Annotated in this window: 81 protein-coding genes and 4 pseudogenes; 40 read left to right on the top strand and 45 right to left on the bottom strand. The window is 73.3% G+C overall.

Annotated features, from left to right (window positions below; translation table 11 throughout):
* The first annotated feature begins 443 nt into the window (after nucleotides 1-443).
* Entirely contained in the window at nucleotides 444-1,931 is a 1,488-nt protein-coding gene (locus ABZX30_RS04515) for an SDR family NAD(P)-dependent oxidoreductase (RefSeq protein ID WP_355928683.1), read from the top strand.
* A 43-nt stretch (nucleotides 1,932-1,974) separates the two neighbouring features.
* Here ABZX30_RS04515 and ABZX30_RS04510 read toward each other — a convergent pair whose 3' ends face one another.
* Complete coding sequence (locus ABZX30_RS04510) at nucleotides 1,975-2,382, bottom strand: hypothetical protein (protein ID WP_355928681.1); 408 nt, start codon at nucleotides 2,380-2,382, stop codon at nucleotides 1,975-1,977.
* A gap of 482 nt (nucleotides 2,383-2,864) precedes the next feature.
* Between ABZX30_RS04510 and ABZX30_RS04505 the strand changes: the two genes are divergently transcribed.
* Complete coding sequence (locus ABZX30_RS04505) at nucleotides 2,865-3,038, top strand: hypothetical protein (protein WP_355928679.1); 174 nt, start codon at nucleotides 2,865-2,867, stop codon at nucleotides 3,036-3,038.
* 124 nt (nucleotides 3,039-3,162) lie between these two features.
* Nucleotides 3,163-3,314 (top strand): annotated as a pseudogene (locus tag ABZX30_RS04500) (two-component sensor histidine kinase); the annotation flags it as partial.
* Nucleotides 3,315-3,405: 91 nt separating this feature from the next.
* On the opposite strand, the gene ABZX30_RS04495 reads toward ABZX30_RS04500, so the two are convergent.
* Both ABZX30_RS04495 and ABZX30_RS04490 read right to left on the bottom strand, forming a co-directional pair.
* Complete coding sequence (locus tag ABZX30_RS04495) at nucleotides 3,406-3,990, bottom strand: hypothetical protein (RefSeq protein ID WP_355928676.1); 585 nt, start codon at nucleotides 3,988-3,990, stop codon at nucleotides 3,406-3,408.
* 272 nt (nucleotides 3,991-4,262) lie between these two features.
* Complete coding sequence (locus ABZX30_RS04490) at nucleotides 4,263-4,964, bottom strand: FCD domain-containing protein (protein ID WP_355928674.1); 702 nt, start codon at nucleotides 4,962-4,964, stop codon at nucleotides 4,263-4,265.
* A gap of 291 nt (nucleotides 4,965-5,255) precedes the next feature.
* On the opposite strand from ABZX30_RS04490, the gene ABZX30_RS04485 reads away from it, so the two are divergent.
* Together ABZX30_RS04485 and ABZX30_RS04480 are read left to right on the top strand one after the other, a co-directional pair.
* A complete protein-coding gene (locus ABZX30_RS04485) occupies nucleotides 5,256-6,020 on the top strand; it encodes an SDR family oxidoreductase (RefSeq protein ID WP_355928672.1) in 765 nt (254 codons plus the stop codon).
* The gene (locus tag ABZX30_RS04480; protein ID WP_355928671.1) at nucleotides 6,017-6,523 is read left to right on the top strand and encodes an aldo/keto reductase; all 507 of its coding nucleotides are present in this window, start codon (nucleotides 6,017-6,019) and stop codon (nucleotides 6,521-6,523) included. The genes ABZX30_RS04485 and ABZX30_RS04480 overlap by 4 nt, the downstream gene beginning before the upstream one ends.
* Before the next feature lie 115 nt (nucleotides 6,524-6,638).
* Here the strand turns inward: ABZX30_RS04480 and ABZX30_RS04475 are convergent, their stop codons facing one another.
* Entirely contained in the window at nucleotides 6,639-8,060 is a 1,422-nt protein-coding gene (locus ABZX30_RS04475) for a lipase maturation factor family protein (protein ID WP_355928668.1), read from the bottom strand.
* Nucleotides 8,061-8,210: 150 nt separating this feature from the next.
* Here ABZX30_RS04475 and ABZX30_RS04470 point away from each other — a divergent pair, with 150 nt between their 5' ends.
* The gene (locus tag ABZX30_RS04470; RefSeq protein ID WP_355928666.1) at nucleotides 8,211-10,286 is read left to right on the top strand and encodes a SpoIIE family protein phosphatase; all 2,076 of its coding nucleotides are present in this window, start codon (nucleotides 8,211-8,213) and stop codon (nucleotides 10,284-10,286) included.
* A 327-nt stretch (nucleotides 10,287-10,613) separates the two neighbouring features.
* The gene (locus ABZX30_RS04465) at nucleotides 10,614-11,477 is read left to right on the top strand and encodes a DNA-formamidopyrimidine glycosylase family protein (protein ID WP_355928663.1); all 864 of its coding nucleotides are present in this window, start codon (nucleotides 10,614-10,616) and stop codon (nucleotides 11,475-11,477) included.
* 39 nt (nucleotides 11,478-11,516) lie between these two features.
* Here the strand turns inward: ABZX30_RS04465 and ABZX30_RS04460 are convergent, their stop codons facing one another.
* From ABZX30_RS04460 to ABZX30_RS04450, 3 genes are all read right to left on the bottom strand, one after another.
* Nucleotides 11,517-12,182, bottom strand: coding sequence for a zf-HC2 domain-containing protein (locus ABZX30_RS04460; protein ID WP_355928662.1), 666 nt, complete (start codon nucleotides 12,180-12,182; stop codon nucleotides 11,517-11,519).
* A gap of 162 nt (nucleotides 12,183-12,344) precedes the next feature.
* On the bottom strand, nucleotides 12,345-12,860 hold the full coding sequence (locus ABZX30_RS04455; RefSeq protein WP_355928659.1) for a hypothetical protein: 516 nt from the start codon (nucleotides 12,858-12,860) through the stop codon (nucleotides 12,345-12,347).
* Nucleotides 12,861-13,000: 140 nt separating this feature from the next.
* Nucleotides 13,001-13,549 carry a sigma-70 family RNA polymerase sigma factor gene (locus ABZX30_RS04450; protein WP_355928657.1) on the bottom strand — a complete coding sequence of 183 codons (549 nt, stop codon included), beginning with the start codon at nucleotides 13,547-13,549 and terminating at the stop codon, nucleotides 13,001-13,003.
* Nucleotides 13,550-13,760: 211 nt separating this feature from the next.
* Here ABZX30_RS04450 and ABZX30_RS04445 point away from each other — a divergent pair, with 211 nt between their 5' ends.
* Nucleotides 13,761-14,933: a CapA family protein gene (locus ABZX30_RS04445; RefSeq protein ID WP_355928655.1), complete on the top strand. Its 1,173-nt coding sequence runs from the start codon at nucleotides 13,761-13,763 to the stop codon at nucleotides 14,931-14,933.
* 89 nt (nucleotides 14,934-15,022) lie between these two features.
* On the opposite strand, the gene ABZX30_RS04440 is transcribed toward ABZX30_RS04445, so the two are convergent.
* Entirely contained in the window at nucleotides 15,023-15,991 is a 969-nt protein-coding gene (locus ABZX30_RS04440) for a LysR family transcriptional regulator (protein ID WP_355928653.1), read from the bottom strand.
* 102 nt (nucleotides 15,992-16,093) lie between these two features.
* On the opposite strand from ABZX30_RS04440, the gene ABZX30_RS04435 reads away from it, so the two are divergent.
* Entirely contained in the window at nucleotides 16,094-17,347 is a 1,254-nt protein-coding gene (locus ABZX30_RS04435; RefSeq protein WP_355928651.1) for an MFS transporter, read from the top strand.
* Here ABZX30_RS04435 and ABZX30_RS04430 read toward each other — a convergent pair.
* Nucleotides 17,283-17,744 carry a universal stress protein gene (locus ABZX30_RS04430; protein ID WP_355928649.1) on the bottom strand — a complete coding sequence of 154 codons (462 nt, stop codon included), beginning with the start codon at nucleotides 17,742-17,744 and terminating at the stop codon, nucleotides 17,283-17,285. The genes ABZX30_RS04435 and ABZX30_RS04430 overlap by 65 nt on opposite strands.
* A 139-nt stretch (nucleotides 17,745-17,883) precedes the next feature.
* Between ABZX30_RS04430 and ABZX30_RS04425 the strand changes: the two genes are divergently transcribed.
* Complete coding sequence (locus tag ABZX30_RS04425) at nucleotides 17,884-18,726, top strand: polysaccharide deacetylase family protein (RefSeq protein WP_355928646.1); 843 nt, start codon at nucleotides 17,884-17,886, stop codon at nucleotides 18,724-18,726.
* 20 nt (nucleotides 18,727-18,746) lie between these two features.
* On the opposite strand, the gene ABZX30_RS04420 is transcribed toward ABZX30_RS04425, so the two are convergent.
* Nucleotides 18,747-19,418 (bottom strand): class F sortase, encoded by a 672-nt coding sequence (locus tag ABZX30_RS04420; protein ID WP_355928643.1) that lies wholly within the window; start codon nucleotides 19,416-19,418, stop codon nucleotides 18,747-18,749.
* Nucleotides 19,419-19,751: 333 nt separating this feature from the next.
* Here ABZX30_RS04420 and ABZX30_RS04415 point away from each other — a divergent pair, with 333 nt between their 5' ends.
* Nucleotides 19,752-20,543, top strand: coding sequence for a hypothetical protein (locus ABZX30_RS04415; protein ID WP_355928641.1), 792 nt, complete (start codon nucleotides 19,752-19,754; stop codon nucleotides 20,541-20,543).
* An 88-nt stretch (nucleotides 20,544-20,631) separates the two neighbouring features.
* Here the strand turns inward: ABZX30_RS04415 and ABZX30_RS04410 are convergent, their stop codons facing one another.
* Complete coding sequence (locus tag ABZX30_RS04410; RefSeq protein ID WP_355928638.1) at nucleotides 20,632-21,396, bottom strand: DUF4239 domain-containing protein; 765 nt, start codon at nucleotides 21,394-21,396, stop codon at nucleotides 20,632-20,634.
* A gap of 24 nt (nucleotides 21,397-21,420) precedes the next feature.
* Nucleotides 21,421-22,077 carry a hypothetical protein gene (locus ABZX30_RS04405; RefSeq protein ID WP_355928636.1) on the bottom strand — a complete coding sequence of 219 codons (657 nt, stop codon included), beginning with the start codon at nucleotides 22,075-22,077 and terminating at the stop codon, nucleotides 21,421-21,423.
* Between the two features lie 297 nt (nucleotides 22,078-22,374).
* Here ABZX30_RS04405 and ABZX30_RS04400 point away from each other — a divergent pair, with 297 nt between their 5' ends.
* From ABZX30_RS04400 to ABZX30_RS04390, 3 genes are all read left to right on the top strand, one after another.
* Nucleotides 22,375-23,361, top strand: coding sequence for an SCO0930 family lipoprotein (locus tag ABZX30_RS04400; RefSeq protein ID WP_355928634.1), 987 nt, complete (start codon nucleotides 22,375-22,377; stop codon nucleotides 23,359-23,361).
* A 249-nt stretch (nucleotides 23,362-23,610) separates the two neighbouring features.
* The gene (locus ABZX30_RS04395; protein WP_355928632.1) at nucleotides 23,611-24,423 is read left to right on the top strand and encodes an SAM-dependent methyltransferase; all 813 of its coding nucleotides are present in this window, start codon (nucleotides 23,611-23,613) and stop codon (nucleotides 24,421-24,423) included.
* Nucleotides 24,420-26,564, top strand: a complete 2,145-nt coding sequence (locus tag ABZX30_RS04390; RefSeq protein WP_355928629.1) for an EAL domain-containing protein — start codon at nucleotides 24,420-24,422, stop codon at nucleotides 26,562-26,564. The genes ABZX30_RS04395 and ABZX30_RS04390 overlap by 4 nt, the downstream gene beginning before the upstream one ends.
* 46 nt (nucleotides 26,565-26,610) lie before the next feature.
* On the opposite strand, the gene ABZX30_RS04385 is transcribed toward ABZX30_RS04390, so the two are convergent.
* The 4 genes and pseudogenes from ABZX30_RS04385 to ABZX30_RS04370 all read right to left on the bottom strand — a co-directional run bounded on the left by ABZX30_RS04385 (nucleotide 26,611) and on the right by ABZX30_RS04370 (nucleotide 28,014).
* Nucleotides 26,611-26,775, bottom strand: a complete 165-nt coding sequence (locus ABZX30_RS04385; RefSeq protein WP_355928627.1) for a hypothetical protein — start codon at nucleotides 26,773-26,775, stop codon at nucleotides 26,611-26,613.
* A pseudogene (locus ABZX30_RS04380) lies at nucleotides 26,772-26,930 on the bottom strand (LysR family transcriptional regulator); the annotation flags it as partial. The pseudogene ABZX30_RS04380 and the gene ABZX30_RS04385, both read right to left, overlap by 4 nt.
* A gap of 20 nt (nucleotides 26,931-26,950) precedes the next feature.
* Nucleotides 26,951-27,133, bottom strand: a complete 183-nt coding sequence (locus ABZX30_RS04375) for a hypothetical protein (protein WP_355928624.1) — start codon at nucleotides 27,131-27,133, stop codon at nucleotides 26,951-26,953.
* Nucleotides 27,130-28,014, bottom strand: a complete 885-nt coding sequence (locus ABZX30_RS04370) for a LysR substrate-binding domain-containing protein (protein WP_355928621.1) — start codon at nucleotides 28,012-28,014, stop codon at nucleotides 27,130-27,132. The genes ABZX30_RS04375 and ABZX30_RS04370 overlap by 4 nt, the downstream gene beginning before the upstream one ends.
* A 120-nt stretch (nucleotides 28,015-28,134) precedes the next feature.
* Here ABZX30_RS04370 and ABZX30_RS04365 point away from each other — a divergent pair, with 120 nt between their 5' ends.
* From ABZX30_RS04365 to ABZX30_RS04335, 7 genes are all read left to right on the top strand, one after another.
* Nucleotides 28,135-28,806: a succinate dehydrogenase gene (locus ABZX30_RS04365; RefSeq protein WP_355928701.1), complete on the top strand. Its 672-nt coding sequence runs from the start codon at nucleotides 28,135-28,137 to the stop codon at nucleotides 28,804-28,806.
* Nucleotides 28,807-28,808: 2 nt separating this feature from the next.
* The gene (locus tag ABZX30_RS04360; protein ID WP_355928619.1) at nucleotides 28,809-30,761 is read left to right on the top strand and encodes a fumarate reductase/succinate dehydrogenase flavoprotein subunit; all 1,953 of its coding nucleotides are present in this window, start codon (nucleotides 28,809-28,811) and stop codon (nucleotides 30,759-30,761) included.
* On the top strand, nucleotides 30,758-31,507 hold the full coding sequence (locus ABZX30_RS04355) for a succinate dehydrogenase/fumarate reductase iron-sulfur subunit (RefSeq protein ID WP_355928616.1): 750 nt from the start codon (nucleotides 30,758-30,760) through the stop codon (nucleotides 31,505-31,507). The genes ABZX30_RS04360 and ABZX30_RS04355 overlap by 4 nt, the downstream gene beginning before the upstream one ends.
* Before the next feature lie 160 nt (nucleotides 31,508-31,667).
* Complete coding sequence (locus ABZX30_RS04350) at nucleotides 31,668-32,438, top strand: GNAT family N-acyltransferase (RefSeq protein ID WP_355928614.1); 771 nt, start codon at nucleotides 31,668-31,670, stop codon at nucleotides 32,436-32,438.
* Nucleotides 32,438-33,274: a lysophospholipid acyltransferase family protein gene (locus tag ABZX30_RS04345; RefSeq protein WP_355928611.1), complete on the top strand. Its 837-nt coding sequence runs from the start codon at nucleotides 32,438-32,440 to the stop codon at nucleotides 33,272-33,274. Before ABZX30_RS04350 ends, ABZX30_RS04345 begins: the two co-directional genes overlap by 1 nt.
* 318 nt (nucleotides 33,275-33,592) lie before the next feature.
* On the top strand, nucleotides 33,593-35,305 hold the full coding sequence (locus ABZX30_RS04340) for a hydrogenase maturation protein (protein ID WP_355928609.1): 1,713 nt from the start codon (nucleotides 33,593-33,595) through the stop codon (nucleotides 35,303-35,305).
* Complete coding sequence (locus ABZX30_RS04335) at nucleotides 35,302-35,826, top strand: hydrogenase maturation protease (protein WP_355928607.1); 525 nt, start codon at nucleotides 35,302-35,304, stop codon at nucleotides 35,824-35,826. Before ABZX30_RS04340 ends, ABZX30_RS04335 begins: the two co-directional genes overlap by 4 nt.
* A 9-nt stretch (nucleotides 35,827-35,835) precedes the next feature.
* Here ABZX30_RS04335 and ABZX30_RS04330 read toward each other — a convergent pair whose 3' ends face one another.
* From ABZX30_RS04330 to ABZX30_RS04295, 8 genes are all read right to left on the bottom strand, one after another.
* A complete protein-coding gene (locus ABZX30_RS04330; RefSeq protein ID WP_355928605.1) occupies nucleotides 35,836-35,994 on the bottom strand; it encodes a hypothetical protein in 159 nt (52 codons plus the stop codon).
* A gap of 24 nt (nucleotides 35,995-36,018) precedes the next feature.
* Nucleotides 36,019-36,225, bottom strand: coding sequence for a hypothetical protein (locus ABZX30_RS04325; RefSeq protein WP_355928603.1), 207 nt, complete (start codon nucleotides 36,223-36,225; stop codon nucleotides 36,019-36,021).
* A 10-nt stretch (nucleotides 36,226-36,235) separates the two neighbouring features.
* Nucleotides 36,236-36,859, bottom strand: a complete 624-nt coding sequence (locus tag ABZX30_RS04320) for a DUF5947 family protein (protein WP_355928600.1) — start codon at nucleotides 36,857-36,859, stop codon at nucleotides 36,236-36,238.
* A complete protein-coding gene (locus ABZX30_RS04315) occupies nucleotides 36,856-37,401 on the bottom strand; it encodes a NifU family protein (protein WP_355928597.1) in 546 nt (181 codons plus the stop codon). The genes ABZX30_RS04320 and ABZX30_RS04315 overlap by 4 nt, the downstream gene beginning before the upstream one ends.
* Nucleotides 37,394-39,190 carry a nickel-dependent hydrogenase large subunit gene (locus ABZX30_RS04310; protein ID WP_355928595.1) on the bottom strand — a complete coding sequence of 599 codons (1,797 nt, stop codon included), beginning with the start codon at nucleotides 39,188-39,190 and terminating at the stop codon, nucleotides 37,394-37,396. The genes ABZX30_RS04315 and ABZX30_RS04310 overlap by 8 nt, the downstream gene beginning before the upstream one ends.
* A 108-nt stretch (nucleotides 39,191-39,298) precedes the next feature.
* Nucleotides 39,299-40,387 (bottom strand): hydrogenase expression protein HypE, encoded by a 1,089-nt coding sequence (locus ABZX30_RS04305; protein WP_355928592.1) that lies wholly within the window; start codon nucleotides 40,385-40,387, stop codon nucleotides 39,299-39,301.
* Nucleotides 40,384-40,626, bottom strand: coding sequence for a hypothetical protein (locus ABZX30_RS04300; RefSeq protein WP_355928589.1), 243 nt, complete (start codon nucleotides 40,624-40,626; stop codon nucleotides 40,384-40,386). Before ABZX30_RS04300 ends, ABZX30_RS04305 begins: the two co-directional genes overlap by 4 nt.
* The gene (locus ABZX30_RS04295; protein WP_355928588.1) at nucleotides 40,613-42,094 is read right to left on the bottom strand and encodes a hypothetical protein; all 1,482 of its coding nucleotides are present in this window, start codon (nucleotides 42,092-42,094) and stop codon (nucleotides 40,613-40,615) included. Before ABZX30_RS04295 ends, ABZX30_RS04300 begins: the two co-directional genes overlap by 14 nt.
* Before the next feature lie 307 nt (nucleotides 42,095-42,401).
* On the opposite strand from ABZX30_RS04295, the gene ABZX30_RS04290 reads away from it, so the two are divergent.
* Entirely contained in the window at nucleotides 42,402-42,893 is a 492-nt protein-coding gene (locus ABZX30_RS04290; protein ID WP_355928586.1) for a hypothetical protein, read from the top strand.
* Nucleotides 42,894-42,926: 33 nt separating this feature from the next.
* Here ABZX30_RS04290 and ABZX30_RS04285 read toward each other — a convergent pair whose 3' ends face one another.
* From ABZX30_RS04285 to egtA, 5 genes are all read right to left on the bottom strand, one after another.
* The gene (locus ABZX30_RS04285; protein ID WP_355928584.1) at nucleotides 42,927-43,142 is read right to left on the bottom strand and encodes a dodecin; all 216 of its coding nucleotides are present in this window, start codon (nucleotides 43,140-43,142) and stop codon (nucleotides 42,927-42,929) included.
* A gap of 237 nt (nucleotides 43,143-43,379) precedes the next feature.
* Nucleotides 43,380-44,342, bottom strand: coding sequence for an L-histidine N(alpha)-methyltransferase (egtD, locus tag ABZX30_RS04280; RefSeq protein WP_355928582.1), 963 nt, complete (start codon nucleotides 44,340-44,342; stop codon nucleotides 43,380-43,382).
* On the bottom strand, nucleotides 44,339-45,154 hold the full coding sequence (gene egtC, locus ABZX30_RS04275) for an ergothioneine biosynthesis protein EgtC (RefSeq protein WP_355928580.1): 816 nt from the start codon (nucleotides 45,152-45,154) through the stop codon (nucleotides 44,339-44,341). Before egtC ends, egtD begins: the two co-directional genes overlap by 4 nt.
* Nucleotides 45,154-46,494, bottom strand: a complete 1,341-nt coding sequence (gene egtB / locus ABZX30_RS04270) for an ergothioneine biosynthesis protein EgtB (protein ID WP_355928578.1) — start codon at nucleotides 46,492-46,494, stop codon at nucleotides 45,154-45,156. Before egtB ends, egtC begins: the two co-directional genes overlap by 1 nt.
* Nucleotides 46,491-47,801 (bottom strand): ergothioneine biosynthesis glutamate--cysteine ligase EgtA, encoded by a 1,311-nt coding sequence (egtA, locus tag ABZX30_RS04265; protein WP_355928575.1) that lies wholly within the window; start codon nucleotides 47,799-47,801, stop codon nucleotides 46,491-46,493. The genes egtB and egtA overlap by 4 nt, the downstream gene beginning before the upstream one ends.
* 252 nt (nucleotides 47,802-48,053) lie before the next feature.
* On the opposite strand from egtA, the gene ABZX30_RS04260 reads away from it, so the two are divergent.
* A complete protein-coding gene (locus ABZX30_RS04260; protein WP_355928572.1) occupies nucleotides 48,054-48,878 on the top strand; it encodes a TIGR02452 family protein in 825 nt (274 codons plus the stop codon).
* Here the strand turns inward: ABZX30_RS04260 and ABZX30_RS04255 are convergent.
* The gene (locus ABZX30_RS04255; protein WP_355928569.1) at nucleotides 48,863-49,351 is read right to left on the bottom strand and encodes a type II toxin-antitoxin system PemK/MazF family toxin; all 489 of its coding nucleotides are present in this window, start codon (nucleotides 49,349-49,351) and stop codon (nucleotides 48,863-48,865) included. The genes ABZX30_RS04260 and ABZX30_RS04255 overlap by 16 nt on opposite strands.
* 179 nt (nucleotides 49,352-49,530) lie before the next feature.
* A complete protein-coding gene (locus tag ABZX30_RS04250; protein WP_355928567.1) occupies nucleotides 49,531-50,955 on the bottom strand; it encodes an amidase in 1,425 nt (474 codons plus the stop codon).
* A 198-nt stretch (nucleotides 50,956-51,153) separates the two neighbouring features.
* On the opposite strand from ABZX30_RS04250, the gene ABZX30_RS04245 reads away from it, so the two are divergent.
* A complete protein-coding gene (locus ABZX30_RS04245) occupies nucleotides 51,154-52,542 on the top strand; it encodes a glycoside hydrolase family 43 protein (protein ID WP_355928565.1) in 1,389 nt (462 codons plus the stop codon).
* A 96-nt stretch (nucleotides 52,543-52,638) separates the two neighbouring features.
* Here ABZX30_RS04245 and ABZX30_RS04240 read toward each other — a convergent pair whose 3' ends face one another.
* Nucleotides 52,639-53,040, bottom strand: coding sequence for a hypothetical protein (locus ABZX30_RS04240; protein WP_355928563.1), 402 nt, complete (start codon nucleotides 53,038-53,040; stop codon nucleotides 52,639-52,641).
* Between the two features lie 67 nt (nucleotides 53,041-53,107).
* Between ABZX30_RS04240 and ABZX30_RS04235 the strand changes: the two genes are divergently transcribed.
* From ABZX30_RS04235 to ABZX30_RS04225, 3 genes are all read left to right on the top strand, one after another.
* Complete coding sequence (locus ABZX30_RS04235) at nucleotides 53,108-53,542, top strand: hypothetical protein (RefSeq protein ID WP_355928561.1); 435 nt, start codon at nucleotides 53,108-53,110, stop codon at nucleotides 53,540-53,542.
* A 38-nt stretch (nucleotides 53,543-53,580) separates the two neighbouring features.
* Nucleotides 53,581-54,594: a YihY/virulence factor BrkB family protein gene (locus tag ABZX30_RS04230; protein WP_355928558.1), complete on the top strand. Its 1,014-nt coding sequence runs from the start codon at nucleotides 53,581-53,583 to the stop codon at nucleotides 54,592-54,594.
* 301 nt (nucleotides 54,595-54,895) lie between these two features.
* Entirely contained in the window at nucleotides 54,896-55,423 is a 528-nt protein-coding gene (locus ABZX30_RS04225; RefSeq protein WP_355928556.1) for a hypothetical protein, read from the top strand.
* Nucleotides 55,424-55,958: 535 nt separating this feature from the next.
* Here ABZX30_RS04225 and ABZX30_RS04220 read toward each other — a convergent pair.
* Nucleotides 55,959-56,522: a hemerythrin domain-containing protein gene (locus tag ABZX30_RS04220; protein ID WP_355928555.1), complete on the bottom strand. Its 564-nt coding sequence runs from the start codon at nucleotides 56,520-56,522 to the stop codon at nucleotides 55,959-55,961.
* Between the two features lie 191 nt (nucleotides 56,523-56,713).
* On the opposite strand from ABZX30_RS04220, the pseudogene ABZX30_RS04215 reads away from it, so the two are divergent.
* From ABZX30_RS04215 to ABZX30_RS04205, 3 genes and pseudogenes are all read left to right on the top strand, one after another.
* A pseudogene (locus tag ABZX30_RS04215) lies at nucleotides 56,714-56,866 on the top strand (NAD-dependent epimerase/dehydratase family protein); the annotation flags it as partial.
* Nucleotides 56,867-56,910: 44 nt separating this feature from the next.
* Nucleotides 56,911-58,140, top strand: coding sequence for a polysaccharide pyruvyl transferase family protein (locus tag ABZX30_RS04210; protein ID WP_355928551.1), 1,230 nt, complete (start codon nucleotides 56,911-56,913; stop codon nucleotides 58,138-58,140).
* Nucleotides 58,141-58,145: 5 nt separating this feature from the next.
* Nucleotides 58,146-59,600: an FAD-dependent oxidoreductase gene (locus tag ABZX30_RS04205; RefSeq protein WP_355928549.1), complete on the top strand. Its 1,455-nt coding sequence runs from the start codon at nucleotides 58,146-58,148 to the stop codon at nucleotides 59,598-59,600.
* A gap of 293 nt (nucleotides 59,601-59,893) precedes the next feature.
* Here the strand turns inward: ABZX30_RS04205 and ABZX30_RS04200 are convergent.
* Both ABZX30_RS04200 and ABZX30_RS04195 read right to left on the bottom strand, forming a co-directional pair.
* Nucleotides 59,894-60,098, bottom strand: a pseudogene (locus ABZX30_RS04200) (serine/threonine-protein phosphatase); the annotation flags it as partial.
* 141 nt (nucleotides 60,099-60,239) lie between these two features.
* Nucleotides 60,240-60,701 carry an ATP-binding protein gene (locus ABZX30_RS04195; protein ID WP_355928547.1) on the bottom strand — a complete coding sequence of 154 codons (462 nt, stop codon included), beginning with the start codon at nucleotides 60,699-60,701 and terminating at the stop codon, nucleotides 60,240-60,242.
* A gap of 194 nt (nucleotides 60,702-60,895) precedes the next feature.
* Between ABZX30_RS04195 and ABZX30_RS04190 the strand changes: the two genes are divergently transcribed.
* The 5 genes from ABZX30_RS04190 (at nucleotide 60,896) to ABZX30_RS04170 (ending at nucleotide 67,263) form a co-directional block, all read left to right on the top strand.
* The gene (locus ABZX30_RS04190) at nucleotides 60,896-61,663 is read left to right on the top strand and encodes an IclR family transcriptional regulator (RefSeq protein WP_355928546.1); all 768 of its coding nucleotides are present in this window, start codon (nucleotides 60,896-60,898) and stop codon (nucleotides 61,661-61,663) included.
* Between the two features lie 50 nt (nucleotides 61,664-61,713).
* Nucleotides 61,714-63,228, top strand: coding sequence for a glycerol kinase GlpK (gene glpK, locus ABZX30_RS04185; protein WP_355928543.1), 1,515 nt, complete (start codon nucleotides 61,714-61,716; stop codon nucleotides 63,226-63,228).
* A 468-nt stretch (nucleotides 63,229-63,696) separates the two neighbouring features.
* Nucleotides 63,697-64,668 carry an alpha/beta hydrolase gene (locus ABZX30_RS04180; RefSeq protein WP_355928541.1) on the top strand — a complete coding sequence of 324 codons (972 nt, stop codon included), beginning with the start codon at nucleotides 63,697-63,699 and terminating at the stop codon, nucleotides 64,666-64,668.
* A 20-nt stretch (nucleotides 64,669-64,688) separates the two neighbouring features.
* Nucleotides 64,689-65,408 carry an alpha/beta hydrolase gene (locus ABZX30_RS04175; RefSeq protein WP_355928539.1) on the top strand — a complete coding sequence of 240 codons (720 nt, stop codon included), beginning with the start codon at nucleotides 64,689-64,691 and terminating at the stop codon, nucleotides 65,406-65,408.
* 205 nt (nucleotides 65,409-65,613) lie between these two features.
* Entirely contained in the window at nucleotides 65,614-67,263 is a 1,650-nt protein-coding gene (locus ABZX30_RS04170) for a molybdopterin-dependent oxidoreductase (protein ID WP_355928537.1), read from the top strand.
* Between the two features lie 99 nt (nucleotides 67,264-67,362).
* Here ABZX30_RS04170 and ABZX30_RS04165 read toward each other — a convergent pair whose 3' ends face one another.
* Nucleotides 67,363-67,920, bottom strand: coding sequence for an NAD(P)H-dependent oxidoreductase (locus tag ABZX30_RS04165; protein WP_355928536.1), 558 nt, complete (start codon nucleotides 67,918-67,920; stop codon nucleotides 67,363-67,365).
* Between the two features lie 101 nt (nucleotides 67,921-68,021).
* Between ABZX30_RS04165 and ABZX30_RS04160 the strand changes: the two genes are divergently transcribed.
* On the top strand, nucleotides 68,022-68,702 hold the full coding sequence (locus tag ABZX30_RS04160; protein ID WP_355928533.1) for a TetR/AcrR family transcriptional regulator: 681 nt from the start codon (nucleotides 68,022-68,024) through the stop codon (nucleotides 68,700-68,702).
* Here the strand turns inward: ABZX30_RS04160 and ABZX30_RS04155 are convergent.
* Entirely contained in the window at nucleotides 68,677-69,840 is a 1,164-nt protein-coding gene (locus tag ABZX30_RS04155) for an NAD(P)/FAD-dependent oxidoreductase (protein ID WP_355928530.1), read from the bottom strand. The two genes, ABZX30_RS04160 and ABZX30_RS04155, sit on opposite strands and share 26 nt — an antisense overlap.
* An 18-nt stretch (nucleotides 69,841-69,858) precedes the next feature.
* Nucleotides 69,859-70,530, bottom strand: a complete 672-nt coding sequence (locus tag ABZX30_RS04150) for a TetR/AcrR family transcriptional regulator (RefSeq protein ID WP_355928527.1) — start codon at nucleotides 70,528-70,530, stop codon at nucleotides 69,859-69,861.
* 137 nt (nucleotides 70,531-70,667) lie between these two features.
* Here ABZX30_RS04150 and ABZX30_RS04145 point away from each other — a divergent pair, with 137 nt between their 5' ends.
* Both ABZX30_RS04145 and ABZX30_RS04140 read left to right on the top strand, forming a co-directional pair.
* The gene (locus tag ABZX30_RS04145) at nucleotides 70,668-71,714 is read left to right on the top strand and encodes a LacI family DNA-binding transcriptional regulator (protein WP_355928525.1); all 1,047 of its coding nucleotides are present in this window, start codon (nucleotides 70,668-70,670) and stop codon (nucleotides 71,712-71,714) included.
* A 59-nt stretch (nucleotides 71,715-71,773) separates the two neighbouring features.
* The gene (locus ABZX30_RS04140) at nucleotides 71,774-73,219 is read left to right on the top strand and encodes a benzaldehyde dehydrogenase (RefSeq protein WP_355928523.1); all 1,446 of its coding nucleotides are present in this window, start codon (nucleotides 71,774-71,776) and stop codon (nucleotides 73,217-73,219) included.
* A 92-nt stretch (nucleotides 73,220-73,311) separates the two neighbouring features.
* Here ABZX30_RS04140 and trxA read toward each other — a convergent pair whose 3' ends face one another.
* Nucleotides 73,312-73,737: a thioredoxin gene (gene trxA, locus ABZX30_RS04135; protein ID WP_355928699.1), complete on the bottom strand. Its 426-nt coding sequence runs from the start codon at nucleotides 73,735-73,737 to the stop codon at nucleotides 73,312-73,314.
* Between the two features lie 74 nt (nucleotides 73,738-73,811).
* Here trxA and ABZX30_RS04130 point away from each other — a divergent pair, with 74 nt between their 5' ends.
* Nucleotides 73,812-75,242: an NAD(P)/FAD-dependent oxidoreductase gene (locus ABZX30_RS04130; RefSeq protein ID WP_355928520.1), complete on the top strand. Its 1,431-nt coding sequence runs from the start codon at nucleotides 73,812-73,814 to the stop codon at nucleotides 75,240-75,242.
* A gap of 699 nt (nucleotides 75,243-75,941) precedes the next feature.
* On the opposite strand, the gene ABZX30_RS04125 is transcribed toward ABZX30_RS04130, so the two are convergent.
* Entirely contained in the window at nucleotides 75,942-76,586 is a 645-nt protein-coding gene (locus ABZX30_RS04125; RefSeq protein WP_355928517.1) for a peptide deformylase, read from the bottom strand.
* 132 nt (nucleotides 76,587-76,718) lie between these two features.
* Here ABZX30_RS04125 and ABZX30_RS04120 point away from each other — a divergent pair, with 132 nt between their 5' ends.
* Nucleotides 76,719-78,128: a PepSY domain-containing protein gene (locus ABZX30_RS04120; RefSeq protein ID WP_355928515.1), complete on the top strand. Its 1,410-nt coding sequence runs from the start codon at nucleotides 76,719-76,721 to the stop codon at nucleotides 78,126-78,128.
* An 80-nt stretch (nucleotides 78,129-78,208) separates the two neighbouring features.
* Here the strand turns inward: ABZX30_RS04120 and ABZX30_RS04115 are convergent, their stop codons facing one another.
* The 5 genes from ABZX30_RS04115 to ABZX30_RS04095 form a co-directional block, all read right to left on the bottom strand.
* Nucleotides 78,209-78,556, bottom strand: coding sequence for a tetratricopeptide repeat protein (locus ABZX30_RS04115; RefSeq protein WP_355928696.1), 348 nt, complete (start codon nucleotides 78,554-78,556; stop codon nucleotides 78,209-78,211).
* A gap of 64 nt (nucleotides 78,557-78,620) precedes the next feature.
* Nucleotides 78,621-79,067 (bottom strand): MarR family transcriptional regulator, encoded by a 447-nt coding sequence (locus ABZX30_RS04110; protein ID WP_355928513.1) that lies wholly within the window; start codon nucleotides 79,065-79,067, stop codon nucleotides 78,621-78,623.
* On the bottom strand, nucleotides 79,064-79,552 hold the full coding sequence (locus ABZX30_RS04105) for a MarR family transcriptional regulator (protein WP_355928510.1): 489 nt from the start codon (nucleotides 79,550-79,552) through the stop codon (nucleotides 79,064-79,066). The genes ABZX30_RS04110 and ABZX30_RS04105 overlap by 4 nt, the downstream gene beginning before the upstream one ends.
* A gap of 70 nt (nucleotides 79,553-79,622) precedes the next feature.
* The gene (locus ABZX30_RS04100) at nucleotides 79,623-80,390 is read right to left on the bottom strand and encodes an STAS/SEC14 domain-containing protein (protein ID WP_355928507.1); all 768 of its coding nucleotides are present in this window, start codon (nucleotides 80,388-80,390) and stop codon (nucleotides 79,623-79,625) included.
* Nucleotides 80,383-81,888: an ArsR family transcriptional regulator gene (locus ABZX30_RS04095; protein ID WP_355928504.1), complete on the bottom strand. Its 1,506-nt coding sequence runs from the start codon at nucleotides 81,886-81,888 to the stop codon at nucleotides 80,383-80,385. Before ABZX30_RS04095 ends, ABZX30_RS04100 begins: the two co-directional genes overlap by 8 nt.
* Nucleotides 81,889-81,997 lie beyond the last annotated feature (109 nt).

Raw genomic sequence — 81,997 nt, 5'->3', positions numbered from 1 at the left:
GTGGGGCGTCCTACCCTGACGAGTGATGGCACAGGCGTGGAAGTGTGCGGGGCTGCGGTGGGCGGCGGGCCGGTCACGGCTGGGCCGGGGGCGGCCGGCCGGGGACGCGTGCGCCCGCTCGCCGGGAGCCGGTGTGGGCCCCGGCCCATCAGGTCCAGGTCCGGCCCCATGGCCGCCCCGGACGCCCACGGGACGGACGCCCCACCGCGCCCACGCGCTGTGGGCAGCCGCTCGCCGGAGGCCGACGCGTGCCGGGCCGGCACGGGCTCTCGCCGGGGCCGGCGCGTGCCGGGCTCACGCGAGGGGGCGGCTCGCCCCGGCACGAGCCGCGGCACCCGAGCGGAGCGGTTTGGCGGTGCGGGCCCGCGCTGCCGTAAAATCCCCCGTTCGACAGCGGGCGCGAGTCGGAGCGCTGCGCGGGTGACCAGGGAAACGGCAGCGCGATGACGGTGACAGAGGACGGCTCGGCGTCCGTGGGCATGGACATGGACGAGGTGGTCCACGGACCCGGGATCGACCCCGAGCGGCTCGCCGTGTGCCTCAGCGTACTGGAGGAACTCGACAAGCTCGACGTCGACCACCCCGACGCCGTCAAGGTGCGCCGGGCGACCTCGCACATCTACCGCACGGTCAAGCAGCGCCGCCGCCAGGAGCGCCGGGCCGCCAAGACCGCCCACGACAAGGCGGTCACGGAGGCCACCGCGACCGGCTCCGCCGAGCGCATCGACGACGAGACCGAGGGCATCCTGCCGTCGTCGCGAACGGACGAGGGGCAGATCGCCGGGATACTCCGGCGCCCGCGTTCCTGTTACGTCTGCAAGAAGCGGTACGTCGAGGTCGACTACTTCTACCACCAGCTCTGCCCGGACTGTGCCACCGAGAACCGGGCCCGCCGCGACGCCCGCACCGACCTCACCGGCAAGCGGGCGCTGCTCACCGGCGGCCGCGCCAAGATCGGCATGTACATCGCGCTGCGGCTGCTGCGCGACGGCGCCCACACCACGATCACCACGCGGTTCCCGAACGACGCGATCCGCCGTTTCAAGGCGCAGCCCGACAGCGCCGAGTGGATCCACCGCCTGAAGATCGTCGGCATCGACCTGCGCGACCCGGCCCAGGTCGTCGCGCTCGCCGACTCCGTGGCCGCCGAGGGCCCGCTCGACATCCTGATCAACAACGCCGCGCAGACCGTGCGGCGCTCCCCGCAGGCCTACAGCGAGCTGGTCACCGCCGAGTCCGCCCCGCTGCCCGCGGGCGAGCTGCCCGCCGCCGAGGTGATCGGCACCTTCGGCTCCGGCGCGGTCGCCGCGCTGCCGGTCGCCGGCGGCGGGGCCCTGACCGCCCAGGACGTGACCGACCTGGCGCTGGTCTCGGGCTCGGCCTCCCTGGAGCGGATCGCGGCGGGCACGGCGATCGACGCGGGCGGGCTCGTGCCCGACCTGCACGACACCAACAGCTGGATCCAGACGGTGGACGAGGTCACCCCCGTCGAGCTGCTCGAGGTCCAGCTGTGCAACTCGACGGCCCCGTTCATCCTGATCAGCCGCCTGCGCCCGGCGATGGCGGCCTCCCCGGCCCGGCGCACGTACATCGTGAACGTCTCCGCCATGGAGGGTGTCTTCGCCCGGGGTTACAAGGGCGCCGGGCACCCGCACACCAACATGGCCAAGGCGGCCCTGAACATGCTCACGCGCACCAGCGCCCAGGAGATGTTCGACAGCGACCGCATCCTGATGACGGCGGTGGACACCGGCTGGATCACCGACGAACGCCCGCATCCCGACAAGGTCCGCCTCGCCGAGGCGGGTTTCCACGCCCCCCTCGACCTGGTCGACGGTGCCGCCCGCGTCTACGACCCGATCGTGCGCGGTGAGGAGGGCGAGGACCTGTACGGGGTCTTCCTGAAGGACTACGCGCCGGGCAAGTGGTGAGCCGGCGCCCGGACCCGGTGCTTGGCGCCGTGCCCGCGGACCGTCAGTCGACGGCCCCCAGGCGGGAGTTGCGCGCCGCCACCAGCTCCAGGACCGTGCGCCAGTCCTCCAGGACCCCGGCGTCGCAAGCGGTCACCGCACCCTCCTCGGCGGCCTGACGCAGACGCAGCAGATCGTCGTCGCCCAGGGGACCGCCATCGCCGGGCTGCCCGCGCACGAGCCGGCCGACCCGCTCCCCGAGCAGTGGGCGCACCGCGCGGGCGGCGGCGTCCGCCTGCCCCGCCCGGTCACCGGGCGCGAGCAGCGGTCCGAGGCCCGAGACCAGCCCGGCCACCTGGAGTTCCTTGTCGGCGGGCCGGGCGCGGCGCAGCAGCGCGGCGGTGCGCAGCGCGGGGCCGTACCGGCTGGCGTACAGCAGTTCCATCAGCTCCTCGACGCTGCGCGGCTCCATGCGTCAGTCCTCCCGCGAGACAGCCGTTGCCGCCCGCCAGCAGATCATGGCCGGCTTTCGACTCGGCCAACGGCACTTGAACTGCGCCAGGTCGGGGCACGGAAGTGAAACGGTTATCGAAAATAGGTTCGTTCGCGTAGGCCGATCGGGTGGGAACGAAAAGTATTCAACAGGGTAATAGTGCGCATGACCGACTGATTGGCGGCTGATTGACGCGCGAAAGTTACACCTTGTTTGCACTCCCTATCGAGCGGACCTTTGCTCATTTGGTTAATCTGGAGCAGGCGGACAGCACGACGGGGTCCCACCCACACCCATGGTCCGTCCCGGGGCGAGCCGGTGCACACCGGCTGCTCTCGTACGAGTTACCGGCGCCACCGCGTCCGAACTGGCTTTCTATCCAGACCCGAGCGGGCGTCAGGCGGCGGATCGCAGACTGACCGGTACGCCCCGAGGGTGACCCGACACATAAGGAGTGCGCGGTGACACCGGAGAAGACGAATCGCGATCAACGCCCCAAGGAACGCACGGAGCGCGCGGGCCGCCGGCCCGCGGAGCTCGGCAGCCTCGACGTGTGGGCCCGGTCCGCCCCGATCCGCCTCGCGGGCTACGAGGACGACCTCGCCGAACCGCACATCCTGCCGAGCGTGGACTGACCCTCCGCGGGGTCGGACCCGTCGCGATCGCCGAAGGCATGGGTGTGCGGGACGCACGCCCATGCCGACAGGGGGATCAGGGGGGAGCGGGGGGAATCAGGGGGAAGCCGTGGCCGCATACCCGCCGGTGCCGGTCGAGGTGGACGGCAAGGAGATGAGCCGCGTCCCCGGCGGCCTGCTGGTGAACGCGGTCCCCCGCAGGGCGTGGTGCTCTTCGTGACCGACGGCTGCGGCGGCATCCCTGAGCAGGACCCGCCCCGTGTCCTCGACACCGGCCGGCCGCTTCGGGGTGACGCTCCCGGCAGTCGGAGCGTGACGGTGTCCGCCAGTGGTCCCACACCGGGTCAGGCCGGCGGACGACCGCGCCTCAGCCGGTCAGACCCCCGCGGCGGGTGTCGGCTCGTGCCCACTCGTCGTCCCACTGCCGCAGCCGCCGCCGTTCCAGGCCCGCCCGGGCCAGCTGCGCCGCGCCGAAGACGGCGGCGGCCGTGCCGGTGGCGACCAGAGTGCCCGTCCACGCCGCCCGGAACCCGGCCTCGCCGGGTGACAGGGGCTTCGCGGTGACCCGTCCCCGCTGGTCCGTCCACACCGTGACCGAGGTGCCCGACGCCGTACCGGGACGCACCTTCGTCCGGCCCGTGTGCACCGCGCCGTCCGGCGTCGTCCAGCGGACGGTGACCCAGACCCGGCTGTCGCTGCCGGTCCGCCCCGGGGCGACGCCGGGCGCCCGTTCCACGACGACCGCCGCGACGGGGCGGCGCTCGTCCTGCTGCCGGTCGAGTCCCCGGGCCACGGCGTTCGCCGCCACCAGTCCGGCGAGCACGCTGCCGACCAGGGCGGCCAGCCATGCCGCCAGCACGATCCAGGCCTCGACGACGTAGCTGGGGCGCCTCAGCGGGTTGCGGCGCCACCGCCACGCCCACGGGCTGTTCCGGGTCCTGGTCCTGGTCATGGCCACATCCCCTCGCGCGCGCCGACCGTCCGGCCCCTTCCTCCCAGTGTCCGCCCGCCGACGGCCCCGGGCATCCGGGCGCCGCCGCGCCCCCGCCGCCGGCCAGGTCGTCGCCGCGCCGCGCTCCGCGAGGGGTGCCGGATCGGTCTCCCCGAGCGTCGGGTGACGGCCTGTGCTGCGCTGCCACGAGGCCCACGGCGGGCGCGTCCGGGCGGACCCTGATCTGCGGCCGTTCGTGACCCTGCGGCCGCGCCGGGACCGGGCGGACCTGGCTACTTTGCGAGCTGTGCCCGCAGCCACTCCTCCACCTCGCCGACGTGCGCGGCCGCGGCGGCCCTCGCGGCCTCCGGGTCGCGGGCGGCCAGGGCGCGGTGGATGGCGGCGTGCTCGCGGCGGGTGCGGGCGAAGGCGCCCTCCTCCTGGTAACCGCGCCAGACGCGGGCGCGGAAGGTGCGGGAGGACAGGCCGTCCAGGATGGCCGCCATCGTCTCGTTGCCGGCGGCGGCCGCGATCTCGCGGTGGAAGGCCAGGTCGTGGGCGAGGACCTCCTCCGGGTCGTCGGTGGCGTTCATCGACGCCAGGTGCCGCTCGACCTCGGCCAGCCGGTCCGGCGTGATGCGGGCCGCCGCCAGGGCGGTCGCCGTGGACTCCAGGACCCGGCGCACCTCCAGCAGCTCCACCAGACGCGGGCCCCGGGACAGGTCGGCGACCACCCCGAAGGTCTCCAGCAGGTCGCCGGCCTGGAGCTGGGTGACGTAGATCCCGGAGCCGTGCCGGGCCTCCAGGACGCCCAGTACCGTCAGCGCGCGGATCGCCTCGCGCATCGAGCTGCGGGAGATGCCGAGCCGGGCCGCGAGATCGCGCTCGGTGGGCAGGCGCTGGCCCGGCTCCAGGCGGCCCTCGCCGATCATCGTCTTGATCTGTTCGATGGCGCGTTGCGTCACCGTGCCCTTCTGCGGGGCCGTCACGTCCACGCCGTTCCTCCACTCAGCCGGTTCACCCGGTGAGACGAAGTCTAACCACCGAGGTGGTCGGACCACTATGATCCGGAACCGGGAAAATCTGCCGACGGAGGCTGTTCCTCCGGGGAAGTGGTCTGATAAGTATGCGGAGCGTCTACTCCAAGCCGCTCGACGAGGAGCCGTCCTGACGGAAAGGCCTGCTGTGTCCCCGACCCCTGCCCGCGTCACCGCGGTCGACACCTACGACATCCGCTTCCCCGTCCCGCGCGAGAGGGACCACGAGACGCGGAAGGCGAAGGCGGCATGAGCGACTTCGAGGGCCTGAAGGCCCTGGTGACCGGCGGCGCCTCCGGCATCGGCCGGGCCACCGCCGAACTCCTCGCCGAGCGCGGCGCCCGGGTGGCGGTGCTCGACCTCGACACCACGTCCGTCGGCGAACCGCTGCTCGCCTTCCGCGCCGACGTCAGCGACGACGCCTCCGTACGCGCCGCCGTGGCCCGGGCGGCCGAGGACCTCGGCGGACACGGCGTCATCGACGTCCTGGTCAACAACGCGGGCATCGGCGCCCTGGGCACCGTCGAGGACAACGACGACGAGGAGTGGCACCGGGTCCTCGACGTCAACGTCCTCGGCATGGTCCGCGTCACCCGCGCCGCCCTCCCGCACCTGCGCCGCTCCCGGCACGCGGCGATCGTCAACACCTGCTCCATCGCGGCCACCGCCGGCCTGCCGCAACGCGCCCTGTACAGCGCGACCAAGGGCGCCGTGTACGCGCTCACCCTCGCGATGGCCGCCGACCACGTCCGCGAGGGCATCCGGGTCAACTGCGTCAACCCCGGCACGGCGGACACCCCGTGGGTCGGCCGCCTGCTCGACTCCGCTCCCGATCCGGCCGCCGAACGCGCCGCCCTGGAGGCCCGCCAGCCCACCGGACGTCTGGTCTCGGCCGCCGAGGTCGCGGGCGCCATCGCCTACCTGGCGAGCCCCCTGTCCGGCGCCACCACCGGCACCGCCCTCGCCGTCGACGGCGGGCTCCAGGGCCTGCGCCCGAGGACGGTGGGCCGATGAGGACGCTCGGCCGCAGCGGCGTACCCGTCAGCCCGCTGGGCTTCGGCGCCGCCGGGATCGGCAACCTGTACACCGCCCTCGGCGACGAGCAGGCGTACGACACGGTGCGCACGGCCTGGCAGCACGGCACCCGCTACTTCGACACCGCCCCGCACTACGGCCTCGGCCTGTCGGTCGTCGTCGGCGGCGCCTTCAACTCCGGTCTGCTGGCGGACCCCCGGCCAGGCGCGAGGTACGACTACGCGCAGGCACCGGCCGCGTTGCTGGAGCGCGCCCGGCGACTGCGGTCCGTCGCGGACCGGCACGGCATCACTTTGCGGGCCGCCGCGCTCGCCTTCTGCGCCGCGCACCCGGCCGTCGCGAGCGTCCTGGTGGGGGCCCGCTCGGCGGACGAGGCGCGGGACTGCGCGGAACAGTTCGAGTCCCCGGTTCCGGCCGCCTTCTGGCAGGAACTGCGGGACACCGGCCTGCTGCGGATGCCCGTACCCGGCGAACCGTCATGAGGGCCGCCGCGCACACCGCCGCCCGTGCCCGGCCGCGTCGCGGAGCACGGGGGAGGGACCGGTCCGGCGGGCGTGGACGGCGGACCGCGGTCCTCGGCGCCACCGCCACCCGGCTCTACGACCGCTGAGCCACCCCCGCCAGCCGCGTCGGCGGCAGGTACGCGCGTACATAGGTCCGCTGCCAGCACGCGCCCGTCTCCCGCAGTTCCCGCCAGGTGGTGTAGCGGTAGCGGAAGAGGCGGGCGCGGACGTGGCGCGGCGGCTCGTCGGGCGGGAAGGGGGAGCGGCGCAGCAGCCTGAGGGTGTCGCGGTCGTTCTCCAGCAGGCGCTCCACCAGGGCGCCGAACCACGCCCCCGCGTACCCGGGGGACAGCGCGGCGAACCACATCAGCCAGTCGAGGCGCAGGTGGTAGGGCGCGAACTGGCGCGGCCAGCGCCGGGGGTCGCCCGGTTTGCCCTTGAACTCGTACTCCCGCCAGTCTGAGTCCTCGCGCGGTACGGCGTCCGGCGTGCCCTCCACCACCACCTCGTACCGGATCCGGCTGACGCTGCCGAACGCGCCGTAGGTGTTCACCAGGTGCAGCGGGTCGAAGGAGCGGTTCATCACCTGACGGCGGGAGACCATGTTGACCACCGGGCGGTGGCTCAGGAACACCAGCAGCGCGGCGACGGCGAGGACCACGCCCTCGTACCACAGGGGCGCCGCCGGCACGGGCGGAGGATGCGCGGGAAACCGGACCACCGGCAGGGCCACCACGATGGTGATCCAGTTCAGCCACGCGAAGTTGCCGGACAGCACCAGCCACAGCTGGGTGACGATCATCAGGGCGGCGGCGGCCGTCGCCACGGGCTGCGGGGCGAACAGCAGCACCGGCACCACCAGTTGGGTGACGTGGTTGGCGGCCACCTCCACCCGGTGCAGGGGCCGGGGCAGGTGGTGGAAGAACCAGCTCAGCGGGCCCGGCATCGGCTGGGTCTCGTGGTGGTGGTCCAGACAGGTCAGCTTCCGCCAGCAGGCGTCCCCGCGCATCTTGATCAGACCGGCGCCGAACTCCACCCGGAACAGCACCCAGCGCAGCAGGAAGAGCACCACGACCGGCGGGGCGACCTCGTCGTTGCCGAGCAGGATGGCCAGGAAACCGACCTCCAGCAGCAGCGACTCCCAGCCGAACGCGTACCAGGTCTGGCCCACGTTGACGATCGACAGGTACAGCGCCCACGGGACCAGCCACAGCAGCATGCCGCCCCACAGCGGCAGCAGGGAGTCCAGGCCGGCGAGCAGTGCCCCCGAGACGGCACAGCCCGTCCAGGCGCAGCCCCCGAAGAGGCGGTCCGAGTAGCGCAGCTGGAACAGGCTGGGGGCGCGCCGGAACGGCACCCGCTCGACGAACCGGGGGATCGGCAGCATGCCGCGCTCGCCCAGCAGGGCCCGGAACTGCAGGGCCGTACCGAGGAACGCGACGAGATACACGGCGGCCAGGGACCGCTGGAAGACCAGCCGGCCGAGCCAGTAGTCGGGTGCGGTGAACCAGTCCACGCCGTGCGCTCCTCCCTCCCCCGTGACAGCCTCCCCGTGGCACCGGAGGCGGTCGTCACTCCGTGTACCGCGCGTCTGCGGTTGCGTAACCTGTCCCCGATCGAGCCGCCGCCACTCGAAGAATCCGCCGAATCCTGGCATGGTGGCCCCATGGCTGATCGGGGCCTGAGCGCCCTGTCCCTCCCGGACGACCGGACCGTCCAGCCGGACCCGATCCTGGCGCTCAACCGCATGGGCACGTTCGACTGGGACCTGGACACCGGTCTGCTCCACATGGACGCCCAGGCGCACGAGGTCTTCGACCTCCTCCCGGAGGAGTACGACGGCCGTCCGGAGAGCCTGGCCGCCCGGGTGCCCCCGCCGGAGGCCGGCCGGCTGGACGCCGTGGTGGCCCAGGCCATCAAGGACGGCAGCGAGAACTACGGCACCTACTTCCGTCTACGCTGCCGCGACGGCAGCCGGCGCTGGACGCACACCCAGGGCTACATCCGGCGCGACGAGACCGGCCGTCCGCGCCGGGTCATCGGCATCGTCCGCGACGCCACCGAGGAGCTGGCGGAGAGCGAGGCCCGCAGCCTGCGCGCCGCCCAGGACGCGGCGGCGCGCCGGCAGAGCGGCGTCGTGCAGGTGATCACCGCGGCCCTCTCGCACGCCCGCAGCGTGCAGGACGTCATCGACGTCCTGAAGGACACCCACGGCGTCCGCCACCTCGGCGCGACCAGCCTGGTCGTGGGCCTGGTGGAGGCCGGCCGGATCCGGATGGTCGCCGAGGGGCCCGAGGCCGGCATCGTGCCCGGCACCAGCGTCACCCGGGTCGACGAGCCCTACCCCATGAGCGAGGTCGTACGGACCCTCGTCCCGCGCTTCATCGAGTCCCCGGAGGAGTTCGCCGAGGACTACCCGATCCTGTGGCAGCACATCACCGACCTGGAGATCACCTCTGCCGCCTACCTGCCCCTGATCGCCCAGGCCCGCCCGATCGGCGCGGTGGGCCTGCTCTACGGCGACCGGCGCGGCTTCTCCGACGAGGAGCGCACCATGCTGGTCGCGCTCGGCAGCCACATCGCCCAGAGCATGCAGCGGGCCATGCTGTACGAGGAGGAGAAGGACCTCGCCCAGCGCCTGCAGCAGGCGATGCTGCCCCGCACAATTCCCAGCGTGGCCGGGGCGGACGTGGCGGTCCGCTACCGCTCGGCCTCGCTCGGCCGGGACATCGGCGGCGACTGGTACGACCTCATCCCGCTGCCCGGCAGCCGGGTCGGCGCGGTCATCGGCGACGTGCAGGGCCACGACACGCACGCGGCGGCCGTCATGGGCCAGCTGCGCATCGTGCTGCGCGCGTACGCCGCCGAGGGACACACCCCGGCCACCGTGATGGCCCGCGCCTCCGTCTTCCTGCGGGAACTCGACACCGATCGCTTCGCCACCTGCCTGTACGCGGAGGCCGACCTCGCCACCGGCGTGGTGCAGGTGGTCCGGGCCGGCCACATCGACCCGCTGATCCGGCACGCCGACGGGTCCTGCCACCGGGTGTCCGTCGAGGGCGGCCTGCCGCTGGGCCTGTCCGCCGAGTTCGGCCGGCTGGAGTACCCGGTCTGCACCGTCGAACTCGACCCCGGTCACACGCTGCTGCTGTGCACCGACGGGCTCGTCGAACAGCCGGGGGCCGACCTCGACGACGGCCTGCGGACCCTGGCCGCGCTGATGGAGGCGGGCCCGGACGAGGTGTGCGAGCTCGCCGACCGGCTCATCGACGTGGCCGAGGAACGCGGCGGCGAGGACGACGTGGCCCTGCTCCTGCTGCGCCGCCGCGGCCGGGAAACCTCGCGCCCCGGCGGCCGGCTCCAGCAGCACGTGGCCCCCGGCGACCCCGAGGCGCTCAGCCTCGCCCGGCACATGATCCGCGCCGCGGTCCGCGCCTGGGGCGTCGGCGGCCGCGCCGACGACATCGAACTGGCCGCCGACGAGCTGATCACCAACGTCCTGATGCACACCGAGGGCGCCGCGATCGTCACTCTGCGGGTCCTCGGCGGCACCGACGGCCGGCTGCGCGTCGAGGTCGCAGACTCCTCCAGCGCGTTGCCCCGCCGCCGGAACGCGGGCGATTCCGGAGTCTCCGGCCGCGGCCTGCTGCTGGTCGACCTGCTCGCCGACGCGTGGGGCGTGGAGGCGCGGGGCGGCGGCAAGTGCGTGTGGTGCGAGTTCGCGGTCCCGGAGCAGGCCTGACGGCGCGGCGGCCCGCGCGTGCGCGGAGACCGCCGACGGCTCCGCCGGCCGGCCGCGGCAGGTGTGCGCGGTGCGGCCTCGTGGGGCCGGAAGGGGTCTGACCGGCGGGGGTCCGGGGTGGGTGCCTGGGTTTCGGGGATGTTGCCGGTGGTGGTGTGGGCCGTGGGCTTGCCGGTGTGTGGGCTGCGGGGGCAGGTGGGTGTGGTGCCGGAGGGGGTCTGGCGGCGGGGGGCCGGGGAGGCGCCCTGGGGTTCGCGGACGCGGCCCGCGGTGAACCGGTGCCGGGTCCTGCCTGACCACGGGGGTTCCGGATGGCACTCTGGACGTATGCCGGAACTGCCCGAGGTCGAGGCGTTGAAGGACTTCCTGGCCGAGCACCTGGTCGGCCACGAGGTGGTGCGGGTGCTGCCCGTGGCGGTCAGCGTCCTGAAGACGTACGACCCTCCGCCCAGCGCTCTCGAGGGCCGCGAGGTCACCGCCGTGCGGCGGCACGGCAAGTTCCTCGACATCGCCACGGACGGCGGCCCCCGTCTGGTGACCCACCTGGCCCGTGCGGGCTGGCTGCAGTGGAAGGACCGGCTGCCGGACGGGCCGCCCCGCCCGGGCAAGGGCCCCCTCGCCCTGCGCGTGGCCCTGGAGACCGGCGCGGGCTTCGACCTCACCGAGGCCGGCACGCAAAAGCGCCTCGCGGTGTACGTGGTGCACGATCCGCGGGAGGTCCCGGGCATCGCCCGCCTCGGCCCGGACCCGCTCGCCGACGACTTCGACGCCGACCGGCTCGCCGCCCTGCTCGAGGGCGAGCGGCGGCAGGTGAAGGGTGCCCTGCGCGACCAGGGCCTCATCGCCGGCGTGGGCAACGCCTACAGCGACGAGATCCTGCATGCGGCGCGCATGTCCCCCTTCAAGCTGGCCGCCTCCCTCACCCCGGACGAGGTGCGCACCCTCCACGCGGCCCTGCGCACCACCCTCACCGAGGCGGTCGAACGCTCCCGCGGGCTGGCCGCCGGCCGGCTGAAGGCGGAGAAGAAGGGCGGCCTGAGGGTGCACGGCCGCACCGGCGAGCCCTGCCCGGTCTGCGGCGACACCATCCGCGAGGTCTCCTTCAGCGACTCCTCGCTCCAGTACTGCCCCACCTGCCAGACGGGCGGCAAGCCACTCGCGGACCGCAGGATGTCACGGCTGCTGAAGTAGGCGGGAGCGCGGCCGGGCCGGCGGGAGGGGCGTCCGGCCCTAGGGTGCGTCGAGCGTCACCACGTGCTGCCCGTCCGCCGTGCGCACGTCGTACCGGTCGATCTCGGCGGGGTGCATCGTGGAACCGCCCTCGATGGTGCTCATGCGGGTGCCGTCACCGGGCGCGGTCCAGTTGGTCACGACCTGCTCCGAGCCGTCGTGGCCGACGGCGACGAGCCGGCAGGAGCGGGTCTGGGAGCCGTCCTTGATCTCCAGCCGGATCCGGCTGCCCGAGTCCAGGTTCTCGCTGGTCACCCGGGCCCATACGCCCGACTGCGGGTCGGTCGCCGCCATGACCTGGGTCCCGCTGCCGCCGGAGCCGCCGGCGTGGCCCGCGTACACGGCGACCGCCGGTCCGGCCACGGCGAAGACCACCGAGGCGGCCAGGCCGTACAGGAGGCGCCGCCGGACGGCCCGGCGCCGGGTGGCCACCGCGGCCAGCAGGCCGTCCAGCATCCGGGGCCCGGGCTGCGCCATGGGGTGCACGAAACGCGGCGTCGCCCGCCGATAGAGCAGCAACTGCCGGGCCGTGGGCCCGAACTCGGTCACGTGTGCCGCGCACTGGGGGCACTCCATGAGGTGGTCCTCGAAGCGGAAAGCCTCCGCCTCGTCGAGCACGCCGAGCGCGTAGGCGCCGACGTCGCGATGCCGTTCCAGGGACCTCATGCTCGAATCCTCATGCCGTGGGTGCGGGTGGGGGGTTACTCCTTGCTCCCACCCGTACGCACCGGACAGAGGAATCACTCAAGGCGCGTACCGAATCGTAACCAACGGATTCGTAACGGCCGGGCCCGCGGATTGGTCCGTCTTCGGAAAAGATCCGCGGCGTCAGAAGAGATGGATGGCGAGGTGCCCGAGCGGCAGCCCGAGCCGCCAGGCGGGCGTCCACACCTTCGGTCCGTCGTCCTCGCCGACCACCCCTCCGCCGCCCGGCACCGCGTCCAGGTCGGGCGCGAGCAGTTCGGTCTCCTCCAGCCACCGCCAGGCCTCCGCGGCCAGCGCCAGGTCCGGCGACGGGGTGTCCGCCTCGGCGGTCTCGGCGGCGAGCTGCGCCATGCGCTCGCCCACCCAGTCCTGCCACGGCTGGTCGTACGCCGTCAGCGACAGCCAGGTCTCCAGCTGGGAGACCACCCGGATGCCGGAGAGCTCGCCGTCGGTGTCGGACAGGAAGACGGTCAGCGCCAGCGCGTCCCGGCCGGCCCGGAACTCGAAGGACGTCGGCGGCATCAGGTCGCCGGTGCGCAGCAGTTCGTCGGCGATGTACTCGGCGTACAGCCAAGCCATGGGGACGGTCAGTTCACCGCCGCCGGCGCCCTCCGTGCTCTCTTGGCCTGTGTGCAGCATCCCTTCCTGCCTTCCTCCGGTACGTGCGGTACGTGCGCGCGTCGCCCGAACCCACCGTCCGGAACACGGATGAAGACAGCTGATTGCTCAACCGGGGTCCTCAGCAAGGCGCTTTGCCAAGGCTTTGCCCAATGGAGGTTTCACCGCAGGTCGGCCGCGTAGCCGGGCAGCACCCGGCGCAGGGCGCGCAGCGCGTAGTACGCGCGGGACTTCACGGTACCGGGCGGAATCCCGAGGGCTTCCGCGGCCTCCGCAACACTCGCCCCTTGGAAATACACGAGCACCAGGACTTCACGGTGCTCCGGAGTGAGTGTCTTCACAGCCTCGCGCACGTCGAGCATCGCGGCGGCCCGCTCGGCGTGGTCGCCGATCACCCGGGCGTTCTCCAGCACCGCGTCCCCGACCTCGGGCGGCCGGGCCTGCCGGGCCCGGCGGGCGTCGATGGCCAGCCGTCGGCCCACGGTCAGCAGCCAGGGCCGTACGGAGTCGAAGTCGTCGGCGCGCAGCGCCTCGGGATGCTGCCAGGCGCGTACGAGGGTCTCCTGCACGAGGTCCTCGGCGCGCTGCCGGTCCCCGTCGCACAGCCTCAGCAGCAGCGCGAAGAGGGGGCGGCCGTGCTCGCGCTGGAGCGCGGCGAGCTCGTGCTCGGCGGTCGTCGTCCCGGTGGGCAGGGTGGTTCCGGCCGTCATGGCCGTATGGCACCGCAGGGCGCGGGCCCAGGACAGGGGGTGCACAGGGATCTGCGACGGACGGTCGATCGCGTCGACGAACGGTTCGACGAACGGTCGCCCCGCGGCCGCCGTGACACCGGACGGGTCAATGAGGGTGCCGGAGCCGTTTGCGACGCCATCCAGTTTCGTACTTATTTGTAAGTAAATGCGATAACCGTGGGGTGAGCTGATGATCGCACTCAGACGACAGGTGGCCCTGGCCCTGACCGCCCTCCTCGCGGGAGGCGCCGCCTGTCAGGCCCAGATCTGGCACGAGCGCGAACGGCCGGGCCCGGCGGCCCGCCCGGCCAGGCCGGCGCCGCCCGCCGCCCGACCCGGCTTCACCCTGGTCGCCGGCGGCGCCGTCCTGCCGCGGTCCGCCGCCGTCGACCGGGCCGGCTTCGACGCCCGCGGCAAGGGCCACGACTTCCGCCCGATGCTGGCCGGTGCCCAAGGCGCCGTCGACACGGCCGATCTGGCCCTGTGTCATCTGGAGACCGTCCAGGCCGCGAAGCCCGGCACCGGCGGACACCCCGCCTTCGAAGCCCCGCCGGAGCTGGCCGAGGCTCTCGTCGCCACCGGATACGACAGCTGCTCCACCGCCTCCGGCCACGCCCCCGACGGCGGCCCCGCCGCCATCCGGCGCACCCTGGACGCCATGGACCGGGCGGGCCTGCGGCATGCCGGGACCGCGCGCACCCAGGCCGAGGCGCGCACCCCCACGATCCTGCACGCGGGCCCGGCGACGGTCGCGCACCTCGCGTACGCGGAACCCACCGAGGGCACCCGGTTGCCCCCGGGACAGCCCTGGGCCGTCAGCCTGGCCGACGAGGGCCGCGTCCTCGCCGACGCCCGCGCCGCCCGGCAGGCCGGTGCCGACGTGGTCGTCGTCTCCCTGCACTGGGGCACCGAGGGGCAGGTCACCCCCGACCGGCGGCAGCTCGCCCTCGCCCAGCGGCTCACCGCCGCGCGCACGGGCGGCCGCCCCGACGTCGACCTCGTCCTCGGCACCGGCGCCCACGTCCCCCAGCCCTACGAGAAGGTCAACGGCACCTGGGTGGTCTACGGCATGGGCGACCAGATCACCGGCGCCCCCTCGGACGACCGCAGTGTCCGCAACGGGCGCGGCAACGGGTCGACCCTCGGCCGCTTCACCTTCAGCCCGCCGGCCCGGCCCGGCGGCCGCTGGGAGGTGACCCGCGCGGAGTTCCTCCCGCAGATGTACGACATGGACGCCGGCCGGGTGGTCGACCTCGACCAGGCGATCGCCGGCGGCGCCGACCTGACCGGCGTGCGCGACGCGATCCGGGACACGGTGCTCGGCCGCGGCGCGGCCAAGGACGGGCTGACGATGGCCCGGTGACACCGTGCGCCGTTTTGGCCCGCGCGGAGCCTGGCCCTGCGCCTCACCTCTTCGCCCACCGTAACGGCCGGTGGCGGGATCAGGACCGCTCAGCCGGGCGCCGGAGTGAACCCCCCGTGCACGGACGCGCCGGGCTCCGCCCAGGCCGGCGTCCAGGTCCGGCCGCGCGGGCGGCCGGGCCGCCGGGCGGCGAGATGGGCGCGCAGCGCGGCCAGCCCGGGGTGCGGATGGGCGGCGGCCCACACCAGGGAGTGCGGATAGACGGGAGCCGGGTCGCGCAGGGGGATGCGTCTGAGGTCGTGCTCGGCGGGCCGGGTCAGGCGGGTCCGCTCGCCGACGAGGGTGGCCGGCGCGGCGGAGCCGGCGATGGCGTCGAGCACCGCGCCGGTGAAGTTGGGGCCCGCGGAGTCGATGGTGAGGCCGAACTCGGCGGCGAGGGACGCGTAGTAGGCGGCCCACTCGGTGCCGTCCACGATCCCCGGCATCCAGATCCGGTGCCCGGCCAGCTCACCGGGCCTGACCGAGCTGAGGCCGGCCAGGGCGTGCCCGGGGCCGGTGAGCAGCTGGATCGGCTCGTCGTACACCCGGGCGGCCTCGACACCCCTGGGCAGCGGCCTGCCGGGCATGGCGACGGCGCGGAAGGACGCGTCGATCGCGCCGGAGCGCAGGGCGACGAGCGCCGAGTCCACGTCGAAGAGCGTGACGACGTCGAGGCCGATGTCCGGGTGCGCCTCGTGGAAACCGCGCAGCAGCTCCGCGGGGGCGAGCCGCGCGCCGATCACATCGACCCGCAGGGCGCGCCGCCCCGGCCGCACGGAGGCGGCGGCCCGCTCCTCGGCCAGCAGCAGCTCGCGGGCGTGCGGCAGGAAGGCCTGGCCGTCGACGGTCAGGGCGGCGCCCCGGGCGGCCCGGGTGAACAGCCGCACGCCCAGTTCCCTCTCCAGCGCGGCGATCCGCTTGGAGACGGCCTGCTGGGTGACCGCGAGTACCGCCGCCGCCTCCTGGAACTGCCCCGAGTCGGCCACGGTGACGAAGGTGCGCACGGCTTTGAGGTCCACGCCGTCACCGTACAACCCATGGTTGTGGCGGCGGTCCACGAGTTGTTTGCCCCGGCGGTCACCCGCACGTTTTCATGTCCCGGGTCCAACGGGAGGTGACACATGGGACGGCGGTTCGGGTGGCTGTGGGCCGCGTACGCGGTCAGCGCGCTCGGCACCTGGCTCGCCTTCGACGCGTTCTCGGTGATCGCGGTCCTCGTGCTGCACGCCGGCGCGGCCGAGGTGGCGCTGCTCGCGGCGAGCGGGCCCGCCGTGGGCGCCGTGCTGGCGGTGCCGCTCGGGCCGTGGGTGGAGTTCCGGCGCAAGCGGCCGGTGATGGCGGGGATGGACCTGGTGCGCTGCGCCGCGCTGCTCAGCATCCCCGCCGCCTACGCGTTCGGCGGCCTCGGCCTGGGTCAGCTCCTGGTGGTCTCCGTCGTCGTCGCGGCCGCGGACATCACATTCAACGCGGCCTCCGGGGCGTTCGTGAAGGGTCTCGTGCCGGCCGACCGGCTGCTCACCGCGAACGCCCGGTTCGAGTCCACGAACTGGACCGCCCTGGTCCTCGGACCACCCCTCGGCGGTGCCGCGATCGGTCTGTTCGGCCCGGTCGCCACGGTCGTGGCGAACGCGGTCAGCTTTCTGCTGTCGGCCCTGGGCATCCGGGCCGTCGGCGGCGGCGAACCCCGCCCCGAGCGCACCGGCGCCGCCCGGCTGCGGGCCGCCGACCTGCTCGACGGCTGGCGGCACATCCTCACCAGCCCGGTCCTGCGGCCGCTGTTCTTCAACAACCTGGCGGCCAACGCCCTGATCATGGTCGCCGCGCCGCCGCTGGCCGTCCTCATGCTCGGCCCGTTGGGCTTCGCCCCCTGGCAGTACGGCCTCGCCTTCGCCGTGCCCTGCCTCGGCGGCCTCCTCGGCTCCTGGCTGGCCCGGCCGCTCGTCGCCCGCCACGGGCAGCGCCGGGTGCTGCGCGCCGCGGGCACCCTGCGCGCCGTCTGGCCCCTCGGGCTGGCCTTCGTCGGGCCCGGGCTGCCCGGACTGCTGCTGGTGATGGTCCTGGAGTTCGGGGTGATCACCTGTTCGGGCCTCTACAGCCCGGTGTACGCCACCCGCCGTCTGGAGTGCACCCCGAACGACCGGGTCGCCCGCACCCTGACCGCCTGGTCGGTCACCGGCAAGGCCACCACCGCCGCCCTGACGGCACTGTGGGGCCTGCTGGCCGCCCTCACCGGCCCGCGCACCGCCATCGCCCTCGCCGGCGTCCTGCTCCTGGCGACCCCGGCGCTGCTGTGGCGAGAACCCCGGGAGGCTACGGAACGACTGTCACCGGCCACCGTCCCGCCTTCACCAGGCGGATCGCCACCGAGCCGATGATGCGGTGGCCGGCCTGTTCCGAGGCCCCCACGACCACGGCGTCGGCCTTGAGGTCGTCCGCCGCCTTCACCAGCCCGCTGAACGGGTCGCCGCGGAAGGTGTGGAACTCCCAGCGGACGTCGTAGACGCCCTTGAGGCGCTCGGCCGCCTCCCGGATCTGCGCGGCCAGGTCCTCGGCGATCTCGTCCGTCGTCTCCGCCACCGGCACCCCGAGCGCCGCGCCCGCCGCCATCACCGGCTGCACGTAAACGACCGCGAGCAGGGCGCGCTGCCGCCGCGCGAGACCGGCCGCGTAGGCGGCGGCCCGGAGCGAAGAATCGGAGCCGTCCACGCCGACGACGATGACCTTCGGTCCGTCCGTGCCCCGTTCGAACTGGTGGGAGTGCCGTTCCGTCACGCTGGTGAGGCTATCGGATCATCCCTGCGGCCCCGGGTCCCGCGTTCGGCCGGATACGGCTGGGCCGGGTGAGTGCTTTCGTGCCGCCGCACCGGTGTCGTCGTGGTGCGCCGACGGTGTCCGGGCGACTGATGAAGTCATGACGAAGGACCAGTTGCTCACGCGCCGCCAGGCTCTCCTGGCCGGTGTCGCCGCCGTGGGGGCCGCGGGAACGGCCGGACTGTTCATCGCGGGGACGGGCGGGGAGGAGCCGGTACGGGCCGGTGCCGGACCCGCCGCCGGCCCGCAGGCGCGCGCCGCGTTCAGACGGTCCGCCTACCGCCTGCAGCCGCTGGCCGGAGACGCGCCGCCGCGCCCGGGGCCCCAACGGCTGGCGGTGCGCAGCGAGCCCATCATGGAGTTCCCCGTACGCAGCCGGTCCATGGTGCTGACCTTCGACGACGGACCGGACCCCCGCTACACCCCGCGCATCCTGGACATCCTGGCGAAGTACGACGTCCGCGCGATGTTCTTCGTCTGCGGCGAGATGGCCGTCGACAACAAGGAGCTGCTGGCGCGGATGGCCGACGACGGGCACATCGTGGGCAACCACACCTGGACCCACCCGCTGCTCACCCAGCTGGGGCGGGCCGATATCCGTGACGAGATGGAACGCACCAGCGACGTCATCGAGGACGCCTACGGCGAGCGTCCCCAGTGGTTCCGCGCCCCCTACGGCGCCTGGAACCGCGCGGCCTTCCAGCTCGAGGCCGAGATGGGCATGGAGCCGCTCGCCTGGACGGTCGACAGCCTCGACTGGACGACGCCCGGCACCGGCACCGTCGTCGACCGGATCGAGAGCGGTGCCGGCCCCGGTGTCGTGGTCCTCTCGCACGACGCCGGCGGCGACCGCTCGCAGAGCGTCCAGGCGCTGCGCACCTATCTGCCGTACCTCCTGGACTCCGGCTACCACATCACCGTCCCGCGCCGGCGCCGCCGTTGACCGGACGCGCCCGGGGGTGTTCAGTGGACCTCGGTCAGGCGGGCGAAGACGACGACGTTGCCGTCGTAGCCGTTCTGCTTGGAGAAGCCTCCGCCGCACGTGATGACCCTGAGCTCCGGTGTGCCCTTGGAGGCGTAGACCCGGTCACCGGGGAAGTCCTTCTTCGCGAAGACCTCGACGCCGTAGATCTCGAACACCGCGATCTTCCCGTCCTGGCGGACCACCTCGATCCGGTTGCCCTTCTTCAGGGCGCCGAGCCCGTAGAACACGGCCGGGCCCTGCTGATTGTCGACGTGGCCCACGATGACGGCCGTGCCCTTCTCCCCGGGGGACACCGCACCGGTGAACCAGCCGGCCAGGTTGGGGTTCTCCGGGGGCGGCGCGGCGACCCAGCCGTCCGAGTCCAGACCGACGGGGACGACCGGGGCGTCGACCTGGATCGCGGGGATCCGCACCCGGTCCACCACGGAGAACGCCAGCGGGGCGGGGGAGTCCGCGAAGGCGCCGGCACCGGCGCCGCTGTCCGCGGCCGCCGCCGACGCCGGTTGCGGCGGGCCGGTGTCGAACTCCCCGGAGCCGTTGCGGATCAGCGCCAGGCCGGTCAGCAGAACCAGCGCGATCACGCCCCAGGGGGCGCGCTTCCTCCGCCGCGCCTCCTCTTCGGCCAGTGCGGCCGGGTCGGACGCAGACATTCGCCATCCTCTCTCGACACGGCCGTCACCACGTCCCTCGCGCATGGGAAAACGCTAAGTCCCCCGGAAGCGCCCGGCGACGGGCGGCGGGCGAACGGGTGGCCCGAACGGATGGGGCGTGCGCCATCCGAGTTGCCGTTCCGAGAATTTTTCTGACGGCCTGTGACCTGCGCCATTATCCGATGGTGGGCTTTTCTCGGGGGGTGGCCGCCCACCCGGACGGACCATTCTCGACATGCGGGCGTGTTCCGCGCGCCTCAGGGTCTATGCGGGAGGTGCTTTCTCGCCGATCGTCCGGGGACGGACCCCGGACGACCTCCCGCGGAGGATCACATGCGCAACTCTCGTGCCCTGGCGGCCGCGTGCACAGCGGTCGCCGTCCTCGGGCTCACCGCCCCCGTGGCCGTCGCGGACGGCATGGGCAACGGGGGCGGAACGGGCAACAACAATCTGGGCGGTGTGGGCGGTGTGGGCGGCGTGGCCATCAACCCGTTCGCCGGTCAGGGGCGTGACAATCTCGGCCACCAGGGACGCAACAACCTCCCGGGCGGGGGCAACGTCCCGGGGAACGTCCCGGGCGCCGGCAGCGTGCCGGGTGTCGGCAGTCTCCCGGGCAACGCCGTCATCCCGGGCGTCGGCAACCTGACCGGCACCGGCAACCTCACCGGTGCGGGCAACCTGACCGGCAGCCTCACCGGCGCGGGCAGCCTCACCGGTGCCGGGAACGCCTTCGGCACGCGCAACATCGTCGCCTCGCCGAGCGCGGTCGCCCCCGGCGGACAGCTCACCGTCACGGTGGAGGGGTGCAACGGCGGCAGCATGACCTCGCCCGCCTTCGGCAACGCCGTGCTGACGGCGGTCGGCAACAACGTCTCGAGGGGCATCGCGACGATCAGCAGTGGCACCCGGCCCGGCGCGGACGAGATCAGGGTCAACTGCAACGGCCGTACCCTGACCAATCCGACCGCCTTCACGGTGATCGGCGGCGTGCTGGGCGGAGTCGGCGGCAGCAACTCCTCCGGGGCGACGGCGGCGGACCTGGCCATCGGCAGCACGCTGGTCGCCTCGGCCGTGATCGGCGGAGGCGTGTACGTGCTGCGCCGGCGCCGCACCAAGCGGATCTGACGGGACGCTCCCGGCGCGGACCGGCATCCGGCCGGGCGGGCTGTCGCCCCGGACTCCCGAGGGAGCCGGGGCGACAGCCCGCCCGCTCTCACCCCCCGAGGTGCGGAAAGAGGTTCAGGAACGGCTCCGCCGACGCCGCGATGCCCCGGCTGTAGGGTGCGTCGAAGTCCCAGATCAGGAAGAGCAGGAAGGTGATCAGCGCGGAGAACAGCCCGGCGAGGACCAGTTCGCGCGCCGTGCGCCTGATCTGGAGCGCGAAGACCATGCAGACGGTGACCACGGCACCGGTCAGCAGCCCGAACCAGACCACACCCGGCATCGTCGACCCGGTCGAGTCCGCCCGGGCGTTGCGCGCCTGGTCGGCGGCGGCCACCTGGTCGACGAGCGGCTGGTAGGCCTGGGCCTGGAAGTCGGTCCTCGGCTGGTAGTCCGTGACGTCCTCACGGACGCGCCGCAGCAGTTCGGTGCCGCGGTCGGTGAGGCGGCCATGGTCGGCCATGGCCTTCCACTCGGTGGTGACGACGTGTCCGACATAGGCGTTGACGTCGGCTCGAATGCGGTCACGGACGTCGGGCGGATAGACCCGGACCCGCTCGGAGATCTCGTGCAGCGCCTGGGCCTCCGCCTGCACGTGGTCCTGGGCGGCGCTGCGCGCCTCCCACACCCCGGCGATGGCCAGGCCCAGCACGATGGCGTACACGACGCCGATCCACATCGTCATGTACTCGATGACGTCCGGGGTCTCGCTGGGGTCCTCGTCCTCCGGTGCCCTGCGGTGCCGTACCAGGGTGATGACGACCACCACGACGCATGCGGTCACCATCGCGAGGGCGAGAACAAGCCATTCCGACAACGGGCTCTCCAAGGGTTCGGTGCGTCAGCGCGGGCGCAGCGCGGCGACGGTGACCACCGCGGGCGCGGTGATGAGCAGGACGTAGGTGACGGGGGACGTGCGGCTGTGCGAGGGGTGGTGGGGCGGGCGCGGCTGGTACCGCGGATAGCTCACCGGGGTCGGCGAGGGGTGCGGGGTGGGCTTCGGCGACGGGGCCGGCTCCGGCGGAGGCGGCGCCGCGGTGGGAGACGGCGGCCCGGGCTTCGGCTCGAGGGTCGAAGTGGGCTTCGGCTTCGGCGTGGGTGGCGAGGGCGTAGGGGTGGGCGTGTGCGTCGGGGTGGGCGTGGGGGTGGGCGTGGGGGTGGGCTTGGGTGTGTGCGTGGGGGTGGGCGTGGGGGTGGGCTTGGGTGTGTGCGTCGGGGTGGGCGTGGGGGTGGGCTTGGGTGTAGGAGTCGGGGTGGGCGTGGGTGTGGGTGTCGGCGTCGGGCAGGGCGGGGGAGTGGGCGCCGGACAGGCCGGGGGCGTCGGCCAGGAGTCCCCGGCGACGGCCACCGCCCACATGCCGTCCGAGCCCACCGAGGCGTACGCGCAGGCGTCGGCCGCCGCCGTGCCGATCGGACAGCCCACGAGGCCCCAGGTCAGCGCCGCCAGGGCCAATACCCGGGCGGCGGGGGTGAGTCGGGTCGGTTCGGGTCCATGCACGACGGAGATCATGAGGCGGGCCGGGGCCCCGTACGCCGGAGAACGGGCGGATTGGCCCGAAGAGGGGACAAACGGCCCGGAGTGGTTTGCATGTCGGTCGTGTCGGGCGCACAGGAGGCGCACGGGTGTACGGGGCAAGGCGCGGGAGTGACGCGGGGGCCGCGGACCCCGCCGGCCACAGGTTCCTGAAAGAAATTTGCGCGCCGGTTGAACACTTCCGCCGGTCCCGTGCGTACCCAGTGTCGTGCGGCGGCGCAGCAGGCGCTGCAATATCCAGGCGATTATGGGGAGTTAGCAATGAAGACCTCCTGGCGGAGCGCCTCACTGATGGCGACAGCCGCGTCGGTGCTGGCGCTGACGACGGCGTGCGGTCAGGACAATTCCACGACTCCGTCGTCGGCGGCCCAGAACGTCGGTGCCACGGCCCCGGCCACGTCGGGCGGCGTCGGCGTCGGTACCGGCACGGGTACCGGTACCGGGACGGATACCGGCGCGGGCAACGGCTACGGTGCCGACGGTCAGCAGAGCAGTGCCTCCCCGAGCCCGGCGGAGCCCGCGGGCAAGCTGACCATCGCGAGCAACCCCGACCTCGGCAAAGTCCTGACCGACGGTGCGGGCCTCACCCTCTACCGTTTCGACAAGGACACCGCCAACCCCCCCAAGTCGAACTGCGAGGGTGACTGCGCCACCACCTGGCCGCCGGTCCCCGCGGACGACGCCGAGGCCGGCGCCGGCATCGACAAGGCGCTGCTGGGCGAGGTCACCCGCCCCGACGGCACCAAGCAGCTGACCATCAACGGCTGGCCGGCCTACCGTTACGCCAAGGACGTCAACGCCGGTGACGTCAACGGCCAGGGCGTGGGTGGCAAGTGGTACGCGCTGGCCCCCGACGGCAAGAAGGCGACCCTCTCGTCCCTGCCCGGTCTGTCCGTGCGCAAGGACGCCAAGCTCGGCGACATCATCGTCGACAAGAACGGCATGACGGTCTACCGCTTCATCAAGGACAAGGCGTGGCCCAAGCCCGTCTCGAACTGCACCGGAGCCTGCCTGGAGAAGTGGCCGGCCGTCGCCGAGGTCAACGTGAACGACACCAAGGGCGTCGAGAAGAAGGGCCTGATGGGCTTCGCCCGTACCGACAACGGCCAGAAGCAGATGACGGTCGACTGCTGGCCGATCTACACCTTCTCCGGTGACAAGGCCCCCGGGGACACCAACGGTCAGGGCGTCGGCGGCACCTGGTACGCCGTCTCGCCCGCCGGCAAGCTGGTCGGCGCCACGTCGTAGTAGTCATCACCTCCCCAGGGTTGATCGCACGACGACAGTCCGGCGCCCGGCCACCGGTCCGCCCCCTCCGCACCGCACGGAGGGGGCGGACCGCTGTGCCGGGCGGTCGTCACCTCATGGAACCGCACCGGCACACACCGCACGGCCTGACCGGGAACGGATAGTCAATTTCCGTTTCGGGTCGCTCCTTTGGCGGGCGATCAGTAGCCTCAGCTCGAACACCGGATCGCCTACGCCTTGGAGAGATACATGGAACGTCCCGCCTGGGCTCCCCGGAGCATCGACATCTCGGTGCCGAGCGTCGCGCGGATCTACGACTATTACCTGGGCGGTTCGTACAACTTCGAGGCCGACCGGGAAGCGGCCCGCAAGGCGCTGGAGTTCATGCCGGGACTCCCCAAGATCATGCAGGCGAACCGGGCGTTCCTGCGCCGCGCCGTGCGCTTCGCCTGCGCCGAGGGCGTCACCCAGTTCCTCGACGTCGGCTCCGGCATCCCCAGTTTCGACAACGTGCACGAGGTGGCCCGGACGGCCGCCCCGGACGCACGCGTGGTGTACGTGGACCACGACCCGGTGGCCGTGGCGCACACCGAGGCGGTCCTGGCGGGCACCACCGGCACGGGCATCGTCGCCGCCGACCTCCGCAGGCCCGACGAGATCCTGGCCAGCCCCCAGGTCGAGACACTGATCGACCTGAACCGGCCAGTGGCACTGCTCCTCGTTGCCATACTGCACTTCGTGGAAGACGCGGACGACCCCTACGGCGCGGTGGCCCGGCTGAGCGCGGAGCTCGCGCCCGGCAGCCTGCTGGTCCTCACGCATGCCTCGTACGAGGGAATCCCCCTTCCCGCCGAACGTGCCGAGGGCGCGGTGGATGTGTACAAGGGCATCCGCAGTCCGCTGATCATGCGCTCGCGCGACGAGATCGCGCGGTTCTTCGAGGGGTACGACATGGTGGAACCCGGACTGGTGCCGATGCCGCACTGGCGGCCTCAGACGCCGCCGGAGGAGGAGGATCCGTACGCCTTCTCCGGATTCGCCGGCGTGGGGCGCGCGGCGTGAGCGCGGAACCGGACGGGCCGGAGGACAGACTCCGCCGGTTCGCGACCATCTGGAGCCGGGCGGTCTTCCCGGTGACCTCGACGTCGCTGACCCGGCCGGAGTTCGAGGAGCGGCTGCTGCCGCTCGCCCGCCGGCTGAGCGGGCTGCTGCGGGCGCGCAGCTTCGACGCGGACGAGGCCAGGTCGGTCGGCGCGGCGCTGATCCAGGCGCACTGCACCGACCCCGAGGCGCTCAGCCGGACCCTGGACTGCGTCGACGCCTACCTGGTGCTCTACTGCGGTGCGGACGGCCCCCAGGAGGAGCTCAGGATGCGCTCCTCGCGCCTGCAGCACGCGATGGCCGCCGGGTTCGCGCAGGCGCTCAGGGAGCGGACCCTGGCCGAGCAGGAGGCCATCGCCCAGGCGGCGCTCAGGGCGCAGGGCGTGGTGGCGCAGGCGCTGCACGCCAGCGAGGCCCGCTTCCGCGCCGTCTTCGAGGGCGCCGCCATAGGGATCGGCATCGCCGACCTGGAGGGCAACATCCTGCAGGTCAACGCCGCGCTGCTGCGCATGTTCGGCGGCTCCGAGCAGTCGGTGCGCGGCCGCAGCGTCATGGACTGGACGCACCCCGAGGACGCGCCCCACGTCTGGAAGCTCTACGACGAACTCGTGCGCGGCGAGCGCGAGCACTACCACGTGGAGAAGCCGTTCTACCGCCCGGACGGGACGGCGCTGTGGACCAACCTGACGGTGTCCCTGCTGCGCGACGCCGACGGCGACCCGCAGTACCAGCTCGCCCTCATGGAGGACACCACCGAGCGGCGGCTGCTCAACCTCCGGCTGCGCTACGAGGCCACCCACGACGCGCTCACCGGCCTGCCCAACCGCACGTTGTTCTTCGAGCGCCTGGAGAAGGCGCTGAACGCGGGCGAGGGCCAGCGCTTCGGGCTGTGCTACCTCGACCTGGACGGGTTCAAGACCATCAACGACAGTCTCGGCCACGCGGCCGGGGACCGGCTGCTGGTGGAGGTCGCCGACCGGCTGCAGTCCTGCGCGACCGCGCCCGGCGAGATGGTCGCCCGGCTCGGCGGTGACGAGTTCGTGGCGCTGACCACCGGCCCCGGCACCGAGCGGGAGGTCGACGAGCTCGCCGAGCGGATCATGAACGCGCTGGTCACCCCGATCAGCATCGACGGCCGTGACCTGCTGGTGCGCGGCAGCATCGGCATCGTCGAGGGCCCGGCGGGGGAGCGGACCCCGGCGGAGGTGCTGCGCAGCGCCGACATCACCATGTACCGGGCCAAGTCGGCGGGCGGCAACCGCTCCGAGCTCGCCGACCCGGAGGCCGACGCCCGCGTGATCACCCGGCACGGGCTGACCACCGCCCTGCCCACCGCCCTGGACCGCGGCGAGTTCTTCATCGAGTACCAGCCGCTCGTGCACCTCGGCGACGGCAGTGTGCGCGGCGCGGAGGCGCTGGTGCGCTGGCTGCACCCGCAGCACGGCGTGCTCGGCCCGGACCGGTTCATCCCGCTCGCCGAGCACACCGGCCTGATCGTGCCGCTCGGCCGCTGGGTACTGGAGGAGTCCGTACGGCAGGCCCGTGAGTGGCGGGAACGGCACGGCGAGCAGGCGGCCCCCGGTCCGCTGCGCATCAACGTCAACCTCTCGCCGTGCCAGCTGACCCACCCCGGGCTGGTGCAGGACACGGTGGACATCCTCGAGCGGGTCGGCATCGCGCCGGACTCTCTGTGCCTGGAGGTCACCGAGTCCGCCCTCATCGGCGCCGACGACGACCTGCTCAAACCCCTGCGCCGGCTGCACGAGATGGGCGTCGACATCGCCCTGGACGACTTCGGCACGGGCTACTCCAACCTCGCCAATCTGCGCCGCCTGCCGGTGAGCGTCCTCAAGCTGGACCGTTCCTTCACCCAGAGCATGCAACGCTTCCCGGCCGACCCCGTCGACCTGAAGATCGTCGAGGGGATCGTCTCCCTCGCCCACAGCCTGGACCTCGCGGTCACGGTGGAGGGCGTGGAGACCGGCGCGCAGGCCGAACAGCTGCGGATCCTCGGCTGCGACACCGCCCAGGGCTGGTACTACGCCCGCCCGGGCCCGCCGGAGCGGCTGCACGACCTGGCGCTGGTGGACGCGACGGGCTGACGCGACGGGGCTGCCCCGCCCGGTGCCGGGTGGGGCGCCGGTGCGTTCACCGTTCCAGCGGCATCCGCTGCAGCTCCCGTGCGTCGCTGCGGTGGGTGAGGGCGTTCGTCCGGTGCGGTCCTGGCCGGGCCGGCGGGGTGATCCGCAGTGCCTGACCGGATCTGGTCGCGGCCGTGCGCGGTGCGATCGTGTCGGGCGCCGGTGCGCTCATCGTTCCAGCAGCATCCGCTGCAGCTCCCGCGCGGCCCGGGGCGGAGCCACGTCGCTGCGGTGGGCGAGGGCGATCGTCCGGTGCGGTCCTGGCCGGGCCGGCGGGGTGATCCGCAGTGCCTGACCGGATCTGGTCGCGGCCGTGCGCGGTGCGACCGTGTCGGGCGCCGGTGCGCTCATCGTTCCAGCAGCATCCGCTGCAGCTCCCGTGCGGCCCGGGGCGGAGCCACGTCGCTGCGGTGGGCGAGGGCGATCGTCCGGTGCGGTCCTGGCCGGGCCGGCGGGGTGATCCGCAGTGCCTGACCGGATCTGGTCGCGGCCGTGCGCGGTGCGACCGTGTCGGGCGCCGGTGCGCTCATCGTTCCAGCAGCATCCGCTGCAGCTCCCGCGCGGCCCGGGGCGGAGCCACGTCGCTGCGGTGGGCGAGGGCGATCGTCCGGTGCAGTCCCGGCCGGGCCAGCGCAGTGACCCGCAGCCCCTGCCCGGACCTCGTCGCGACCATGCGCGGTACCACCGCGAGCCCCAGTCCGGCCCGTACGAACCCCAGCACGGCGTCCATCTCGCCGCCCTCCACCGCGAAGTCCGGCTCGAACCCGGCGGAGCGGCAGGCGGCCACGGTCAGCTCCCGCAGGTCGTAGCCGTGCCGGAACATCACCAGCCGCTCACCCTCAAGGTCGGCGACGCGGACGTCCCGGCCGCCCCGGCCCGGCGCGGGCGCCTCCGGTGACGACACGACCACGAGGTCCTCGCGCAGCAGCTCCACCGTCGTCAGGGCGGGTGACGGTGTCGGCAGCGGGAGCACGACCAGGGCGAGGTCCAGGGCGCCGCGCGCGAGTTCCCGTACCAGGTCGTGGGAGCCGCCCTCCTCGACCAGCAGCCGGATACCGGGATACCGGTCGTGGAAGGCGCGCAGCACGTCCGGCAGCAGACCGGTGCACAGGCTCGGGGTGGCGCCCAGCCGGACCCGGCCGCTGCGCAGCTGCACCAGTTCCTGCACCTCGTGCCGGGCGGTGTCCGCGTCCGCGAGGATCCGCCGGGCCAGCGGCAGCAGCGCCTCTCCCGCGTCGGTCAGCGTGATGTTGCCCCGCGCCCGCTGGAACAGATCCGCCCCCAGCTCCCGTTCCAGCGCCTTGATCTGCTGCGACAGCGACGGCTGCGCCACGTGGACCAGATCGGCGGCCCGGGTGAAGTGCCGGGTCTCGGCGACCGCCACGAAGTACTGGAGCTGCTGGAACTGCACCCGGCCAGCATAGCCGTTCCCTATCGAAACGAGCCGGACCATGTCTTGGACCGATCGGCGGGTGCCGCCTTAGCGTCTTGTCCCATGGCACTGGCAACGCGGACGGACCGACGGCCGTCCATGGCACGCACCGTGTGGGACTCGACCGTCGGCAAGAAGACCGTGATGGCCGTCAGCGGCCTGATCATGCTCCTCTACCTGGTCGTCCACGTGATCGGCAATCTCAAGATCTTCTTCGGGGCCGGCGAGTTCGACCACTACGCGCACTGGCTGCGTACCGTCGGCGAGCCGTTCATGCACTACGAGTGGACGCTGTGGATCGTCCGCGTCGTCCTGTTCGTCGCCGTGGTCGCCCACGCCACCTCCGCGTACCAGCTCAGCCGCCGTGACATCAGGGCCCGGCCGGAGAGGTACGTGCACAGCAGGCCCCGGGCGAGCTACGCGACGCGGACCATGCGCTGGGGCGGCATCATCCTCGCACTGTTCATCGTCTGGCACGTCCTGGACCTGACCACCGGCACCGTGCACCCGGGCGGCTTCCAGGAGGGCCACCCGTACCAGAACGTCGTCGACACCTTCTCCACCTGGTACGGCAACGTCATCTACATCGTCGCGATGCTCGCGCTCGGCCTGCACGTCCGGCACGGCTTCTGGAGCGCGGCCCAGACCCTCGGCGTCGGCAGCCGCACCCGCGACCGTGCCCTGAAGGCCGTCGCCGACGTCCTCGCGCTGCTGCTCACGGCCGGCTTCGTCGCCGTACCCGTGGGCGTCATGACCGGAGTGGTGAGCTGAACATGAGTGCTGCATACGCCGCGTACGCGACCGGTGAGCCGGTCGCCGACACCAAGGCCCCCGCGGGCCCCGTGGCCGAGCGCTGGGACCGGCGCCGCTTCGAGGCCAAGCTGGTCAACCCCGCCAACCGGCGCAAGCACACGGTCATCGTGGTCGGCACCGGCCTCGCGGGCGGCTCGGCCGGCGCCACCCTCGCCGAACAGGGCTACCACGTCGTCCAGTTCTGCTACCAGGACTCCCCGCGCCGGGCCCACTCGATCGCCGCGCAGGGCGGCATCAACGCGGCGAAGAACTACCGCAACGACGGCGACTCCGTCCACCGCCTCTTCTACGACACCGTCAAGGGCGGCGACTTCCGGGCCCGCGAGTCCAATGTCCACCGGCTGGCGCAGATCTCGGTCGAGATCATCGACCAGTGCGTGGCGCAGGGCGTGCCGTTCGCACGGGAGTACGGCGGTCTGCTCGACACCCGCTCCTTCGGCGGCGTCCAGGTGTCACGCACCTTCTACGCCCGCGGCCAGACGGGCCAGCAGCTGCTGCTCGGCGCCTACCAGGCGCTGTCGCGGCAGATCGCGGCCGGGAACGTCGAGATGCACCCGCGCACCGAGATGCTGGACCTGATCGTCGTCGACGGCCGGGCGCGCGGGATCGTGGCCCGGGACCTGATCACCGGCACGATCGACACCTACTTCGCCGACGCCGTCGTACTGGCGAGCGGCGGCTACGGCAACGTCTTCTACCTGTCGACGAACGCCATGAACTCCAACGCCACCGCGATCTGGCGGGCGCACCGGCGCGGCGCGTACTTCGCCAACCCCTGCTTCACCCAGATCCACCCCACCTGCATCCCGCGCACCGGCGACCACCAGTCCAAGCTCACGCTGATGAGCGAGTCGCTGCGCAACGACGGACGCATCTGGGTGCCCAGGGCCAAGGGCGACGACCGGCCGCCCGCCGAGATCCCCGAGGACGAGCGCGACTACTACCTGGAGCGTATCTACCCCTCCTTCGGCAACCTGGTGCCGCGCGACATCGCCTCCCGCGCCGCGAAGAACGTCTGCGACGAGGGCAGGGGAGTCGGCCCCGGCGGGCAGGGCGTGTACCTGGACTTCGCCGACGCGATCGAGCGCATGGGCCGGGCGGCCGTCGAGGCCAAGTACGGCAACCTCTTCGACATGTACCAGCGGATCACCGACGAGGATCCGTACGAGGTGCCGATGCGCATCTATCCCGCCGTGCACTACACGATGGGCGGCCTGTGGGTCGACTACGACCTGCAGACCACCGTCCCCGGACTGTTCGCGATCGGCGAGGCCAACTTCTCCGACCACGGCGCCAACCGGCTCGGCGCGTCGGCGCTGATGCAGGGCCTGGCGGACGGCTACTTCGTGCTCCCCGCGACCATCAACGACTACCTGGCCCGCACCCCGCACCAGCAGGCGGTGACGGCCGGCCACCCCGCCGTCCAGGAGGTGCTGGCCGGGACGGAGGACCGGCTGCACCGGCTGCTGTCCGTCGACGGCGACCGCACCCCCGACTCCTTCCACCGCGAACTCGGCGAACTGATGTGGGAGTTCTGCGGCATGGCCCGCACCGACGCCGGACTGCGCAAGGCCCTGGAGCGGATCCCGCAGATCCGGGACGAGTTCTGGCGCCGGATCAAGGTGCCCGGCACCGGCGAGGAGTTCAACCAGTCGCTGGAGAAGGCCAACCGGATCGTCGACTACCTCGAACTCGCCGAACTGATGTGCCTCGACGCACTGCACCGCACCGAGTCCTGCGGGGGCCACTTCCGCGAGGAGTCCCAGACCCCCGACGGCGAGGCCGCCCGCAAGGACGACGCGTTCTCCTACGCGGCCGCCTGGGAGTTCACCGGTACCGGCGAGGCCCCGACCCTGCACAGGGAAGACCTGGTCTTCGAGTACGTCCACCCCACCCAGCGGAGCTACGCATGAAGCTCACCCTGCGCGTCTGGCGGCAGAAGAACGCCGACGCCGAAGGCGCCATGTCCACGTACGAGGTGGACGGCATCTCCTCGGACATGTCCTTCCTGGAGATGCTCGACACCCTCAACGAGGAACTCATCCTCAGGGGCGAGGACCCGGTCGCGTTCGACCACGACTGCCGCGAGGGCATCTGCGGCGCCTGCTCCCTCGTCATCAACGGCGAAGCGCACGGCCCGGAGCGCACCACCACCTGCCAACTGCACATGCGGTCCTTCGAGGACGGCGACACGATCGACATCGAGCCGTGGCGGGCGGCGGCGTTCCCGCTGATCAAGGACCTGGTGGTGGACCGGTCGGCGTTCGACCGGATCATCCAGGCCGGCGGGTACATCACCGCGCCGACCGGAGCCGCGCCGGAGGCACACGCCACGCCGGTGCCCAAGCCGGACGCCGACTTCGCCTTCGAGCACGCGGAGTGCATCGGCTGCGGGGCATGCGTCGCCGCGTGCCCCAACGGGGCGGCGATGCTCTTCACCTCAGCCAAGGTGAACCACCTGAACGTGCTGCCGCAGGGCGCGCCCGAGCGGGAGACCCGGGTGCTGGACATGGTGGCGCAGATGGACGCGGAGGGGTTCGGCGGGTGCACGCTGACCGGTGAGTGCGCGACCGCCTGCCCCAAGGGCATCCCCCTCATGTCCATCACCGGCATGAACAAGGAGTGGCTGCGGGCCACGCGGAAGGCGGCCAAGCGGTAGCACCGGGCCGGGATGCGCGCCGTTCAGCAACCGCACATCCACACTCCTGGCTTCGGTCACGCGGGCGCCAACCGGCGTCGGGAGAACTTGGGGGAGCGGGCCGTGTCCGGGCGGTCCGCCCGCCCTCCCCGCCGACCCGGCCCGCGTCCAGGAGTAAGCCATGACCGGCGTCATCACGCTCGCCCGCCCTCCGCAGCCCGCAGCGCCCACCCGTTACAGCGTGACCCTCGCCCGCGACGAGGCCGACGTGCGTGCCGCCCAGCGGTTGCGGCACGAGGTCTTCGCCGGGGAGATGGGCGCCCTGCTGTCCACCCCGCAGCCGGGATACGACATCGACCCCTTCGACGCGTACTGCGACCACCTGCTCGTGCGCGACACGCTGACCGGGCAGGTGGTCGGCACCTACCGGCTGCTGCCGCCGGAGCGGGCCGCCGTCGCCGGACGCCTCTACTCCGAGGGCGAGTTCGACCTCGCCCCCCTGGAGGCGATCCGGCCGGGCCTGGTCGAGGTCGGCCGGTCCTGCGTGCACCCCGACCACCGCGACGGCGCGGTCATCGGCCTGATCTGGGCCGGGATCGCCCGCTACATGGTCGACCACGGCCACGAGTGGCTGGCGGGCTGCTGCTCCATCCCGCTGGCCGACGGCGGCGCGCTCGCCTCCGCCACCTGGGACCGGGTCCGCGACCGGCACCTGGCCCCCGAGGAGTACCGGGTGCGACCGCTGCTGCCGTGGGTCCCGGCCGCCGCGGCCCCCGCCTCCCGCGGCGAACTCCCGGCCCTGCTGCGCGGCTACCTGCGCCTCGGCGCCTGGGTGTGCGCCGAGCCCGCGCACGACCCGGACTTCGGGGTCGCCGACCTGTTCGTACTGTTGTCGATGCGCCGGGTCAACCCCCGCTACCTGCGGCACTTCCTCTCCCTCGTACCGGCCTGATGAGCGTGTGGCTGCCCAGCGCGCCCTGCACCCCGGGGGCGTGCGTGGAGCGGGCGGGGTCCGCGGCGGCCGTGCCGCGTGCCCTGCTGCGGCTGGCGGGGGTCACCGCCCTGCTGCTGGCCGGGATCGTGCTGTCCCCGCTCGGCGGGAGGATCCCCGCCGACTGGGTCAGGCGCTGGTGCCGGGCGGTCGTCCGCGCCGCGGGGGTCCGCGTCCACGTCACCGGCGGCGCCCCGCCCACCGGTGGGCTGCTGCTGGTCGCCAACCACATCTCCTGGCTGGACATACCGCTCCTGGCCGCCGTGCGCCCGGCGCGGATGCTCGCCAAGGCGGAGATCCGGCGCTGGCCGGTGGCGGGCGCGCTGGTGGCCGGGGGCGGGGCCCTGTTCATCGAACGGGACCGGCTGCGCGCCCTGCCGGACACGGTCGCCCGCATCGCCCGGGCACTGCGCGGCGGCGCGGCCGTCGCGGCCTTCCCCGAGGGCAGCACCTGGTGCGGGCGGGCACAGGGCGACTTCCACCGGGCCGTCTTCCAGGCCGCGCTGGACGCGGGCGTACCCGTGCAGCCGGTGCGGCTGCGCTACCGGGCCGCCCGGGGCGCGGCCAGCACGGTCCCCGCGTTCGTCGGCGAGGACACGCTGACGGCCTCGGTGTGGCGGGTGCTCTCGGCGCGCGGCCTGGTCGCCGAGGTGGAGGTGCGGCCGCTGATCGAACCGGGTGACCACCCCGACCGCCGCGCGCTGGCCCGGGCCGCCCAGCCCCTCGCACCCGAGTCCGCCCGGACCCACCCGGCAGCGCATCCGCGGCGTCGCCTGTCGCCCCTTCCGGGGCGGTAGCGGGTTCCGCCGTGGTGGGGGTACGGCGTGTGGGTGTGCGTGGCTTCCGCTGTCCCGCCGCGGGGACGCGCGCCGGTATCCCTCCAGGCCGGCCGGCGCGGGCTGCCCGGGCCCACTCGGCAGCGCGTCCGCGGCGTAGCCTGTCGTGTGTCCGGGGGTGGTAGCGGGTCTCGCCGTGGTGGGGGCGCGGTGTGCGGTGTCCGTGGCCTGCGCCGTCCCGCATCGCGGACGCGCGCCCGCATCCGTCCGGAGGAACTTGCCCCGCGGTGCCGTTGCGCTGCTTCCCGGGCCATCGTCCGGGGACGATGCTCGGGCGGTATGGACATCCTCCTCGTCGCCAGCGCCTTCAACAGCCTGTGCCAGCGCGTCCACGTCGAACTCGCCGACCGCGGGCACCGTGTGGAGGCGGTGCTGGCCTCGCACGGGGACGACGCGGTGCGCGAGGCCGTCCGGGACACCGCCCCGGAGCTGATCGTCGCCCCGATGCTGAGGACGGCCCTCCCCGAGGACGTGTGGCGGGAGCACACCTGCCTGATCGTGCACCCCGGCCCGCCCGGCGACCGGGGCCCCTCGTCCCTGGACTGGGCCGTCGCCGAGGACGCCGGACGGTGGGCGGTGACCGTGCTCCAGGCCGAGGCGGGCATGGACGCCGGTGCCGTGTGGGCGTCGGTGCCGTTCACCGTGGAGCCCGTCGGCAAGAGCGACCTCTACCGGGGCGAGGTCTCCGACGCCGCGGTGACCGCCGTCCTGCTGGCGGTGGAGCGTTACGCCGGCGGCTCGTACAAGCCGCGCCCGCAGAGCGACCCCGGGATCTGCGTCGTCCGGCGCGACTTCTTCCGGCAGGAACGGCGGCGCGTCGACTGGCGCCACGACGACACCGCCACCGTACTGCGCAAGCTGCGCGGCGCCGACTCCCGGCCGGGTGTCCTCGACGACCTCCTCGGACAGGAGGTCTTCCTGCACGGCTCTCATCCCGAGGACGAACTGCGGGGGCGCCCCGGTGAGCTGCTCGCCACCCGGAACGGCGCCGTGTGCCGGGCCACCCGGGACGGCGCGGTCTGGATCCCGGAACTCCGCCCGCGCCGCGGCTCCGCGGCCCCCGCGCCCTTCCGGCGCCCGGCGGCCGACGTGCTCGGCGACCGGCTGTCCGGCGTACCGGAGGTGCCCGCCCCCCTGGAGCCGCGCCCGGGCCGGCGCACCTGGAGCGACATCCGCTACCGCCGGCACGGCGACATCGGCCACCTGGCCTTCTCCTTCCCGGGCGGCGCGATGAGCACCTCCCAGTGCCGCCGCCTCCTCGCCGCCTACCGGCACGCCCTGACCCGGCCCACGCCCGTCCTGGTCCTCGGCGGGGTGCGCGACTTCTTCTGCAACGGCATCCACCTGGGCGTCATCGAGGCCGCCGCCGATCCGGCCGAGGAGTCGTGGACCAACCTCAACGCCATGAACGACCTGGTCGAAGCGGTGCTGCGGACCACGGACCGCCTGGTGGTCGCCGCGCTCGGCGGCAACGCGGCGGCGGGCGGGGTGATGCTGGCGCTGGCGGCGGACGAGGTCTGGTGCCGCTCCGGCGCCGTCCTGAACCCGCACTACCGGCGGATGGGCCTGTACGGCTCGGAGTTCTGGACGTACAGCCTGCCCCGGCGTGTCGGTGACGCCACGGCCGAGCGGCTGACGCGCGAGGCGCTGCCGGTGAGTGCCGCCTCGGCCGTCCGGCTGGGCCTGGCCGACCGGCTGGTGACCGCCGCCCCGGGCGCGTTCCCCGAGCGGGTGCGCCGGCTCGCCGCCGCGCTCGCCGGGACCCCTGACCTGGGGGAGCGGATCGCGGCCAAGGCGGCGGCACGGGCCCGGGACGAGGAACGGCGGCCGCTCGCCGCGTACCGCGAGGACGAACTCGCCCGCATGCGCCGCGTCTTCACCGACCCCGAAGCGCCGTACCACGCCCTGCGCTCCGCGTTCGTCCGCAAGCTGCCGTGCGGTTCACCGAGGCCGCTGGCACCCGCCCCGGCCCTGCCGGAGGAGGCCCGGTGAGGCAGCCGCGCCTGCTGGTCGCCGGCATCGGCAACATCTTCCTCGCCGACGACGCCTTCGGACCCGAGGTGATCAAGGCCCTGGCCGACCGGCCCCTGCCAGAGGAGGTCCACGTGCGCGACTTCGGCATCCGCGGCCTGGACCTCGCCTACCGGCTGCTCGACGGCTACGCCGCCGCCGTCTTCGTGGACGCCGCCCCGCGCGGCCTGGCACCGGGCACGCTGTCGCTGATCGAAGCCGGCCTCCCCGACGCCTCGGACACCGCCCGGCAGGTCCCGGAGGCACACGGCATGGACCCCGTGAAGGTACTGGCGCTGGCCGCGCACCTCGGGGAGGGCGCGCTGCCGCGCGTCGTCGTCCTCGCCTGCGAGCCCCGGGCGGTGCCGGACGCCGACGATCCCGACGTGACCGTCGGTCTGAGCGCGCCGGTGCGCGACGCCGTCGAACGGGCCGTGCCGCTGCTCCACACGGTGGTGGAGCGGCTGCTGGCCGACGCCGGCGCCGCGCTCGCGGCCGGATGACCCCGGCGGTCAGCGGTGGCGCCGGACGCCGGAGGAGGAGCCGGCCATGCGCCAGATCTTGATCTCACGCACCAGTCCGGGGAGCTCCCAGACCAGCAGGCCCAGCACCGCGCTCCCGACGAGCACCGCCTGTGCCGTCAGTACGCGTTTGGCCGTCATGGTTGCCATCGCCATCTCTGCTCCCTAAGCCGCTCAGCCCGGCGGAATGCTCGGCATGATCTTCAGGATCGCTTCGTGCTTCTTCCAGTGGATGCCCGTGGACCGGCGCGCGTCGGCGGTGCCGTCCTCGTGGTGCCCCGTCTGGTGCCGGTACGGGCCCTTGTTGCCCTGGTGGAGGCCGAAGACGTGGGTGGGCGTGTCGGGCTTCGCCTGCGGTCGTCCGACCCGGATGCTGCCCATGGTGTCCTCCTTACGGTCGTGCGGCCGGTGCCATCGGCCGCGCGGCGGCCAGCTCGGTGAAGAACCGTTCCAGCGCCGGCCACATCGTCTCTCCACCGGACATGCCCTGCCACTCCTGGCGGACCAGCCCGACGATCCGGAAGCAGTCGTCGACCGGCACGATCCAGTGGTGCGCGAGGCCCCGGGCGGTGTTCACCAGCAGCGCCTCCACCTCGGGTGCCAGGCCGGCCAGCTGCGGACAGCCGGCGACCACGCTCCGCCAGGCGTCCGCGTCCACCTCCCAGCGGGTGGCGCCTGCCGGGCTCGGGTAGTGCGCGAGGACCGTGCCGTCGGTGCGGGGCACGAAGAAGGCCAGTCCCACGGGCACGCCCAGCGGCTCGGTGTCCACCGGGGGCAGCCGCAGCCGGCGCAACGGGATCAGCCGGTAGCGCCCGTCGCCCTCGTCGTCCTCGTCGCCTTCGGTGAACAGCAGCGCACAGGGCCGGCAGGCGCACAGCACCTCCTCCCGCTCGCCGTCGTGCAGATGGCGGTGGTCGTCCGGCACCGGGGCCGCGCACAGGTCGCACAGTTCCTCGGCCGCCGACCGCCGGGCGGCGGCCGAGCGGATGACCCGCCCCAGCGCGCCGCCGGTCACGGTGCCACCTGCGGCTGCCGGTCGCGGTGGGTGAGGGTGTCCAGCGGTACGAACGCGGGGGCGGGGGCGTCCACCACCCGCTCCACCGCCCGCAGTTCGGGGGCCACCCCGAGGACCGCCTCCCGGACCGCTTCCATGATCTGCGCCGACGACGAGCCGCAGCCCTTGACCGTCAGCCGGACCCGGGCCACCGCCTCCTCGATGCCGACCAGTTCCAGCTCGCCGCCCCGCCCGCGCAGTTCCCCGCGCAGCCGCTCCACCTCCCGGGCCACCCGGGCCTGCACCGGATCGGGATGGATGCCGTGCAGCACCATCAGATGGGCGAGGAGTTCGTCCCCGGCCAGCGCCGCGGACAAGGAGGCGTCCGCGCGGTCCAGGATCCTGGCCAGTGCCTCGCCGTAGACCTCGGTCAGCGCCCGCACCGCATCGAGGGCCTCCCGGGCGGTCGGGCCCGCCGTCTCCTCCAGGCGCTCCAGCAGGTCGTCCAGGCGGGCCAGCCGGGCGGCGAGCGACGTCTCGTCGAGCCGGGTGCCGTCAGCCATGGGCGGCGGCTCCGTACGTCGGCGAGTGCAGCGTGGTCAGCGTCTTCCCCTTGCCCACGTACATGTGCACACCGCACGGCAGACAGGGGTCGAAGCTGCGCACGGTGCGCATGATGTCGACGCCCTTGAAGTCGTCGGGGCCGTTCTCCTCGAAGATCGGCTGTCCCTGCACGGCGTCCTCGTACGGGCCGGGGGTGCCGTAGATGTCCCGGGGGCTGGCGTTCCACGGGGTCGGCGGGTACGGGTGGTAGTTGGCGATCTTCTTGTCCTTGATCACCAGATGGTGGGAGAGGACGCCGCGCACCGCCTCGTGGAAGCCGCAGCCGATCGCCTCCTCGGGCACCTCGAAGTTCTCGAAGACCTTGGTGTCGCCCGCCCGGATCAGCCCCATCGCCTCCTCCACGAACTGCAGGGCCATGGCGGCGGCGTAGGCGATGAAGTACGGCCGGGCGCGGTCCCGTTCGATGGTGTTGCTCCACTTCGGGATGCGCCACTCCAGCGTCGTCTCCGGCAGGCTCTCCCCCTTGGGCAGCGAGATGCGCACGCTGTTGCCGGTGGCCTTGACGTACGGGGTGTCGACGATGCCGCTCAGCGCCGTCGACCACAGCCGGGCCAGCGGGCCGCCGCCGGTGTCCAGGGCGAGGTGGTCACCGCTGCGTCGGTCGTACCAGCGCGGGCTCATCACCCAGCTGTACTTGTCGGCGAAGTCACGTTTCTGCGGCACCGGCACGGTCGTCTGGTTCCACGGGTGGCGCATGTCGACCGGGTTGCCCAGCGGGTCGTGGGTGACGAACGGCTGCTCGTTGACCCAGTCCTCGTAGTAGGAGCTGCCCAGCATGATGCGGATGCCGAGGTTGATGTCGACGAGGTTGTTGGTGACCAGCTCGCCGTCGACGACGACGCCGGGGGTGACGTACATCGCCCTGCCCCACTCGTTCATCGTCTCGTAGCGGTAGTCGACGACGTCCGGGTTCTGCCAGGCGCCCCAGCAGCCGAGCAGGACGCGCCGCCTGCCGACCTCCTCGTAGCCGGGCAGCGCCTCGTAGAAGAAGTCGAAGACGTCGTCGTTCATGGCGACGGCCTTCTTGACGAAGTCGATGACGTGCATCAGCCGGCTGAGGTAGTCGGTGAAGGTGTTGGGCTGCGGCATCGTGCCCACGCCGCCCGGGTACAGCGTCGAGGGGTGGACGTGCCGCCCCTCCATCAGGCAGAACATCTCCCGGGTGACCCGGCTGACCTTCAGGGCCTCCTTGTAGACCTCGCCCTCGAAGGGGTTGAAGGCCTTCATGATGTCGGCGACGGTGCGGTAGCCGTGGATGCCGCCGCGCGGCGCGTCGGTGCGCTCGGCGCGGGCCAGCAGGCCCGGGTTGGTGGCCTTGACCATGGCCTCGCAGAAGTCCACGAACACCAGGTTGTCCTGGAAGATCGTGTGGTCGAACATGTACTCGGCCGCCTCGCCGAGGTTGACGATGTGCTCGGCGAGCCGCGGCGGCTTGACCCCGTAGGCCATCTGCTGGGCGTAGTCGGAACAGGTGGTGTGGTTGTCGCCGCAGATCCCGCAGATGCGCGAGGTGATGAAGCCGGCGTCGCGCGGGTCCTTGCCCTTCATGAACACCGAGTAGCCGCGGAACAGCGACGAGGTGCTGTGGCATTCGACGACTTCCCGGTTGGCGAAGTCGATCTTCGTGTAGATGCCCAGGTTGCCGATGATCCGGGTGATCGGATCCCAGGACATGTCCACGAGCTGGGCGGGCTTGCGCCCCGTGGACCGGGCCTCGGTTGTCGTCATCTGGCTTGCTGCCCCTTGCTGTTCGGTTCCGTCGGTGACTTCGGTGAGGTCGGTGAGGTCGGTGACTTCGGTGAGAGGGTGTATCCCCCTCCCCCCGGCTGTTCCGCGTCAGGCGCGCCAGTGCGGGTCGTAACCGCTGGTCAGCTTGCGCTTGTTGTGGCGCCACTTGGGCTCGTGGTTCACGATGTCGTTCGTCAGTCCGCGCAGCCGGCGCACGACCGCCCCGTACGGCTTGATGACCAGCGAGGACAGCGTTCCGCCGGGCGGCTCGTCCATGAACGGCATGAACGCGTCGGGGAAGCCGGGCATCGTGCAGCCGATGCAGACGCCGCCGACGTTGGGGCAGCCGCCGATGCCGGACATCCAGCCGCGCTTGGGCACGTTGCAGTTGACGACCGGGCCCCAGCAGCCCGTCTTCACCAGGCACTTGGGGGAGTTGTAGTCCCTGGCGAAGCTGGCCTGCTCGTAGTACGAGCCGCGGTCGCAGCCCTCGTGCACGGTCTTGCCGAACAGCCACTGCGGGCGCAGCATGTGGTCCAGCGGCGGCGGGGGAGCGGCGCCGGCCGCGTGCTGGAGCACCCAGACCAGGGTCTCCATGAAGTTCTCGGGCTGGACGGGACAGCCGGGCACGTTGACGACGGGCAGGCCCCCCTGCGAAGTGAAGTCCCAGCCGAGGTAGTCCGCGAGGCCCATGGAGCCGGTGGGGTTGCCCGCCATCGCGTGGATGCCGCCGTAGGTGGCGCAGGTACCGATGGCCACCACCGCCCAGGCCTTCGGGGCCAGTCGGTCGAGCCACCAGTTCAGGGTCTGCGGCTGACCGGTGTCCGGGTCGTTGCCGAACGACGTCCAGTAGCCGTCGCCCTTGATGATGTTCTGGTTGGGGATCGAGCCCTCGATGACGAGGATGAACGGGGCCAGATCACCCCGCGCCGCCGCCCGGTACGGGGCGAGGAAGTCCTCGCCGCCCAGGCTCGGGGAGAGCACCTTGTTGACCAGGTTCACCTTCGGCAGGCCGGGGATCAGCCCGAGGACCACGTCCTCGATCGAGGGCTGGGCGGCGGCCGTCACCGACACGGTGTCGCCGTCGCAGCTCATGCCCTCGGAGATCCAGAGGATGGTGATCTCGTCGAAGCCCTCGCGCCGTTCGGCCCGGCTGGGTTCCTGGCTGACTTCGGTGGTGCCGCTGTGGGTGGTCATGTCCTCGGCCTCCGCTGCAATCGGTCCCTGGGTCGGTCGTACGCCGCGGCCACGGGCCCGGCGTGGGTCGGCGCGGGTGGGTGGTCCGGCGCGTGGGGGTGGGGGCGGGCCACTGCGCCCGGCCCGGCGACGCGTTCGTCCGTCCGCTCGACCGCCTCGCGCTCGGCGAGGTGCTCGTCGTCGCGGAACGACCGCTCCACCGCGCCGTGGCCGTGGGCCGACAGGTCAGGGGCGTCCATCGGGCGCTCCCTCGTCCCTCGCGGGGGCCGGCGGCTCCAGTTCGTGCGGGCGGAAGTAGAAGTAGCGGCCGTACCAGGCGTTGAGCTCCGCGGCCGGGTCGTCGTCGAGCGTGACGGCCAGGTGCGTACTGCCGTCCACGTCGTGGAAGACGGCCGCCACGCGGGCGGTGCGGCCGGCCAGGAACATGTCCTGCGCGTCCGCCCCGCGCCCGGCCGGCCGCAGCCGCACGGCGCTGCCGGCCGCGACGGGCACACCGTCCACGAGGACGCTGTCGGTCGTCGGCGACAGGCCCTCGTCGCCGCCCTCCTGCCACCAGGGCAGCGGGTGCCGCGTGCCTGCCGGAGGTGGCGCGGCCGGTCCGGGGCCGCGGGTCACCGGTTCGAGGGAGCGGATCGCGCCGTGCAGGCGGGCGAACATCTCCGGCGGCATGCTCTCCACCCGGTCGAGGATGTCCGCGGCCCGCTGGTCGGTGGCCCGGGCCTCGCGCTTCTCCTCGTCCGTCAGCAACAGCGTGCGCAGGCTCAGGATCTCGTCGATCTCGGCGGCGTCGTGCAGGTCGCCCGGGCTCTCGGGCGCCACCCGCGGGTGGTCCGGCAGGATGATCGGTGCGGACAGGACCGCGTCGCCGCGGCCCTCGTCGCCGCCCAGGACGGGGAACGTGAACAGGTTCCGGCAGGCGCGGGCGTGCTCCTCGTCCCCCTCGGGCGGCTCGATCAGCGACACGAACTCCGTGCCGGCGCCGCAGATCAGGGTGTGGGTGGCCATGAGGGCGTGCCGCAGCGCCTCGGCGCGGGGCACACCGGCGCCGCCGGGCGAGGCCCCGCTGTTCTCGGTGCGCACCCGCAGCCGGTACAGGGCCGTGCCGTCGCCCTCGTCGCGGATCCGCGCGGCCCGGACCGTCGTCACGGCGTGGACCGGATCCCGCCGGCGCACCACCCGGCCCGCACCGCCGCCCAGGTGCTCCGTCGCGGAACCGCCGGGCGACCCCAGCGCCGTACGGTGGGGGCCCTGGAGGAGCCGGGCGAGCGGGACGTCGATCTCCGCCTCGCGGGGCACCGCCTCGTCGAAGGTCAGATGGACGTCCGCCCCGGTCTCGAGCGCCTCCACCGGCCGGTGGAGGCCGTCGCCGGTGGACTGCTCCATCTGCTTGCGCTGGAGCTGCAGATAACGAACCGTCACGCGCAGCCGGGCGTCGCCGGACGCCCGCAGCAGGCACTCGGTCTGCTGGTACCAGGAGTCCACGGACCCGGAGACACCCGGTGGCACCGGCCCGTTCGCCTCGGCCCACTCGCGCGGGGTGAGCACGCCGAACTGCCAGCGCACCCGGTTCTTGGGGGACGACCGGCGGTAAGGATAAAGAAGGTAGCCCTCGTAGAGCACGGCGTCGGCGACCGTGCGCAGCCGCTGGAGCGCCTCGTCACGAGATGCGAGCGCAGCGCATCCGCTCCGAGCGGTACCGTCCACCATCCTGTCTCCTGTCACGCCGGCCATCCCTTCCACCAGCGTCACACCGCTCACACCGGTCGGCCTCCTGTGGCGCACCTCCTTGGGCCATTCGGGCGGGTACGGGCGCGGGGCGTGGTGGTCGCCGTGTCCGTCAGCGGTGGTGGTGTGGTTGGCGGCCGGTGCCGTGAGCGTGCCGGTGGCGACCGCGTGCCGGGACGTGACCGGGGGACCCGACTGCCGAGGCACTGGGTCCGGCTCGTCCGTGCCCGCACGCTCATTCTCGCCCGCACCCCGCGGCAGGGGGCGCGCCGCTGTCTACGCTGGCCGTGTGACTGACAGCAGCAAGCGACCGCTCGCCGTGTTCGACCTCGACAACACCCTGGCCGGTACGGCGCACCGGCAGCGGTTCCTGGAGAGCCGGCCGCGGGACTGGGACGCCTTCTTCGCCGCCGCACCCGCGGATCCGCCGCTCGCCGAGGGCGTGGCGCTGGCGCGCGGCAGCGCCGAGGAGTGCGAGGTCGTCTATCTCACCGGGCGGCCCGAGCGCTGCCGGCGCGACACGCTCGACTGGCTCACCGCGCACGGTCTGCCCGAGGGGCGCGTGTTCATGCGGGGCAACGCCGACCGCAGGCCCGCCCGCCGCACCAAACTGGAGATCCTGCGCCGGCTGGCCCGGGACCGTCAGGTCCGGTTCCTGGTGGACGACGACGAGCTGGTGTGCGACGACGCCGAACGCGCCGGGTTCACCGTCGTACGGGCCCGCTGGGCCGAGCGGTCGGCCGCGCTGGCGGACGCCCAGGAACGGGAGGGCCGGACCTGACGGACGTACCTGACGGACGCGGGCCCGGCGGCGTCAGTCCTCGTCCTCGAGGCGGAAGCCCACCTTCAGGCCCACCTGGAAGTGTGCGATCTCGCCGTTCTCGATCTGGCCCCTGACCTGCGTCACCTCGAACCAGTCCAGGTGGCGCAGGGTCTGGCCGGCGCGCGCGATGCCGTTGCGGATGGCCTGGTCGACGCCCTCCTGCGAGGTGCCGACGATCTCGGTGACCCGGTAGGTGTGGTCCGGCATGACGGGTGCTCCTCTCCCGCGTGAGGCGTGTGTCACGCGTCACTCCACCGTGCCGCATGCGGAGACGGAGTGCGAGGCGTCCGGGCCGTCACCCGGGGCGGCGCCCCTCGCCGCCCCGGCGAGGAGGCGCCCGCCGCCACGGCGGCGGGCGTCCCCCCGGTACCCCTCAGCGGACCCCGGCCGGGGCCGAGGACCCGGTCAAGGGGTGGACGGGCACGCTGCCCGGTGGCCCCGAAGTCACCGGGCGATGCTCAGCGACAGCGCGAAACGCCCCTGCGAGTCGGTCCACCAGTTGCTCAGTTCCATTCCGGCGGCGGCCAGTTCGGCGGTGATCCCGTCCCGCCGGAACTTGGCCGACACCTCGGTGCGCAGTTCCTCGCCCGCCGCGAAGTCGACCGCGAGGTCGAGGGCGGGGATCTTCACGGTCTGGGCGGCCCGGGAGCGCAGCCGCATCTCGATCCACTCGTTCGCCCCGTCCCACAGGGCCACGTGCTCGAAGGCGCCGGGCTCGAAGTCGGCGCCCAGTTCGCGGTTGACGACGGCCAGGACGTTCCGGTTGAACTCGGCCGTCACCCCGGCCGCGTCGTCGTACGCCCGGACGAGGACGTCCTCGTCCTTGACCAGGTCCGTGCCGAGCAGCAGGGCGTCACCCGGCGACAGCAGCGCGCGGACGGAGGCGAGGAACCGGGCGCGTTCGGCGGGCAGGAGGTTGCCGAGGGTGCCGCCGAGGAAGGCCAGCAGCCGGGGGCCGGGCGTGTCCGGAAGGGGCAGCGCGGCCGTGAAGTCGGCGATCAGGGCGTGCACTTCGAGTTCGGGCCGCTCCGCGACGAGGGCCTGCCCGGCTTGGGTCAGGGCGCTCTCGCTGACGTCGACGGGGACGTAGACGCGCAGACCGGTGAGCGCGTCGATCAGGTACCGCGTCTTCTCGGAGGAGCCGGAGCCCAGTTCGACCAGGGTGCGGGCCCCGGTCGCGGACGCGATCTCGCCGGAGCGGGCGGTGAGGATCTCCCGTTCGGCACGGGTCGGGTAGTACTCGGGCAGTTCGGTGATCTGCTCGAACAGCTCGCTGCCCCGGGCGTCGTAGAACCACTTCGGCGGCAGCGTCTTGGGGCTTGCGGTGAGGCCGCGCAGGACGTCGGCGCGCAGCGCGGCGTCCGTCGCGTCCTCGGCAAGGGTGCGGGTGACGTGCAGGGAACTCACGTGCAGGGCTCCTTCGGTGATGAGGGTGCCCCCGCTCGAGCGGAGCCGGGAGTGGGGGAGGATGCCAGGGCGTCCGTCAGGGGCGTCAGCCGCACGCCGGCGCGGTCGGCCACGAGCAGCGCGCGGTCGGGGACCTCCTGCCAGCGCGGGTCGTCGTCGTACGGCTCGGAGGCCACGACGGCGCGGCCGGGTTCGGCGAGGTACCAGAGGGTGTCGCCCCAGGTGGTGGCGGTGACGGTCGCGCCGTCGGTGAGCAGGAGGTTGAGCCGGGAGGCGGGGGCCGCCTCGGCGACCTGGAGAACCGTTTCGGCGAGGGCGCGGCCGGCCTCCTCGCCGGACCGCAGCCGGTGCAGCGCCAACGCCCAGACGAACGCCGAGTCGGTACGCGCCTCCAGGGACAGCAGGTCGGCCGGCGGCAGGGCCGGGGCCAGCGGGACCGCGGACTGCGGCCAGCCCCTGATCGCCCCGTTGTGGCTGAACAGCCACCGGTCCGCCGTGAACGGCGCCGCGGCGGCCTCCCCGTCCGCGCCGGCCAGCGTGGCGTCGCGCACCGCGGCGAGCAGCGCGCCCGTACGGACCACCCGGGCCAGGTCGGTGAAGGACTGGTCGGCCCAGATAGGACCGGACCGCCGGTAACGGGCCGGCACCGGGTCGTCGGGGGCGTACCAGCCGACCCCGAAACCGTCGGCGTTGACCGTGCCGTACCGCTGCCGCCGCGGCGCCCACGACTGGCGGTACAGGCCGTGCGGGGGCTCCACGACGACCTCGCCCAGCGGCTCCGGCGGCCCCACGTAGGCCACGTGGCGGCACATCAGACGTCCTCCGAGCGGGCGGTGCGGAAGCCGGAGAAGATCTGCCGCCGGACCGGGTAGTCCCAGTTGCGGAACGTGCCCCGGCAGGCCACCGGGTCCACGGCGAACGAGCCGCCGCGCAGCACCTTGTGCTCCGGCCCGAAGAACACCTGCGAGTACTCCTTGTACGGGAACGCGGTGAACCCCGGGTACGGCAGGAAGTCGCTCGCCGTCCACTCCCACACGTCGCCGATCAACTGCCGGACGCCGAGCGGTGACTCACCCTCCGGGTAGCTGCCCGCCGGGGCGGGGCGCAGGTGCCGCTGGCCCAGGTTGGCGTGGATTGGCGCCGGGTCGGCGTCGCCCCACGGGTAGCGCCGGGAGCGCCCGGTGGCGGGGTCGTGCCGGGCGGCCTTCTCCCACTCGGCCTCGGTGGGCAGCCGGCGCCCGGCCCAGCGGGCGTAGGCGTCCGCCTCGTACCAGCACACGTGCAGCACCGGCTCGTCGGGCGGGACGACCTCGGTGACGCCGAACCGGCGCCGCAGCCACTGGCCGCCGTCGCGGTGCCAGAACAGCGGTGCGCCGATGCCGCTTCCCCGTACGTGCGCCCAGCCCTCCGGTGTCCACCAGCGCTCGGTGTCGTAGCCGCCGTCCTCGATGAACGCCTGGTACGCGGCGTTCGTCACCGGTGTGGTGTCGATGCGGAAGGGTGCCACCTCGACGCGGTGCGCGGGGCGTTCGTTGTCCAGTGCCCACGGCTCGGTGGAGGTGCCCATGGTGAACGGGCCGCCGGGGACGAGGACTTCGGCCGGTCCGGTGAACGGTGCGGCCGGTTCCGGGTCGGGGGCGGTCAGGGCCTGCGGACCCCTGCGCAGCTGATGGGTGATCAGCATGGTCTCGTCGTGCTGCTGTTCGTGCTGGGCGATCATGCCGAAGGCGAAACCCGCCTCGGTCAGCCGGGTGCCGTGCAGCGCGGTGCTCTCCAGCAGGTCCAGGACCCGGCCGCGTACCGCGGCCGCGTACGCGCGGGCCTCGGCGGGCGGCAGCAGCGGCAGTGAGGGCCGTTCGGCGCGCGGGTGCTCGAAGGCGTCGTACAGGCCGTCGATCTCGGGCCGCATCGGTTCCCTGCCGCCGACCGTCCGCAGCAGCCACAGCTCTTCCTGGTTGCCGATGTGGGCGAGGTCCCACACCAGCGGGGACATCAGCGGCGAGTGCTGGGCGGTGAGGTCCGGGTCGTCGACGCAGCCGGTCAGCAGGGCCGTCCGGGCGCGCGCGCGGGTCAGCGAGGCCAGCGCGCGCTCGCGGACGGCTTCCCGACCGCTCGCGTGCGCGCTCTCGTGCTCGGTCTCGGGGGCGGTCATGTGCGGATGTCCTTCCCGTGGGTGCGAGGAGCCGTGCCGCGCAGGCGGTCCAGCAGGTCGTCGGCGGGGCAGCGGCCCCGGACCACGTAGCGGTCGAAGTACGCCGCGACGGCGTCCGTGACCTCGGTCGTGGCGCCGAGCCGGGGGAGCGCCTCGAGCGCCGTCGCGAAACAGGAGACGGCGGCCTCCCGCAGTTCGGCGTCGGCCGGCCCGTACCGGGCCGCGTCCGTCCACAGCGGGTTGTGCGGCGCGGGCAGCCCCAGCGCCCGTTCGGCCAGGGGCTTCACGGTGCGGTACGCGGTCTCGGCGGCCTCCGGGTCGTCGAAGAGCGCGGCCGTCACCGCGAGCGGCACGATCCACCCGTCGTCGCCGGGTTGCGCGTCGATCATGCGCAACTCCAGGTGCCCGCGCGGCCTGACCGGCGGGAACAGCGTCGTGAGGTGGTAGTCGAGGTCCGCGCGGGTCGGCGGCCGGGGCCGCGCCCCGCGGATCCAGTCACGGAAGGTGAGCCCGTCGGGCACCTCCCAGGGCGCGTCGTCGCGCCGTACGCACATCACGGGCGCGTCGAGCACGTGCCGGGCCCAGGCGGCGCGCGGTTCACCGGCCGGCGGGGGCGCGCCCGCGCGGCCCGCGCCGATCTGCATCCACAGCAGCTGCCGGGTGGACCGCCAGCCCGTCGGCTGCCCTTGCACCAGCGGGGAGTTGGCGAATACGGCCACCAGGACCGCGCCCAGCTGGTGGGCCAGCCACCAGCGCCGCCCGTGGCCCAGCGGGCCCGGCTCCTCGTAGCCGGCGTCGACGCACACCTGTACCGAGGCCGAGGCGCACATCATGTGGCGGCCGGCCGCGCCGGTGCGGTCGAGGCAGGTCTCCATGGCGTCGTAGCGGGGCCGGCGCAGGAATCTGCGGGGCTCGTGCCAGGGATCGTGGCCGGCGCCGACGAGGCCGAGACCGTCCTCGGCCAGGACCGCGCGGACGGCGTCGAGGTCGGCTGAGACGGTGCCTATGCACTCCATGAGGGAGGAGGCGGGCGGCGAGCTGAGTTCCAGCTGGCCGCCGGGTTCGACGGTGAGCGCCGACCCCAGGGGAACGGTGCGCAGTGCGGCGTAGGCCGCTTTGAGCCGTTCGGGTGTCACGGGGAGCCGCGGCTGCCGCAGCTCGTGGACGAGCCATTCCACTTCGACCCCGAGCGTGCGGGGTGGTCCGGTCTTGAAGCAGATGCCCCTGACCAGGGCTTCCACCTCGGGTTCGGTGACGGCTGTGCGGTGCTCCGTACAGTCGCCGCCTTCATGTTCCGCATCGGACATGTCGGGATCCTCCTGAGATTCCACCATGCCACCGGCCCGGCCGGGGTGGGCCGGGACGGCATCGTCCGTCCCACCCAAGACCTTCCCGCCGATTCGCACAAGGGTGCAAATCGGGACAAGTGAATATGGGAACCTCTCTTTCCGCGGCTGGGAAACTCTGTTGCACCGCAGGACCAGCATCGCTCACGATGCGTTCATGGGCACGACGGGGGCCGCACGGGTCGCGGTCATGGCACCGACGGGGGTGGTGCCATGAGCGCGGGCCTGCGCGGCATCGCGCGCGAGACCGAGAGAATCGTGGCGGCGGGCTCGTACCGCACGCCCGGCGGTCGTGAGGTCGCGCTCGCGGCGGCGATCGAGGCCGCCCGCGCCGGTACGCGCACGTACGGCCCCGACCCGGTGCCGGTGCCGCCGGCCCCCGCGGCCGGCACGGTCTTCGAGGTCACCGGCGAGAGCAGCCTGGAGGCCGCCCGCCGCCTCGCGGAACCGGTCGCCGTCCTGAACTTCGCCTGGGCCCGCAATCCCGGCGGCGGTTACCTGCGCGGCGCACAGGCCCAGGAAGAGGCCCTGTGCCGCGCCTCCGCGCTGTACACGTGCCTGCTGCGGGCCCCGGAGTACTACGACCACCATCGCGCCCACCGCGACCCGTTCTACACGGACCGGGTCATCCACGCACCCGCCGTGCCCGTCTTCCGCGACGACCGGGGCCGGCTGCTGGACGAGCCGTTCGCGGCGGGATTCCTCACCTCGCCGGCCCCGAACGCCTCGGTCGTCCGGCGTACGGCCCCCGAGCGCGTGGCCGAGCTGCCGTCCGCCCTGGCGGCACGCGCCGAGCGGGTGCTGGAGACCGCCGCGGCGCACCGGTACCGGCGGCTGGTGCTGGGCGCCTGGGGCTGCGGAGTCTTCGGGAACGACCCCGCGCAGGTCGCGGCCGCCTTCCACGTACTGCTCGGCCCCGGCGGCCGGTTCGCGGGGAGCTTCGAGCACGTCGTGTTCGGGATCCTGGACCGGACACCGGGAGCCGCGGTGCGGGAGGCCTTCGCACGGGCCTTCCCGGAGCGTCAGCTCCAGCCGTAGCGCTCGTGCAGCCGCTGCCTCACCAGGTTGAACCGGCCGCGGTCCAGCGCGCACGCCTCCCGGCGCATGCCCTCCTCGTGGAGCCGCAGGACGCGGTCCACGTCGACCCAGGAGTCGCGGCCCGAGCGGTCCCAGGGCCCGCTGCCGATCGCCACCCACCGGGACGAGTCCCGGCTCCACCGGAGCGGCTTCGCCGCACCCCCTGTCGCGCCGTCGTGCCGCTTGCTGGACAGCTGCACGGCGAGGAACGTGCCCGCGGCCTCCCGGGCCACCACCAGCACCGGGCGGTCCTTGCCCCGCCCGTCGTTCTCCTCGAAGGGCACCCAGGTCCACACGATCTCCCCGGGATCCGGGTCGCCGTCGTGCGCGGGGGAGTACTCGGTACGCACCGGGCCCACCTCGCGGGGGTCGGCCTCGGTGGTGGCGTGAGGGCCGTAACGGCCGGGGACGGATTCATCGGTGAAGGCTGTCACGCGTGGCACCTTACGGGGCGTCGGACACGGCGTGTCCACCGGTCCGGCGCGGACCGGCATCCGCCGGGCGGAAGGGACGCCCGGACGCGGTGGCGTGCCGCGCGGGCCGGCCCGATCGGCACGGCGACGGCGACGACCGCCGTGGGACGGTGTACGGGCGGCGTACGGGCCGGGCCGCGTCACACCGTAGGCGCGTCCATGAGTTCGTGCTCCGGCGGCCACAGCTCGTACCACCTGAGCTCGGCCTCCAGCTGGGCGGCGAGGGAGAGCAGCAGCGGCTCGCTGTTGGCCGGGCCGAGCAGCTGGGCGCCCACCGGCAGGCCGCCGTCGACGAAGCCGGCCGGGACGTTGACACCGGGCCAGCCCAGCACGTTCCACGGCCAGGCGTAGGGACAGGCGGCGATCATGGCGCGGTCGGTGGCCAGGCCGCCGAGGTCGTGGAAGGCGCCGATCCGGGGCGGCGGAGCGGCCGTCGTCGGTGCGAGGACCACGTCGTACGACTGGAAGAACCCGCCGATCCTGCGGTGCATGACCGCCTCGGCGCGCCGGGCCGCCCGCAGCGGGGCCCCGCCGAGGAGTCGGCCCAGACGGGCGGCGCCGTGGGTGCGCCGGTCGAGCAGCGTGGGCTCGGGCGCCTCCCGGACCCGTTCGGCGATGCCGGCCGTGGCACGCGGTACGAAGGTCAGCCCGATCTGCCCGTACGGCGGGTCGGCCTCCTCTACGGTGTGCCCCAACGCGGCCAGTTTCTCCGCGAGTTCGACGACCCGGGTCCGCACCTCGGGCCGGAGCCGGGCGGGCACGGCGGTGAACGGCGGTCTGAGGGAGAGCGCGACGCGCAGTCGGCCGGGGTCGCGCCCGACCGCGGCGACGGCGTCGACGGCCGGCGGGCGGTGCGGGTCGAGCGCGTGATTGCCGCTCGCCGCGTCCAGCAGCAGGGCCGCGTCGGCGACCGTACGGGCCAGCGTGCCGTTGACGGTGATGCCCTGGAAGGACTCGCCGCGCGGCCAGGTGGAGACGCGGCCGCGCTGCGGCTTGACGCCGATCAGGTGGGTCCAGGAGGCGGGGATCCGCACCGACCCGGCGCCGTCGGAGCCGAGCGCGGCCGGCACCACCCCGGCCGCGACGGCGGCGGCCGAGCCCCCGGAGGAGCCGCCCGGCGTGTGTTCCGGGTGCCAGGGGTTGCGGGTCTCGCCGAACGCGGGTCCCTCCGTGAACGGCCACTGCCCGAACTCGCAGGTGTTGGTCTTGCCGATGATCACCGCCCCGGCCGCGCGCAGCCTCCGTACCGCCTCGCCGTCCTCGGGCACCGGCGGGAAGGTGCCCCGGCAGCCGAACGCGGTCGGTTCGCCCGCCACGTCCATGTCGTCCTTCACCGCGACGGGCACCCCGAGCAGCGGCCGCCGGACTCCGGTGGCCAGTTCCCGGTCGGCGGCGTCCGCCTCGGCTAGCGCGGCCTCCGTCCGGACGATCCGGAAGGCGTTGAGCGAACCCTGGGTGGCCTCGATCCGCGCCAGGGCCGCCTCGACCAGGGCGCGGGAGGTCACCTCCCCCTCGGCCAGCGCGCGAGCGGAATCCGCGAGGCCTGCGGCACGGTCGAGCGTCATGGTGGGCCACCTCCGGTAGCACGTCGTCTACCGAACGGTAACGTCCGAAGGGCGTGACGGACAGCTTTTCCACAGGTGGCATCCAGCCACGTCGGAACCATTGACGTGCACCTGTCTCACCTCTACCTTCTGACCGACTTTTCGAACTCTGTTCGAAAAGTCGAACCACTCTTCGAGTTCCTTTAGGGAGAGCCGCCCGTGACCACCACACCCCCCGCCCCGTCCCGCCGCAGCCTGCTGCGCGCCCTGGCCGCCCTGCCCGCCTCGGCGGTCGCGCTGGGCGGGTTCCCCGGCCTGCTCGGCACGGCCGCGGCCGCCGTGCCCGCGAGCGGCTCCGCCACCCGCTACACCATCGTTCCGTTCCTCGACAGCGACGACGGCACGGTCAACGTCTACCAGTCGGACGACGCCACCGACTTCCGCCTCGTGCAGGCCTCCGCGTACACCCCACCGGCGAACCGCATCCGGGACGCCAGCCTCTTCCGGCACACGGACGGCTACTACTACCTCACCTACACCACCCACACCTGGCAGGACGTCAGCACCACCATCGGCTTCGCCCGCAGCTCCGACCGGGTGACCTGGACGTTCCTGTACGACTACGCCGTCCCGTTGGCGAACCTGTCCCGGGCGTGGGCCCCCGAGTGGTTCGTGGACGCGGACGGCAGCGTCAACGTCATCGTGTCGTGCTCGACCACCGACGACGAGTGGATCTTCACGCCGTACCTGCTGACGGCCACCGACGCGGCCCTGACGGCATGGAGCTCTCCGGTCGCCCTCGCCGGCCTCGGCAGCAACCACATCGACACGTTCGTGGTGCGGACCGGCTCGACGTACCACGCCTTCACCAAGAACGAGACGGCGAAGTACATCGAGTACGCCACCGCCTCGAAGCTGACCGGCCCCTACACGATCTCCCGGACCGGTGACTGGGCGGGCTGGGGCAGCTACCGCGAGGGGCCCGCGCTGGTGCAGCTGGACAACGGCGCCTGGCGGATCTTCTTCGACGGTTACGGCGACGGCAACTACTACTACAGCGACAGCTACGACACCTTCGCCACGTGGAGTGCGCCGAAGGCGCTGCCCGGCATCTCGGGCACCGCCCGCCACTTCACGGTCATCAAGGAGACGGTGTCCGGCGGCGCGAGCCTCACCCGGAACGCCACCGGCTCGTTCCGGTCCGCCAACTACCCGACCCGGTACTGGGAGGAGCGGTCCGCGCTGCTCGACCTGCCGGTGGTGACCGCCTCCAGCGCCACCGCCGACAAGCAGGCCGCCACGTTCACCGTGGTCGCCGGCCTGGCGGACGCCGGCGGCTACTCGTTCCGCGACGCGTCGGGCAACTACCTGCGGCACTACGGCTTCCGGGGCCGCTTCGACGCGAGCGACGGGACGACGGCGTTCGCGAAGGACGCCACGTTCATCGCACGGGCGGGCTCGGCCACCGGCTCGGTGCGCTTCGAGTCGTACAACTACCCCGGCTACTACCTGCGCCACTACGACTACCAGCTGCGCGTCGACCGGTCCGACGGCACGGACCTGTTCCGGCAGGACAGTTCGTTCGTGCCGGTGGCGCCCTGGGCCTGAGCCGGCCCCTTGCTCACCGAACGCACTCCGCGGGGACGTCCACCGGTTCGCTCGGCCACGGCCGTGCGCGGGGCTTCGCGCTGCCGGACTGAACGGTCAGGGCCGGGCCGGCCGGATCTGCATGCCGGGGCGGCGCCGGTGGACGGTCAGGTACGACATGCCCGCCTCGCCGGCGACCAGGCCCCGGGTGCTGCCGTGCGGCAGCCAGGCCACGCTTCCCGTGCCCAGGGTCTGCGTGCCCCGGGTGGAGATCAGCGTGCCCTCGCCGGCCACGATCAGCAGCAGGACGTCGAGATCCGGCTCGGTGTGCGGGGCGACACGCCGCGCGGGCGGGAGGAGGACGACGTTGGCGTCGAGCTGCCGTCCGGGTTCGGCCAGCCGCCACAGCGCGCCGGCCGTTTCGTCGTCGGGCGGGGTGAGCGATCCGGTGTCGCACAGGACCCGGGGGGCCGGGTCCGGTGCGGGCGGACGGGGGTGGTCGCCGTCGTCATGTGTCACGCCCATAAATTAGCATCTAGCATGCATATTTCAGTGGGTGCTGGTGCGACATGAGAGGAGCGGTGACATGACGACCGGGTCGGCCGCGGTAGCCACAGGGGTCACGTTCGTCTGGCTCGGGATGGTGCTCGCCATCTCCTTCCTGGAGGCGCCGCTCAAGTTCCGGGCCCCAGGGGTGACCGTGCGCATCGGGCTCGGCATCGGCCGTCTCGTCTTCCGGGCCCTCAACGGCGTCGAGGCGGTGCTGGCGGCGGCCGTGGTCACGGCCGTGGCGGTCGGCGGTCCGCCCGCCCCCGTGGCCGTCCTGACCGGGCTGGCGGCGGGCCTGCTGACGGTGCAGGTCGCCGCGGTGCGCCCGGTGCTCAACCGCCGCTCCGACCGGGTCCTGGCGGGGGACGAGTCCGGGCGTTCCCGCGCCCACCTGTGGTACGTGGCCTGCGAGGCGGCCAAGGCGGTCGTCCTGCTGGCGCTGGGCGTCACCGTGCTGACGACGATCACCTGACCGGGCATGTCCTGGGCCGGCCGGGTTACTACGGGGGTATGGCACCGACATCGCGATCCAACCGGCAGGACGAGCCCGCACAACCGACCGAACCATCTTGGAGGGCGGTGCTGAAGGGCACGGTCAAGGAGTTCCAGAACGACGAACTCGCCGACCGGGCCGCGGCACTGACGTACTACGGGGTGCTGTCGATGTTCCCGGCGCTGCTGGTGCTGGTCTCCCTGCTGGGCATCGCCGGGGAGTCGGCGGCCCAGGAGGTCCTGGACAACATCAGGCAGCTGGCCCCGGGATCCGCCCGGGACATCATCGGCGACGCGGTGCGGCAGTTGCAGGGCCGGGGCGGCATCGGGTCGGTCATGGCCGTCGTCGGTATCCTGCTGGCCGTCTGGTCCGCCTCCGGTTACATCGGGGCGTTCATCCGCTCGGCCAACGCCGTGTACGACATGCCCGAGGGCCGCCCGGTGTGGAAGATCCTGCCCGTGCGGGTCGGCGTCACGGTCGTGCTGCTGGTGCTCGCGGTGATCAGCGCGCTGATCGTGGTGTTCACCGGCGGTGTCGCCCGGCAGGCCGGCGGGGCGCTGGGTATCGGTGCCCAGGCCCTGACGGCGTGGTCGATCGCGAAGTGGCCGGTGCTGGTCGTCCTGGTCACGATCATGATCGCGCTGTTGTACTGGGCGGCCCCCAACGTGAAGGGCCGCGGGTTCAGGTGGATCACGCCGGGCAGCGTGCTGGCCCTGGCCGTCTGGATGATCGCCTCGGCCGGCTTCGCCTTCTACGTGTCGAACTTCGCCACGTACAACAAGACCTACGGCACGCTCGCCGGTGTGATCGTCTTCCTGGTGTGGCTGTGGATCAGCAACATCGCGATCCTGTTCGGCCTCGAGTTCGACGCCGAACTGGCCCGCCGTCGCGCCGTCGCCGATGGGCTGCCCGAGGACGCGGAACCCTATCTGCCGCCCCGCGACACCCGTGCCATGACCGGGGAGGAGCAACGCCAGGTGGAGGAGGTCGAGGAGCGCGTGGCGCAGGAGGCCCGGCACCCTGCGGAGTGAGGGCGGGCGTTCACGGTTCGCGGTGTTCGGGGAGCCGTTGGGGTGGTCCCCGGGCCTCCCGAGGCGTTCCGCGTGTCGACCCCGAGGCGCCGGGTACCAGGTGCGCAATGTGGCCCAGCCGGTCATCGGACGCGCCTTCCACGTCTACCACCTGCGCGAACGGGAGCCGGTGGCGGCGGTGACGGGGGACGGGACATCGCACGGCTGACGCGGGTGTGGCCGACGACACGTCAACGGCCCGGGCCGGGCGGGGCTACCGTTTTCCGTAGTCCCCCTTTCCCGGCAGCCCGGACGGCCCCGAGTGCTCGCAGACCTCTCCCCGCTGATAGCGGCGACCTCCCAATGGCTGACCCGCGCCTACCCGTCCAGCGGCGGGGCGCTCGCCTCCGTCCTGTGCGAGGTGCAGGCGCGGCAGGCCGTGACGGTCGCCGCCTGGCTGCGGTACCCCACCGCGATGGACGCCGCCCTGGTCGGCATGGCGGGCCCCGGCGGCTCCGCCGCGCTGGACTGGATCACCGGAGTGACGGTCAGCGAGGACGACGAGCCGGAGACCTGGGCGTGGCGCACCTGGGTGGACGAGGTCGTCGCCAGCTGGGCGGCCGTCCTGCTCACCGACCCGGAGCTGGCCGCCCTGGCGGTGGCCGCCCTCGCGGACGGCGAGCACACCGTCGGCACACCGGTCGAGTTCCGGCGCCTGACCGAGCCGGACGAGGCCGACCGCCGGGCGGCGGCGCTTCTGCGCCACCCCGACCTCCTCGCCCCGGTCGCGCGGCTCCACCACACCCAGCTCCTGGCCCGCCTCGGCCCGGGCCGGGCCCTGGCGGCCTGAGAAACGCCACGCGCCGCCCGCCGTCGCGGCCGGCGTGCCAGCCCCTGCCCGCGTCGGCGCACCCCGCCGCGGTCCGCCCCCCGACTGCCTCCGCCCCGGCGGGGCTGCGCGGTGCGGTACGAGTCAGCGGGGTGCGCGCCCCCGGGCCTGCGGCCTCCGGCCTTGTGCGGGTCTGCGGTTCCCGGCCCTGTGCGGGTCTGCGGTTCCCGGCCCTGTGGAAGACCGGCGGAAACCAAGGAAGCCGGCCGCACTGCACGGCCGCCCCACCGAGTCGGTCACGGCGCCGACCATGGTGGCAGACCGGTCGGCCGGGCCGGGGTCACTCCCCGCCGGCGGGGGCCGCGCGCGACCTCAACGCGCCGACGCGCCATCGGGTCTGCCCCGCAGAGTGCGTTCGCTCACAGGACGCATCCGCCATGCCGGCTTCGACAGGTGAAGCCGACTGCCCCGCACACCCGGACATACTCATGCAAAAGGGCCCGTCGCCATCGCGACGGGCCCGCCCGTGTACCTGCCGGCAGCCCGGCCGGACGCGTCAGCCCGTCTTGCCGCGCCCGGAGAGCGCGTCCCGCAGCCGGTCGACCAGCCCGACGCCCGGAGCCAGCATCTTGTGGGCCGGCGGCTTGTCCGGGGCGGCCGGGTGGGGCCGGGTCGGTGCCGTCTTCTTCGCCTGGCGGACCTTGTCCCCGAGCTCGTTCAGCGCGTCCGCGGGACACGCCGCGCGCAGCCGCGGGAAGAGGTTCTGCTCCTCGTCGCTGACGTGCGTCCGGATCCCGCTCATCAGCGCCGTCATCAGCCGGTCGAACTCGGGGTCGTCCGCCTCGCGGCTCTCCAGGTCCTTCATGAGCTGCTCGGCCTTGGCGTGGTCCTCGAGCTCCTTGTCGGCCAGCGCCCCGCCGCCCTCCACGTGCTCCCGCACGGCCGGGTACAGATAGGCCTCCTCGGCCACCGAGTGCCGGACCAGCTCCATCGTGGCCTGGTCGGCGTAAATCTTGCGCTTCCTGTCACCGGACGGCAGCGCCTCGATCTTGCCGAAGAGGTTTTCGACCTCCCGGTGATCGGTCACCAGTTCGTCGATGACGTTCCCACCGTGTCCCATTGTCCTACCTCCAGCCTGAGCACGACGGCTCCGGTCGGATCCGCCACGGAGCCCGAGTGCCCGGCGACGGTGGACTCACACGAATCGCGCGTGCAGGGCGGTTCTCGCACACTGGTCATCAACGTGTGAAAACTACTGAGACGGGGACCCCGTCCCAGTGCCGTCGGGACCACGGCGGACGCAAGAGCGGCCCGCTCGTGCACCCGCAACGCGAGGACTACTGGGGCAACGTCAACCCGGTCGGCCCGCGCAGTGTGTACGACGAGTCGAAGCGGTTCGCGGAGGCCCTGGTCACCGCCCATGTGCGCACCAACGACGCCGACGCCGGGATCGTCCGCCTGTTCGCGCCGCCGTGCGGCCCCTCACCTCCTTCGACAAGGAGTTCCGGATGACCCAGACCCAGCGTCCGTCCCCCTCCCCGCCGGATCTGCGGATCGGCCTGCTCGGCTCGTACGGCGGGCGCAACATCGGCGACGAGGCGATCCTCACCTGCGTGCTCGGCTGCCTGCGCGCGCACCGGCCCGGCGCCCGCCTGGTCGTCTTCAGCCGGCACGCCGACCACACCCGGCTCCACCAGCCGCGGGCCGACGAGGTGGTCGCCTGGGAGGGGGTCCCGCAAAGACCCGTGCTCGACGCCCTGGCGAGCCTGGACCTGCTGGTGCTCGGCGGCGGCGGAATCCTGTACGACGGGGAGGCGCGCCGCTATCTGCGGCTGGTCCGCGCGGCCCAGGACCGGGGTGTGCGCACCTTCGCCTACGCCGTCGGCGCGGGCCCGCTGCGCGAGCCGGAGGACCGGGAGGCGGTACGCACCGTCCTGCCCGCGATGGACGACGTCGTGGTCCGCGACGAGGAGTCCCGGCTGGTGCTGGAGGAGGTCGGCGTCGATCGCGAGCTCACCGTCACCGCCGACCCGGCACTGCTGCTGCCGCCGGAGCCGTTCACCGAGAAGATGATGCGCGAGGAGGGCCTCCCCGTCGGCGGCCGCCTCATCGGGATGTCCGTACGGGAACCGGGCCGGGCGGCGGAGAACCTCGACGAGGCCAGCTACCACGCGCTCCTCGCCGACGTGGCCGACTTCCTGACCCGGCGGCTGGACGCGCACGTGGTCTTCGTGCCGATGGAACGCCAGGACGTCCACCACGCGCACGGCGTGCTGTCCCGGATGAGCGCTCCGGACCTCGGCCGCATCCTCCACAACCCCTACAGTCCGGGCCAGGTGCTGGGCTTCATGCGCCACCTCGACCTGGTCGTCGGCATGCGCCTGCACTTCGTGATCTTCGCGGCGGTCACCGGCCTGCCCTTCCTGCCGCTGCCCTACGCGGGCAAGGTCTTCGACTTCGCCCGCCGCACCGGCGCGCCGGCGCTGGTCGGCGTGGCCCGGGAACAGGCCGGACTGCTGCTCGCCGAGGTGGACCGGCTCTGGGACGAGTTCCCGCGGCGCCGCGGGGACCTGGCCGCCCGCGTGACCGTGCTGCGGGCACTGGCCGGGGAGACCTGCGTCCGCTGCGGCGACCTCCTCGACTCCCTCGACGGCGGCCCACGGGACACCGCGCGGTCCCGGGAGGCCGGCCCGTGCCTGTTCACCCCGGGTGCACCGGCCCGGGCCGGCGGGAGATGAGAGCGATGCCCCTCCTGGAAGAACCGCGCCACTCCCGGACCGTCACCCTCCCGCCGCGCCCGGCCCGGCACGGCGGCCGGGCGGACGTCCTGGTGGTCGGCGGCGGTCCGGCCGGCACCGCCGCGGCGTACGCGGCCGCCGACGCCGGCGCCGACGTCGTGCTCGTGGAGCGCTACGGCTTCCTCGGCGGCAACGCCACGGTGGCCCTCGTGATGCCGCTGATGTCCTTCCACAACGAACACAAGCAGGCCGTGTTCGGCGACCCGTGGGAGCAGGGCGACCGGCTGCTGCCCGGTGACCACGGGGAGGGCGAGGCGGTGGTCGCCGGTTTCCTGTGGCGGCTGCTGGAGCGGCTCGGCGAACGCGACGGCTGCGTCCCGCCGTCGCTGGAGACCGGCTACACCGTGCCGTTCGATCCCGAGGTCTTCAAACTCGTCCTGCTGGACCTGCTCGACGGGGCGGGCGTGCGCCTGCTGCTGCACGCCTTCGCCTCCACCGCGCTGCCCCTGGACGACGGCTGGCGGGTGGCGTTCGAGACCAAGTCGGGCCCGGTGGTGATCGACGCCGGGGTCGTGGTCGACGCGACCGGTGACGGTGACGTGGCCACCGCCTGCGGAGCGCCCTCGGAGATCGGGCGTCCCGAGGACGGTCTCGTGCAGCCGATGACGCTGATGTTCCGGGTCGCCGACTTCGCGCGGCCGGCTTTCGCCGAGTACGTGCGCGCCCACCCCGACCAGTGGCGCGGTGTGCACGGGCTGTGGGACCTGGTCGAGGAGGCCACGGCGGCGGGCGAACTGCGCCTGCCGCGCGAGGACATCCTGTTCTTCGGCACCCCGCACCCGGGCGAGGTCGCCGTCAACAGCACCCGGGTCACCGGAGCGCTGGGCATCGACGTCTGGGACCTGACCCGGGCCGAGTACGTCGCTCGCCACCAGATGGCCCAGATCGACCGGTTCCTGCGCGCCCGTGTGCCCGGCTTCGAGAACGCCTACGCGGTGCAGAGCGGCACCCAGATCGGCGTCCGGGAGACCCGCCGCATCCTCGGCGACCACCAGCTGACCGGCCACGACATCCTGCAGGCCCGGGCGTTCCCGGACGTCGTCGCGCACGGCGCGTACCCGATCGACATCCACAACCCGCAGGGCACCGGTACCGTCATCAAACGCGTGCCCCGCGGGCGTTTCTACGACATCCCGCTGCGTGCCCTGCTGCCGCGCGGCGTCGAACGGCTGCTGGTCGCCGGCCGCTGCATCTCCGGCACCCACGTGGCGCACTCCTCGTACCGCGTGATGCCCATCGCGATGGCCACCGGCCAGGCCGCGGGCGTCTGCGCCGCGCTCGCCGTCCGCCTGGGCCGGCGCCCCCGCGAGGTGCCCCACCGGGTCGTCCAGCAGGAACTCCTGCGCCAAGGGGCCCGCCTGCGCTGCGACGCCGCCGACCTCGCGCCGGCGCCTCAGTGACCGGCCACGACGCCCGCCGGTGACGGCTCCGGTACGGGGCCCGGCTCGGGCGGACGCGGACCGGGCGGCGCAGTGGGCGACGGGCCGGGCGGCGGCTCGGGGACCGGCTCCGGCAGCGGGGGACCGGGAGCCGGACCGGGGTGGCCCGGGCCCGGCGCGGGCGGTGTGGGCTCCGGCGGGACGGGGATGGGTGGCTGGACCACGTCGGCCTGCTTCGTTTCGCCTCCGTCGTACGGAGTGCTGTGTGTTCCCCGTATCGCAGACGTCACGCCCCGCGACGCGGTACCACGCATGCGGAGCAGGAGCAGGGCGGCGTCGTCGTGCGGCCGCCCGCCCACATCGGTCAGCAGTTCGTCATGGAGCGCGTCGAGGACGCGGGCCGGTTCGCCGCACACATGGCGGACCAGTCCCTCGGCGAGCGGACGGGACCTGCCCGGAGAGGGCACGCGGCCCGAGGGGCGGGACCGGATCGGCCGGCTCCACCGCCCCGACGCCGGTGCACCCGCGTACCCGAGGCCGGCAAGGTCCGCCTGCCGCCGGCCCGTGGCCGGCCCTCACCGGTGAGACGGTGCGGACGCGGCGGCCGCCGGCGGCCGCGGAGGAACGGGCGGTCGCCGGGTCCGCCGTGACCGGACTCGCTCAGGTCCGATCCCCCCGGCCGCCCGCCGCCACGACCAGTTCGGCCCACCGGGTGATCCCGCCGGAATGGACGCGTACGCCGTGCCGGGTGGCCAGCGCGTGGACGATCTGCACGCCCCGGCCGTGCTCGTCCGGGTCGACATCCGCCGACCGCTGCCCCACCACGGGCGCCGGTCCCGCGTCGGTGACCTCCACCCGCAGGGTGCCGGCCCCCCCGGCCCGGACCCAGGACAGGCGCAGCTGGGCGGGGGGAAGGGCGTGCACGAGCGCGTTGGTGAGCAGCTCGGACACCACGAGCAGGGAGTCCTCGACGATCTCCGGGCAGACGTTCCAGTCGGCGAGGACCGCCCCGACCCGCCGGCGCACGGCGGTCACGGCACCGCTGACCGGCGGCAGCGGACAGACGTGCGTCTCCGCGTCCGCGTCCCGATACCCCGGATCGAGCTCGAGCTGTACCGACATCCTTGTCTCCTCCGGTGAGCCGGCTGTGCGCCTGATCCCAGCGCGCTGTGCCGGGCCTCGTAGCAAGGTAGGAAGCCGGACGTACGCGGTCAATGAACGGCGGTCGGCATTGCCGAACGCTCGGCGGGGCCGCGTCCCCACACCTTCCACCTGCACGTAAGGCGGACCGCTCACGGCGGTACTAGGCTCGATCCATGACCGGCCCGGTCCAGTCCATCGAACGGGCGGCTGCGATCCTGCGTCTGCTCGCCGGCGGACCTCGCCGACTCGGACTCGGCGAGGTGGCGGCCTCGCTCGGGCTGGCCAAGGGCACCACGCACGGCATCCTGCGCACACTCCAGCACGTGGACTTCGTGGAGCAGGACGCGGCGACCGGAAAGTACCAGCTCGGAGCCGCCCTGCTGCACCTGGGCACCAGTTACCTCGACGTCAACGAGCTGCGGTCGCGCTCCATCAACTGGGCCGACGCGCTGGCCGCCCGCAGCGGCGAAGCGGTCCGCCTCGGCACCCCGCTGGAGGGCCAGGTCCTCGTCGTCCACCACGTGTTCCGGCCGGACGACTCCCTCCAGACCCTGGACGTGGGCTCGCTGCTGCCGCTGCACGCGTCCTCGCTCGGCAAGGTCCTGCTGGCCTTCGGGACCGCGCCCCTGGAGGAGGCGCTGGAAGCCGGGCTCGAGGCGTACACCCGGCACACCCTCGCCGTCCCGGAGCAGCTGAACCGGGCACTCGCCGAGGTCCGGGAGGTCGGATGGGCCGCCGAGGTCCAGGAGATGAGCATGGGCGAAGCCGGTGTCGCCGCGCCGATCAGGGGGCACGGCGGCCTCGTGGTGGGCGCCATCGGACTGTCCGGCCCGGTCGAGCGGATCTGTGACGGCCAGGGCCGGCCCCGGCCGAACCTGATCACGCTGCTGCGCGAGGCCGCACGGGCGATCTCCAGAGACCTGGGAGCGGCCCGCTGGTGAGGCGTCGCCAGTCCCCGCCGCCGCGACACATCGGAAGGGCAGACCCGATCATGGTTGAACGGTATGTGATGTCCATCGATCAGGGCACCAACTCCACCCGATGCATCCTGTTCGACCACCACGGGCGGCTGGTGGCCGTGGCCCAGCGTGAGCACCGGCAGCACTTCCCCAGGCCCGGATGGGTCGAGCACGACGCCGTCGAGATCTGGCGCAATCTGCTGCGGATCGTGCCCGAGGCCCTGTCCGGTGCCGGCATCGCCGTCCAGGAGGTCGCCGCCATCGGCATCACCAACCAGCGGGAGACGACGGTGCTCTGGGACCGGCGGACGGGCGACCCGCTGGGCCGGGCGATCGTCTGGCAGGACACCCGCACGGCACCGCTCGTCGAGGAGCTCAAGCGCGCACCCGGCGAGGAGTTCTTCATCGAGCGCTGCGGCCTGCCCCCCTCGACCTACTTCTCCGCGCTGCGCGTCCGCTGGCTTTTCGACCAGACCGACGGGCTGGAGCAGCGCGCCAGGGACGGCGAGGTGCTGTTCGGCACGATGGAGAGCTGGCTGCTGTGGAACCTCACCGGGGGCGTGGACGGCGGCCTGCACATCACCGACCCCACCAACGCCAGCCGCACCATGCTGATGAACATCCGCACGCTCACCTGGGACGAGGAACTGCTGGCGTTCTTCGGCGTGCCCCGGCCGATGCTGCCCGAGATCCGGTCCTCGGCCGAGACGTACGGCGAAGCCCGCTCGGTGCTGCCGGGCATCCGGGTCACGGCCGCCCTCGGCGACCAGCAGGCCGCCCTGTTCGGGCAGACCTGCTTCTCCCCGGGCGAGGCGAAGTGCACCTACGGAACGGGCAGCTTCCTGCTCCTCAACACCGGCGCCGACCTCGTACGGTCCCGGCACGGGCTCCTCACGACCGTCGCCTACCAGATCGGCGCTCAGCCTCCGGTCTACGCCCTGGAGGGTTCGATAGCCGTCACCGGCTCGCTGGTCCAGTGGTTCCGGGACCGGCTGGGACTGATCAGCACCGCCCCGGAGATCGAGACCCTCGCGCGCACGGTCGAGGACAACGGCGGCTGCTACATCGTCCCCGCCTTCTCGGGGTTGTTCGCACCCCGCTGGCGCAGCGACGCACGCGGTGTCATCGTCGGGCTCACCTCGTACATCACCAAGGGCCACCTGGCCCGGGCCGTCCTGGAGGCCACCGGCTGGCAGACGCGCGAGGTCGTCGACGCCATGAACGCCGACTCCGCGGTCCCCCTGAGGGAGCTGAAGGTGGACGGCGGCATGACGGCCGACAACCTGCTCATGCAGTTCGTGGCCGACGTGCTCGGCGTGCCCGTGGTGCGGCCCATGGTCGCCGAGACGGTCTCCCTCGGCGCCGCCTACGCCGCGGGCCTGGCCGCCGGTTACTGGCCGGACCTGGAGGTCCTGCGCCGCAACTGGCACCGGGCCGCCCAGTGGCTGCCGAACATGGACCCCGAACGGCGGGAGCGGGAGTACGAGGACTGGCAGCGGGCCGTCGAACGCTCACTGGGGTGGATCAGACCGCCGAAGACCCCGTGAAGCCGGAGTGGAACCGTCGCCCGCCCCGGCCGGGGTGAGCACACCGCGCCGGCCACGAGTAAACGTCTGCTGTGCGGGGTCGGCGGGCGGCGGGTGCGCGGCGCACGGGGTGCCGGTGTGCCGGGCGGGCTGCCGGTGATGTGTCCGTCGGGGGGCTTGACGGAGTGTGGTCGGCTGGGGTTTCTGTCGTGGTGGGCGTGTGTACGTGTGCGGTGCGGTCCTCGGGTGTCGGGTGCGCGGCGCACGGGGTGCCGGGCCGGGCGCCGGTGACGTGCCCGCCGGGGGGTTTGCCGGAAGCGGCCGCATCGCATTCCCGCCGGCGGCCGATGTCATGCCGGGCGGATCGCATTCGGTGCGCTGTGGGACCACAGGGAGTGCACTCGCGGGCAACGACCGGCGCTCCGCCGGAATTACCGTTACCGGCGTCTCGACACATCACCGCATCACCCGAAACACCAGGAGAAACCCATGTCCGACGCCGTCGAGCCGGTCACGCCGGTACTGGAGCCCGCGGCGGCCGCCTTCGCGGAGGCGACCGCCAACCCGCCTTACCTCTTCGACCTCGGTCCGGTGGAGGGCCGCAAGGTGGTCGACGAGGTGCAGTCCGGCGAGATCGACAAGCCCGCCGTCGACGAGGAGTGGATCACCGTCTCCGGTGGCCCGACCGGCAGTGTCCGGGCCCGGATCGTCAGGCCCGCCGGGGCGGAGGGCACCCTGCCGGTGATTCTCTACATCCACGGCGCGGGCTGGGTCTTCGGCAACGCCCACACCCACGACCGCCTGGTGCGCGAACTCGCCGTCGGCGCGGGCGCGGCCGTGGTCTTCCCCGAGTACGACCTCTCGCCCGAGGCCCGCTACCCGGTCGCCATCGAGCAGAACTACGCGGTCGCCCGGTGGGTCGTGCAGGAGGGCGCCTCCAAGGACCTGGACGGCACCCGCCTGGCCGTGGCGGGTGACTCCGTCGGCGGCAACATGTCCGCCGCGCTGACCCTGATGGCCAAGGAGCGCGGCGACGTCCCGCTCGTCCAGCAGGTGCTGTTCTACCCGGTCACCGACGCGGCCTTCGACACCGGCTCCTACCACCAGTTCGCCACCGGCTACTTCCTGCGCCGCGACGCCATGCAGTGGTTCTGGGACCAGTACACCACCGACGAGGACCAGCGCGCCGAGATCACCGCCTCCCCGCTGCGCGCCGGCACCGAGCAGCTCACCGGCCTGCCCCCGGCCCTGGTCATCACCGCCGAGGCCGACGTGCTCCGCGACGAGGGCGAGGCCTACGCCGGCAAGCTGCGCCAGGCCGGGGTCCCGGTCACCGCCGTCCGCGTCCAGGGCGTCATCCACGACTTCGTCATGCTCAACGCCCTGCGCGGCACCTACGGCGCCGAATTCGCCATCAAGCTGGCCGCGGACACCCTGCGCGCCGCCCTGCACACCGCCTGAACCCCAGGAGACCGACTCACATGACCACCTCCACCCCCACCGTCGTCCTGATCCACGGAGCCTTCGCCGACGCCGGCAGCTGGGCCGGGGTCATCGCCGAGCTCCAGGGCCACGGCATCCCGGTGATCGCACCGCCCAACCCGCTGCGCGGGCTCGCCTCGGACGCCGCCTACGTCGCCTCCGTGGCCGCCCAGATCGACGGCCCCGTGGTTCTGGTCGGCCACTCCTACGGCGGTGCCCTCATCACCGTGGCCGGCACCACCGAGAACGTCGTGGGCCTGGTCTACGTGGCCGCCTACGCCCTGGACGAGGGCGAGAGCCTCGGCGAGCTGCAGGGCCGCTTCCCGCTCTCCCCGCTGGTGAGCAACCTCAAGGAGTGGACGTACCCGGTGCCGGGCGGCGAGCAGGCCGTCGAGGTCACCATCGCCGAGGACGCCTTCCCGTCGGTCTTCGCCGCCGACGTGCCCGCGGACGTCACCAAGATCCTCGCCGCGGCCCAGCGTCCGCTGGCGGCCGCCGCCTTCGAGGAGACCGCCACCGCGGCGGCCTGGCAGACCAAGCCCTCCTGGGCGCTGATCGCCGGCGCCGACGAGGCGATCAACCCCGAGGTGGAGCGCTTCGGCGCCAAGCGGGCCGGCGCCACGCTGGTGGAACTCGAGGGCGCCTCCCACGCGGTCGCGGTCTCGCGGCCCAAGGAGGTCGCCGACCTGATCCGCGAGGCGGTCCGCGCGACCGGCTGACCCGCCCGCACCGGTGACCGCGCGGACGCCCCCCGACCGGGTGGGCGCCCGCGCGGCTCCGTGTCCGGGCGGCTCACACACCGCGGACCCGCCGTGTGCGGCCGTCTTAACCCCCGGTGATCCGCGGAGCGACCTTCGTGTAATGAGCCCTCCGTAGCGTCGCCGTGTACGACAGGACGGCTCAGTACACGACAAGGGGGCGCCCGTGGCCGCGCCGGACCCGGGAACCGACGGCATGCCGGAGACGGTGCGGACGGTCTGCTCGTACTGCGGTGTGGGCTGCGGCATGGTCCTCTCCATCGGCACGGGACCGGACGGACGCCGTACGGTCCTGAAGGCGTCCGGCGACAGGGAGCACCCGGCGAACTCCGGCCGGCTGTGCACCAAGGGCGCCACCACGGCCGAGATGCTCTCCGCGCCGGGACGGCTGACCACGGCCCTGGTCCGACCCGGGCGCGGCGACGAACCGGTGCCCGCCCCGCTGGACGCGGCGGTCGCCGAGACGGCGCGGCGGCTGCGGGCGGTCATCGACGAGCACGGGCCCGACGCGGTCGCCCTCTACGTGTCGGGACAGATGAGCCTCGAGGCGCAGTACCTCGCCAACAAGCTGGCCAAGGGATTCATCCGGACCAACCAGATCGAGTCCGACTCCCGGCTGTGCATGGCGAGCGCGGGCACCGGCTACAAGCTGTCGCTCGGCGCGGACGGCCCGCCCGGCTCCTACCAGGACCTCGACCGGGCGGACGTGTCCGCCCGCCTGACCGGCAACCGGCTGCTCAGCCTGCCCGGCGCGGGCAAGGAGGTCCGCCGCTTCACCTTCGACACCCGCGACAGCGAGCGGCCCCTCATCCACGAGGCGGGCGACGCGCTGGCCGTCCGGCCCCGCAACTCCCCGGAGCTGGTGGCGGAGTGGCTGGCCGTCACCGGGCTGGACGCGGACACGGCGGTACGGGTCGACGGCACGGGCGAGATGTCCCTCGGCGACGCCTTCCTGCGCCACCTCGACATCACCCGGCTCGGCCCCGGCCTGCTGCGCTTCGTCGCCGACCGGGCCCGTGACCCGCGCGAGCTGCGCACACTGCTGCGCCCTGACAACAAGGGCGAGCTGGCCAAGTGGTCCTGGGGCCGGCAGGCGGTGGACGTGGTCACCGAGTACGGTGTCCGCGCGGACGCGCAGACCTGGGCCGACGTACTGGGCCGTCTGCAACCCCGCCTGTACTCCATCTCCTCCAGTCCCCTGACCGACCCGCACCTGGTGTCGCTGACGGTGTCCGTGGTCCGGTACGAGAACCTGCGCGGCCGCGCCCGGCAGGGCGTCTGCTCGCCCTTCCTCGCCGACGCCGCGCCGGGCACCCCGGTACCCGTCCACGTCCAGCGCTCACCGCACTTCCGGCCGCCCGCCGACCCCGCCACCCCCATGGTGATGGTCGGCCCCGGCACCGGCGTGGCCCCGTTCCTCGGCTTCCTCCAGGAGCGCAGGGCCCGTGGTCACCGGGCCCCCAACTGGCTGTTCTTCGGCGAACAGCACCGGGCCACCGACTTCTACTACGAGGAGGAGCTGACCGCCCTCCGCGACGGGGGCACCCTCACCCGCCTGGACACCGCCTTCTCCCGCGACCAGCGCGCCAAGGTCTACGTCCAGGACCGGATGCGCGAACACGGCCCCCTGCTGTGGTCCTGGCTCCAGGACGGCGCCCACTTCTACGTCTGCGGCGACGCCTCCCGCATGGCCAAGGACGTCGACCGCGCCCTGAGGGACATCGCCATGACCCACGGCGGCCTGACCGAGGACGACGCGGCGGCCTACGTCAAACAGCTCACCGGCGACAAGCGCTACGTGCGCGACGTCTACTGACTCCCGTCGCGAACCGTGCCCCGCGCCGCATCGCCGCCGACGCGAAGGGGCCGGAGCCCGCCCGCACGGCTCCGGCCCCTTCGGGGTGGGTGGGCGCGATCAGGCGGCCACGCCCACGTTGCCGTGCAGGCGCGCGACGACCTCGGTCAGCTGGGCGGCGACCTCGGCGTCGTCGGCCGGGTGGGTCTCGGCGAAGCGGGTCACGGAACCGGGGATGGAGAGCTTGATGTCCTCGATCACCTTGCCGCCGGCGATGCCCACGGCCTTGCGGGCCTCGTCCTGCGCCCACACGCCGCCGTACTGGCCGAAGGCGGTGCCGACCACGGCGACGGGCTTGCCGCCGAAGGCGCCGGCGCCGTACGGGCGGGACAGCCAGTCGATGGCGTTCTTCAGGACGGCCGGGATGGTGCCGTTGTACTCGGGCGAGAAGAGCAGGAAGGCGTCGGCGGAGCCGGCGGCCTCGCGCAGCTTCGCGGCGGCGGCCGGGACGCTGCCCTCGACGTCGATGTCCTCGTTGTAGAAGGGGATGTCGGCCAGGCCCTCGAACAGGTCGACCTCGGCACCCTCCGGAGCGAGCTTGACGGCCGCCTCGGCGAGCTGACGGTTGTGCGAACCGGCGCGGAGGCTGCCGACGAGCGCAAGGATGCGAACAGACATGGGGGTTCTCCAAGGGGCTGAAACATCGTCGTGAAGATTCGGACCGGAGTCCGGTTCATTTCCTAGCATCATAAGCGGACCACGGTCCAGTTTTGTTCCGGATGCTTTACGCTGTCTTCATGTCCAGCGTCCTGCCGCCTTTCCCGAACCCCGAGGAGCCTCTGGACACCCCCCAGCTGCTCGAGGTCGTCCCGGCCCCCGACGAGCCGTGCCTGCGCGCCGACGCCGCCCGCAACCGGGCCAAGCTGCTCCAGGCCGCGGCCCGGCTGATCGCGGAGCACGGGGTGGCCGGGGTGACGATGGAGGCGGTGGCCGCGGCGGCCCGGGTGGGCAAGGGAACCGTCTTCCGCCGCTTCGGTGACCGGACCGGGCTGCTGATGGCGCTGCTCGACCACTCCGACAAGCAGTTGCAGGCCGACTTCCTCGGCGGGCCGCCGCCGCTGGGCCCCGGGGCGCCGCCCCTGGAGCGGCTGCGGGCGTTCGGTGTGGCGGTGCTGTACCGCTCGGCCGAGCGGCTGGACCTGCACCTGGCCGCCCAGCCGGACCCGGCCCGCCGGTTCTCCCACCCCGCGGTCCGGGCGCTGCGCACGCACGTCACGGTGCTCCTGCGGCAGATCCTGCCGGACGCCGACTGCGAACTGCTCTCCCTGACGCTGATGGCGTATCTCGACCCCGCCCTGATCAACCATCTGACCCGGCAGTGCGGGATGCCCATGGAGCGGCTGGAGACCGGCTGGATCGACCTCGTGGCCCGGGTCACGCGGACGGAGCCGCCCCGCTGACCTCCCGGTGCCCCGTGAACAGGTCGACCAGGCCCTGCGGCGCGTCGGCGCGGAAGAGCATGGCCCCCTGCTCCGCGGAGTCCGCCGCGGACGCCTCGGCGCGCGGGAACAGCCGCTCCTCGTAGGCGGCCAGCGCGGCCTCGGTGTCCCCCGGGTGCGCGGCGAGCGCGAGCCCCAGTTCGGCGCCGTCGAGCAGCGCCAGGTTGGCGCCCTCGCCGGCGAACGGCGACATCAGGTGGGCCGCGTCGCCGAGCAGCGTGACACCGGCGACCCGGTCCCAGCGGTGGCCGACCGGCAGGGCGTGGATCCGCCGGGGCACCAGCGGGCCGTCGGCGTCCGCGACGAGCGCCCGCAGGCTCTTGTCCCAGTCCGCGAAGTGCTCCAGCACCGCCCGCCGGGCGGCCCCGGTGTCGGCGAAGTCGATTCCGTCCAGCCACTCCTCGGGCACGTCGAGCGCGGCGTAGACGTGCAGGCCGCCGTCGGGCTCGCGGTGGGCGAGCAGACCCCGCCGCGGGCCGAGCGCGAACAGCATCCCGCGGCCGACCACTTCGGCGCTCACCGGATGCCGTACGTCCGCGGCGGACAGGTGCGCCTCCACGAACGACACCCCGGTGTACGCGGGCCGGGCGTCCGAGACCAGCGGGCGCACCCGTGACCAGGCGCCGTCGGCGCCGACCAGCAGACCGGTCGTGAAACAGCCGCCGTCGGCGAGCGTCACCTCGTGCCGGCCGGCACCGAGCGGGCGGGCGCCGGTGACCTTCGCGCCCCAGCGGACCGTGCCCTCGGGCAGCGAGCCGAGCAGCAGCCCGCGCAGTGCGCCCCGGTCGATCTCCGGACGTCCGCCGGCTCCGTCGTCGGGCATCTCCATGCGGACCCGGGCGTCCTTGTCCAGGATCCGCGTCGCCTGGCCGCCGCTGTGGACGCGCGCCAGGAACTCCTCGTACAGCCCGGCCGCGCGCAGCGCCACCTGGCCGGAGTCGTGGTGGATGTCGAGCATGCCGCCCTGGGTGCGCGCGGCGGGGGAGTCGTCGACGTCGAGGACGGTCGCCTCGATGCCGTGCGCGTGCAGCACCCGGGCGAGGGTGAGCCCGCCGAGACCGGCGCCGACGACGGCTATGGGGTGGTGGGGAGTGGTCATGGTGGCCTCCTGGCGGGGTCAGTGGGGTACGACGGTGTTCTCGATGCCGTTGACCAGCACCTGGAACGCCCAGGACATACGGGCCTCGGGCGTGCCCGAGAGGAGAGCGCCGGACGTGGCGGCGATGTGCGGGTGGGTGCGGTCCGAGGCCTCGCGCAGCGCCCGGCCGATGGCGTCCCAGTCCTCCTGGGACGCCTCGTCCGCGTGCTCGGCGGCCGTCGCGGTGGCGAACTGGAGCAGCATGTCCACGCCCCACGCCGCCTGCGCGGGCGGCACACCGCCCTCGTCGAGCAGCGCCAGCAGCGTCTCGATCAGATCCAGGTAGTGGGGGCCGCTGGGACGGGCCGTGAGGGCCGCCCGGGCGAGGCTCGGGTGCTCGAAGAGCATCCGCGTGTACGCGGTGAGCACCCGTTCCAGACGATCTCGCCAGGGGCCCTCCTCGGGGGCCGGGCCGACCGTGCCGAGCAGCTCGTCCAGTACGGCAGCGTGGAGTTCGTCGGTGTTGCGGACGTAGACATACAGCGACGCCGGGCCGGTGTCGAGCCGCTGCGCGAGGCGCCGCATGGTGACCTTGGGCAGGCCTTCGGTGCGCAGCAGTTCGACGGCGGCGGCCACGATGCCCTCCCGGCTGAGGGCGGGCTTGGCCGGACGTTCACGACGGCTTCGGGGGGAGTCGGGGCGCTCTGTCATGCCCTCAGAATAACGAACATGTTCGTTGCGAACAAGTTCGTCACGAACATGTTCAGCAGAGAGTCGGATCCGGCCCCCGGCCGTGGAACCGTGAACACCTTCCCCCGCGCATCCCCGGCCCCCGGCCTTCTGCCAAGATGCGGTACGTCATGGTGCAGATACCGAACTCGCCCTCGCCGGGGGCGCCCGTACCGCGCTCCGTGCCCACGAGCGCCGATGTGGCCCGCCTGGCCGGCGTCTCGCGCGCGACCGTCTCCTACGTCCTGAACAACACCAGCGCGGTACGGATCAGCGAGCCGACGCGCCGCCGCGTCCACCAGGCCGCGAAGGAGCTCGGATACGTGCCCCACGCGGCGGCCCGCAGCCTGCGCGCCGGGCACAGCCGCATGGTGCTGATGCCCGCCCCGACCGTCCCCGTCGGGGCGCTCTACGGCCGGTTCATCAACGAACTCCAGTGGGCCCTCGGCCGCCTGGACTACACGGTCGTGCAGTACGGCACCGTCGGCGTGCACGGCGACGAGGCTGCCCGGGCCTGGGCCGAGTTACGGCCGGTCGCCGTCCTGGTGCCCGGCGCCGGGCTCGGCCCCGCGGGTGTCGCCGTGCTCAAGCGGTCCGGTGCCCGCGCCGTGGTCACCATCGGCTCCGAGAGCGTCGAGGGCGCCCACGCGCTGCTGATGGACCACGCGAGGGTGGGCCACTGTGCCGGCGCCCACCTCCACGCACGCGGCCGGCGCCGCATCGGGGTCGTCGTCCCCGAGGAACCCGGCCTCGAAGTCTTCTCCCGGCCCCGGCTGGAGGGCGTACGGCAGGCCCTGCGCGGCACGGACGCCACGGTCACCGGGCTGCCGCTCGCCCACGACGAGGAAGCCGCCGCCCGACTGGCCGCCCGGTGGCGGGAGCTGGGCCTCGACGCGGTGTTCGCCTACAACGACGAGTACGCGATGCTGCTCATGCGCGCGTTACAGGACGAGGGTGTCCGCATCCCGGAGGAGACGGCGGTGATCGGGTCCGACGACCTGATGCTCGGCCGTCTGCTGCGGCCCCGGCTCAGCACGATCCACATCGAGCTGCCCTCCGGCCGCGGCCTGGCCGAACTCGTCGACCGCGCGGTGCGCGAGCCCGGTGCCGCACCCGAGACGCACAAGGTGCTCGGGGCCTCGGTGGTGCAGCGGGAGTCCAGCTGACCGAGGACTACGATGTTGCACGCTCAACCAGATGCCCACCCGGCGATCGGAGAGCCGTCATGCCGTTGCTCGAACCCAAGACCTGGCAGACCGTCAACTCCCGTGCGCTGCGCGGAGTTCGGTACACCGTCACCGAGCCCGCCACCGGCGGCCCGCTCGGCACGCTCGCCCTCGCCGCTCCCGAGGACGTCGAGGAGGCCGCGCGGGCGGCCGGTGCCGCACAGCGGGAGTGGGCCCGCGCCCCCCATTTCGTCCGCGCCCAGGTGCTGCGCAGGGCAGGAGACCTGTTCACCGCGCACGCCGGTGAACTGCGCGAGTGGATCGTCCGCGAATCCGGTTCCATCCCCGGCAAGGCCGACTTCGAGCTGCACGTCGCCGCCCAGGAATGCTACGAGGCGGCCGCCCTCGCCTCCCGCCCCGCCGGACAGGTGCTGCCCAGCGAGGCGCCCCGGCTGTCGTACACCCGCCGGGTACCGGCCGGCGTCGTCGGAGTCATCTCCCCCTTCAACGCCCCGCTGATCCTCTCCATCCGCTCCGTCGCCCCGGCCCTCGCCCTGGGCAACGCGGTCGTGCTGAAGCCGGATCCGCGCACCGCGGTCTGCGGCGGCCTCGCCCTCGCCGCCGTCCTCGCGGAGGCGGGACTGCCCGAGGACCTGCTGCACGTGCTGCCCGGCGGCGCGGACGTCGGCGCGGCCCTGGTCGAGGACCCGCGGGTGCCGGTGATCTCCTTCACCGGGTCCACCGCGGCGGGCCGCGCGGTCGGTGAGGCGGCCGGCCGCCACCTCAAGCGCGCGCACCTGGAACTGGGCGGCAACTCCGCGCTGCTCGTGCTGGAGGACGCCGATCTCGACGCGGTGATCTCCGCCGCCGCCTGGGGGTCGTTCTTCCACCAGGGGCAGATCTGCATGACGACCGGCCGCCACCTGGTGCACGCCTCCCTCTACGAGGAGTACGTCGAACGGCTGGCCGCCAAGGCCGACTCCCTGGCCGTCGGCGACCCCCACCGCGACCAGGTGCACCTCGGCCCGGTCATCGACGAGGGCCAGCTCGCCAAGATCCACGGCCTGGTCGGGGCGAGCACCGCCCGCGGCGCGAAGCTCGCCGCGGGCGGTACGCACGACCGGCTCTTCTACCGGCCGACGGTCCTGGCGGGCGTCGACGACGACACCCCCGCGTACGCCGAGGAGGTGTTCGGGCCGGTGGCGCCCGTACGGCGGTTCCGTACCGCCGAGGAGGCGGCCGCCCTCGCGGCGGAGAGCCCGTACGGGCTCTCCTTGGGCATCGTCACCCGGGACGCCGCGCGCGGCCTGGACCTGGCCGAGCGCATTCCCACCGGCATCGTCCACATCAACGACCAGACGGTGAACGACGAGGCCGTGGCCCCCTTCGGCGGGACCGCCGCGTCCGGCACCGGTTCCCGCTTCGGCGGCGAGGCCAATCTGGAGGCCTTCACCGAGGTGCGCTGGACCACGGTGCGCGGGGATGTGGCGACGTATCCGTTCTAGCCGTGTCCGTTCTGGCCGTGTCCGTTCTGGCCGTGTCCGTTCAAGACGTGATCATTCCGCATGTGAGCTTCCGGACGTGATCGCCCCAGGCGTTACTCGGCCTGTCCGTCGCCCTGCTGGGCGGCGATGCTCTTGCGGACCTCGTCCATGTCCAGATTCCGGGCCTGTCCGATGACGTCCGTGAGGGCGGACTCGGGCAGCGCGCCGGGCTGGGCGAACACGGCCACCTGGTCACGCACGATCATCAGGGTCGGGATGGACTGGATGCCGAAGGCCTGGGCCAGCTCCGGCTGGGCCTCGGTGTCCACCTTGCCGAACACCAGGTCCGGGTTCTCCTCGGCCGCCTTCTCGTAGACGGGCGCGAACTGACGGCACGGTCCGCACCAGGACGCCCAGAAGTCGATCAGGACGAACTCGTTGTCCGTGACCATCTGGTCGAAGTTCTCCTTGGTGAGCTCCACGGTGCTGCTCATGCGTCTACCTCTTTCTCGACATGGGGGCGGAAGCCGTGGGCACAACACGGCCCGCTCAGTACATATTCCGGCCGCCTACCCGTGTGGCCACCGGGCACGCCACCCACCAGACTGGGCCCATGACGGAAACGGAAACCATCGGTTACGACGTCGTGGTGCTCGGGGCCGGCCCCGTGGGGGAGAACGTCGCCGACCGCACCCGGGCGGCGGGTCTGACCACCGCGATCGTCGAGAGCGAGCTGGTCGGCGGCGAGTGCTCCTACTGGGCGTGCATGCCCAGCAAGGCGCTGCTGCGCCCGGTCATCGCCCGAGCCGACGCACGACGCCTGCCCGGCCTGAGCCAGGCGGTCCAGGGACCCCTCGACACGGCCGCGGTGCTCGCCCGGCGGGACGAGTACACCTCGCACTGGCAGGACGACGGCCAGATCGGCTGGCTGGACGGCATCGGCGCCGACCTGTACCGGGGCCACGGCAGGCTCGCCGGGCCCCGGACGGTCACCGTGACCGGCCCCGACGGCCGCCGCACCACCCTCACCGCCCGGCACGCCGTCGCCGTGTGCACCGGCACCCGTGCCGGGCTGCCGGACCTGCCCGGGCTCGCCGGGGTGCGGCCGTGGACCAGCCGGGAGGCCACCAGCGGGAAGTCCGCGCCGGGCCGGCTGATCGTGGTCGGCGGTGGTGTCGTCGCCACCGAGATGGCCACCGCCTGGCAGGCACTCGGTTCGCAGGTCACCGTCCTGGTCCGGGGCAAGGGCCTGCTGCCCCGGATGGAGCCGTTCGCCGGCGAACTGGTCGCCGAGGCCCTGACGGAGGCGGGCGCCGACATCCGCACCGGTACGTCCGTGGAGTCAGTGACCCGGGAGAACGGCACCGTCGTGGCCGTCACCGACTCGGGTGACCGCATCGAGGCCGACGAAATCCTGTTCGCGACCGGCCGCGCCCCGCGTACCGAGGACATCGGCCTCGACACCGTGGGCCTGGAGCCCGGCTCCTGGCTGGACGTCGACGACAGCCTGCGCGTCACCGGCACCGACTGGCTGTACGCCGTCGGCGACGTCAACCACCGAGCCCTCCTCACCCACCAGGGCAAGTACCAGGCCCGTATCGCGGGAGCCGCCATCGCCGCCCGCGCCTCGGGCGGGACCGTCCCGGACGCCGAACCCTGGGGCGCCCACGCCGCCACCGCCGACCACCACGCCGTACCGCAGGTCGTCTTCACCGACCCCGAGGCCGCCGCGGTCGGCCTCTCCCTCGCCGAGGCGGAACAGGCCGGCCACCGGGTCCGCGCCGTCGACGTCGAGTTCTCCTCCGTCGCCGGGGCCGGCCTGTACGCCGAGGGCTACCGGGGCCGCGCCCGCATGGTCGTCGACCTCGAGGACGAGATCCTGCGCGGTGTCACCTTCGTCGGCCCCGGCGTCGGCGAGCTCATCCACTCGGCCACGATCGCCGTCGCCGGGCAGGTCCCCGTCAGCCGGCTGTGGCACGCCGTCCCGTCCTACCCGACCCTCAGCGAGGTGTGGCTCCGCCTGCTGGAGGCCTACCGGGGCTGACCTGACCGCGTCCGCGCGGGTGCCGGCGGCGGCCCCGGTCGCCCCGCCCGCCCTGCCCCGGCCGGGCGGGCGGGCACCGGCACGGTGGGGGCGTGCCTCAGCTGTCTCGCCCCCACCGCCCTCACCCATCCCCCTCCCCAGGGGGCTCCGCCCCTTCAATCCCCCCAGGGGGCTCCGCCCCTGCACCCCTGCGGGGCTGGGCCCCTGCACCCCTGCGGGGCTGGGCCCGTGGGTCCTCTGCGGGGCTGGGCCCCTGCACCCCGGTGAGGTTCTGCTTCTGCGCGTCGCCGGGGTTCTGCTTCGTGACCTCCTGCGGGCTTGCGCCCACTGCACCCGGGTGGGGTTCTGCCTCTGTGCCCAGCCCGGGGGTTCTGCCTGATGTATTTCGCCGGGGCTCCGCCCCCTGCCCCCGCCGGCCGCCGAGGCTTCGCCCCTGCACCCCAGCAGGGAGCTCCCTCCCTGAGTCCCTGCGGTGCTTTGCTTCCGCTCCCGCCGGGACCGATCCCGCTCCCGCCGGGACCGATCCCGCTTCCGCCGGGGCTCCGTCCCGGGGCCCGTCGGTCTGAGCGGTCTTGGCGCAGAACGCCGGGACCGGCAGAGTGGGGCCCGGCGCTCCATCTGGGTCGCACGGCACGGCCCCGGGCGTCTGGGGGCGGAGCCCGTGGCACGGGCTCGGTGCCGGATCGGGCGGGCAGGCGGTCAGGGCAGGTCGAACCCGAGGTCCCGCGCGGCCCGCTCGGGCGTCGGCTGGGGCCAGCGCAGCGCCATCGCCTCGTTCGAGGACAGCGAGCGCAGCTCCGCCCGGTCCAGGTAGAGGATGCCGTCGAGGTGGTCCGTCTCGTGCTGGACGATACGGGCGGGCCAGCCGGTGAAGACCTCGTCGACGGCACGCCCGTGCTCGTCCTCGGCCCGTAGCCGTACCTCGGCGTGCCGGGCCACCACCGCCTGCCAGCCGGGCACGCTCAGACAGCCCTCGAAGAACGCGGCCCGGTCACCGCCCACCGGCTCGTACACCGGATTGACCAGCACCCGGAACGGCTGCGGTACCCGGCCACGGGCCAGCCGGATCTCCTCCGGCACCGGCGCCGGGTCCTCGATGACCGCGATCCGCAGCCCCACCCCGACCTGTGGCGCGGCGAGTCCCACGCCCGGGGCGGCGTGCAGGGTGACGCGCAGCGCCTGGACGAACCGGGCCAGCAGCGCGGGCTCCAGTTGCCCCTCGAACGGCTCGGTGCCGCGCCGCAGCACCGGGTCACCGGCCGCCACGATCGGTAACGGACCGTCGGTGGCGAGGAGTTCCTCGACCCGCTCGGCAAGGGGCGTACGACCGGAGGGAGATGCCATCAGGCCAGGATCGCACGCCACCCGTACAGCCCGTGTGACGCAGGCCACTTCCCGCGCCGGGAACTGGCCCGTCGGCCGCCCCGACTACTGGACCACCAACCGTGAGAGACGAACCCCCGGAGAACCCCGCCGATGTCCACCGCTCCCTCGGCCACCACGGACGAGGCACCCCGACGCCCCGCCCCGGCTCCCTCCCCGAGCCGCTGGGCCCCGCTGCGCCCCCTGATCCTCCGCCTGCACTTCTACGCGGGCGTACTGGTCGCGCCGTTCCTTCTCGTCGCCGCCGTGACCGGCCTGCTGTACGCGGGCTCGTTCCAGGCCGAGAGGATCGTGTACGGCCACGAGCTGACCGTCCCGGCCGGCGGGACCGAGCTGCCCGTCTCCGAGCAGGTGGCCGCCGCCCGCAGGGCCCACCCCGAGGGCACCGTCTCGGCCGTGCGCCCCTCGCCGGAGGCCGGCGCGACCACCAGGGTGCTGCTGTCCGGTGTCGAGGGCGTCGGCGCCGGCCACACCCTCGCCGTCTTCGTCGACCCGTACACCGGCAAGGTGCGCGGCGCACTCGAACAGTACGGATCCACCGGCGCGCTTCCGCTGCGCACCTGGATCGACGAGCTCCACCGCGACCTGCACCTCGGCGACACGGGCCGCCTCTACAGCGAGTTCGCCGCCAGCTGGCTGTGGGTGATCGCGGGCGGCGGCCTCGTGCTGTGGTTCTCTCGCCGCCGCGCCCTGCGCAAGCTGCGCGGCACCGCCGGACGGCGCCGCACCCTCGGACTGCACGGTACCGTCGGCGCGTGGGCCGCGGCCGGATTCCTCTTCCTGTCGGCGACCGGTCTGACCTGGTCGACGTATGCCGGAGCCCACATCGACGAACTGCGCACCTCCCTCGGCCAGGCCACCCCCTCGGTCTCGGCCGCGGCGAGCGGCGAGCACGCGGGCCACGGCGCGGCCGCCGCCTCCGGAGGGGACGCCGAGCACGGCGTGGGCCTCGACAAGGTGCTCGCCGCGGCCCGGGCGGAAGGTCTCACCGACCCGGTCGAGATCGTCCCGCCCGCCGACGCGGACACGGCGTACGTCGTCAGGCAGATCCAGCGCAGCTGGCCCGAGAAGCAGGACGCGGTCGCCGTCGCCCCGGCCACCGGGGAGGTCACCGACGTCCTGCGGTTCGACGACTACCCGGTGCTCGCCAAGCTGACCCGCTGGGGCATCGACCTGCACACCGGCATCCTGTTCGGGCTCGTCAACCAGATCGCGCTGGCCCTGCTGGCACTCGCCCTGATCCTGCTGATCCTGTGGGGCTACCGCATGTGGTGGCAGCGCGGCCGCGGCGCCGCCTTCGGCCGCCCCGTGCCGCGCGGCGCCTGGGCACAGGTGCCGCCGTACGTGCTGGTCCCGGCGATGGCGGCGGTCGCCGTGCTCGGATACTTCGTCCCCCTGCTCGGCATTCCGCTGGCCGCCTTCCTCGCCGTGGACGTCGTCCTCGGCGAGGTCGCCCACCGCCGCGGGCGCAGGGCGTACGGGAGCACCGCCGACGTGAAGTAGCGCCGGCCCTCACATGGAGAGCGGACCCTGAACGGGACAGGGCCCGGTTCCTCGGCGGAACCGGGCCCCGTCCGTGTCGCTCAGACGGTCTCGAAGTCGCCCGCGAGCGCCGAGGCGATCCGCAGGTGCGACTCCGCCTCCGCGTGCCGTCCCTGCCGCTGGAGGGTGCGGCCCAGCATCAGCCGGGCGTAGTGCTCCACCGGGTCCCGCTCGACGATGAGGCGCAACTCGTCCTCGGCGCGGTGCAGTTGGGCCGAGTGGTAGTAGGAGCGCGCCAGCAGCAGCCGCGGTCCGGTCTGCTCCGGCACCTCCTCGACCAGCCCGGCCAGCACACGGGCCGCGGCGGCGTATTCCTTGGCGTCGAAGAACAGCCGCGCCCGCTCCCAGCGCTCCGCCGCCGTCCCCTGGTCGTAGTACGTGGTGTTCACTCGAGACTCCACCGCTGACCTCCTGTTCGAGACCGACAACGGAACCCGGTTGTTCAATATTCCACTACTCGCTCGGGGTGGCCAGTTCCGCGTCGGCACGCTGGGTGACCAGGGCCAGCACGCGGCCCGCGACGGCCCGGTCCTCCTCGGAGATGCCGGCGTAGAGCCGGGCGGCGATGGCCCCGGACTCCGCGGAGGTCCTGCCGTACAGCTCCCGTCCGGCGTCGGTGATGCGGATGCGGGACGGCTCCTCGGGGGTCAGCAGGTCCAGGGCGATCAGCTCCTCGATCGTGCCGCGCGCGTCGGCCTCGTCCACCTTCAGGCTGCCGGTGACGCCGTCGACGAGACGGGCGGGGTCGACCGGCCCGTCCGCGAGGGCGGCGAGCCGCAGGGCGACGGACTGCTGGAAGCCGATGCCGTGGCGGGCCAGGGTGCGCTCCAGGACCGCGCGGGAGGCGTAGTGGGCGAGGGCGACGACCCGGCCGTCGACAGCGGGTGCGGTGGTGGTCATGACTGCTCCGTCTCTGTGCCGTTCACGGTGAAAGGGTCAAGTGGTGCGTCGAGCAGGGTCGTCAGGTCGCGGGTGAGTGCACGGGCCCGGGGGCTGCCGGGTCCGCCGAGCGGCGCCAGCAGCTGCCGCAGCAGGACCTGTACGACCTCGATGGCCCGGCCGGTGACCTCATGACCCCGCTCGGTGAGCGCCAGCTGCACCGCGCGCGGGTCGCGGGGGTCCCTGGCGCGTTCGACCAGCCCGGCGGACTCCAGAGAGCGCGCCAGTTTGGACACGTACAGCGGCTCCAGGCCGGTGTGGTCGGCCAGCCGGCGCTGACTGGGCCGCAGCCCCGTGCGCTGCATCCCGTACAGCGACGCCACGAGCGAGTACTGGGCGTGGGTGAGGCCCAGCGGGGCCACCGCCCGGTCGACCGCGACGCGCCACTTCATCGACAACCGCCACACCAGGAATCCCGGCGTGGCTCCTTCGGAACCGCTGCTCATGCCAGATACAGTACTTGGCTATTATGTACATGGCTACTATTTTCTCGCGCGGTGTCCGGCGGCTGCCGCGTCAGTCCGTACCGGCCGGGCCGCGGCCGGGCGGACCCGCGGCCCAGGCGACGGCGTCGTCGAGTTCCGCGTATCCGAACTGCCGTACCTCGGACTGGACGAAGCGGTTCACGACGTGAGGCGCGAGTCCGGCGAAGCGGCTGTCGGCCGCCAGCGCCACCTTCCCGACCTCGCGGTGGTGGTCACGGACGAACCGGATGTGCCTCAGCAGGCCGCCGATGTTCTCCCAGCCGGGGAAGGCGCGGGCGTGCACCACGATTCCGGCCAGTGCGTCGTGGGTCTTCAGCCAGTTGCCGACGGTCCGTGCCAGTGTGTCGAAGTCCTGTGCGCGCAGCGGCTGTTCCACTTCGACCAGGAGAACCCCGGACTCGGGGAGGACCTGGTGGGACACTCCGGGCCCTTCGGGCAGGGAGACGAGCCAGTCCAGGGCCTCCTCGCGCTCCCGTACGCCGAAGACGCGTACCGGGCAGGGCATCAGGAAGCTCGCCGGTCCGGTCCACTTCCGGATCCAGCGGATGTCGGTGACCACGGCGCACCCTTCGAACAGGCGCATGGCGCGGATCCCGACCTTGAGGTCCTCCCAGCCGGCCGCCGGGGTGAACGACCGGAAGCCGGGACCGCACTCCCACAGCAGCCGGATGCGGCGGCCCTCCCTGCGCGCGTCGTCGACAAGCGGTTCGATCACCGCTTCGTAGTCGTGCTTCGACACCGTGCCGATCGCCTTGACCGCGTCGACCCCCGACGGCGTGTCCTGGACTCGTTCAAGCATGTCGTTCCTCTCCGGGGGCGTAGAGCCGGTCGAGGCCGACGAGCAGCACCTGCCCCTGGGCCTCGGCGGCGCGCAGGGCCGGGCTGAAGCCGGCGCCGCTGTAGCAGGTCGGCCGGGTGCGGGTGACGTCCTCGCCGCGGTCGGTGAGGATGCCGAGGAGGCGGCGGAGACGTTCCAGGTGGTCCAGGTCCATGACCTCGTCCCACCGGGCCAGGCCCACCGACAGCAGGGACCCGTCGCGCACCCCGCCGGGGCCGCGGACGACCACCTCCGCCGCCACGTCCGTACCGCCCGGCCGCGCCGGGTCGGCCACCGAACCGTAGGACGCCGTCCGGGGACGGTCGCCGAAGACGTCCGGGCCGGCGAAACGCAGGGCCCAGTCGCGGCAGACCTGGGCGAAGTGGGAGCCGGCCACCAGGGTGTCGAAGTCCGGTCGTGCGTGCTTCCAGACCGCGACGGCGTCCTGTCGTGCCAGGGCCGACCGATGGGGGCGCACGACCGCGTGTTCGAAGGCAAGCAGCGGCTCGGCGGTGCGCAGCCTGACGAGGCCGGGCCGGAAGGCGTCGTCCTCGCCGTGCAGCAGCCCGTGTTCCCGCAGCAGCCCGAGACAGCGCGCCGTGTCGGTCAGCGGAGCGCCGAGGCAGTCCGCGACCTGGCCCTGGGTCGAGCACCCCGTGGCGACGGCGGAGAGGGCGGAGTGGCACAGGGCGCGGTCCTTGTGGTCGATCTCCTCACGCAGCAGGTGGTACGCCTCCCGGAACAGGCGCTTGCCGGGGTCGAGCACGCTCCTGCACACCCAGGCGTCGAAGTCCTCCCGTCCCGCGGGTGTGTCGTCCTGGACGTATTCGTGCCGGTAGGCGGGAGTGCCGCCGACGACGGCGTGGACGAGCAGGGCGAGGACGGGGTCGTCGATGCCCCAGAACCGCGCCGCCTGCCGGTAGTCGAGCGGACGTACGGTGAGGTGCAGATCGCTCAGTTCGTGCAGCGGCGAGGCGGTGCTGAACAGCCGGTGCATCAGGGGCGGGGAACTGCCGCTCAGCAGGAGACGGGCCCGGCCCGGGTGCCCGCCGTCGTGGCGCCGGTAGGCGGTGTGGAGGACGGAGGGAAGCGAGGGGCTCTGACGCACCAGGTCGGGGAACTCGTCGACGACGATGGGTGTCGGGCCCCGGTCTCCGAGTGCCAGGAGGTCGTCGACGGCGTCGTGCCAGCCGTGCCAGTGAGGTGGAGAGGGCGCCTTCGTGTACCGGGCGAATTCGTCGGCGAGGTGACTCAGCGACTCCCTCTGCGTCCCCTGCTGAGCCGCGAAGTAGAAGCCTCCCAAGGTACCGGTGAGCGCCTCCAGCAGGTAGGTCTTGCCCTGCCGGAGCCGCCCGCTGACCACCCCGAGGCGGGCCTCGGGCCGGTCGTCGCAGGTGAAGGCGGCGAGTTCCCGCCACTCGGCGTCCCGGTCGAAGACCTTCGGCGGCTTGTCCGGGAGAGGGATGTCGGACGAGGCCACGGCCCTTCCCCTCGTTCGGCGGTGCTTCCGTTACCAGTACAACGCCGGGCGCCCGGCCTCGCGACACGCGGCCGGTCCGGCGCGGGGGCCGGGCCGCCGCCCGCCGCAC

The organism is Streptomyces sp. NPDC004542 (assembly GCF_040610035.1).
Taxonomy (GTDB): Bacteria; Actinomycetota; Actinomycetes; order Streptomycetales; family Streptomycetaceae; genus Streptomyces.
Note: the sequence above shows the minus strand (reverse complement) of the source record. Positions and strands in the feature narration are given on the sequence as shown.

Excerpts from the sequence above, each read along its gene's own strand:
- ABZX30_RS04285 (WP_355928584.1), bottom strand. The coding sequence starts at position 43,142 with ATGCCGGACCACACCTACCGGGTCACCGAGATCGTCGGCACCTCGCAG.
- ABZX30_RS04485 (WP_355928672.1), top strand. The coding sequence starts at position 5,256 with ATGAGCGACTTCGAGGGCCTGAAGGCCCTGGTGACCGGCGGCGCCTCC.
- ABZX30_RS04210 (WP_355928551.1), top strand. The coding sequence starts at position 56,911 with ATGACCCAGACCCAGCGTCCGTCCCCCTCCCCGCCGGATCTGCGGATC.
- ABZX30_RS04515 (WP_355928683.1), top strand. The coding sequence starts at position 444 with ATGACGGTGACAGAGGACGGCTCGGCGTCCGTGGGCATGGACATGGAC.
- ABZX30_RS04295 (WP_355928588.1), bottom strand. The coding sequence starts at position 42,094 with ATGGTGGACGGTACCGCTCGGAGCGGATGCGCTGCGCTCGCATCTCGT.
- ABZX30_RS04495 (WP_355928676.1), bottom strand. The coding sequence starts at position 3,990 with ATGACCAGGACCAGGACCCGGAACAGCCCGTGGGCGTGGCGGTGGCGC.
- ABZX30_RS04345 (WP_355928611.1), top strand. The coding sequence starts at position 32,438 with ATGAGCGTGTGGCTGCCCAGCGCGCCCTGCACCCCGGGGGCGTGCGTG.
- ABZX30_RS04510 (WP_355928681.1), bottom strand. The coding sequence starts at position 2,382 with ATGGAGCCGCGCAGCGTCGAGGAGCTGATGGAACTGCTGTACGCCAGC.
- ABZX30_RS04110 (WP_355928513.1), bottom strand. The coding sequence starts at position 79,067 with ATGACCACCACCGCACCCGCTGTCGACGGCCGGGTCGTCGCCCTCGCC.
- ABZX30_RS04355 (WP_355928616.1), top strand. The coding sequence starts at position 30,758 with ATGAAGCTCACCCTGCGCGTCTGGCGGCAGAAGAACGCCGACGCCGAA.
- ABZX30_RS04400 (WP_355928634.1), top strand. The coding sequence starts at position 22,375 with ATGAAGACCTCCTGGCGGAGCGCCTCACTGATGGCGACAGCCGCGTCG.
- ABZX30_RS04155 (WP_355928530.1), bottom strand. The coding sequence starts at position 69,840 with ATGACCACTCCCCACCACCCCATAGCCGTCGTCGGCGCCGGTCTCGGC.
- ABZX30_RS04350 (WP_355928614.1), top strand. The coding sequence starts at position 31,668 with ATGACCGGCGTCATCACGCTCGCCCGCCCTCCGCAGCCCGCAGCGCCC.
- ABZX30_RS04100 (WP_355928507.1), bottom strand. The coding sequence starts at position 80,390 with ATGCTTGAACGAGTCCAGGACACGCCGTCGGGGGTCGACGCGGTCAAG.
- ABZX30_RS04360 (WP_355928619.1), top strand. The coding sequence starts at position 28,809 with ATGAGTGCTGCATACGCCGCGTACGCGACCGGTGAGCCGGTCGCCGAC.
- egtB (WP_355928578.1), bottom strand. The coding sequence starts at position 46,494 with ATGACCGCCCCCGAGACCGAGCACGAGAGCGCGCACGCGAGCGGTCGG.
- ABZX30_RS04480 (WP_355928671.1), top strand. The coding sequence starts at position 6,017 with ATGAGGACGCTCGGCCGCAGCGGCGTACCCGTCAGCCCGCTGGGCTTC.
- ABZX30_RS04220 (WP_355928555.1), bottom strand. The coding sequence starts at position 56,522 with ATGGGACACGGTGGGAACGTCATCGACGAACTGGTGACCGATCACCGG.
- ABZX30_RS04160 (WP_355928533.1), top strand. The coding sequence starts at position 68,022 with ATGCTTTACGCTGTCTTCATGTCCAGCGTCCTGCCGCCTTTCCCGAAC.
- ABZX30_RS04375 (WP_355928624.1), bottom strand. The coding sequence starts at position 27,133 with ATGAGCGCACCGGCGCCCGACACGGTCGCACCGCGCACGGCCGCGACC.
- ABZX30_RS04395 (WP_355928632.1), top strand. The coding sequence starts at position 23,611 with ATGGAACGTCCCGCCTGGGCTCCCCGGAGCATCGACATCTCGGTGCCG.
- ABZX30_RS04205 (WP_355928549.1), top strand. The coding sequence starts at position 58,146 with ATGCCCCTCCTGGAAGAACCGCGCCACTCCCGGACCGTCACCCTCCCG.
- ABZX30_RS04330 (WP_355928605.1), bottom strand. The coding sequence starts at position 35,994 with ATGGCAACCATGACGGCCAAACGCGTACTGACGGCACAGGCGGTGCTC.
- ABZX30_RS04300 (WP_355928589.1), bottom strand. The coding sequence starts at position 40,626 with ATGGACGCCCCTGACCTGTCGGCCCACGGCCACGGCGCGGTGGAGCGG.
- ABZX30_RS04145 (WP_355928525.1), top strand. The coding sequence starts at position 70,668 with ATGCGGTACGTCATGGTGCAGATACCGAACTCGCCCTCGCCGGGGGCG.
- egtA (WP_355928575.1), bottom strand. The coding sequence starts at position 47,801 with ATGTCCGATGCGGAACATGAAGGCGGCGACTGTACGGAGCACCGCACA.
- ABZX30_RS04305 (WP_355928592.1), bottom strand. The coding sequence starts at position 40,387 with ATGACCACCCACAGCGGCACCACCGAAGTCAGCCAGGAACCCAGCCGG.
- egtC (WP_355928580.1), bottom strand. The coding sequence starts at position 45,154 with ATGTGCCGCCACGTGGCCTACGTGGGGCCGCCGGAGCCGCTGGGCGAG.
- ABZX30_RS04435 (WP_355928651.1), top strand. The coding sequence starts at position 16,094 with ATGGGACGGCGGTTCGGGTGGCTGTGGGCCGCGTACGCGGTCAGCGCG.
- ABZX30_RS04460 (WP_355928662.1), bottom strand. The coding sequence starts at position 12,182 with ATGAGGTCCCTGGAACGGCATCGCGACGTCGGCGCCTACGCGCTCGGC.
- ABZX30_RS04455 (WP_355928659.1), bottom strand. The coding sequence starts at position 12,860 with ATGCTGCACACAGGCCAAGAGAGCACGGAGGGCGCCGGCGGCGGTGAA.
- ABZX30_RS04195 (WP_355928547.1), bottom strand. The coding sequence starts at position 60,701 with ATGTCGGTACAGCTCGAGCTCGATCCGGGGTATCGGGACGCGGACGCG.
- ABZX30_RS04125 (WP_355928517.1), bottom strand. The coding sequence starts at position 76,586 with ATGGCATCTCCCTCCGGTCGTACGCCCCTTGCCGAGCGGGTCGAGGAA.
- glpK (WP_355928543.1), top strand. The coding sequence starts at position 61,714 with ATGGTTGAACGGTATGTGATGTCCATCGATCAGGGCACCAACTCCACC.
- ABZX30_RS04450 (WP_355928657.1), bottom strand. The coding sequence starts at position 13,549 with ATGACGGCCGGAACCACCCTGCCCACCGGGACGACGACCGCCGAGCAC.
- ABZX30_RS04445 (WP_355928655.1), top strand. The coding sequence starts at position 13,761 with ATGATCGCACTCAGACGACAGGTGGCCCTGGCCCTGACCGCCCTCCTC.
- ABZX30_RS04420 (WP_355928643.1), bottom strand. The coding sequence starts at position 19,418 with ATGTCTGCGTCCGACCCGGCCGCACTGGCCGAAGAGGAGGCGCGGCGG.
- ABZX30_RS04105 (WP_355928510.1), bottom strand. The coding sequence starts at position 79,552 with ATGAGCAGCGGTTCCGAAGGAGCCACGCCGGGATTCCTGGTGTGGCGG.
- ABZX30_RS04235 (WP_355928561.1), top strand. The coding sequence starts at position 53,108 with ATGACGACCGGGTCGGCCGCGGTAGCCACAGGGGTCACGTTCGTCTGG.
- ABZX30_RS04250 (WP_355928567.1), bottom strand. The coding sequence starts at position 50,955 with ATGACGCTCGACCGTGCCGCAGGCCTCGCGGATTCCGCTCGCGCGCTG.
- ABZX30_RS04260 (WP_355928572.1), top strand. The coding sequence starts at position 48,054 with ATGAGCGCGGGCCTGCGCGGCATCGCGCGCGAGACCGAGAGAATCGTG.
- ABZX30_RS04365 (WP_355928701.1), top strand. The coding sequence starts at position 28,135 with ATGGCACGCACCGTGTGGGACTCGACCGTCGGCAAGAAGACCGTGATG.
- ABZX30_RS04130 (WP_355928520.1), top strand. The coding sequence starts at position 73,812 with ATGACGGAAACGGAAACCATCGGTTACGACGTCGTGGTGCTCGGGGCC.
- ABZX30_RS04465 (WP_355928663.1), top strand. The coding sequence starts at position 10,614 with ATGCCGGAACTGCCCGAGGTCGAGGCGTTGAAGGACTTCCTGGCCGAG.
- ABZX30_RS04425 (WP_355928646.1), top strand. The coding sequence starts at position 17,884 with ATGACGAAGGACCAGTTGCTCACGCGCCGCCAGGCTCTCCTGGCCGGT.
- ABZX30_RS04230 (WP_355928558.1), top strand. The coding sequence starts at position 53,581 with ATGGCACCGACATCGCGATCCAACCGGCAGGACGAGCCCGCACAACCG.
- ABZX30_RS04315 (WP_355928597.1), bottom strand. The coding sequence starts at position 37,401 with ATGGCTGACGGCACCCGGCTCGACGAGACGTCGCTCGCCGCCCGGCTG.
- ABZX30_RS04140 (WP_355928523.1), top strand. The coding sequence starts at position 71,774 with ATGCCGTTGCTCGAACCCAAGACCTGGCAGACCGTCAACTCCCGTGCG.
- ABZX30_RS04150 (WP_355928527.1), bottom strand. The coding sequence starts at position 70,530 with ATGACAGAGCGCCCCGACTCCCCCCGAAGCCGTCGTGAACGTCCGGCC.
- ABZX30_RS04340 (WP_355928609.1), top strand. The coding sequence starts at position 33,593 with ATGGACATCCTCCTCGTCGCCAGCGCCTTCAACAGCCTGTGCCAGCGC.
- ABZX30_RS04180 (WP_355928541.1), top strand. The coding sequence starts at position 63,697 with ATGTCCGACGCCGTCGAGCCGGTCACGCCGGTACTGGAGCCCGCGGCG.
- ABZX30_RS04385 (WP_355928627.1), bottom strand. The coding sequence starts at position 26,775 with ATGAGCGCACCGGCGCCCGACACGATCGCACCGCGCACGGCCGCGACC.
- ABZX30_RS04190 (WP_355928546.1), top strand. The coding sequence starts at position 60,896 with ATGACCGGCCCGGTCCAGTCCATCGAACGGGCGGCTGCGATCCTGCGT.
- ABZX30_RS04470 (WP_355928666.1), top strand. The coding sequence starts at position 8,211 with ATGGCTGATCGGGGCCTGAGCGCCCTGTCCCTCCCGGACGACCGGACC.
- ABZX30_RS04310 (WP_355928595.1), bottom strand. The coding sequence starts at position 39,190 with ATGACGACAACCGAGGCCCGGTCCACGGGGCGCAAGCCCGCCCAGCTC.
- ABZX30_RS04165 (WP_355928536.1), bottom strand. The coding sequence starts at position 67,920 with ATGTCTGTTCGCATCCTTGCGCTCGTCGGCAGCCTCCGCGCCGGTTCG.
- ABZX30_RS04175 (WP_355928539.1), top strand. The coding sequence starts at position 64,689 with ATGACCACCTCCACCCCCACCGTCGTCCTGATCCACGGAGCCTTCGCC.
- ABZX30_RS04415 (WP_355928641.1), top strand. The coding sequence starts at position 19,752 with ATGCGCAACTCTCGTGCCCTGGCGGCCGCGTGCACAGCGGTCGCCGTC.
- ABZX30_RS04120 (WP_355928515.1), top strand. The coding sequence starts at position 76,719 with ATGTCCACCGCTCCCTCGGCCACCACGGACGAGGCACCCCGACGCCCC.
- ABZX30_RS04325 (WP_355928603.1), bottom strand. The coding sequence starts at position 36,225 with ATGGGCAGCATCCGGGTCGGACGACCGCAGGCGAAGCCCGACACGCCC.